At 40.1% G+C, this 115,343-nt stretch carries 91 protein-coding genes and 5 tRNA genes (1 of these 96 cut by a window edge); 62 read left to right on the top strand and 34 right to left on the bottom strand.

Going from position 1 to position 115,343, the window contains the following annotated elements; all coding sequences use genetic code 11:
- The 10 genes from ampE to EMK97_RS10200 all read left to right on the top strand — a co-directional run.
- On the top strand, positions 1-965 hold the 3' portion of the coding sequence (ampE, locus tag EMK97_RS10250) for a beta-lactamase regulator AmpE (protein ID WP_130601848.1). It extends 10 nt beyond the left edge of the window; only the last 965 of its 975 coding nucleotides appear in the window; the start codon falls outside the window, past its left edge; the stop codon is at positions 963-965.
- Positions 966-1,245: 280 nt separating this feature from the next.
- Positions 1,246-1,992, top strand: a complete 747-nt coding sequence (gene pdhR / locus EMK97_RS10245) for a pyruvate dehydrogenase complex transcriptional repressor PdhR (protein WP_425462194.1) — start codon at positions 1,246-1,248, stop codon at positions 1,990-1,992.
- Between the two features lie 200 nt (positions 1,993-2,192).
- Complete coding sequence (gene aceE, locus EMK97_RS10240) at positions 2,193-4,868, top strand: pyruvate dehydrogenase (acetyl-transferring), homodimeric type (protein ID WP_130601844.1); 2,676 nt, start codon at positions 2,193-2,195, stop codon at positions 4,866-4,868.
- A gap of 26 nt (positions 4,869-4,894) precedes the next feature.
- A complete protein-coding gene (gene aceF, locus EMK97_RS10235; protein ID WP_130601842.1) occupies positions 4,895-6,565 on the top strand; it encodes a dihydrolipoyllysine-residue acetyltransferase in 1,671 nt (556 codons plus the stop codon).
- Between the two features lie 204 nt (positions 6,566-6,769).
- A complete protein-coding gene (gene lpdA, locus EMK97_RS10230; protein WP_130601840.1) occupies positions 6,770-8,200 on the top strand; it encodes a dihydrolipoyl dehydrogenase in 1,431 nt (476 codons plus the stop codon).
- A gap of 426 nt (positions 8,201-8,626) precedes the next feature.
- Positions 8,627-9,241 carry a flavin reductase family protein gene (locus EMK97_RS10220; RefSeq protein WP_130601838.1) on the top strand — a complete coding sequence of 205 codons (615 nt, stop codon included), beginning with the start codon at positions 8,627-8,629 and terminating at the stop codon, positions 9,239-9,241.
- Between the two features lie 239 nt (positions 9,242-9,480).
- Positions 9,481-10,443, top strand: a complete 963-nt coding sequence (locus tag EMK97_RS10215) for a collagenase (protein WP_130601836.1) — start codon at positions 9,481-9,483, stop codon at positions 10,441-10,443.
- A 180-nt stretch (positions 10,444-10,623) separates the two neighbouring features.
- On the top strand, positions 10,624-10,950 hold the full coding sequence (locus EMK97_RS10210) for a hypothetical protein (RefSeq protein ID WP_130601834.1): 327 nt from the start codon (positions 10,624-10,626) through the stop codon (positions 10,948-10,950).
- On the top strand, positions 10,943-11,644 hold the full coding sequence (locus EMK97_RS10205; protein ID WP_130601832.1) for a helix-turn-helix transcriptional regulator: 702 nt from the start codon (positions 10,943-10,945) through the stop codon (positions 11,642-11,644). The genes EMK97_RS10210 and EMK97_RS10205 overlap by 8 nt, the downstream gene beginning before the upstream one ends.
- 66 nt (positions 11,645-11,710) lie before the next feature.
- A complete protein-coding gene (locus EMK97_RS10200) occupies positions 11,711-12,751 on the top strand; it encodes an energy transducer TonB (RefSeq protein ID WP_170176745.1) in 1,041 nt (346 codons plus the stop codon).
- 6 nt (positions 12,752-12,757) lie between these two features.
- Here the strand turns inward: EMK97_RS10200 and EMK97_RS10195 are convergent, their stop codons facing one another.
- Both EMK97_RS10195 and EMK97_RS10190 read right to left on the bottom strand, forming a co-directional pair.
- Positions 12,758-12,958: a DUF4250 domain-containing protein gene (locus EMK97_RS10195; protein WP_130601828.1), complete on the bottom strand. Its 201-nt coding sequence runs from the start codon at positions 12,956-12,958 to the stop codon at positions 12,758-12,760.
- Positions 12,959-13,107: 149 nt separating this feature from the next.
- Complete coding sequence (locus tag EMK97_RS10190) at positions 13,108-13,833, bottom strand: FadR/GntR family transcriptional regulator (RefSeq protein WP_130601826.1); 726 nt, start codon at positions 13,831-13,833, stop codon at positions 13,108-13,110.
- Between the two features lie 197 nt (positions 13,834-14,030).
- Between EMK97_RS10190 and lacZ the strand changes: the two genes are divergently transcribed.
- The 3 genes from lacZ (at position 14,031) to EMK97_RS10175 (ending at position 21,038) form a co-directional block, all read left to right on the top strand.
- Positions 14,031-17,246, top strand: a complete 3,216-nt coding sequence (lacZ, locus tag EMK97_RS10185; protein WP_130601824.1) for a beta-galactosidase, LacZ type — start codon at positions 14,031-14,033, stop codon at positions 17,244-17,246.
- A complete protein-coding gene (locus tag EMK97_RS10180; protein WP_130601822.1) occupies positions 17,246-19,564 on the top strand; it encodes an aminotransferase class III-fold pyridoxal phosphate-dependent enzyme in 2,319 nt (772 codons plus the stop codon). Before lacZ ends, EMK97_RS10180 begins: the two co-directional genes overlap by 1 nt.
- A 268-nt stretch (positions 19,565-19,832) precedes the next feature.
- The gene (locus EMK97_RS10175) at positions 19,833-21,038 is read left to right on the top strand and encodes a DUF3667 domain-containing protein (protein WP_130601820.1); all 1,206 of its coding nucleotides are present in this window, start codon (positions 19,833-19,835) and stop codon (positions 21,036-21,038) included.
- 56 nt (positions 21,039-21,094) lie between these two features.
- Here the strand turns inward: EMK97_RS10175 and EMK97_RS10170 are convergent, their stop codons facing one another.
- Both EMK97_RS10170 and EMK97_RS10165 read right to left on the bottom strand, forming a co-directional pair.
- Positions 21,095-22,255 (bottom strand): saccharopine dehydrogenase family protein, encoded by a 1,161-nt coding sequence (locus tag EMK97_RS10170; RefSeq protein ID WP_130601818.1) that lies wholly within the window; start codon positions 22,253-22,255, stop codon positions 21,095-21,097.
- Between the two features lie 16 nt (positions 22,256-22,271).
- Entirely contained in the window at positions 22,272-23,342 is a 1,071-nt protein-coding gene (locus EMK97_RS10165; RefSeq protein WP_130601816.1) for a saccharopine dehydrogenase, read from the bottom strand.
- 115 nt (positions 23,343-23,457) lie between these two features.
- Here EMK97_RS10165 and ygjK point away from each other — a divergent pair, with 115 nt between their 5' ends.
- From ygjK to EMK97_RS10150, 3 genes are all read left to right on the top strand, one after another.
- Positions 23,458-25,932 (top strand): alpha-glucosidase, encoded by a 2,475-nt coding sequence (gene ygjK / locus EMK97_RS10160; RefSeq protein ID WP_130601814.1) that lies wholly within the window; start codon positions 23,458-23,460, stop codon positions 25,930-25,932.
- Positions 25,933-26,011: 79 nt separating this feature from the next.
- Positions 26,012-26,791, top strand: coding sequence for a substrate-binding periplasmic protein (locus EMK97_RS10155; RefSeq protein ID WP_130601812.1), 780 nt, complete (start codon positions 26,012-26,014; stop codon positions 26,789-26,791).
- Positions 26,792-26,794: 3 nt separating this feature from the next.
- The gene (locus tag EMK97_RS10150) at positions 26,795-27,154 is read left to right on the top strand and encodes a hypothetical protein (RefSeq protein WP_130601810.1); all 360 of its coding nucleotides are present in this window, start codon (positions 26,795-26,797) and stop codon (positions 27,152-27,154) included.
- Between the two features lie 87 nt (positions 27,155-27,241).
- On the opposite strand, the gene EMK97_RS10145 is transcribed toward EMK97_RS10150, so the two are convergent.
- The gene (locus EMK97_RS10145) at positions 27,242-30,049 is read right to left on the bottom strand and encodes a bifunctional aconitate hydratase 2/2-methylisocitrate dehydratase (protein WP_130601808.1); all 2,808 of its coding nucleotides are present in this window, start codon (positions 30,047-30,049) and stop codon (positions 27,242-27,244) included.
- A 457-nt stretch (positions 30,050-30,506) separates the two neighbouring features.
- On the opposite strand from EMK97_RS10145, the gene acnB reads away from it, so the two are divergent.
- Positions 30,507-33,107, top strand: coding sequence for a bifunctional aconitate hydratase 2/2-methylisocitrate dehydratase (gene acnB, locus EMK97_RS10140; RefSeq protein WP_130601806.1), 2,601 nt, complete (start codon positions 30,507-30,509; stop codon positions 33,105-33,107).
- Positions 33,108-33,287: 180 nt separating this feature from the next.
- A complete protein-coding gene (locus EMK97_RS10135; protein ID WP_130601804.1) occupies positions 33,288-33,824 on the top strand; it encodes a cytochrome b in 537 nt (178 codons plus the stop codon).
- A 16-nt stretch (positions 33,825-33,840) separates the two neighbouring features.
- On the opposite strand, the gene EMK97_RS10130 is transcribed toward EMK97_RS10135, so the two are convergent.
- Both EMK97_RS10130 and EMK97_RS10125 read right to left on the bottom strand, forming a co-directional pair.
- Positions 33,841-34,635, bottom strand: a complete 795-nt coding sequence (locus EMK97_RS10130) for a thioredoxin family protein (RefSeq protein ID WP_130601802.1) — start codon at positions 34,633-34,635, stop codon at positions 33,841-33,843.
- A 149-nt stretch (positions 34,636-34,784) separates the two neighbouring features.
- A complete protein-coding gene (locus EMK97_RS10125; protein WP_130601800.1) occupies positions 34,785-35,675 on the bottom strand; it encodes a dienelactone hydrolase family protein in 891 nt (296 codons plus the stop codon).
- A 237-nt stretch (positions 35,676-35,912) separates the two neighbouring features.
- Here EMK97_RS10125 and trhO point away from each other — a divergent pair, with 237 nt between their 5' ends.
- The 4 genes from trhO to EMK97_RS10105 all read left to right on the top strand — a co-directional run bounded on the left by trhO (position 35,913) and on the right by EMK97_RS10105 (position 40,058).
- On the top strand, positions 35,913-36,899 hold the full coding sequence (gene trhO, locus EMK97_RS10120; protein WP_130601798.1) for an oxygen-dependent tRNA uridine(34) hydroxylase TrhO: 987 nt from the start codon (positions 35,913-35,915) through the stop codon (positions 36,897-36,899).
- 186 nt (positions 36,900-37,085) lie between these two features.
- Positions 37,086-39,152 (top strand): S9 family peptidase, encoded by a 2,067-nt coding sequence (locus EMK97_RS10115; RefSeq protein WP_130601796.1) that lies wholly within the window; start codon positions 37,086-37,088, stop codon positions 39,150-39,152.
- A gap of 87 nt (positions 39,153-39,239) precedes the next feature.
- Positions 39,240-39,635, top strand: coding sequence for a GNAT family N-acetyltransferase (locus EMK97_RS10110; protein ID WP_130601794.1), 396 nt, complete (start codon positions 39,240-39,242; stop codon positions 39,633-39,635).
- A gap of 57 nt (positions 39,636-39,692) precedes the next feature.
- Positions 39,693-40,058: a GFA family protein gene (locus EMK97_RS10105; RefSeq protein WP_130601792.1), complete on the top strand. Its 366-nt coding sequence runs from the start codon at positions 39,693-39,695 to the stop codon at positions 40,056-40,058.
- An 801-nt stretch (positions 40,059-40,859) separates the two neighbouring features.
- On the opposite strand, the gene EMK97_RS10095 is transcribed toward EMK97_RS10105, so the two are convergent.
- The 4 genes from EMK97_RS10095 to EMK97_RS10080 all read right to left on the bottom strand — a co-directional run bounded on the left by EMK97_RS10095 (position 40,860) and on the right by EMK97_RS10080 (position 44,274).
- Positions 40,860-41,606 (bottom strand): substrate-binding periplasmic protein, encoded by a 747-nt coding sequence (locus tag EMK97_RS10095; RefSeq protein ID WP_170176744.1) that lies wholly within the window; start codon positions 41,604-41,606, stop codon positions 40,860-40,862.
- Between the two features lie 100 nt (positions 41,607-41,706).
- A complete protein-coding gene (gene gltS / locus EMK97_RS10090; protein WP_342774584.1) occupies positions 41,707-42,900 on the bottom strand; it encodes a sodium/glutamate symporter in 1,194 nt (397 codons plus the stop codon).
- Between the two features lie 21 nt (positions 42,901-42,921).
- Positions 42,922-43,398, bottom strand: a complete 477-nt coding sequence (locus EMK97_RS10085; RefSeq protein ID WP_170176743.1) for a potassium channel family protein — start codon at positions 43,396-43,398, stop codon at positions 42,922-42,924.
- A 147-nt stretch (positions 43,399-43,545) separates the two neighbouring features.
- Positions 43,546-44,274, bottom strand: a complete 729-nt coding sequence (locus EMK97_RS10080; RefSeq protein WP_130601786.1) for a hypothetical protein — start codon at positions 44,272-44,274, stop codon at positions 43,546-43,548.
- A gap of 377 nt (positions 44,275-44,651) precedes the next feature.
- Between EMK97_RS10080 and EMK97_RS10075 the strand changes: the two genes are divergently transcribed.
- On the top strand, positions 44,652-45,092 hold the full coding sequence (locus EMK97_RS10075; protein WP_130601784.1) for a hypothetical protein: 441 nt from the start codon (positions 44,652-44,654) through the stop codon (positions 45,090-45,092).
- A 740-nt stretch (positions 45,093-45,832) separates the two neighbouring features.
- Here EMK97_RS10075 and EMK97_RS10070 read toward each other — a convergent pair.
- The 3 genes from EMK97_RS10070 to EMK97_RS10060 form a co-directional block, all read right to left on the bottom strand.
- Positions 45,833-47,755 carry a DNA topoisomerase III gene (locus EMK97_RS10070; protein WP_130601782.1) on the bottom strand — a complete coding sequence of 641 codons (1,923 nt, stop codon included), beginning with the start codon at positions 47,753-47,755 and terminating at the stop codon, positions 45,833-45,835.
- A gap of 114 nt (positions 47,756-47,869) precedes the next feature.
- Positions 47,870-48,226: a DUF5329 family protein gene (locus tag EMK97_RS10065; RefSeq protein ID WP_170176742.1), complete on the bottom strand. Its 357-nt coding sequence runs from the start codon at positions 48,224-48,226 to the stop codon at positions 47,870-47,872.
- Positions 48,227-48,304: 78 nt separating this feature from the next.
- Positions 48,305-50,200, bottom strand: coding sequence for a beta-ketoacyl synthase (locus EMK97_RS10060; RefSeq protein WP_130601780.1), 1,896 nt, complete (start codon positions 50,198-50,200; stop codon positions 48,305-48,307).
- Positions 50,201-50,329: 129 nt separating this feature from the next.
- On the opposite strand from EMK97_RS10060, the gene EMK97_RS10055 reads away from it, so the two are divergent.
- Positions 50,330-51,352 (top strand): GlxA family transcriptional regulator, encoded by a 1,023-nt coding sequence (locus tag EMK97_RS10055; RefSeq protein WP_246028755.1) that lies wholly within the window; start codon positions 50,330-50,332, stop codon positions 51,350-51,352.
- Between the two features lie 11 nt (positions 51,353-51,363).
- Here EMK97_RS10055 and EMK97_RS10050 read toward each other — a convergent pair whose 3' ends face one another.
- Positions 51,364-51,993 carry a hypothetical protein gene (locus tag EMK97_RS10050; RefSeq protein WP_130601776.1) on the bottom strand — a complete coding sequence of 210 codons (630 nt, stop codon included), beginning with the start codon at positions 51,991-51,993 and terminating at the stop codon, positions 51,364-51,366.
- A gap of 316 nt (positions 51,994-52,309) precedes the next feature.
- Here EMK97_RS10050 and EMK97_RS10045 point away from each other — a divergent pair, with 316 nt between their 5' ends.
- From EMK97_RS10045 to EMK97_RS10015, 7 genes are all read left to right on the top strand, one after another.
- On the top strand, positions 52,310-52,954 hold the full coding sequence (locus EMK97_RS10045) for a dUTP diphosphatase (protein ID WP_130601774.1): 645 nt from the start codon (positions 52,310-52,312) through the stop codon (positions 52,952-52,954).
- 98 nt (positions 52,955-53,052) lie between these two features.
- The gene (locus tag EMK97_RS10040; RefSeq protein ID WP_130601772.1) at positions 53,053-53,733 is read left to right on the top strand and encodes a DUF2726 domain-containing protein; all 681 of its coding nucleotides are present in this window, start codon (positions 53,053-53,055) and stop codon (positions 53,731-53,733) included.
- Positions 53,734-53,872: 139 nt separating this feature from the next.
- The gene (locus tag EMK97_RS10035) at positions 53,873-54,391 is read left to right on the top strand and encodes a prepilin-type N-terminal cleavage/methylation domain-containing protein (RefSeq protein WP_130601770.1); all 519 of its coding nucleotides are present in this window, start codon (positions 53,873-53,875) and stop codon (positions 54,389-54,391) included.
- Between the two features lie 74 nt (positions 54,392-54,465).
- Complete coding sequence (gene mtnN, locus EMK97_RS10030; protein ID WP_130601768.1) at positions 54,466-55,194, top strand: 5'-methylthioadenosine/S-adenosylhomocysteine nucleosidase; 729 nt, start codon at positions 54,466-54,468, stop codon at positions 55,192-55,194.
- Between the two features lie 7 nt (positions 55,195-55,201).
- Positions 55,202-56,161 carry a cobalamin biosynthesis protein CobD/CbiB gene (locus tag EMK97_RS10025; protein ID WP_130601766.1) on the top strand — a complete coding sequence of 320 codons (960 nt, stop codon included), beginning with the start codon at positions 55,202-55,204 and terminating at the stop codon, positions 56,159-56,161.
- Between the two features lie 141 nt (positions 56,162-56,302).
- Complete coding sequence (locus tag EMK97_RS10020) at positions 56,303-56,713, top strand: rhodanese-like domain-containing protein (RefSeq protein WP_246028754.1); 411 nt, start codon at positions 56,303-56,305, stop codon at positions 56,711-56,713.
- A gap of 25 nt (positions 56,714-56,738) precedes the next feature.
- Entirely contained in the window at positions 56,739-57,368 is a 630-nt protein-coding gene (locus EMK97_RS10015; RefSeq protein WP_130601762.1) for a trimeric intracellular cation channel family protein, read from the top strand.
- On the opposite strand, the gene EMK97_RS10010 is transcribed toward EMK97_RS10015, so the two are convergent.
- The 4 genes from EMK97_RS10010 to EMK97_RS09995 form a co-directional block, all read right to left on the bottom strand.
- Positions 57,365-58,009: an outer membrane beta-barrel protein gene (locus tag EMK97_RS10010; protein ID WP_130601760.1), complete on the bottom strand. Its 645-nt coding sequence runs from the start codon at positions 58,007-58,009 to the stop codon at positions 57,365-57,367. The genes EMK97_RS10015 and EMK97_RS10010 overlap by 4 nt on opposite strands.
- Before the next feature lie 270 nt (positions 58,010-58,279).
- A complete protein-coding gene (locus EMK97_RS10005; protein WP_130601758.1) occupies positions 58,280-58,942 on the bottom strand; it encodes a lysophospholipid acyltransferase family protein in 663 nt (220 codons plus the stop codon).
- A 27-nt stretch (positions 58,943-58,969) separates the two neighbouring features.
- A complete protein-coding gene (locus tag EMK97_RS10000; protein ID WP_130601756.1) occupies positions 58,970-59,293 on the bottom strand; it encodes a ribonuclease E inhibitor RraB in 324 nt (107 codons plus the stop codon).
- Between the two features lie 80 nt (positions 59,294-59,373).
- On the bottom strand, positions 59,374-59,943 hold the full coding sequence (locus tag EMK97_RS09995; protein WP_281274926.1) for a DUF4136 domain-containing protein: 570 nt from the start codon (positions 59,941-59,943) through the stop codon (positions 59,374-59,376).
- 231 nt (positions 59,944-60,174) lie between these two features.
- On the opposite strand from EMK97_RS09995, the gene EMK97_RS09990 reads away from it, so the two are divergent.
- Positions 60,175-61,050 (top strand): TraB/GumN family protein, encoded by an 876-nt coding sequence (locus EMK97_RS09990; protein ID WP_130601752.1) that lies wholly within the window; start codon positions 60,175-60,177, stop codon positions 61,048-61,050.
- Positions 61,051-61,126: 76 nt separating this feature from the next.
- On the opposite strand, the gene EMK97_RS09985 is transcribed toward EMK97_RS09990, so the two are convergent.
- Genes EMK97_RS09985 through EMK97_RS09970 form a run of 4 tightly spaced genes read right to left on the bottom strand, consistent with a single transcriptional unit; the run spans position 61,127 to position 64,724 of the window.
- On the bottom strand, positions 61,127-61,621 hold the full coding sequence (locus tag EMK97_RS09985; protein WP_211342237.1) for a nitrous oxide reductase accessory protein NosL: 495 nt from the start codon (positions 61,619-61,621) through the stop codon (positions 61,127-61,129).
- Complete coding sequence (locus EMK97_RS09980) at positions 61,621-62,439, bottom strand: ABC transporter permease (protein ID WP_130601748.1); 819 nt, start codon at positions 62,437-62,439, stop codon at positions 61,621-61,623. The genes EMK97_RS09985 and EMK97_RS09980 overlap by 1 nt, the downstream gene beginning before the upstream one ends.
- On the bottom strand, positions 62,439-63,383 hold the full coding sequence (locus tag EMK97_RS09975; protein WP_130601746.1) for an ABC transporter ATP-binding protein: 945 nt from the start codon (positions 63,381-63,383) through the stop codon (positions 62,439-62,441). The genes EMK97_RS09980 and EMK97_RS09975 overlap by 1 nt, the downstream gene beginning before the upstream one ends.
- Positions 63,384-63,389: 6 nt before the next feature.
- Positions 63,390-64,724 carry a nitrous oxide reductase family maturation protein NosD gene (locus EMK97_RS09970; protein WP_211342236.1) on the bottom strand — a complete coding sequence of 445 codons (1,335 nt, stop codon included), beginning with the start codon at positions 64,722-64,724 and terminating at the stop codon, positions 63,390-63,392.
- A 317-nt stretch (positions 64,725-65,041) separates the two neighbouring features.
- On the opposite strand from EMK97_RS09970, the gene EMK97_RS09965 reads away from it, so the two are divergent.
- Entirely contained in the window at positions 65,042-66,691 is a 1,650-nt protein-coding gene (locus EMK97_RS09965; protein ID WP_130601744.1) for an FMN-binding glutamate synthase family protein, read from the top strand.
- A gap of 542 nt (positions 66,692-67,233) precedes the next feature.
- Here the strand turns inward: EMK97_RS09965 and nosZ are convergent.
- From nosZ to tyrS, 3 genes are all read right to left on the bottom strand, one after another.
- Positions 67,234-69,132, bottom strand: coding sequence for a TAT-dependent nitrous-oxide reductase (gene nosZ, locus EMK97_RS09960; protein WP_130601742.1), 1,899 nt, complete (start codon positions 69,130-69,132; stop codon positions 67,234-67,236).
- Between the two features lie 83 nt (positions 69,133-69,215).
- Positions 69,216-71,369 (bottom strand): transcriptional regulator NosR, encoded by a 2,154-nt coding sequence (gene nosR / locus EMK97_RS09955; RefSeq protein ID WP_130601740.1) that lies wholly within the window; start codon positions 71,367-71,369, stop codon positions 69,216-69,218.
- Between the two features lie 310 nt (positions 71,370-71,679).
- Entirely contained in the window at positions 71,680-72,879 is a 1,200-nt protein-coding gene (gene tyrS / locus EMK97_RS09950; RefSeq protein ID WP_130601738.1) for a tyrosine--tRNA ligase, read from the bottom strand.
- 349 nt (positions 72,880-73,228) lie between these two features.
- Here tyrS and EMK97_RS09945 point away from each other — a divergent pair, with 349 nt between their 5' ends.
- The 3 genes from EMK97_RS09945 to EMK97_RS09935 all read left to right on the top strand — a co-directional run bounded on the left by EMK97_RS09945 (position 73,229) and on the right by EMK97_RS09935 (position 76,373).
- Positions 73,229-74,557 carry an OapA family protein gene (locus EMK97_RS09945; RefSeq protein ID WP_425462193.1) on the top strand — a complete coding sequence of 443 codons (1,329 nt, stop codon included), beginning with the start codon at positions 73,229-73,231 and terminating at the stop codon, positions 74,555-74,557.
- Positions 74,547-75,731, top strand: a complete 1,185-nt coding sequence (locus tag EMK97_RS09940; RefSeq protein ID WP_246028751.1) for an anhydro-N-acetylmuramic acid kinase — start codon at positions 74,547-74,549, stop codon at positions 75,729-75,731. Before EMK97_RS09945 ends, EMK97_RS09940 begins: the two co-directional genes overlap by 11 nt.
- A gap of 450 nt (positions 75,732-76,181) precedes the next feature.
- Positions 76,182-76,373: a hypothetical protein gene (locus EMK97_RS09935; protein ID WP_130601736.1), complete on the top strand. Its 192-nt coding sequence runs from the start codon at positions 76,182-76,184 to the stop codon at positions 76,371-76,373.
- A 57-nt stretch (positions 76,374-76,430) separates the two neighbouring features.
- Here the strand turns inward: EMK97_RS09935 and EMK97_RS09930 are convergent, their stop codons facing one another.
- A complete protein-coding gene (locus EMK97_RS09930; RefSeq protein ID WP_130601734.1) occupies positions 76,431-77,282 on the bottom strand; it encodes a hypothetical protein in 852 nt (283 codons plus the stop codon).
- A gap of 245 nt (positions 77,283-77,527) precedes the next feature.
- Here EMK97_RS09930 and prsT point away from each other — a divergent pair, with 245 nt between their 5' ends.
- The 3 genes from prsT to EMK97_RS09915 all read left to right on the top strand — a co-directional run bounded on the left by prsT (position 77,528) and on the right by EMK97_RS09915 (position 83,000).
- Positions 77,528-80,350 carry an XrtA/PEP-CTERM system TPR-repeat protein PrsT gene (gene prsT, locus EMK97_RS09925; protein WP_130601732.1) on the top strand — a complete coding sequence of 941 codons (2,823 nt, stop codon included), beginning with the start codon at positions 77,528-77,530 and terminating at the stop codon, positions 80,348-80,350.
- A gap of 81 nt (positions 80,351-80,431) precedes the next feature.
- Entirely contained in the window at positions 80,432-81,823 is a 1,392-nt protein-coding gene (locus tag EMK97_RS09920) for a Na+/H+ antiporter NhaC family protein (RefSeq protein ID WP_130601730.1), read from the top strand.
- Positions 81,824-81,923: 100 nt separating this feature from the next.
- A complete protein-coding gene (locus EMK97_RS09915) occupies positions 81,924-83,000 on the top strand; it encodes an isoaspartyl peptidase/L-asparaginase family protein (RefSeq protein ID WP_130601728.1) in 1,077 nt (358 codons plus the stop codon).
- Between the two features lie 32 nt (positions 83,001-83,032).
- On the opposite strand, the gene EMK97_RS09910 is transcribed toward EMK97_RS09915, so the two are convergent.
- On the bottom strand, positions 83,033-84,250 hold the full coding sequence (locus EMK97_RS09910; RefSeq protein WP_130601726.1) for an Nramp family divalent metal transporter: 1,218 nt from the start codon (positions 84,248-84,250) through the stop codon (positions 83,033-83,035).
- 132 nt (positions 84,251-84,382) lie between these two features.
- On the opposite strand from EMK97_RS09910, the gene murB reads away from it, so the two are divergent.
- The 22 genes from murB to epmA all read left to right on the top strand — a co-directional run bounded on the left by murB (position 84,383) and on the right by epmA (position 107,597).
- Entirely contained in the window at positions 84,383-85,450 is a 1,068-nt protein-coding gene (gene murB, locus EMK97_RS09905) for a UDP-N-acetylmuramate dehydrogenase (RefSeq protein ID WP_130601724.1), read from the top strand.
- Positions 85,443-86,417, top strand: a complete 975-nt coding sequence (gene birA / locus EMK97_RS09900) for a bifunctional biotin--[acetyl-CoA-carboxylase] ligase/biotin operon repressor BirA (protein ID WP_130601722.1) — start codon at positions 85,443-85,445, stop codon at positions 86,415-86,417. Before murB ends, birA begins: the two co-directional genes overlap by 8 nt.
- A complete protein-coding gene (locus tag EMK97_RS09895; protein WP_130601720.1) occupies positions 86,414-87,136 on the top strand; it encodes a type III pantothenate kinase in 723 nt (240 codons plus the stop codon). Before birA ends, EMK97_RS09895 begins: the two co-directional genes overlap by 4 nt.
- 158 nt (positions 87,137-87,294) lie before the next feature.
- A tRNA-Thr gene (locus EMK97_RS09890) sits at positions 87,295-87,370 on the top strand.
- Between the two features lie 15 nt (positions 87,371-87,385).
- Positions 87,386-87,470: transfer RNA gene (locus tag EMK97_RS09885), tRNA-Tyr, on the top strand.
- Between the two features lie 59 nt (positions 87,471-87,529).
- Positions 87,530-87,604 (top strand) — tRNA-Gly (locus EMK97_RS09880).
- A gap of 16 nt (positions 87,605-87,620) precedes the next feature.
- Positions 87,621-87,696 (top strand) — tRNA-Thr (locus tag EMK97_RS09875).
- Between the two features lie 84 nt (positions 87,697-87,780).
- On the top strand, positions 87,781-88,965 hold the full coding sequence (tuf, locus tag EMK97_RS09870) for an elongation factor Tu (RefSeq protein WP_130601718.1): 1,185 nt from the start codon (positions 87,781-87,783) through the stop codon (positions 88,963-88,965).
- 217 nt (positions 88,966-89,182) lie between these two features.
- Positions 89,183-89,259 (top strand) — tRNA-Trp (locus EMK97_RS09865).
- A 96-nt stretch (positions 89,260-89,355) separates the two neighbouring features.
- A complete protein-coding gene (gene secE / locus EMK97_RS09860; protein ID WP_130601716.1) occupies positions 89,356-89,736 on the top strand; it encodes a preprotein translocase subunit SecE in 381 nt (126 codons plus the stop codon).
- A 2-nt stretch (positions 89,737-89,738) separates the two neighbouring features.
- Positions 89,739-90,335: a transcription termination/antitermination protein NusG gene (nusG, locus tag EMK97_RS09855; protein ID WP_246028750.1), complete on the top strand. Its 597-nt coding sequence runs from the start codon at positions 89,739-89,741 to the stop codon at positions 90,333-90,335.
- A 254-nt stretch (positions 90,336-90,589) separates the two neighbouring features.
- Entirely contained in the window at positions 90,590-91,018 is a 429-nt protein-coding gene (gene rplK / locus EMK97_RS09850) for a 50S ribosomal protein L11 (protein WP_130601714.1), read from the top strand.
- 3 nt (positions 91,019-91,021) lie between these two features.
- Positions 91,022-91,717 carry a 50S ribosomal protein L1 gene (gene rplA, locus EMK97_RS09845; protein ID WP_130601712.1) on the top strand — a complete coding sequence of 232 codons (696 nt, stop codon included), beginning with the start codon at positions 91,022-91,024 and terminating at the stop codon, positions 91,715-91,717.
- Between the two features lie 316 nt (positions 91,718-92,033).
- A complete protein-coding gene (gene rplJ / locus EMK97_RS09840) occupies positions 92,034-92,528 on the top strand; it encodes a 50S ribosomal protein L10 (RefSeq protein WP_130601710.1) in 495 nt (164 codons plus the stop codon).
- Positions 92,529-92,640: 112 nt separating this feature from the next.
- Positions 92,641-93,009: a 50S ribosomal protein L7/L12 gene (rplL, locus tag EMK97_RS09835; protein WP_130601708.1), complete on the top strand. Its 369-nt coding sequence runs from the start codon at positions 92,641-92,643 to the stop codon at positions 93,007-93,009.
- Positions 93,010-93,249: 240 nt separating this feature from the next.
- The gene (gene rpoB / locus EMK97_RS09830; protein ID WP_130601706.1) at positions 93,250-97,278 is read left to right on the top strand and encodes a DNA-directed RNA polymerase subunit beta; all 4,029 of its coding nucleotides are present in this window, start codon (positions 93,250-93,252) and stop codon (positions 97,276-97,278) included.
- Between the two features lie 89 nt (positions 97,279-97,367).
- A complete protein-coding gene (rpoC, locus tag EMK97_RS09825; RefSeq protein WP_130601704.1) occupies positions 97,368-101,588 on the top strand; it encodes a DNA-directed RNA polymerase subunit beta' in 4,221 nt (1,406 codons plus the stop codon).
- Positions 101,589-101,893: 305 nt separating this feature from the next.
- Complete coding sequence (gene rpsL / locus EMK97_RS09820; RefSeq protein WP_130601702.1) at positions 101,894-102,268, top strand: 30S ribosomal protein S12; 375 nt, start codon at positions 101,894-101,896, stop codon at positions 102,266-102,268.
- A gap of 74 nt (positions 102,269-102,342) precedes the next feature.
- Complete coding sequence (gene rpsG, locus EMK97_RS09815; protein WP_130601700.1) at positions 102,343-102,816, top strand: 30S ribosomal protein S7; 474 nt, start codon at positions 102,343-102,345, stop codon at positions 102,814-102,816.
- Positions 102,817-103,062: 246 nt separating this feature from the next.
- Entirely contained in the window at positions 103,063-105,162 is a 2,100-nt protein-coding gene (gene fusA / locus EMK97_RS09810; protein WP_130601698.1) for an elongation factor G, read from the top strand.
- A 97-nt stretch (positions 105,163-105,259) separates the two neighbouring features.
- A complete protein-coding gene (tuf, locus tag EMK97_RS09805; protein WP_130601696.1) occupies positions 105,260-106,444 on the top strand; it encodes an elongation factor Tu in 1,185 nt (394 codons plus the stop codon).
- A 178-nt stretch (positions 106,445-106,622) separates the two neighbouring features.
- Positions 106,623-107,597, top strand: coding sequence for an elongation factor P--(R)-beta-lysine ligase (gene epmA / locus EMK97_RS09800; protein ID WP_130601694.1), 975 nt, complete (start codon positions 106,623-106,625; stop codon positions 107,595-107,597).
- A gap of 124 nt (positions 107,598-107,721) precedes the next feature.
- On the opposite strand, the gene EMK97_RS09795 is transcribed toward epmA, so the two are convergent.
- Together EMK97_RS09795 and EMK97_RS09790 are read right to left on the bottom strand one after the other, a co-directional pair.
- Entirely contained in the window at positions 107,722-108,753 is a 1,032-nt protein-coding gene (locus tag EMK97_RS09795) for a hypothetical protein (protein WP_130601692.1), read from the bottom strand.
- A 74-nt stretch (positions 108,754-108,827) separates the two neighbouring features.
- Positions 108,828-109,283 (bottom strand): hypothetical protein, encoded by a 456-nt coding sequence (locus tag EMK97_RS09790; RefSeq protein WP_130601690.1) that lies wholly within the window; start codon positions 109,281-109,283, stop codon positions 108,828-108,830.
- 394 nt (positions 109,284-109,677) lie between these two features.
- Here EMK97_RS09790 and EMK97_RS09785 point away from each other — a divergent pair, with 394 nt between their 5' ends.
- Positions 109,678-110,061: a MerC domain-containing protein gene (locus EMK97_RS09785; RefSeq protein WP_130601688.1), complete on the top strand. Its 384-nt coding sequence runs from the start codon at positions 109,678-109,680 to the stop codon at positions 110,059-110,061.
- Between the two features lie 78 nt (positions 110,062-110,139).
- Here the strand turns inward: EMK97_RS09785 and glnG are convergent, their stop codons facing one another.
- From glnG to glnA, 4 genes are all read right to left on the bottom strand, one after another.
- Positions 110,140-111,543 (bottom strand): nitrogen regulation protein NR(I), encoded by a 1,404-nt coding sequence (glnG, locus tag EMK97_RS09780; protein ID WP_170176821.1) that lies wholly within the window; start codon positions 111,541-111,543, stop codon positions 110,140-110,142.
- A gap of 20 nt (positions 111,544-111,563) precedes the next feature.
- The gene (glnL, locus tag EMK97_RS09775; RefSeq protein ID WP_130601684.1) at positions 111,564-112,649 is read right to left on the bottom strand and encodes a nitrogen regulation protein NR(II); all 1,086 of its coding nucleotides are present in this window, start codon (positions 112,647-112,649) and stop codon (positions 111,564-111,566) included.
- A gap of 165 nt (positions 112,650-112,814) precedes the next feature.
- The gene (locus tag EMK97_RS09770; protein ID WP_130601682.1) at positions 112,815-113,333 is read right to left on the bottom strand and encodes a DUF4124 domain-containing protein; all 519 of its coding nucleotides are present in this window, start codon (positions 113,331-113,333) and stop codon (positions 112,815-112,817) included.
- A 480-nt stretch (positions 113,334-113,813) separates the two neighbouring features.
- Positions 113,814-115,220, bottom strand: coding sequence for a glutamate--ammonia ligase (gene glnA / locus EMK97_RS09765; RefSeq protein WP_130601680.1), 1,407 nt, complete (start codon positions 115,218-115,220; stop codon positions 113,814-113,816).
- Between the last annotated feature and the right edge of the window lie 123 nt (positions 115,221-115,343).

The raw sequence follows: 115,343 nt of genomic DNA, 5'->3' as shown, positions 1-115,343 counted from the left end.
TGAGTTTATTAATTGCCTTGGCGGCAGAGCGCTCGTTATCTTCTTCTTGGTGGCGTTTTCAACATTATTTTCAAGGTTATAGCAACTTTGTTGATGACAACAGTAAGTTAGCAAACTTAAAACAATCAACCTTAGGTAAAGCTTTATTTATTGTTATTCCGGTTTTGCTTACTGTGATGATTTTAGATTCAATCGATAATGGCTTAATACACTTGTTATTGTCGACTGTGATTTTGATTGTTTGTTTTGGTTGTGTCGGTACCAGAGAAAGCTATAAACACTACTTGCAATCTGCTTTTCGTGGCGAGGAAACCACCACAGCACTTCATCACCAGCAGTTACTTGAAGATAAAAACCTGCCGCCAATGGGCTTTGGTCAAGCGCTTATTTGGCTGAACTATCGTTACTATATTGCCATTATGTTGTATTTCACCTTGTTTGGTGCCGCTGGCGTGGTGTTTTATCGCTTATTATGTGCGGTCATTGAGCAAGAAAATTCAGCCTGTCAGGCCAAATGTCAGCAAGATGAACAGGCAAGTGCTAGCGAGCAAGCAATGGCAAATGATGCTAATGAAGCGGAATTTGACGAAGCTGATTTTGATGAAATTAAGCAAGATCCTAGCGAGCATGAGCAAAATAACCCACCAAGCTTAACTGGCGGCTGTAATAACCATCACGATGTGCTTTTCTGGTTAGACTGGTTACCGGTAAGGATTACCTCGTTTGGTTATATGTTTGTCGGTCATTTTACTCGCGCTATGCCTGTGTGGTTAGAGAGTTTGTTTGATTTTCAAAAGCCAACTCATCGGGTTTTAATCGACGTCGCGGAAAAATCAGAAGATATCATGATAGGTGAAAATGATTGTACCGCAGAGCCTTGTCTATTAGTACGCTTAGCAAAAAGAACGGTACTGTTAATGTTAGCTATTATCTCTGTGCTGATACTTGCTGGCGTACTGAGCTAGTATAAATAATCACCTCGTTATGATAAAAAACCATTGGTCTGACCAATGGTTTTTTTATGCGTAATTATGAAAAAATCAAACATAAGTTTTAAGTTCGGGCTCTAATTAAATGTTTGCGCTAGCACAAGCTATCAACTAAATTCACTTGTCAAAACAGGTGTTTTTTGCTATTTTATTGCCCTGTTTTTAATTGGTAATACCAATTTACCAAAGGTTTTTGGTAAATATTTATTCTCTTGATTTGATTATGACACCACGTATGACAGCAAAAAAATCTGTTTTGCAACAACCGCTTAAACAGAAAAAACTTGCCGATATTATTATGTCTCAGTTAGAGGCCATGATAATTGAAGGTAGTTTGTTGCCTGGAGAAAAATTATTACCAGAGCGTGAACTCGCGGCGCAGTTTGAAGTGTCGCGTCCGTCATTGCGTGAAGCCATTCAAAAATTAGAAGCCAAAGGCTTAGTAGTGCGTAAACAAGGTGGTGGCACGTTTGTTAGCGACAATATCTTAAGCGGTTTTGCTGATCCTTTATTTGATTTAATGGCCAATAACAATGAATCACAATTTGATTTATTGGAGTTTCGCCATGGTATTGAAGGTATGGCGTCATACTATGCCGCTATGCGTGGTACCTCGGCCGATTTTGAACACATTCAAGCTAAACATGATGAAATTGGTAACTCTCAATTAGAAGATGATTTTCATTTAGAAGCAAAAGCGGTATTTGAATTTTATCTAGCTATCTGTGCTGCATCACACAATGCGGTAATTTTGCATCTTGCTCGCAGCATGTCAGAGCTGCTTATCGATAATATTGAAAAGAATTTAACTATCTTGGCTAAGCGCCCAGATATTTTTGCCAAAATTACGGATTACCGTAAGCGTTTATTGGCTGCCATTATTAGCGGGCAACCGCAGAAAGCTTGGGGGGCTAGTCATCGCCACTTAGCTTTTATTGAAGAAGTATTGTTAAAGATGACACAAGAAAATAGCCGTATGGAAAGATCCATGAGGCGCATGTAGAAAATAGTAGTAAGAGAAATACATATAAATACGCGTGGTTATTGATAATTTAATCGTTAATTAACTTTTCTTTTAACAGAAGCAAACTATCTTTAATCATCAACTTAATTGAAATTTTTAAAATTTAAACTTAATCAGCTTTGCTTTTAAATTGCTTGATAATTAGCACATTTAAAACAAAGTAGCGGAGACTAGATAATATGTCAGATTTGCCAAAAATAGATATAGATTCTTTGGAAACCCAAGAGTGGTTAGAATCGATGGAATCTGTATTGGAAAATGAAGGCCCAGAGCGTGCACATTTTCTATTAGAGCAACTAATCGATCGCGCTCGTCGTGGTGGTACACATTTACCGTTTGATGCAACAACGGCATACGTAAATACTATTCCTCCAGGACAAGAGCCGCACATGCCGGCTGATCAGACCATTGAATCACGTATTCGTGCCGTGATTCGCTGGAATGCTTTAGTATTAGTTTTACGTGCATCTAAGAAAGATTTAGAGCTAGGTGGTCATATTGGTAGCTTTGCTTCTTCTTCTACTTTATACGATGTAGGTTTTAACCACTTCTTTAAAGCGGCAACACCAGAAAATGGTGGTGACTTTATTTTCTCACAAGGTCATATTTCTCCGGGTATCTACGCTCGCGCCTTTATGGAAGGTCGCTTAACAGAAGAGCAAATGAATAACTTCCGTCAAGAATGTGATGGCAAAGGTTTATCTTCTTACCCTCATCCGCACTTAATGCAAGACTTCTGGCAGTTCCCAACCGTTTCTATGGGCTTAGGTCCACTACAAGCAATTTATACTGCACGTTTCCTTAAATACTTAACTGATCGTGGTATCAAAGATTGTTCAGGTCAACGTGTATACGCTTTCCTAGGTGACGGTGAGTGTGATGAGCCAGAATCATTAGGTGCTATTGGTTTAGCGGCGCGTGAAGGTTTAGATAACTTAACCTTTATCATTAACTGTAACTTACAGCGTCTTGATGGCCCAGTACGTGGTAACGGCAAAATTATTCAAGAACTTGAAGGTACCTTCCGTGGCGCAGGCTGGGAAGTAACTAAGGTTATTTGGGGCTCTTACTGGGATGCATTATTAGCACGTGATACTTCAGGTAAGTTATTACAGTTAATGAATGAAACGGTTGATGGTGAATACCAAAACTGTAAAGCCAAAGGCGGCAAGTACACCCGTGAAAACTTCTTTAACAAGTACCCAGAAACAGCCGCTATGGTTGCTAACATGTCTGATGAAGATATCTGGCGCTTAAACCGTGGTGGTCATGACCCAGTTAAAGTTTACGCTGCTTACGATAAAGCAATGAAGACTAAAGGTCGTCCTACAGTAATTCTTGCTAAAACCGTTAAAGGTTTTGGTTTAGGTGCTTCAGGTGAAGCATTAAACATTGCTCATAACGTTAAGAAAATGGACGTTGAGTCAATCAAGCACTACCGTGATCGTTTCAATATTCCAGTAAGTGATGAAGAGATTGCTGACTTACCTTTCTTCAAATTCCCTGAAGACAGTGAAGAATACAAGTACATGAAGACGCGTCGTGAAGCATTAGGTGGTTCATTACCAGCACGCCGTCAACAAGCCGATGAGCAATTAGAAATTCCACCGCTTAAGTCGTTCGATGCTATCTTAAAAGGCTCAGGTGATCGTCAAGTATCATCAACCATGACCTTTGTTCGTGTACTGAACAGCCTATTAAAAGATAAGAAAATTGGTAAGCGTATTGTGCCTATCATTCCTGATGAAGCGCGTACTTTTGGTATGGAAGGTCTATTCCGTCAAGTGGGTATTTACGCCAATGAAGGACAAAAATACGTTCCTCAAGATGCTGACCAAGTGGCTTACTACCGTGAAGATAAGAAAGGTCAGGTACTACAAGAAGGTATTAACGAGCTAGGTGCTATGGCATCTTGGGTGGCATCAGGTACGTCTTACTCAACCTGTGATGCAACCACTATCCCATTCTACATTTACTACTCTATGTTCGGTTTCCAACGTGTTGGTGATTTAGCCTGGGCAGCAGGTGATAGCCAAGCACGTGGTTTCCTATTAGGTGCAACCGCTGGTCGTACTACGCTTAACGGTGAAGGTTTACAGCACCAAGATGGTCACTCACATGTACAAGCAGGCTTAATTCCTAACTGTGTCACTTATGATCCAACTTACGGTTATGAGATTGCGGTGATTGTGCGTGAAGGTTTACGTCGTATGTATGAAGAAAATGAAAATATCTTCTTCTACTTAACGCTAATGAACGAAAACTATCAGCACCCAGCTTTACCTGAGAAAAAAGATATCACTGATGAAATCATCAAAGGTATTTACCAATTAGAGCAAGTAGCAGCTAAGAAAGCCGTTGCTAATGTGCAATTAATGGGTTCAGGTACAATTTTAGAGAAAGTACGCCAAGCGGCACAAATTCTAGCGAATGATTACAACATCTCTAGTGATGTTTACTCAGTAACATCATTTAATGAATTAGCACGCGATGGTCAAGATGTGACTCGTTGGAACATGCTACACCCAGAAAGTGAGCAGCGTGTACCATACATTGCTACTGTGATCACTAAAGATGCTGGTCCTGCCATTGCTGCAACTGACTATGTGAAAGCTTATTCTGATCAAGTTCGTGCATTTATTGACACTGAATACCGTTGTTTAGGTACTGACGGTTTTGGCCGCAGTGATAGCCGTGACAACTTACGTCAGCATTTTGAAGTTGACCAAAACTACATTGTTGTAGCGGCATTATTTGAATTAGCAAACCGTGGTGAAGTTGAGCGTAGTGTTGTCACTGAAGCGATTAAACGCTTTAACATTAACACAGAAAAGCTTAACCCGCTTTACGCTTAATACGTGACTAGATAAGGAAAAACGAAATGTCTGATATTGAAAAAATTCTAGTCCCTGATGTAGGTGGCGAAGAAGTTGAAGTGATTGAAATCTGTGTTGCCGTTGGTGATACCTTAGAAGCAGATGAAGGTATTGTTACGGTTGAAACAGATAAAGCTTCAATGGATATTCCAGCGCCATTTGCTGGCACCTTAGCAAGCTTAACGGTTGCTGTTGGTGATAAAATCAAAGAAGGTGATGTTATTGGTGAACTAAGTGTTGGTGCAAGTACAGCTGATGCAACGAGCGAAGCGGCTCCTGCTGAAGAAGCGCCAGCAGCACCAGCGGTAGAAGAAGCTGCAGCAGCTCCAGTTGAAGCGCCAGCTCCTGCAACAACGCCAGCAGCATCAGCTGTCATTGAGGTGGCAGTACCTGATATTGGTGAAGACGGTGAAGTTGACGTTATTGACGTATTAGTTAGCGTTGGTGACGTTATCGAAGCAGAAGATGGTTTAATTACCTTAGAAACTGATAAAGCGACTATGGATGTGCCATCAACTGATGCTGGTACAGTTAAAGAAGTCTTTATTAACGTGGGTGATAAAGTTAAACAAGGTAGCTTGGTCATTAAGCTTGAAACATCAAGTGGTGCGCCAGTAGATGCACCAGCAGCTGTGCCTGCACCAGTTGCTGAATCTGCTCCAGCACCAGCGCCGGCAAAACCAGCTCCTACACAACAAAAAGCAGCGCCAGTACCGCATCACCCACAAGCAGGTGAAACTAAGAAAGGTACTATTTATTCATCACCTTCAATTCGCCGTTTAGCGCGCGAGTTTGGTGTTGATTTAACCCTAGTTAAAGGCACTGGTAATAAAGGTCGTATTTTAAAAGAAGATGTGCAGTCTTATGTGAAATACGAGCTATCTCGTCCTAAAGCTAATGCTGGTAGCAATGTTGCTGGTGGCTCAGGTGGTTTACAAGTCGTTGCTAGCAAGCCGGTTGATTTCTCTAAATTTGGTGACATTGAAACGAAAGAATTATCACGCATTCAGAAGATTTCAGGCCCGTTCTTACACAAAAACTGGGTAACTATTCCACATGTTACTCAATTTGATGAAGCAGATATCACTAATGTTGAAGCTTTCCGTAAAGAGCAAAATGTTGTCTGTGAAAAGCAAAAGCTTGGCTTTAAGATCACGCCATTAGTGTTCATTATGAAAGCGGCTGCTAACGCGCTGCAAGCATTCCCAACCTTTAACTCAAGCTTGAGTGAAGACGGTGAAAGCTTAATCTTGAAAAAATACGTGCACATTGGTGTTGCGGTAGACACGCCAAATGGCTTAGTTGTGCCAGTAGTGCGTGATGTTGATAAGAAAGGTATTCATGAGTTATCTCGTGAGTTACTTGAAATCAGTGTTAAGGCGCGTGAAGGCAAATTAAAAGCAGCTGATATGCAAGGTGGTTGTTTTACCATTTCAAGTCTAGGTGGCATTGGTGGTACAGCATTTACGCCAATTGTTAATGCACCAGAAGTAGCTATTTTAGGTGTGTCTAAATCTGAAATGAAGCCTAAGTGGAATGGTAAAGACTTTGAGCCACGCTTAATGTTGCCATTATCTATGTCTTACGATCATAGAGTAATTGATGGTGCTTTAGCTGCGCGCTTTACTGTGCATTTAGCTAGTGTAATGTCTGATATTCGAAAACTAATTCTTTAGTACTGAAAAATAACATAAAGCAATAAGTGTCCGACTTTAGTCGGCACTGAGAAATTAAGGTTGGCGATTTGTGCTTGCAAAGAGTAAAATCGCCGACAATATTTATTCTTTTTATTTCTTTAGTTAGTAAAGCAAATAGACAACAAGTCCGTGGTAATGCTCGCTATGACTATTACCATAATAAAAATTTAATTTGAGGTTAGCATGAGTAACGAAATTAAAACTCAGGTAGTAGTTTTAGGGGCAGGCCCAGGTGGTTATTCAGCAGCATTTCGTGCGGCTGATTTAGGCTTAGACGTAGTATTAGTTGAAAGCCGTGAAACACTTGGCGGTGTATGTTTAAACGTAGGTTGTATTCCATCAAAAGCATTGTTACACGTTGCTAAAGTTATCGATGATGCAGCAGCAATGGCATCTCACGGTGTTACTTTCGGTAAGCCAGAAATCGATTTAGATAAAATTCGTGGCTGGAAAGAAAGCGTAATTGGTCAATTAACAGGTGGTTTAGGCGGAATGTCTAAAGCACGTAAAGTGAAAACAGTTACAGGTTACGGTAAGTTCACTTCTGATAAAACCATTGAAGTTGAAGGTGCGGACGGTAACACGACTATCACATTTGATAATGCGATTATCGCCTGTGGTTCTTCTGTAATTGACTTACCATTTATTCCAAATGATGACCCACGTGTTATCGATTCAACAGGTGCGTTAGAGCTTAAAGACGTACCAGAAGAAATGTTAGTGCTTGGTGGCGGTATCATAGGTTTAGAAATGGGTACTGTATACTCAGCGCTAGGCTCAAATGTATCTGTAGTTGAGTTTGCTGACCAATTAGTACCAGCTGCTGATAAAGATATAGTGCAAATTTACACTAAGTACAACAAGAACAAGTTCAACATCATGTTGTCTACTAAAGTTGTTGCCGTTGAAGCCAAAGATGATGGCTTATATGTAACCTTTGAAGGTAAGAAAGCTCCTGAAGGTCAAGTACGCTACGACAAGATCTTAGTTGCTGTTGGTCGTAAGCCAAACGGTCACTTAGTTGCTGCTGATAAAGCAGGTGTTAATGTTGATGAGCGTGGCTTCATTAACGTTTCTAAAGAGCTACGTACTAATGTTCCGCACATCTTCGCCATTGGTGATGTGGTTGGTCAACCTATGCTTGCTCACAAAGCGGTACATGAAGCACACGTTGCTGCTGAAGTTATCTCAGGTAAGAAGCACGAGTTTGACCCACGTTGTATTCCTTCAATTGCTTATACTGATCCAGAAATGGCTTGGGTTGGTGTTACTGAGCGTGAAGCAAAAGAGCAAGGTTTAAACATTGAAGTAGCTAACTTCCCATGGGCAGCTTCTGGTCGTGCAATCGCATCTGCACGTACTGAAGGTAAAACTAAGATGATCTTCGAAAAAGAAACAGGTCGTGTGCTTGGTGGTGCTATTGTTGGTATCAATGCGGGTGAAATGCTTGGCGAAATCTGTTTAGCGGTTGAAATGGGCGCTGATGCTGAAGATGTTGGTTTAACTATTCATGCTCACCCAACGTTAAATGAGTCAATCGGCTTAGCGGCTGAAATCTTTGAAGGTTCAATTACTGACTTACCTAACGCGAAAGCCGTTAAAAAGAAAAAGTAATTTAAATAGTTAACTATTTATTAAAGCCAGTAATTTTTAACTAAGTTACTGGCTTTTTTTATTTAATAACTAGGTACAATGTGCTTATACCAATTTGATTAAATATTTAGTCAGTTAGAGTTACAAGAATAGCATTAGAACAAGCAAGATTTATGAAGATATAGTCGTTCTACATCAAATAAATATTGTGCAGTTATCATGTTATTCTTGAACTCCCAAAGGGCGAGTTTAAAAGGCTTATACCCAGCGTTGCGAATTTTAACAAGGACGCTGCATGGATGCAGCTTATTAGAGAATGCAGGAGCATATTCTCCTGAATAACCATTCTTTGCAATGAGCGCCTTGCTTATAAGCCTTTTAATTCTCGCTAAATGATCAAATACTTAATTAACTTGGTATTACATCAATCACTCGGATAACACTGCTATGCAACTTGACTTCACTCAATTTTCAGCCAATCAAATTTATCACTTAATGACACAAACTGTTATTCCTAGACCCATTGCTTGGGCATTAACAGACTCCGGTGAACAAAATTATAATTTAGCGCCTTTTTCTTACTTTACTGCAGTATCAAGTGCTCCACCAATACTGATGTTGTCGATAGGTAAAAAGCCCAATGGCGAAGTAAAAGATACCGTTAAAAACATTATTCAATCGAACAAAATGGTCATTCATATTGCCAGTGAACAGCAGGCTGACTTGGTAACAAAAACAGCTGCTACCCTAGAACATGGAGAGTCAGAAGTAAGTATTAATGATATTGAACTGGTTGACTGGCCAGAATTTGCTTTACCTCGCCTGAAACAGTGTAGTATTGCTTATGGTTGTGAGCTTTATGATGTACAAGAAATTGGTGATACCCCACAAAGCTTAGTTTTTCTTAAGGTTAATTGCTTGTATCTAGATGATGCGATTGTTGAACTGGATAGTAAAAGCCGAGTAAAAGTGTTTGCTGAAAAAGCACAACCTTTGGCGCGTTTAGGAGGCGGCGAATATTCAGGTATCACAGAGCCATTCTCCTTAGTTAGGCCTAAGTAACTTCACATAAAGCATGCATTTCAAGTAGTTATTTATACTAACTTCTAGGTTATTTTGTAGTGAACTAGCCAGCGACTGCAGTGCAGTTGCTGGCTTCTTGTTTTTTAGCGGCTATATTTTAGCTGTTTATCGCAAATTTTCGTTGGTTAACCTTGTTTTGTATATTATATTCACTCTTTCGCTTGTTGTGTTTGCTAAAGCGTGGCAAGGTGAAGCTATATAAATCGTGGAGAACTAGAATGAAGAAAAAAATCCTTGGTGTGTTAATTGCCGTTAGCTTAATTTCAGGCTGCCAAACAACCTCTGAGCCAGCTAAGCCGGGCGACCATAGCAAAGCAAAATTAGCTTATGGTAATGTTGTTAAAGATGGTGAAGTTTTTATTCCGGCTTGGGTTAGAAATGAACAGCAAATTAATGAAGTATTAGCCAGCGTGCATTACTGTGCTGATAATTTAATTCTGCGTCACCAAGGCATGTCAGAGCAAAATATTGCTGATTCTTGTAAGTTACTGTTAGAAACAGAAGCGCGTTTCCATAAGCTGTTTAATCGTAAAGGTAAGCCAGTATTGCATGATAACAATGATGTTTTACGCGCTAATATTTATGCTAGCCGCGATGATTACGTTAAATACGTAACCGATCACTTCGATGTACCATCAAACAACGGCGGTATGTATTTGGAAGGTTTACCACATTTAGAAAATAACAGCGCTGAGTATGTAGCTTACTTGAAAAAAGGCACTGTTTGGAACTTAAACCATGAGTTCGTTCATTACTTAGATGGTCGCTTTAATACTTATGGTGATTACTGTTTACCGCCGCATGATAATCATGCCGGTCCTGAATATTGTCCAAAACCAGCGCCAGAATTACCTTACTTGATCTGGTGGGGTGAAGGTTTAGGTGAATATGTTGCCCATATGGACAATAACCCGGCAGCATTAAAATTAGCTGGTGAGAAAACTTATCAATTAAGTGAGTTATTTAATAATAGCGGTGCCACTTGGAGCACACCACGCGTATATCGTTGGGGTTATTTAGCGGTGCGCTACATGATGGAAGAGCAACGTGACAAGGTTGAAGAAATGTTATTTCATGTGCGCCGTGGTGATTACACCCGTTACCAAAAAATCGTTAAAGATTGGGGCACTTCGATGGATGCCGATTTCCACACTTGGTTAGATACTGTAGCGATTAAATAAGCCACATAATCTCATTTATGGTAAGAAAGCATACACTGTTTATCGGGTATGCTTTTTTTTATGCTTATAAAACCCTGCTGACACTCTTTGTCAGTAGCCTTAATCAATAATAACCAACGCAATATTAAGCATTATCGTAATGCTTAAATTGCTATTATTTTTGATTAAGGAAGAAAACACATGCAAGTATTAGAATTAGTAACTTTTAAAGCAAAAGCAGGTACCAGCCACGAGAAGATTATTGAACTTAATGAGCTGGTAATGGAAAAGGTAAAGGAATTTCAAGGCTTTATTTATCGTTCATTGTGCTACCAGTCAACAAATCAGTCGTGGATTGACGTGGTTTATTGGCAAGATGAAGCCTCGGCAAAGTTAGCGCAAGAGCAATTTATGCAATCAGAGGTCTGTCAGCAATTGATGTCAGTAATCGATGTTGAGTCGACTCAGTTACAACACGCTGATATTCTACTGTCATCTTGCACTCAAGAAAGTGAACAAAGTGGCTAAAGCCGATCGATTACTCAATATCATTAGTATTTTAAAAGGGCGACGCACTGTTATTACAGCGCGTCAGCTCGCACAAGTATTGGAGATATCTGAGCGTACTATTTATCGTGATATCCAAACCTTGCTTGATACTGGCTTTCCTATTGAAGGTGAGGCAGGGGTTGGTTATCGCTTGAAACCTGGTTATGAAATCGCGCCAATTATGTTTACACCAGAGGAGCTGCTGGCGGTACAACTTGGGCTAAAAATGGTACAAGGATGGAGTGATAAGGGCTTAGCTATATCAGCAGAGCAAGCCAAGGTTAAAATTGAGGCGGTTATTCCTGAGCAGCTTAAAGAACAAAGTACTCATGATAGCTTGCTGGTTTCTAAATATTATCTCAAATCAGAAGCTGCTGACTATTCACTAAAAGTTCGTCAAGCGATACAAAATAATCAACATATTGCTATTGAATATAAACGGGCTGACGGTGAAATTTCTCAGCGCGAACTAGCGCCTTTAGGCTTAGTTTATTGGGGGCAAAAGTGGACATTAATAGCCTGGTGCATGTTACGACAGGATTATCGCGAATTTCGTTTAGATAGAATCTTGCAGTTATCTATAGTAGCTGAGCAGGAGGCGATTAGTACTGAGATAAGCTTAGAGCACTATTTGACAAAGCTTAAAGAATTATACGGCAGCGATACCCCTTAACACTGATACTGGTTATCTGCGGTCATTACTTGTATGGTGAGCGCGTTATTTATAAAGGGACTTATCATGAGTAAACTGTCAACATTAGCCTTAATTACTTCTTCATTATTGCTGTCATCCATTCAAGCGGGCGAACTTTCACAGTATTTAACTACACGCATTGAACCTGAGCCAATTAAGCGCATTGAACCTAAATATCCAATTGATGCTGCCAGAGAAGGACGAGAAGGCTGGGCCGTGCTGAGCTTTGTTATTAATAAAGATGGTAGTGTCTCTAACGTTATCGTAAAAGAAACTTCCGGCAGTAAAGACATTGCTAAAGCCTCTGTTAATGCGGTAAAACAGTGGCAGTATAAGCCAGCACTGGAAAATGGTAAGCCGGTTCAGCAATGTGTTAATACAGTGGAAATGAACTTTAGAATGGCAGACGATGGCACTACCGCGGTAAGTAAGCGTTTTAAACGAAAATATCGTAAGGCACGAGAAGCGTTACTGGCAAAAGACTATAAAACACTAAACGAGCAGCTTGATGCCATGCAAAACACTAGAAATATGCATATGTCTGAAAGCAACTATATGCATTTATTGGCAGCAGCTTATGCTCAGCAAGTTGGCGATAGCTCGAGACAACTATACCACTTGGAACGGGTTAGAAATATTGGGGGTGAAAAAGATGATGAGCAGTACTTTACCAGCCAGTATCATAAGTTTTTGCTTGAGGTGTCGTTAAATCGTTTTCCAGAAGCGTATTCTACCTTTAAGCAATTAGAAAAGCTGCCAGCAGCCCAAGGTAAAATGGCAAAGTTGCACGAGCTTGTTGCGAAAATGGATGCAATAATTGCTAGTGAGCAAGACTTACCTAAGCGCGGTAATATTGAACAAGAGGAATTTTGGTCAACCATGCTGCTCAGAAACGAATTCTCATTGACAAAAATAGATGGTGAGCTTGATAAACTAGATGTTCGCTGTGCTAACAAACGCCACGTTTATACTGTAGAAGAAAACAACACTTGGCAATTACCTAAATCTTGGAAGAATTGTAGCATCTACGTATACGGTGCACCGCAAAGTAGTTTCACTTTAGTAGAGCACGCACAAAAAAGTTGATGGTATTTACTTTGTTGTTGGTCTAAATTGGTTTAATTCTTCTTGGTAGTGAAAACCAATTTCGGCCAATCTATTTTCAAGTTGTTGTTGCTCTACATCTAACATTGCTGCTAAGCCATGTAAGTTATGACATTCATGGCGCAATCTATCGTTGACTATACCCAGTAAAATATTAGGGTCTAAATTCATACATCTGCTTATTTCCATGATGCACCTCTTATAAATCACTATAACTAGTGATACTCATTAACTTATAGTTTAGTTCTGATAGGCAAACACTGCCAAGTTATAGCCTTTAGTTGCAATTAAAGGCTATAACGTTGCGAATTTTAGAAATGCAGGGTGTATGGGGGACGTTAGTTTTGTTGATTATTGGCTTCGAATTCAGCGATTTTCTCATCAACTAAACGTAAGGTTTCTCTTTGCGTTTTCATCGCGGCATCAAATGCCCCTTGTGCATCACCGGCTTTGATCAAGTTGAAGATATTCACATGTGCTTGATACTCTTCTTCGCTCACTGCTTCCGCGCGGTTGGTAAAGTGTAGATTGACTTTTAGGGCTGTTTCAATAAAGACGCTTAATTGAATAAAAAACGGATTAGTACTGGCAAGCAATATACTGGTATGAAAATCAATATCAGCTTGATGACTATCATCATAGCCTGACTCTTCAAATTTCATTTTGGTTAAGGCGCTTTCTATTTGCAGTAATTCATCATCAGAAGCAAAGCGCGCCGCTAGTGAGGCCGCTTCAGGTTCAATGGCTAAACGAAGCTGTAAAAAATGCCTAAGCATGTATAAATCTGGCTTACCTAGTAGGATCCAACGCAGTACATCAGTGTCAAATAAGTTCCAGTGCTTGATATCCTGTACACGAATACCTTGTCGCGGCCTAGAGCTAATCAAGCCTTTGGCTGTTAACATTTTAATGGCTTCGCGTGTTGCTGTACGGCTGATATCGTATTCTTTTGATATATCGGCTTCAGAGGGCAGTTTTTTATTTACGCTGTACTTTCCTTGTAGAATGGCCTTCCCTAATTCATGCGTTAATTGCTGGGTAAGGTTACGATGTGATATTTCCATAAAAGCTTGGTGTTCCGCAATTGTGTTAATGGCCTGATAAGTTCATTTTAGTGCAACAATGACAGTCTAGGCTTAGGTTTTACTTGCCCGCTCATTGTAGTAACACCATTTTACTATGAAATTATCGCAAAATACTTGAACAAGGTCAGTTCAATTTTGTATTATAAATAATATTGTATACTGTATGGTATTGATTAATGAAATCTAGTTTAGTATTTTTTTCTGTCGTAGTCACTTTATTTGCAACAAACATCGCTGCAAAGCAAGAGCGCGAGCCTTGGCAAGATCATCAAGTGTTTGCTATTAACAAGTTAGACCCTCATGCGAGCTTGTTCCCATACCAATCTCGTGATGCTGCCTTGGTTGATGATAAAAGTCAAAGTAGTAACTATTTACTATTAAATGGTTTATGGAAGTTTGATTGGCAGCGTAGCCCAGTGAACAAGCCAAAGGACTTTGAACAACAAGCGTTTGATGACTCTACTTGGTCGCAAATTCCGGTACCAGGTAATTGGGAAGTGGAAGGCTTTGGTTATCCTATTTATTTAGATGAACGTTTTCCATTTGATACTAAATGGCCTGATGCGCCAACAGATTACAATCCTATTGGCTCATATCGTAAAGCGTTTAATTTGCCAACAACATGGCAAAATAAACAAGTGTTTTTACATGTCGGTGCAGCAAAATCGTCTTTAGATGTTTGGCTTAATGGTGAGAAAGTAGGTTTTAGCCAGGGAGCCAAAACACCAGCAGAATTTGACTTAACACCTTATTTATCAAAGGGTGAAAACTTACTTGCCTTTCAAATTCGTCGTTGGACCGATGCCAGTTATTTAGAAAGTCAGGATATGTTACGTATTTCTGGCATTGAACGAGATGTGTATTTATATGCCCGCGAAAGGCAGCATATCTTTGATTTTCATGCTAAACCAAGATTAAACAAAGATTTTTCTCAAGCAAACTTATCGCTTGAAGTTGATGTTAAGAATGTGGCGAAAAAGGTCAGTGACCAGCTTGTGGTTTCATACCAATTGCTAGACCCAATTAACAATCAACAAGTTATTCTTAGTGGTAAAAAGTCTATCAGCGTTGCTGGTAAAGAAACTGAGCAAGTTAGCTTAGCAGGTTCATTTGCTAACCCTAGGCTATGGAGCGCTGAATTCCCTAACCTTTATACCTTAGTGATTACCCTTGCTGATGAAAACGGACAGGTGCTGGAAGTCATTAAAGATGATATCGGTTTTAGACAGATTGAAATTAAAAATAGCCAACTGCTTGTTAATGGTAAGGCCATTTATATTCGCGGTGTTGATCGCCATGAAACCTCACCTAAACACGGTCATGTCGTCAGCAAAGCTTCTATGGAGCAAGATATTAAGCTGATGAAACAGTTTAATATTAATGCCGTACGTTCAAGCCACTACCCCAATGATCCTTATTGGTATGATTTAACCGATAAGTACGGTATGTATGTGATTGATGAAGCAAATATTGAGTCGCATCCGTTAGCAATCAGCAAAGACACGCAAATTGGTGATGAAGAAAGCTGGATACCTGCGCATTTAGATAGAACTAAGCGCATGTTTGAACGTGATAAAAACCATCCCTCTATTATTATTTGGTCTTTAGGTAATGAAGCCGGCGAAGGTAAGGTCTTTGAAACCACCTATCAGTGGTTAAAAGATAACGATGATAGTCGTCCTGTGCAATATGAGCCTGCTGGTGAAGCACACTATACCGACATCTTTGCCCCCATGTATCCGTCAATTGAGCGCTTGGAAAAGTACGCACAATCTAATCCGCATCGCCCAGGCATTATGATTGAATATGCTCATGCTATGGGTAATTCAGTTGGTAATTTACAAGATTATTGGGACGTGATTGAAAAATATGATGTTTTACAAGGTGGCTTTATTTGGGACTGGGTTGATCAGTCATTAGAGTACACCAATAGTAACGGCGTTAAATTTTGGGCTTATGGTAAAGACTTCCATCCAGATTTACCTAGTGATGGTAACTTTTTAAATAATGGCTTAGTTAACCCAAATAGAGAGCCTCATCCGCACTTATTTGAGGTGAAAAAGGTTTATCAGCCAGTTAAGTTTTCAGCAAAAAATATCGCCAATGCGGTGTTTGCCATCGAGAATAAATTTGCCTTTGCTAACTTGAAAACCTACCAATTACAGTGGCAGCTAAGCGCTGATGGTAGTGAAGTAGCTAGCGGCTTTAAGACTATGCCTGATATTGCTGCGGGTGAAACTAAGTTGCTAGCTTTGTCAGAAGTTTTACCACATTTACCTAAGCAAAGCGCTAAGGAATACTTTATCACTTTAAAAATGGTGCTAGATAAGCCGCAAGCGTTACTGGAAAAAGGTCATGAAGTTGCCTTTGAACAATTTAAACTGCCAGTAAAAGTAAGCCCAGCTAAAAAATACATAGCAAAAGGTCAGCTAAATAGTAAACAACAAGGCGGGATAGTAACGATTTACAATGATGACTTTAGTGTCAGCTTTGATGAAAAAACAGGTTGGTTAGCTGATTATCAATATCAAGGCCAGTTATTAACCTCAGATAAAGTTACTCAGCCATTAAAAGCAAACTTTTGGCGGGCACCAACCGATAATGATTTAGGCAATGGCTTACAAAAGCGTGCGCAAATATGGCAACAAGCCAGTGATAGCTTACAGTTAAAGCAATTTTCCCGTGCTAAACAGGGCAATGCCATAACAGTCACGGCGCAGTATATTAGCGAGTTATTTGCAGGCGGTTATCAGGTAAATTATAAAATATCGGCTGATGGTCGTATTAAAGTTACCAGCGAGCTTACACTAGCAGAAAATCAAGACTTACCCGATATTCCACGTATAGGTATGCAGCTAGTTATGCCCGGGCAATATCAATTTATGCACTGGTTTGGCCGTGGTCCACATGAGAGTTACGCCGATAGAAAAACCTCAGCTGCGATTGCCTGGTATCAATTACCGGTGAAAGAGCAAATTCATCATTATGCAAGACCACAAGAAAATGCCAATAAAACCGATGTTCGTTGGTTAGCGCTGCAAAACAATAACAACTCAGGCTTACTGGCGGTGGGTGAGCAAGCTTTAAGTGCCAGTGCTTGGCCATATCTCCAACAAGATATTGATTTTATTGCCGGTAAAGATGGTAGTGCCTCGGCTTCTGGCTTAGTGCCAGTAACGACAAAACATGGCGCGGAATTGTTGATGCGTGATCTAGTAACCGTTAATCTAGATCATAAACAAATGGGTGTTGGCGGTGATACCTCATGGGGACGATTAGTGCACAAGCAATATCGCATCCCAGCGAAAAGCCATCAATACACTTTTACCTTGATTCCTTTTACTCAGCAAACTGACTTAGCTGAATTAGCACGTACGGTGGAGAGAAACTAATGACACCTAGCTTTACAGAGCAAGAAATCTTAACCATCTTAGCAGATAATTATCAGTTAACCGGCTCATTAAAAGCACTTGCTGGTTATTGTGATCAAAATTTGCTGTTAACGGCGCAAAGCGGTGCTCGTTATATTGTTAAGGTTGCTAATTCTGAAGAAAAGTTAACTGAATTAGCCATGCAAAATGCGGCTATGGCACATTTAACGGCTCAGTCTCTTGCTGTACCTTGCGCGATCGACAACAGCGCGCAAGAAAGCATTACGCAGGTAGCAGATGAGCAGGGTAATCAATTTTTCTTTCGCGTACTTAGTTATTTAGAAGGTAACTTTTATGCAGACAGTGCCGCAAGCTCACATAATGCCAATTTGTGGCAATCATTAGGTCAGTTTATTGCCCAAATTGATAAAGCTTTAAGCGACTTTACTCATCCTGGCGTTTATCGTTATTTTGATTGGGACTTAGCGCATGGCTTTGCCATTTGCCAAGAGAAAAAGCACTTGCTAAGCAGTGAGCAACAACATCAAGTGCATTACTTTTTAAGTATTTATCAAACTCAGACCATGCCGATATTAGCTCAGTGTCGTCAAGGGGTGATTCATAATGATGCCAATGACTATAACTTATTAATAAATAATAGCGACCAGCCCAGTGCAATAACTGGTTTAATTGATTTTGGTGATATGGTTTATAGTCATGTTATCAATGAGTTAGCCATTACTTGTGCTTATGCCTTAATGGGGCAGGATGCGCCAATTACCGCCTTAACTGAAATCGTTTCAGCATATCATCAGCACTACCCGTTAACGGATGTTGAACTGGAAGTGTTATTTTCACTGATTGCCTTACGTTTATGTGTCAGTGTTTGTAATTCAGCGAAAGCGATTAAAGAGCAGCCAGATAATGAATATTTATTAATATCGGTAAAACCAGCATGGCAACTATTAGCGCAGTTACAAAGAGAAAACCCGTTTGCGCTATTAACTCAGCTGCGCCTTGCTTGTGGTTTATCTGCTGATGCTGGCAAGAGTAAACAAGATATTATTGCCTATCGTAAAAAGCACTTAGGTAAAACCTTAAGTTTAAGCTATCAACAGCCATTGAAAATCGTTCGTGGTCAAGGTGCCTATCTTTATGACGAACAAGGTAATGGCTATCTCGATATGGTGAATAATGTTTGTCATGTTGGTCACTGTCACCCCAAAGTGGTTGCCGCAGGGCAGGCGCAAATGGCGCATTTAAATACTAATACCCGCTTTTTACACGATAACATCGTTAATTATGCTGAAAAACTGTTAGCGACCATGCCTGAAGAATTATCAGTATGTATGCTGGTGAACTCAGGCAGTGAGGCTAATGAGCTGGCGTTTCGATTAGCAAAAAATTACACGCAAGGCAGTGAACTTTTGGTCGTTGATGGTGCTTATCATGGCAATACGAATGCTTGCATTGAAGCTAGTCCGTATAAATTTGATGGCCCGGGTGGTTTAGGCGCACAAGATTATGTGCACACGGTTGAATTACCTGATCCTTACCGTGGTAAGTATCAAGGGAATACTGTTGAAAATGCCAAGCGCTATGCTGACAGTGTTGCTGAAACTTTGGCTAATATAGCCAAGCAAGGGAAAAAGCCAAGCGCCTTTATTTGTGAGTCTTTACAAGGGGTTGCTGGACAAATTATTATGCCAGATGGCTATCTTTCTCAAGTATATCGCCATGTTAGAGCTGCTGGTGGTGTTTGTATTGCTGATGAAGTACAAGTTGGTTTTGGCCGTGTTGGTTCGCATATGTGGGCGTTTGAAACACAAAATGTTGTCCCAGATATTGTTACCTTAGGTAAGCCTATCGGTAATGGCCATCCAATGGCAGCGGTTATTACCACGCAAGCAATTGCTGATGCCTTTGTGAATGGTATGGAGTATTTTAATACCTTTGGTGGTAACCCAGTGTCTTGTGCTATTGGCGCGTCTGTGCTTGATGTGATTAAAGAAGAAGACTTACAGCAGCATGCGTTAACTACTGGCAACTACTTTATCGAGCAGCTTCGCCAAGTGCAGAATGAGTTTGACTTAATTGGAGATGTTCGTGGTTTAGGTTTGTTTATTGGCGTGGAATTAGTAGAAGATCGTGCAACGAAACAGCCAGCCACAGAAAAAACCGGGCAACTGGTTGAGTTTTTCAAAGAGCAGCAAATTTTATTAAGCACGGAAGGGCGCTTCTACAATATTCTAAAAATTAAACCACCTTTAGCTTTTAACCAAGCTGATGCCGATAAATTTATTCAGGTATTAAGGCAAGGTTTAGCGGCACTTTCATAATCTTTAGCAGAGCAAGCGTTAATCTGCTTGCTCTAAAAAGCCTTGAATTCAGACAAAAAATATCTAGCTAGAAATCACAAACAACTATAACCTGTTGGCTTGGTTCAATTTAGTACTATTTTTAATGTCTGCATGAGGTCAGTTCTCTGGCAGCAGTTGAAAGCACTTGTAAATCAAGTGCTTTTTTTTTGTCATAAACTTGCTAGAGTAACGGTATATGAAATAAGGCTCATTAAGCCTGACAAGATGTAATAAGGGATAAATAGCATTGTCTGTAGAATCACTCGACGTGTCAGAGAAACATCACGAACTTCAGCCGCAAGTGGTGCAAGATAAAAGCTGTGAAAACTGTGGCGCTCCGCTAGACGGACAGTTTTGTGCAAAGTGTGGTCAAGAAATCACCTCAAATATTCGCTACTTTGGTACTGTTATCTTGCACTTGTTGGATGATATCTTTAGCTTTGATTCTCGCGCTAGCAGAACCTTATGGCCGCTTATTGCAAAACCAGGTTTTTTAACGCAAAAGTACTTCGAGGGTAAACGTGTACATTACGTGCCACCTTTGAGGCTATATCTTTTTATCAGTATTATCTTTTTTTTGTCACTGAAATTTTTTACCAATTTTGGCGCTGGCAGTGTACCTGTGATTAGTGCTGAAACTATGCAGCAAAATCTGGCGAATAAAATTGTTGAGTTACACTCTAGTGAGGCCGACGTTGATAAACAAGCCTCGATAGCAAGGCTGCAAATTTTATTAGAGCAAGTGTCACAAAATAAACGTATACCACTTCAAAATCAGGCGATTAAGTTAGCGCAACTGGAGTTAAAACAATTATCTAGTGGCGAAGGTTTGTCAAAAGAAGAGAAGAAAAAATATGACGAACTGCAAAATAATGTCGAGACTTTAAAGACCAAAGACTCGTTAATTACCGTCTCTAATCAAGAAGATGGCACATTAAGGTTTGATTTTCTGTCTGAAGAAATGAATACCAAGCTGACTGAACAAGTCACAATGTTAAAAAATAAAGCCGAGATAGCGTTTAGTTCTGATCCAAGTAAGTTAATTGAGCAAGCAATAGGTAAATTACCGCAACTTATGTTTGTGCTATTACCCGTTTTTGCACTATTGCTTAAAGTCATGTACCTCTTTTCCAACCGCTTATATATGGAGCATCTTACTGTCGCGCTGCACAGTCACAGCTTCATTTTTCTGGCAATATTATTATTAGAGTTACTTAGTGAAGGACAAGATTTTATTGTGGAAACATCAGCTTTTGCCGCTGATATGATGCAATATTTGGCCATAATCTTATTAACTTGGCTGCCGGTATATTTATTTATTATGCAAAGGCGCATTTATCAGCAAGGTTATTTTTTCACTTCAATTAAGTTTGTTGTGATCGCGTCAATTTATCTTATGCTCATGCTTTTTACTGCGTTTATTGCCTTTATTTGGGGATTAACTAGTATTTAATTTACCGACAAAAAAGCCTGCAATTGCAGGCTTGTTATCGTATCTATGGCTAGAAATTATTGCGTTAGGGTGATCACTTCACCTAATTCGGCTAAGTTATTTAACCATAACGCAATATGCTCACTTTGATGCGGCGCAGCGCTAACACCAGTGACAGCCTGCTTGTTAAGGATAGATTCAATAGCAAAACTAACAGGAATAGAGACTAAACGCGCCATGGCTTGGCCTTTGTCATTACCGGCAGAATCTAATAGATAGGCTTGTTTCCATACGGTATTGTCAGCTTGTTTTGCTTCAAGCTCTACGTGTAACACAACGCGATCCGGCTCACCTTCGTCATAGCTGTATTGTTTTTCTAGCTGCTCACTGATGGTTTTTAGCTCTTGCTCTGCAGCAGCAGTATCATTTGATGCCGTTAACTTAGCTACTTTATCAAATAAGCTTGCCCAAGCATCAGACCAACCTGCTAGCCTTAATGTACCGCGAACAAATTCTTTAACATTACCGGCATCAGCTAATTGATATTGCTCGATAAAAGGCAGAGAATCGCGGTTTGGGTAGCATTGAAAGGTTTCTTGGCCGTTAGCCAATTGTACTGTGTAGTCACCTAGTGCTTCCCATGGCGCATTGGAGGTTTTTACTTCGCCTTGTGCTAACCATTTTGCTGGCGATTTTAACGCTTTTAATACGCCAAGCGGCGACCAGCTGAACTTGTATTTAAAGTCATTGGCAATTTTAGGGAAGCCACCACAATATGAGCGGAAATACAGTTCATTGTTACTATTGTATTGCTCGCTAGAACGATAATTTTCTACTAAAGCATGCGCTAGAATATGATCTAAACCTGGATCTAACCCCACTTCATTAACAAAGCACAGTGATGCCTGTTTAGCTTGCTTATTAAGCGCTTTCATTTCAGGTGAAATATAGCTGCTGGAAACAAAATGGGCATTTTTATCTAAGCATAATTGTGCTACTTGTATGTGCATAGTTGCAGGTAGCATAGATACTAAAATATCACCTGCTTGCACAGCGGCGGTTAAGCTGTCCCAATCAAGCGCATTAATAGTCAGTTGCTCTTTTACATTGCTGAGCGCGTTTTGCGCTTTTGCTAAACTGCGGTTCCAAACAATAATATTTCTACCATCCTTGGTAAGTTTCTCAATGCCTGGTATAGAGGAAAGGCCGGCGCCAAGCCAATGAATCGTTGCTGACATGATAAGTCCTTAGTCGTTAAAGTGTTGCTGTTTTATCATTAAATAGCTGCAGAGCTTTTGGCCAAACGCCGCTATTTTGATTATTTAAAGTTAATAAGTGTTTGACCAACTGATCGCCATAATCTTCGCTACTTTCTTTTGGGAGCAATGATGGTAGATGATCTATGGCAATAAGATCGAGTGGCTTGTCATCTTTGATAATGCTTAAGCACGGTGATTTAAAGGTTGTACACTCATGGTAGATAGGTAGTGGATTATAGCTGCCATATGGGTCACAACTAACATCAACTATCATAGATAATTGTCTGTTTTTATCTTGAAGCAGTGCTTTGGTAACAAAAGGCGGTAAATCGCTATTGATAAAGACACAATTAACTAGCACATCTACTGCAAGGATTTCTGCAAATGGGCCACCTTTTTGAGTTTCCTCAATATCCCACTCGATGGTTTCTAAGCCAAGCGCTTTGGCTAAGTCAGCAGCACCAGAGCCACTGCGACCTTTAGCACCAATAACCATAACCTTAGGCTTGCTGGCAGTATTGGCTAGTTGCTTATTCAAATCGTCGAGTAGGCCTTGTTTACTTTGATAGGAGTGAATATCTTGTAACGGCGGTTGAACATTGTGCTCTTGGTTAAGCCATGCCATAACACCTAGCGCGGCACCAGCAAAGCCAGCCCAGTAACCAAATGCAGCAATACGGCGATTGTTTTCATCCACTAAATATTCTAGATCGAAGAGTTCACCACCGCCTGATTTAAAACGGCCTAATAATGCTTGCCAGCCCTGTTGTTCTTTATAAGCGTGAGCAAAGTAAATATGTTGGTGCTGTAGAGGAAAGTTATCTTCAGGTAACTCTTTTAATGCTAGGATGATGGCATCTTTAGGAGCATTTTCCCAGCTGCCTTCGCTAACAATGTCTGCGCCGGTATTTTCATACTCATTAATCGTGAAAATACTCTGACTAGATGCCTCTATTGTCACTTTAAAACCTGCATCAATAAGCTGCTTAGCATTCGCTGGCGTCAAAGCAGTTCGCTGCTCTTGCGGTTTAGTTTCTGCTCTTAACCATAGGTGAGTTTGTGTCATTATTAACGTCTCAATGTATAGGTAAAACTTATTTGTAGTATAAATGGTATAGTATACAGTATTCCGTTGTCGTGATATAGTTTTTAATTATTTACCCACACATTGCTGTTTAAATATGACAAAAACTATCAGTAGAGCTACTCAGATTTTTACTTCATTTTTACTTACTTCGCTGTTAACTAGCCAAGCGTTATCAGCATCTGGAGCAGAAAAGTCACCTGCTACTTTATCATTATTTGAACCAACATACCGTAATGTTATCGATCGTCAAGGAACACCACAAAGTTATAAATCATATGATAAATATCATAACCAACAATTTAATCCTTTCTTTGATTTAGGTGCTTGGCACGGCTTTTTATTACCGAAAGAAGAGCAGGATTATGCGAGCTTTACCGGCCCTATGGTTATTGCCCAAGAGTATGGGCTGTTTATTGCCAGAAAGCTTGAACAGTTAGCAATTACCGATGTGGTCAGTAAAAAAGTCTATCGTTTTGCTGATGCTAAGGTAAATAATTACACGAGGCCGGGGGCGTTAATTCAGCATTATGAATTTAGCGATATTAAGGTTGAGCTGAGTTTGCATTTTGTTAATCAGCGTAGTGCCTTAGTGAAGACTGAAATCGTGAATAAAACTAAGCAAAGTAAAAAATTGCAATTAGCTTGGCATGGACAATTACTAGAAAACTGGTCACCTGACAAGAAAATAAAAGCTCAGTTTGATAATTGGCAGGTAGCGTTAACGGCACAGTCAAACACGGTGGAATTTCGTTTTCCACAGCTGCGCTCCACTTGGCATATGATGACCAGCAATAGCTCAGCTTATCAAATACAAAGATCGATCAAGTCAGACACTAAGCTTAACCAAGAATTATCACAGTACCAAAGTGAGACGTCGGTAACACTAGCGCCAGCTGCTAAGTTGGCAATTTTCACTAGCCATAGCTATGTGCATAGTGAAAATGAAATGGCGCAAGTTACTGAGCAATTAGCAGAAATATTTACCGAGCCTAACCAGTATATTTTGGCAAGCCAGCAAAGGTGGCAGAATTATTTACATAAAGGCTTAAAGGCTGATAATACAGCGAAAGAGCAGCATATTGCTTTAAAGGCAATTGAAACCCTCAATGGTAACTGGCGCAGCCCAGCAGGAGCAATTCAACATAATATGGTTTCTCCTTCGGTTACAGCGCGTTGGTTTAATGGTGCATGGGCTTGGGATACCTGGAAACATGCTTATGCAATGGCAAGCTTTAACCCTGAAATCGCGAAAGACAATATTCGCGCTATGTTTGATTATCAAATATTGGCTGATGACAGTTTACGAGCACAAGATGCAGGCATGGTCATTGATGCCATCTTTTATAATAAAGATAGCGCTAGAGGCGGTGATGGCGGTAATTGGAATGAAAGAAATAGCAAGCCACCTTTGGCAAGTTGGGCAGTGTGGCAGGTTTATCAAGAAACCGGTGATTTAGCTTTTATTGAAGCAATGTATCCAAAGCTTGTGGCTTATCATTTGTGGTGGTATCGCAACCGTGATCATAACGGCAATGGCTTAGTAGAGTACGGTGCAACTAAACACAGGTTACATAATAATGCCCAAGAGCAGATAACCTTTTCAGTGAGTTATCATCAACAGCCGACACTTAACTTATCTGCATGTAAGCAAGGTAAGCCGTGGCATTATCAATGTGCAGGCATGTCGAGCTATCAACAGGTTCTTGATTTAGGCGGCTATATCGAATTAGATATTGCCGCACAACACGCCGCAGGTTGGGAATCTGGTATGGATAACGCTGCGCGTTTTGGTTTTATCAGCGATGAACAGCTACAAGCCTATGCTAATAAACATTATCAAGGGGATCTTGATAAATCTCGTGCTGATTGGCAAGTTAACTTTTTTGCCAATAAAGGTGATAAAGGTCAGCTACTCGGCTATTCAATCAATCAAGAATCTGTGGAATTAAATAGTTATTTAGCTCAAGAGAAACACTTGTTGGCAAAAATGGCGTTAGTGTTAGATAAAACAAAACAAGCACAAACATTTACTGAGCAGGCTAAGCTATTAGCACAGCAAATTAACCAGTGCTTTTTTGATGAAAAAACTGGCTTTTACTACGACAGAAAAATATTCGATAACCAAGAAAGTAGCTCTGCTCACTGTGCGGGGGAGCTATTAATAAATCGCGGTCGAGGCCCTGAAGGTTGGAGTCCGTTATTTGCCGGTATAGCCACAGCTGAGCAGGCCAAACGTGTAGTGCAGATAATGATGTCAGAGCAGGAGTTTAATACCTTAGTACCTTTAGGCACGGCGTCATTAACTAACCCAGCTTATGACGGTGATATTTATTGGCGTGGTCGGGTTTGGTTAGATCAAGTGTATTTTGGTTTAGTGGCACTAAAAAATTACGGCTATGATGCTCAAGCCAAACAACTTATGAATAAGTTATTAAATAACGCACAGGGTTTAGCAGAGCAAAGTAGCATTAGGGAAAACTATCACCCAGAAACAGGGGCAGAGCAAGGGGCAACTAATTTTAGTTGGAGTGCCGCGCACTTATATATGCTTTATCGTGAATTGCAGTAATTTATTTAGCCTATACCGACAACTCAGCTAAATAGGCCTATACTTAGGAGCACTATGATTTACTAGGAAAGATTGGCTTATGAAATTCATCACAGTTTTTCTATGGTTAGTCTTTCTTAGTCCAATGGCTAAAGCGCAAGAGCCAGTTGAGCTGATTGTTGCCGCTGACTATTGGTGTCCGTTTAATTGCCAGCCTCAATCTAACCAGCCCGGCTATATGATCGAAGTTGCCCAACGTGTTTTCGCGCAGCATAACATTAAGGTTAATTATCAAATTATTCCTTGGTCTCGGGCATTAACTATGTGTCGACAAGGTGAAATTGCCGCCGTTGTTGGTGGTTATCAATCAGATGCGCCTGATTTTATTTACCCGAGCGTAGAGCAGGGTATGATTGGCTTTAGCTTTTTTTCGCTACGTCACATTAATTGGCGCTATTTAGGCTTAGCATCGTTAGAAGATAAGCGTTTAGCCATTGCTTATGATTATGCTTATTCTACAGAATTAGGCAGCTACATTAAGAAGAATCAAGCCAACAAAGACAAGCTCTTTATCGCTTATGGCGAGCAACCGTTAAAGAAAAATATCCAGTTATTAGAACGCGATTTGGTGGATGTTATTATCGAAACTGAGCCTGTGTTCTGGTATGTCAGTAAACAAATCAACAAACAGCACTTATTTCGTCAAGCGGGTAAATTGCAATCAGCACAAGCTGCTTATATCGCTTTTTCTCCCGCTATTGTAGAATCTCAATATTATGCAGAAATATTAAGCCAAGGCATGCAGCGCCTGCGAGAATCAGGCGAGTTAGCGAGTATTTTGGCAAAGTATGGATTAACGGATTGGCGTATTAGGGAGTAATTAATGACTATGTGTATCACCAGAAAATCAGTAGTGATATCGCTACTGGCTTTGCTATCTGCTTGTAGCCAGAAACCATTTCTTATGGACGGTGAGCAGGCGTATTGGGACTTTGATCACCAAGTACAATTTAAGCAACGCAAGTTATCACAGTCTTCTTATCATATTGAAATCATTGCTAATAAAGCAGCAAGTTTTGAGCGCTCAGCGGTATTCTTACTGCGCCGTGCACAAATACTTTGTCCAAGTTATGGTTACTCATTGCAAATTTTAGATGGTGTCGAAAGTTATGATCATAAGCGTGCATCCCCTAATCTAATTATGGGTAACTTAAAGGCAAAAATTGATTGTGATGGCTCTTAGGTAATTTTAAGCATTAATAAAAGACATCAATAAAAAAGGGTTACTTGCATAACAAGTAACCCTTTAAATTTTTATCAGCAGTTAAGCTTACACTACTTGAATTGGTACCGCTTGACCTGTGAACTTAGTGGTCATTTCTTCTGTTGGTGGCGCAAAACGTGTTAAATCAATACCTTCAACAGCTGCTGTGTACTCATCCATAGTCGGGAAACGACCTAAGATAGTAGAAAGTACTACTAGTGGTGTTGAACCTAGTAAAGATTCACCTTTCTTCTCTGCGCTATCTGCTACCACACGGCCTTGGAATAAGCGTGTAGACGTCGCGATTACTGTATCACCTGGTTCTGCTTTTTCTTGGTTACCCATACATAAGTTACAGCCTGGGCGCTCTAGGTATAAGATGTTTTCGTACTTAGTACGTGCTTCACCTTTCGGGTTGTTATCATCGAATACGAAACCAGAGTACTTCTCAAGAATCTCCCAGTCACCTTCAGCTTTTAATTCATCAACGATGTTGTACGTTGGTGGCGCAACAACTAATGGTGCGTTAAATTCAATTGAACCGTTTTGTTTTTCAAGGTTACGGAACATTTGCGCGATGATTTGCATATCACCTTTGTGAACCATACAAGAACCAACGAAACCTAAATCTACTGGCTTGCCGTTGTAGTATGAAACAGGGCGAATAACATCATGGGTATAACGCTTAGAAACGTCTTCGTTGTTTACATCAGGGTCAGCAATCATAGGTTCAACGATAGTGTCTAAATCAACAACCACTTCAGCGTAGTATTTAGCGTTTTCATCTGGGGCTAATGCTGGTGTTTCACCAGACTTGATACCTGCGATACGCTCGTCAGCTAACTTGATAAGGCCTGCTAATGTTTGCGCTTCGTTATCCATACCTTTGTCGATCATGATTTGGATACGAGATTTTGCAAGTTCGATAGACTCAATTAAGGTTTCGTCATTTGAAATACAAACTGACGCTTTTGCCTTCATTTCAGCTGACCAGTCAGTGAAGGTGAATGCTTGGTCTGCTAATAAAGTACCAATGTGTACTTCGATTACGCGACCTTGGAATACGTTTTCACCTTCGAACTGCTTAAGCATTTGCGCTTGTGTTGCGTGTACGATATCGCGGAAGTCCATATGATCAGCCATTTTACCTTTGAAGGTAACTTTTACTGATTCTGGAATTGGCATTGCCGACTCACCTGTTGCAAGTGCAATTGCTACTGTACCTGAGTCAGCACCAAATGCTACACCCTTAGACATACGCGTATGCGAGTCACCACCAATGATAATGGCACGGTCATCAACAGTAATGTCGTTTAATACCTTGTGAATTACGTCAGTCATTGAATGGTAAACGCCTTTCGGATCACGCGCTGTGATAACACCGAATGCGTTCATAAATGCCATTAGCTTAGGCGTGTTGGCTTTTGCTTTGCTATCCCATACTGATGCTGTGTGACAACCTGATTGGAATGCACCGTCAACCAGTGGCGAAATGGTAGAAGCAGCCATGGCTTCTAATTCCTGACAGGTCATAGGGCCAGTGGTATCTTGAGAACCGACGATGTTGACTTTAACACGTACGTTAGAGCCAGCGTGAAGTGGCGTATCTGATGAAACGCCAACAGCGTTACGGTTAAAGATTTTCTCAACAGCCGTTAAACCTTGGCCTTCGTGTGAAATTTCTTTTGCCGCTGCGTAAACAACCGGCGCATCAACACCTAAGGTTTCTGCTGCGAATGTTTGTAACTTCTTACCGAAAGTCACCGCGTAAGAGCCGCCTGCTTTCATGAATTCAAGTTTTTGCGGTGTGAAAGCTGAAGATACGTCAACAAGCTCTTTATCGCCGTTGTAAAGTTTCTTCGCCTTGGTGTCGATAGTTAATACTGTACCTGTAGCAACTGAGTATGCTTCTTCTAATACTGGGTCGCCGTTTGCGTCAGTTACCGTGTTACCGTCAGCATCTACTTTCTTCACCCAATTTTTAAGGTCAAGACCAATACCACCTGTTACATCAACTGTAGTTAAGAAGATTGGCGCGATACCGTTAGTACCGGCAACAACTGGTGCAATATTGATAAATGGCACGTAAGGAGAAGCTTGTTCACCCGCCCAAAGTGCAACGTTATTCACACCTGACATACGTGATGAACCAACACCCATAGTGCCTTTTTCAGCCACTAGCATAACTTTCTTGCCAGGGTGCTGTTTTTGTAGTGCCACGATTTCTTGTTGTGCTTCTTCAGAGATCATGCACTTACCGTGTAATTCACGGTCAGCACGAGAGTGAGACTGATGACCTGGAGATAATAAATCGGTAGAGATATCACCGATACCAGCAACATAAGTAACCACTTCGATTTTTTCTGCAACGTCAGGTAATTTAGTGAAGAACTCAGCGTTGGCGTAGCTTTCTAAAATATCTTTAGCAACAGCATTGCCTGCTTTTAATGCCTCAGCTAAACGGCTAGTGTCAGCGTCGTATAAGAATACTTGAGTTTTTAATACCTCAGCGGCAGGTGCTGATACTGAAGCATCATCGCTTAGGGCAAGGTCAAGAAGTACTTCAATTGAAGGACCACCTTTCATATGAGAAAGCAATTCAAAAGCAAACTCAACTGAGATTTCTGCAACCGTTTCTTGGCCTAAAATAATTTCTTTTAAGAATTTTGCTTTAACACCCGCAGCACTTGTTGTACCTGGTAATGTGTTGTAGATGAAGAAGTTAAGAGAATCCTCGCGGTGCTCATGACCTTGATCTTTAATTTGTGCGATGATTTCTGATAATAGCTCTGCGCTATCGATAGGCTTAGGTGCTAAGCCCAGCTCTTCCTTACGATTTTGTATTTCTTTGATATATTCTAAATAAAGACTCATTTAATACTCTCTTTTAGCGATTTAGTGGCTAATAACATTAATGATAGAAGGGGAGTGTTAACCTCAATGGATTAACTAGCCCTTGTAATAGCAGGACAAACTTGTCCTTATTTTACCTGAAATTCTTCGTACTTCGAATCATTTGCTGAAATAAGCATTATTCATGATTTTTATACCAAGTAGAAGGGGCAGTTATAATGCCGGTTTAACTAGCTTTGTAATGCTTAGTTAACAGTCTAGATTAAAAATTAACCGGATTGATACCTAGGTCTAATAAATATCATCTATATTTGTTGATATAGTCATAAATAGAACGAATCTTAGTGCCTTGATTACCAGGCATTAAGGTAAGAATAATTATCAACTTTGGGTACTTATCGCTTTGTTATTAGCTTAATTTATATGTTGAGCGCAATCAGAGAAGTGATAAGTCCCCCGCTATCAAAAGGTGAATGTCGTGCTTCAAGAATATCGTAATCATGTTACCGAACGTGCTGCACAAGGTATTGTGCCTAAGCCACTCAATGCCGAGCAAGTTGCTCAACTTATCGAGCTAATTAAAAGCCCACCCGCAGGTGAAGAAGCGCTATTGTTAGAGCTGCTTTCAGAGCGTGTGCCTCCGGGTGTTGATGATGCTGCTTATGTCAAGGCAGCATTTTTGGCTGCCATAGCCAAAGGGGAGGCCAGCTCACCTATTCTTGATGCAGCTCGTGCGACAGAGTTATTAGGCACTATGCTTGGTGGTTATAATATCGAGCCTCTAATTGAGTTATTAGATTCTGAGCATGCTGAGATTGCCGTAGCGGGTTTATCTAAAACCCTACTTATGTTTGATGCCTTTTATGATGTTAAAGATAAGGCTGATGCTGGTAATGAATTTGCTAAAAAAGTCCTTAGCTCATGGGCTAATGCTGAGTGGTTTACCAATAAACCTGCGGTCAGTGAAAAAATAACAGTTAAAGTGTTTAAAGTTACCGGTGAAACAAATACTGATGACTTATCGCCAGCACCAGATGCATGGTCTCGCCCTGATATTCCGCTGCATGCTAAAGCCATGCTAAAAATTGCTCGTGATGATATTAATCCAGATGATGATGGCGTTGTCGGGCCAATTACGCAAATTGAAGCCTTGCAAGAAGACGGTATTCCGCTGGCCTATGTTGGTGATGTGGTCGGCACTGGCTCGTCACGTAAATCGGCAACCAACTCAGTGTTATGGTTTATGGGGGAAGATATTCCTTATGTACCGAATAAGCGCGGTGGCGGCGTGTGTTTGGGCGGTAAAATAGCACCAATTTTTTATAACACCATGGAAGATTCCGGTGCTTTACCCATTGAGCTGGATGTGCAAAAAATGCATATGGGCGATGTTATTGATATTTATCCGTATGAAGGTGTAGTAAAAAATGCTGCTGGCGAAGTTATTTCTGAATTTGAATTAAGCCCAGTGTTATTAGATGAAGTAAGAGCTGGCGGTCGTATTCCTTTAATTATAGGTCGAGGGTTAACAGGGCGAGCACGTGAAGCGCTAGGCTTAGGTGAAACAGAGATATTTGCTAAGCCTGTTGCAGCGGAGCAGTCGTCTAAAGGCTACACCTTAGCGCAAAAAATGGTTGGTAAAGCTTGTGGTGTCGCTGGTGTTCGTGCAGGGCAATACTGCGAACCTAAAATGACCACCGTAGGCTCACAAGATACCACAGGACCTATGACCCGTGATGAGTTAAAAGACTTAGCTTGTTTAGGCTTTTCTGCTGATTTAACCATGCAATCATTCTGTCATACCTCAGCCTATCCAAAACCTGTTGATGTGCAAACGCATCATACCTTACCTGATTTTATGATGAACCGTGGTGGCGTGTCACTGCGCCCTGGTGACGGTGTTATTCATTCTTGGTTAAACCGCATGTTATTGCCAGATACGGTTGGTACTGGTGGTGACTCTCATACCCGCTTCCCGCTAGGTATTTCTTTTCCTGCTGGCTCAGGTTTAGTTGCCTTTGCTGCTGCTACCAGTGTTATGCCACTTGATATGCCAGAGTCAGTATTAGTGCGCTTTACTGGTGAAATGCAGCCCGGCATTACTTTGCGCGATCTTGTTCATGCCATTCCGTATACAGCAATTAAGCAGGGTTTATTAACCGTTGAAAAAGCCGGTAAGGTGAATGAGTTTTCAGGTCGAATATTAGAGATTGAAGGTTTAACTGGCTTAACCGTAGAGCAAGCATTTGAATTATCAGATGCCTCAGCAGAGCGTAGCGCCGCAGGCTGTACTATTAAGCTTGAAGAAGAGGCTGTTGCTGAATACTTACAGTCCAATATTGTAATGCTTAAGTGGATGATCAGTGAAGGCTATGGTGATGTTCGTACTATTACCCGTCGAATCGAGGCCATGCAAGCTTGGCTAGCTAAGCCAGAGTTAATGGCAGCCGATAGCGATGCTGAATATGCTCATGTGATTGAAATTGACTTAAATGAAATCAAAGAGCCGATTGTTTGCTGTCCAAATGACCCGGATGATGCCAAGTTATTGTCAGAGGTGGCCGGTGATAGTGTTGATGAAGTCTTTATTGGCTCATGCATGACTAATATTGGCCACTTTAGAGCGGCAGGTAAGTTATTAGAAAATCACTTGGATAATAAAGGCGGCGCACTGTCTACCCGTATGTGGGTAACACCGCCAACGAAAATGGATAGTTCGCAATTAAGTGATGAAGGTTATTTCTCCATTTATGGTCGAGCAGGTGTTCGTGTTGAACCACCTGGCTGCTCACTTTGTATGGGTAACCAAGCGCGTGTTGCGGATAATAGCACGGTGTTATCTACCTCTACTCGTAACTTCCCAAATCGTTTAGGTACGGGCGCCAATGTTTATCTAACCTCTGCTGAACTTGCTGGCGTTGGTGCTATTTTAGGTAAGTTACCTACACCAGAAGAATATATGGCTTATGCTAAGCAGATAGATGCGACCGCAGCGGATACCTATCGATATTTAAACTTCCATCAGATGGAACATTACACTAGTAAAGCTGATGGTGTTATTTTGCAGGTAGAAGCTTAATTTATTGTTACTCAACTGGTTAGGGTCGAGTAAAGCAATCAGTTCTTTTTGAAACGCCACTATTTAGTGGCGTTTTTTATATTGGGAAAGGTTATGTAAATATCGCGTAAAGTTTGCACTGACTTTGAGTTAAGTCTGTATACTGAAAGTACGTATTTCTTTATTTATCAGAGAGCTATTATGGAATTATCGAAAAAAACTAGATATCTACATATTATTATTGCCATTAGCATGATTTGCTTGGCGGGGGTTGGGCTTTATATGTCAAAGACTGAAGCCTTTGCTTTGTACCCTATTCATAAGTCATTTGGTGTTATTGTTTTTATTTTTGCCTTGTATCGAGTCATAGTAAGAATTAAAGAAGGCTGGCCAGCACCTGTTGGTGTAGCGGCTAAGTTTCAATTGATGATTGCCAAAATAGTACATTGGGGACTCATTTTGATGACGGTTATCTATCCACTTTCAGGTATGATGATGTCTGGTGCGGGTGGTCATGGTATTTACGTTTTTGGCATTGAGTTACTGGCATCAAATTATGATAGCGTTACGGGCGATGCTATTGCTTTAAATCCTACCATTGCTTCATTAGGTCATGAATTACATGAAGGTTTAGTTAACGTACTGATTCTGTTTGTTGTTGTGCATATAGCAGGAGCGTTAAAACATCATCTTATTGATAAAGATGAAACCATTACTCGAATGTTTACTTTTAAATAAATAGTTTAGTTGTTTTCTATTCCCAAGCAAAAGCCTCATATTCTGGGAAATTTAACTGAACTGACTTACCGTTTGATGCAGCGTGGCTTGCCTGTTTTCTTAGCGCTATAATGTCATTTTGAATGTTATAGCGTAAACGTCTTGCTTGTGACCATAGCTGCTCTTCTTGCTCGGTAAATGCTACCTGCTGTTCAATAAAGCGTTGTAAAGCAGGGCCTAAAACCTCATACGCTTTCTTTAAACGTTTAGCATGATGTAATGAAAAAGCCGATATTTCTTGCTCGTAAGCTAACATTTGCTCAGAATTTTCAGTATTAGCTGGCATATTCACCTTTGCTTCGCGAGCAAAGTAATCTAGATAGCCTTGTAAATCGATACTGTCAGCATTTAGCCATTTTTGCATGCTAGTTAAGTTGGTTATTTTATTGCTCATTGGGTCGATAATCATAACCGTAGGCGTACCATAATAAATTGGCATACCAAAACGAGAGACAACATCATAGCCCTTTTGGTAATAGCCAATATCAACAAATAAGGTTTGGTAATTTTTTTCTAGCAGTGAGCTCATTTCGTTACTTGAAAAGCGTTGAATAAGCCCTTGGCTATCATGACACCAATTGGCGCCAAGTACGATTAATAGCTTTTGCTGTGCCAGTTTGGCTTGTGCTAATTTATTATCAATTGCCTGCATGCTTGTTTCAGACGGGCTAAATTGAAATTCACTGTGGGAAATTTTGTTGTGATGCGTTTGTGTAAAGGTACTGCATGAAAAAAGGCCATACGAGATAACCAAAGCTATAAGAATTCGCACTGTGCTACCTATTAGAAGGATAAAAACCTGCTTGATAATACCGTAATGATTAATGATATGGTAATTTTCTTTAGTACGAACGTACAATTAAAGATTTAGCTAACAATGCTTATTACGGCATTGCTAGCTAAAATCAGCATGCTTTATTGCTAATCGTCAGACTCTTCTAAGGCAAAAAGTTCTTGGAAAAATTCAACGACATTTTTTCGTGATTTACGGGCAACACGCCAATTAGGTGCTAATGTTACTTCACCGCCTAGGCCAAGGTGTGCATAAGGGTCGTTAACAACCCAAGTTGGCTCTAATCGATCCCAAGCGTGATAAGCACGATTAAATACATTAACTTCAACCAGTTCTTGCTCATCTTCCGTTAAATTTTCGACCATATTTGGGCAAGTGTCGGGCAAATCATAATCATCTAAGCCGCCAGCTTGTAAGAGTACGGGAGCACCTGTTAGGTTGTTAAATTCAAACCCCGGAACATTATTATAAAGCCAGCAAACAGGGTAATGGGCAACATGTCCTGCAAAGCGCAGTGGGCTGCCAGTTAAACTCATATATTGCTCAGTAGCCGTTAACATGGATAATACCCCGCCCCAAGAAAAGCCAATAATGCCAATACGTTGAGCATCTATCATAGGTTGCTGTGCAAGGTAAGCCATGGCGGCAAAGACATCGGGTAAGGTTTCTTGTGGTGATGCGGGTCTATCTGCACTGCCACCTTGTAGGTTCCTCGCGCCCCATAAATCTAATTCTAAGGTGGCAATACCCGCTTTATTTAATGCTTTAGCGTAGAACTTGCCTGTGCTATCGATACCGCTAGAGCTATGCATAATAATAACCGCAGGTAATGCTTGCGTTTGTGCTGTTCGTGGTATTCGGTATTGGCCTGAGACTGACCAGCTTGAGTCAGCAGTTTGCACCGGAATATTGACGTAAAAAATTTGTGGTAATGGCGCTAATCTAGACTTAGCATTTGCGCTAAATGTAATTTGTATAAAAAGTAGGCTAGCAAATAGCCCAATAGATAGTTTATTCATAATAGATCCCTCTGTTGTGGTTGGCTTGAGTACTCCTTTCAAGTATTGGGGTAAGAGGATAGAGCACCTAGGGGTAAAAGTCTATTGAGCGGTTAAATAATATTGTATAAAAAACGCTCGCTTTTGGTGTTTTAGCTTGGTGAATATTCTGATAGAATGCGCGCAGTTTTTTGATCTAGATCAATTTTTAAATCTACAGCGCTGGATTTACGTTCCAGTTGGCTCAATGGAGACACCATGACCTCTACACCTATTACTGTTTGCGCTTTATATAAGTTTGTTCGCTTAGAGCAATTTGAAGCCTTACGCCAACCTTTAACTGATCATATGTTAGCTAATCAAGTAAAAGGTACACTTTTACTGGCAGCTGAAGGTATAAACGGTACTATTGCCGGCTCTGCACAGGGTATTAAATCAGTACTTTTATTTTTAAGTGAACAGCCTAATTTAGATAATATTTCTTACAAAGAATCATATACAAATGAGAATCCATTTCATCGCACCAAAGTAAAACTTAAAAAAGAAATCGTTACTATGGGGGTTGAAGGAATAGACCCTAATAAAACCGTTGGTACCTATGTAAAACCTAAGGATTGGAATGCGCTTATTTCTGATCCACAAGTGTTATTGATTGATACGCGTAATGATTATGAAATTGAGATTGGTACCTTTAAAAATGCGATCAACCCAGACACGGAAACCTTTAGAGAGTTTCCTGCTTATGTTGCTAAAAACCTTGATAAAGACAAGCACAAGAAAGTTGCTATGTTCTGTACTGGTGGTATTCGCTGTGAAAAGTCTACCGCTTATCTAAAAGAGCAAGGCTTTGATGAGGTTTATCACCTTGAAGGTGGTATTTTAAAATACCTTGAGGAAGTGCCAAGTGATGACACTATGTGGCAAGGAGAGTGTTTTGTTTTTGATGGTCGCGTTGCGGTAAATCATGACTTAGAGCAAGGTCAATATGACCAATGTTACGCGTGTCGCTTTCCATTAACGCAAGAGCAAAAGCAGAGCGAGCACTATATTGAAGGCGTAAGCTGTCATCGTTGCCATGATAAAGTTACCGATGCACAGCGTAGCCGTTACCAAGAGCGCCAGCGTCAAATCGCTTTAGCGGCTGAGCGTGGTGAAGCCCATATTGGTGGTGAAATCTCAACTATCAGCAAACAAAGAAAGCAACAAAAAGAGCAACGTAAGGCTGAGCAAAGTAAAACGAGTTAGTTGCTGCTAGCGCCACATTAAGGCTATTGTGGCGCATTAACTTTACAAATTGTTGCTTTATCCATTCCCCGCTTTATTGCCTATCTGAGTTAGATTGTATATTCTGACGACACGAAAATTTCGAGCTTTTTCATTCTAGTAGAAAAAGCCTTCTACCTTAATTTACTAATCTTGATTGAGAGTTTTATGAAAGCTTCACATATAGTTGCCGGCGTTACCTTGGCGGCAAGTTTAGGCTCAGTAAACGCTGAGGTTTTAACAGTTGAGAAATTAAATCAACTAAATCAATTGCATGACGTTAGCATTTCACCCAAAGGTGATGCGTTAATTTATGGCCTTAAAAAAGGCACTGCTTCTAAAGATAACCACTTATATCGTCAAGATATTAAGTCAGGCAAGGTAACTCAGTTAACTAACCATGCAAACTCAGAGCATAATGTCGTTTGGGCGGATGATGGTCAATCTATCTACTTTTTATCAAGCCGTAGTGGTAGTTCACAAATTTGGCAATTACCGTTAACGGGCGGTGAAGCGGTTCAAGTATCTGATTTACCATTAGATGTTAATGGCTTTACCTTATCTAAAAATGGTCAAACCTTTGCATTATCTATGACAGTTAAGCCAGGTTGTGCTGATTTTGCTTGTACCATAGATGCAAGAAAAGCTGATGAAGAGAAAAAGTACAATGTCCGTGCTTATGACCAGTTAATGGTGCGTCATTGGGATGTATGGAACACTGAGTACAAAGAGCATTTGTTTGTTGCCAGTAAAAACTCGCAAGGCAAAATTGTTAGAGCTGATAACCTAATGCAAAACTGGGTTAGTGATATTGCTGGTATTGGTGATGTTGCCATTCATCCACAAGGTACGTCGTTAGTATTTGCTGCAAAAGATTCTTCAACGCCAGCCGCGGCTAATAACCATGCCTGGAGCACTAACTTTGATTTATTTGAAGTTGATTTAACGAAAGGGGTTACTCAAGGTAGTTATAACTTAGTTAATATCACCAAAGAGAATGAAGCTTGGGATACTAAGCCGGTTTACTCTTCTAACGGTCGTTATTTAGCATATAAAGCGATGAAAACACCTGGCTATGAGTCTGATAAGTTTACCTTACACTTACGTGATAACCGTTCGGGTAAAATCCGCAGTGTTGCGCCAACTTGGGATCGCTCAGTAAGTAGCATTAGCTTTTCACAAGATAACAAAACTATTTTTGTTACTGCGCAAGATGTAGGTCAAAAGAGCATTTTTGCTATTACACCTGAATTTAATGAAGTACAAAAAGTTTATGGTGTTGGTACTAACGGCGATGTTTCTAGCTTTGGTGATAAACTTTATTTCACCCGTCATACCTTAGGTTCACCAAAAGATATTTTTACCATAGGTAAAGATGGTTATGGCTTTAAGCAGTTAACAGATATCAACAAAGAGAAACTGGCTAAGGTTAAATTTGCTGACTATGAGCAGTTTAATTTTAAAGGCTGGAATAACGAAAAAGTACATGGTTACTGGTTAAAGCCAGCTAATTATCAAGAAGGACAAAAATACCCCATTGCCTTCTTAGTACACGGCGGTCCACAAGGCAGCTTTGGTAACATGTTCCATTATCGCTGGAATGCTCAATTATGGGCTGCGCAAGGCTATGGTGTAGTGATGGTCGATTTCCATGGCTCTACAGGTTACGGGCAAGCATTTACCCATTCAATTAGCCGAGATTGGGGCGGTAAGCCATTAGAAGATTTACAAAAAGGTTTAGACTTTATTGTTAAAGATCAGCCTTGGTTAGATCGCGATAATGCCTGTGCATTAGGTGCATCGTACGGTGGCTACATGATGAACTGGATTGCCGGTAATTGGTCAGACGGTTTTAATTGTTTAATTAACCACGCTGGTTTATTTGATATGCCAAGCTTTTATCAATCAACAGAAGAGCTTTGGTTCCCTGAGTATGATTTAGGTGGCCCGTTATGGGGTAATGATAACGGTCAAGTAAGTGACGATTACAACAAGTTTAACCCGTCAGCTTATGTTAATAACTGGAAAACACCTATGCTAGTGATTCAAGGTGAGCTAGATTACCGTGTACCTTATGCGCAAAGTTTAGGTGCGTTTACTACCTTACAACGTAAAGGTATTGATAGTCGTTTAGTGATGTTCCCTGATGAAGACCACCATATTCGCAAACCTGATAATTTAGTGGTTTGGTATGACGAAGTATTTAAGTGGTTAGAAAAATACACTAAAAAATAACCGTAAAGGTTAACTTATTTAACAAAGGCACATGTTATGTGCCTTTTTATTTTCTAGCATTAATATAAGCATAAAAAGGAGCAGTTTGTGTACCAAGTCATTGAAAAGGTAGCAAGCCCAGAAGACTTTGTTCGCTTAAGAAAAATAACTGGGCTAACACCTAGAACACTCATAGCTGCTGAAAAAGCATTGCCTAATAGCCTGTATGGCGTACATATTTTGATTGATGGCAAAACTATTGCTATGGCGCGTGTTGTTGGTGATGGCGCGCTTAACTTTGATATTGTTGACGTGGCGGTTGATCCTGATTTTCAAGGGCAGGGTTTAGGCAATACTGTGATGCAGCATGTTATGGCATATTTAGATAAAGCAGCCATGCCCAGTGCTTATATAACTTTAATGGCAGATGTGCCTGCGCTATATTTAAAGTTTGGTTTTAAGTTTAGTAGCCCAGCAAGCGAAGGCATGTATATGGTGAAATAGCTTAGCTATTAAAGCTATAAAATCAGTGAGATAGTGTTAATTAAAAAGGAGATTTTTATGGTAAAGGCAAGTTGTCATTGCGGTAATATTGAAATTGAAATTGAAATAGCAGAGCAGCCACAGGCTTTAGTGAGTTGCAATTGCTCAATTTGTAATAAAATTGGTGCCTTATGGGGGCATATGTCGCCTAAAGTGGTTTCAGTTACCGAAAAAGAGCAAGCAAGTAAAAGCTATAGCTGGGGTGATAAGGACTTAGCCTTTCATCATTGTACTTTGTGCGGTTGTACTACTCACTATATGCCAACAGATGCTAGTTCTGATCGCATGGCGGTTAATTACCGTATGGTAGATCGCAATGTTGTTGATGCTATGCATATTAAAAATTTTGATGGCGCTGATACTTGGAAGTTTATTAGTGAATAAGTGTTATCACTTGCTTAAAAATATCAACTTTCGCTAGAGCTTGACCTATTCTGCCACTGTACTGTACTTAGCTGATGGTCGTGGAGCTTGGATTTGTGAAAGTGCAAACTTATCTTGCTCTGTTATTATAGTTGACTAGAGTACTGTATAACGTTTGCTATTGCCGTTACTATCAATGAATAAATAAGTCTAATAGATAAATCATAAAGGCTTATTTAATTTATTGAGTATCTGCTTATATATCAAGGCTATGTCAGTAAAAATTTAATATTTATTAGTTACTTTATCGACAGTCCCTTAAGTAACTATCGTATGTAAGGATATATATGGACATTAATATCACCTCTGTTGGGCAATTTATTTTTATCAACATAATAGTTACGATGTTTTTAACATTAAAGTTTGCCAGAGGAAACACAAATAACCTTTTGCTTGCGGGTTTCTATTCTTTTTTATTGAACTTACTGTTCTTTCCTGCAAGCTGGCTGTATTGCTGGTATTGGTCAAGAAAACATAATGCGAAAGTGAATGACTCTCCCTGTGATTAATGGTCGATTCTCTAGCTAGTACTTTTACTGACATTGGCATTAAATTTATTTGCAATAGGCTAGCTATTGACGCGAAATTTTTTTGGAATTAAGTAAAATTATCAAGCTAGAGAGTACATGTGCAGATTAACTATCGATATTTCAGACTGTTAACTTATCTCTTAAACCGGGTTCAGGTTAGTTAGAAATTATCAATTGGCTATAAGTTGCAGATGTCACTGAATTTAGCTGTATTTATTAGCTAAATCTGAGCTTATCTAAGCTGGTAATGAGCTCGGATTTGCTGAAATTCTCCCGAACTAATCATTTTATGAAGCTGTTGGGCCAGTGGTTTAGCATAGCGTTGAATGGATGTTTTTTTTGATATAGCAATATAGCTACCGACAGGGTCATCATAAAGATAATTGGCTAAAGCGAGTTTTTGTTGGTAATCCTGTGTTGATAATAAGGGCTTTATGCTTTCTTCTCGTTCAATAAAAGTGTCAATGTGGCCTTTTAGCAACATTTTTACTAATTGCTCTCTTGACGTTATTGCTACCTTTTTCATTGAATGATTATTGTCAAATTCATGGTGATAAGAGGCTCCACGAATGGTACCGACAATTAAAGGCGTTAAATCATCGATATTATTTATCGTTATGTTGTTATTGGCTAAGGTAAAAAATCTCAGTGGTTTATGTTGTAATAGGTAAGGTGGTTCGATAAAAGTTAAATACTCTGCTCTTTCTTTAGACTTCATGACGCCCATAATTAAATCGGCTTGACCTTTTTTGACCATAGTTAAACAGCGAGCAAAGGGGCAGCGAATAAACTTAGGGGTGAGTTGCACTCTTTGGCTTAACAGCTTGATCATATCAATATTTTCCCCTTGCCACTGGTTATCAATATAATCAACAAAGGGCGGCTCAAGAAACACAGCGACTTTTATTTCCTCTTCAGCTGCTATGGCAGTGCTAGTTGAGCTGAAGTAAAACAAGATAAGAGCAAATAATCGTTTCATAGTATGTGAAATGCAATAACTTTGGATAAATGACATGCGCATCGATAAGTATAGCTTATCAGGTAAAAGCCACAACGAAGTGCTATATGCTAATGTTCACTTAACTAAGCCAGGCAAGACTCATTTGAATTATCACGGCATTGGCAATATCAATAAAGAAAGCGCCAATTAAGGGGACAACAATAAAGGCTTGCGGTGATGCACCATACTTTTTGCTAACGGCAGTCATATTCGCGATTGCTGTTGGGGTAGCGCCCAGTGCTAAACCTGCATAACCTGAAGATATAACGGCGGCATCATAGTTTTTCCCTAAGGCACGAAAAACAATAAACACGGTAAATAAGGTGATCACTATCACCTGCATAGTGAGTAATAATAAAATTGGTAAGGCTAAGTCTACAAGAGTCCATAATTGTAGGCTCATCAATGACATGGCTAAAAATAGCCCTAAGCTGAAATCGGATATTAATGCCAGCGTAGGTGTACCAGAAGGCCAGGGTAGATCTTTCCAAAGTAAAGGTATGGTATTGGTTAATATAATACCGGCAAACAAGCAAGGTACAAAAGTTGGCAGTTTAATACCTAGACTGGTTATAAACTGGTGCAAATGGATACCTATACCAATGGCAATACAGAGAATGAGTATCACTTTATAGATGGTATTTACGGTGATTTTCTCTTGTTCGTCTTTGTTACCTACAGCTAAGTGCTCATCAGAATTAGAACTTAATTGGTAGCGCTTGATTAGAAAACTGGCGATAGGGCCGCCGCATATGCCGCCTAATACTAAGCCAAATGTGGCGCAAGCTATACCAATTTCCATGGCATTTTCAATGGCGTAACCTTGAGCAAAATGAGGAGCCCAAGCGATCGCTGTGCCATGGCCACCACTAAGAGATACCGAACTGCCTAACACACCAACTTGTCTGGGTAAGTCGGTAAAATAGATCACACCAACGCCAGTTAAGTTTTGTATAAACAAGTAAGACACGGCGATAACTAACAGAATAACAAGTGCTTTGCCGCCTTGTAGTAGGGTGGAGAAGCGGGCTGATAAACCCACGCAGGTAAAGAAAACGATCAGTAAAACATCACGCTGTTTCAGGGAAAACTCGACGCTTTGCTCAAAAGTAAAATAGATGGCGCTAAAGATAACAGAAGCAATGATGCCACCTGTTACAGGCTCAGGAATGTTATATTTTTGCAGGAAGTTAATACGCTTGTTTAAGTAACGACCTAAAAATAAAACCAGTACCGCAAGAATTAAGGTTTGCCTACTATCTAGTTCCATCATTGATATTAACCTCAGCTTAGATTATTTTTTTAAGGCGTTTATTTGGCTAGCGAGTTGTTTAAGTTGCGCTTTAATTTCTTCGTTTTGCGCTAAAATTTCCTCATTTTGCTTTCTTAGCTCACGGTTTTTGATATTGGTATCAGCAAAACCAAAGACTTTATTGGCAAAAACAGCACCAACACCACCTAAAATACCAACACCTAAAATAAACATACTAAAGACAGTAATTCTACCGAGTAAGGTTACTGGGTATACATCACCAAAACCTATGGTGGTAGATGACATTAACATCAGCCAAAAAGCATCGGCATAGTTTTGTACTGGTGAGTTTTCAACACCCGCTTCAGCGATATAAGTGACATAGCCAAGGCCAATATTGATGACAGCAAAAAGTATAATAGAAAGTAGCGCTAATACGCCGTAGTTGTAGTTTTTTACACCAAACTCATCAACTTTATATAAGTTGGTTTTTTCCATCGCGTTTTGCAGGATAATCATGCACATAGTTCCATAAATAATACTAGTTATATGTACATAATATTATCTTCATTTACATATGGGAAGAGGGGAGCTCTACTGGAAAAATGATTTGAGGTTTAGGGCTCTGTATTTGATGAGCCCTGTCAGAGGGGGGTTAAAAATATATTATTGATTAGCTAATTTTAAATTGTATTTTCTTAGACAAAATGTAGATAGTAAAAGTAGGCTCCAAATTGGAGGTTCTGGTATTTGAGAAGCATTAAAATCAAATTGGGTTACAAGTCCAAAATAGCGATCATTCACACCACTCCCAGCATTAGGATGATTTGAAAATATTCTTGAAAAATTCGGGGAAGTAGCCGCATCTAAATAAAATTGTCCACCTTCTCGTGATCTAATTGTAATATCTAATAAAATGTTGCTTTGACCGTCGTAGTAAAATAGATCATTTACATCAAAGCTAATATTGAATGGATTGGGTGCTGATCTAATTTCTGTGTCTGTCAGAATATATTCACCATCATATACAACTGTAGATTCCAAACCAAAATGCGGCATAAACATAGCTGTTGTAGAAGCAGCATAAGTGTCTGTGTTAGATAGAGTTATAGTGAGGTCAAATTTTGCTTCATCAAAACTTTCTTCGAAGTCACCGTCTAGTCTGAAATTAACTCTATCAAGTGTTCCTTGCACCCCTTTAAATAACTCAGCATTATATATCTGTTGGTAGCGGCTAATTGTATTTCCGCCAAGAGGGTGTCCATTTCGATATTCACCTTCTACTGTGTCAGCATTACCGGGAGCATATATAAGGGTTCCATTAGCACTATTTGAGAAACAGAGTAGAGTAAGTAAAAGGCTGAGCAGATGTCTGATTACAAGTTTTCCATGCATTAGTATATTCCTTTATTTAATCGTATTTTAAAGAGCTTCCTTTTATGAAGATGTTTATGATAACGGTCTTTTAATCACAAGACAATATTGTATAAAGTATTCGTTTTTCCTAAAGGGGAAAACTTCATTATGAAGTCTTGGGTTTAATACTGTTATAGGGGTTAATACTGTTATAGGTGCTAATTCTTGAGGTGGTATCTTCGCGAAAGCCTGATTTTATAAAAATCAGGCTTAGTGAACTTGCTATCTATAAGCTGGCTTTGCCGATATTCTTGTCTAAAAAGTCGAGGACTTTCTTATAGACCATATAACGGTTATTTTCGTCATAATAACCATGCCCCTCATTGGGAAGTTCTAACCATTCATAGCTTTTATCTATGTCAACTGCTGAGTTTTCGGCTAAGGTATGGAATGCATATGATTATGATTTTGTACAAAAAGGAACTGGTGTTGGCTTCCAAGCGGGGACGAAAGAAAATAACCTGAAATTTGAAATTGGTGGTGAAGCAACGATATATAAAATCTTGACAGAAGCTAATAATACGAAATGGGAAATATCAGCTGTTGGATCTGTCACTAATAACTCAAACACTTTTAGCTATGATATTATTAAATTTGGAAATAGTACTAGCACCTCTTTTACGTCGACAAATATACCAATAAGAACATCTAAGCCAACTTTTCAAGCTTGGCGTCGGAATGGCTCTTATACTCACAAGAATATTGGGTTCGCTTCAGACGGTGTATTAAAGTTCGAAGCAAAAGCAGGTAAAATCGGTACTCACGTATTTCAGTTTGATTTTAGTCAGTTTAAGTAGGTATTCTAAGTGCAAATAATATGGAAAATAGGTTTTTGGGGAGCAGTATTAAATGTGATACTGTTTATGATTATTGACAATACACTTGAAAAACCTCTAAATGGACACTTTGTAACAGTTAGTGGTTTATTTACTTCATTTATATTTTTTACTTTGTGGTCATATGCTTTTTATAAAGTATATAAATCGAAAGGAATTGGAAAAAAGGTTTTACTGTTAATAGTTACTATTGCGTTTTCAGCCATAACTGGTTGGATTATGTACTACAAGGATAATTATTCAAAATAGACTTTTAAAGAATTAACTAAAAATAAATTGGGTCAGGTACACATTAAATATGTGAAATGACGAGAGCAGTCGCTTAAAGTTGACCCTTTATGTTGATAAATTAATTAGATTAAAGACGACAGCCGCTCAAAGTAGAAAATAACAAACCTCTCAATTCAGGTTAATAGATAACCTGAATGTGAGAGGTTTATTTATGACTACTGCTAGAAAGTAACTAATTAGTTTAGTGGATACTCCGTATGATCATTGTATATCTCGTTGTGTAAATTGAGGTGTGATTAACTAAGGGCCTAACTTAAATTGGCCGTATTTCAGACGCTAAAACGGAGTCATTTTTAAATCTGACTAAAACCCTAACTGTTTCAATTACCTTTAACTATGATTGTAAATTTAAGTCAAAACCTACAGTCAGAATTATAGATGTAATTACAGGTTTTGATGTGCATATCACATCAAAACGTTTTTCTCTTCCGTATTCTCTTCGATTTAGGCTTAAAGGCCACTTTGGGTAAAGCAGAAAAGTCTTGTTGGTTGGCAGCTGTTATCATTTCGCTCACCGTAGTGGTGAGTGGCTGCATAAAGCTGGCGTAGCTGGCAGATTTTTCACTAATCTCACCTAATTTCGCTTCCCATTGAGCGGTCATATCAGGCAAGGTGGCAGCAATAGGTAGGGCTTTTATCAGAGCTATACCGATATCCGTGGCAATAATTTTCTTCCCTTGGCGCTTAAGAAAATTACGCTTAAAAAGCAATTCAATAATATTGGCTCGGGTGGCCTCAGTGCCTAGGCCATCGGTATCTTTGAGTACTTTGCGTATGTCAGGATCACTAACATAGCGTGAAATGCCTGTCATGGCACTGAGTAAGCTAGCATCAGTAAATGATTGTGGTGGTGAAGTTTCTTTACTAACAAGTTCACCAGATTGGCAATGCAGCTCATCGCCTTTTTTTAGTTTAGGTAGATTAACTTGCTGCTGACTGTGTTGCTCTTTTTTACTGGCGGGAAAGAGTTTTTGCCAGCCAAGTGCTAATTCTACTTTATTATTTGCGCTAAATAATCCGCCGGCAATTCTGATGGCTACCTTGGTTTGTTGATATTGATAAGCAGGATAAAACTGAATTAAATATTGACGGACAATAAGCGAGTAAATGTTTTTTTCAAACGGATTTAAATTAATATTATTGGCCGACTTTTCTGTTGGAATAATGGCATGATGAGCACCAACTTTGCTGTTATTCCATGCTTTGCTAATTAGTGATGCGTCGGCTTGGCTTGCTTGCTGTGCTATGGTCAGTGGCTTTGCCGCTAGTGTGCTACTACTGAGCATGTTTAGAATACCAGCTGCTTGCTTGTGCTGTTCCTTAGGTAAGTAACGACAATCAGATCTTGGGTAGGTGATAAGTTTGTGCTTTTCATATAAAGCTTGGCAAACATCGAGCACTAGCTTGGCGTTCATAGAAAACTGTTTCGCGGCACTAATTTGTAAGCTAGATAAATTAAAGGGTAAGGGTGCTGTTTGATGTTTATCTTCAGTCACGACATTTTCAACGAATGCCGGTTGGTTTGTGATGCGTGAGATAACATTTTCAGCTAAGCCTTTAACTAATACGCGTCCCTCTTCATCACAATATTGTTGGCAATTTTCACTTGGCTGCCATTTGGCGGTAAATGCTTCATTGTTATTGGTAATTAAGTGGGCAAAGACTTGGTAAAAGGGCTTGCTAACAAAGTTGGCAATTTCTTGCTCTCTTCGTACCACTAAACCTAATACTGGGGTTTGTACGCGGCCAACCGATAAGACACTATTAAAGCCTGATTGTTGGCCGTGGATAGTATAAGCTCGGGTTAGGTTGATGCCATAGAGCCAATCTGCCCGCGAGCGTGCCAGTGCAGAAATAGATAAAGGCATAAAGTCTCGGTTGTCTTTTAAATTGGCTAAGGCGCGCTTTACTGCAGGTAAGTTTAAGTCGCTGATTAGTAAGCGTTTCATAGATTGTTTTTTTTGCTGGCTTACCTTTAAATAATCAATTACTTCATCAATAAGTAATTGTCCTTCTCGGTCAGGATCGCCGGCATGAATGATTTCACTTGCTTGTTTTACCAGCTTTCTAAGTGCAGTGAGTTGCGCACGTGTTTGATAAATCGGTTTAAGTTGCCACTGATCGGGAATAATAGGTAACGTATCTAGGCGCCATTTTTTTAGTTCAGCGTCGTAATCTTCAGGGTTTGCTTGCGTTAAGATGTGACCGATACACCAGCTAACCACATCGCCATTACCTAGTTCTATGTGAGTTTTATGTTTTTTTTGTGGTTTAGGTAAGGCCGCTGCTATCGCTCTTGCCAAGCTAGGTTTTTCTGCAATATATAATTTCAAAGCTGATGTGAAACATGATGTGTTAAGACAATAATCATTAGCATAGCTTAAACACTGGTTATTTGTACAGTTTGTTTTGACTTTGACTTTGCCTTCGCTTTAGTGCAATTGGTATTACTTCGCCTTTAAGCTGTGTCGGTAGCGAGTTAATTCATTGAGTAGCCAGGTTTGGCTTTTTATTGGTTTTTGCTCTGGGCAATGTATGGTGTAGTGCTTGCCAGAGAAGGTACTTTTGCTGGCTGAATAGTGAATAAAATCTTCAGCGCTTTTGATATCGTCAGCAAAGTATCGGTATTTCTTTTTGATATGAGCTACCGCCTCCCTACCATTGTGGAAGCTGCCATTTCGCTCATATGTACATGAAGTTTGCGCAACAAATGCCAGTAGGTGATTGATCTCACTTTGGCTATCAGCGTGCGCCGATAAAGCGAATAATGCCATGCAAAGTGTGCAAGTGCGAAGGTAATTCATTGATGCCTCAAAAAAATAAAAGCAGCTGGTGCTGCTTTTATCATAACGATTACCTAATGATTAAGTACAGGGAAAGTTTTACACCATATCATCAAAAGGGTTTTCACTTGGTAATTTAATGGTATGTTTAAACTCATTAAATGTTAGTTCATCAGCATTGATTTCAATGGCTTCTTCATCAAGTAAACCTTCACCAAACTTGTAGATAATATCAAATTGACCGGCATTGGCTTTATCGCGATAGGCTTGCTGTGCTAGTTCAACCGTTGCCAATTTGTCATAGTATTGCTTCATCGCTTGTTCGCCATGTCTTTTTGCCATCATGGCAAGGCTTACTTTGGCAGAAAATACCGTTGCTGTGGCATTGTTACCACCAAAGCCTTTTGAGTTGATAAAAGCAACATCCATATCAGGACAGTTCCAGTGCTCAGTTGCGATATTAAGGCGTTCGTTGTGAACATCATCTGCCACTTTATCTATGGTGGTTACGCCCGGCATAATGTTATCGCTAAAGATACCTAGTGCCATCGCCATTTGATCGCCACTTGCAGGACCTATGGTGTGACCAACGTACGCTTTAGGTGCTGCAACTGGCCAGTTATGGATATCAAAGCTGGTAGCTAACTTATGATAAATAAGTGATTCAGTGACACGGTTTTGCGGCGTACTTGAGCCATGAGCCAGAATAAAGCTTCGTTCTTGTAGCGCTTCTTTACCGAGTACTTTTTCAGCTAAAGCAACAGACTTTGCCATAGTAATGTAGTTACCAGGGCCCGGCGCTGTGATAGATTTTTTATAGCCATCAGCATTGACAAAGACATCAGCAACAGAAGCCAATACTTTAGCACCCATTTCAACTGCTAGCGCATCATCCATTAAAACAACAAATTGCGCACCTTCACCTATGGTAAAGCCACAGTTATTGCCAAATGGGCGGCTAGTACGGCGATGATCCGCTATGCCGTTGCCATCTAATTTCTTTAAGCCTTCCTCGTTAGCAAGGGCGCTCATATTACCAAAACCTTCAACAATTTCTGGGGTAATAGGTGCTTCAGCGCTGCCGACTACAGCCACGCGGATACGGCCAGCCTGCATATCTTGTACTGCGGCGCGCAAGTTATAAAGGAAGGTTGCACAAGCACCAGATGATGAGAAGGTTGTGCCAACATTACCGGTAACATAAGCATTGATAAAGTCGGTTGACATGGTGTTTAAGCCTAAGGCTAATTGCTTAGTGCTAACACGAGAGCCAGCAAGGCGACTTTTTAACATGCCACCTAAACCTTCGTCTTGCATTTGACCAGCTACAGAAGCAGAGTAAGTACCAACTTGATCTGGGCTGATTTTATCTAAAATAGTATCCCATTCAATACCCGTTGAGCGAATTGCATCAGTCGCGGCAAAAATTGTTGCCTGTAAGCCACGTGGTTGGTAGCGACTGTTGTATAAGCTTTCTGGTTTAAAGCCTGTTGGCATTTGCCCTGCGGCTTTAATTGGGTTATCGCGATAGGCATCATGTGAAACCGTTAGTTCCTCAGGAATTTCGACACTCACGCGACCGTTGTCTAATTCAGTTACCACCCAAGCAGAAGGGAGTGGATGAGGTAGCTCTTTTTTGCGTAATTCGAAACTGATGTTTTTATCACGCGGGCTAATTTTCATTTTTTGATGCCAATGTGTTGCATCAGGATCAAAATGATTTTTCTCAATTTTTCTAATCAGTGTGCCGTCTAAAATTTGCTGACCAAACTTAGCTTCAACTTCAGCTGCTTCGATAACATTACCTTGCTGATCAACCAACTTACCATTTTCACTTGAAATTAAGTTCATTAAACTTGCTAAGCCGACAAAGGTTTCTTGTCGTGCTTGTGCGTTTAGTTTATCAATAACAATGCGACGAAAGCCTTGATGAAAAGAAGTTCGTCCTGCAGCATTAATGCCGCCCATGCCAATGACTAAAGGTAAAGCTGTCATAATAAAACCTTAAAAAATAGTGAAGCTAAATCATATAGTGTCATTTTAAGCAGCTAGAGAAATTAAATATAAGTTAAAATGGCCTTAAATTGTGTCATAATGGCCAGAAGTGTCCTTTTGGAGTGTTTTGTGTCATATAGAATTCATAATGAAAGCCAATTGCGGGTGAGTTTAGCTATATATCAACATGTGCTCTCGACAAGCTTAACCCTCCCTGTAGAGATGTTATTGGCGGGTGAAGCCTATGCCCGGCGTTATGATAAAGCAACCAGCGGCTTAGTTACCCAGTTTGTCAGTAATGATGAAGCCATTATCAAAGCACGCTCAGGCATCAATTTACTTGCTGATGTTATCTTGTCAGATCTTAAAGAAGACTATTTCCCTGATATTATTATTGTGCCTAGCTTATGGCGTAATCCAAGACCTGTGCTACGCAAGCAGCAAGCACTTATTGCTTGGCTGAAAAGGTGTTGGCAACAAGGCTCTACCTTGATTGGCGTTGGTACTGGTGTTTGTTTTCTTGCCGAGTCGGGCTTATTAGATAATCACCCTGCGACAACTCATTGGCATTATGTTGAGCAATTTCAACGTGATTACCCGCAAGTAGAACTCAAGCCTGATTTTTTTATTACTCAGTCAGATCGCATTTACTGTGCGGCCAGCTTAAATGCGCTTGCTGATATTATTGTTCACATTATTGAGCAAACCTATGGTCGCGCTGCGGCACAAAATGTACAACGTAACTTTTCGCATGAAATTCGTAAACCTTATGAGGAGCAAAGGTACCTTGAAGGTGCTGTGGATAGGCATGCAGATGAGTTGATTTCGCAAATTCAATTTTGGTTAAGAACAAACCTAGATACCGAGCTTAGTTTGGAGCAAGTTGCTCAGCAATTTGGTTTAAGTCAGCGCTCGTTTACACGGCGTTTTAAAGCGGCAACAGGCGTTAGAGCAACTCAATATTGGCAAACATTACGTATTGATATGGCGAAAGATTTACTCGCCTCCAGTAATTTATCTATCCAAGAAATTGCCGATCAGGTTGGTTATCAAGATCAAGGGCACTTAACACGGCTATTTAAAAAGCAATTAAATTTAACGCCAAAAGCTTATCGTGCCATGGTGCGAAAAAAGCTCTTTAGTCAGGAATAGTGGCCGTGATGCTACAAGGCAATAGCGATGGAATGCACACAGTTGATATTCACTTGTTCAACGCCTTTTTTAAGATAGCTTCCTTGTAGTTGGGCATTGTACTGCGGTGTCAGTTTTATCATTTGGCGTTTTCCATCTAGGGTATCTTCAACAGAAAAAGTGCGTTTAAAGGGCAGGCTAACTCGCCAATTTTTTGAACTTAGTAACAGATTATCAAACTGATCGCTTTGCCAAGTGCCTTTAATATAGTGACTTTGGTAATCTTGCTGCTGTTCTTGCCAAATATTTACTTCAAAAACAAAATGCTTATCTTCTTTTAAATCTAAGAAACTAGCGCATTGAGCACTGCCATATTCATTGGCAAGCTGAATGGTTTGTGCTTGAACTTCTAACTTGGGCAGATCGGGTACATAGTTATCAGGTAATAAATACAAACCTATATTATTGGCAGTGAAGCTATGGTTATCAGAAGCTAATAAATTAACAGATTGAATGTCATAACCGAGACTTTTAACCTGGGCTATAAGCGCGGTAATATGGTCATTAGCTTGGTTACTTGGCGTATATACTAAGGTATTGACTTGAATTGAGTTGGGAAAATCTACCTTGCTTTCTTGCACGTTAAAATCTGCTGCTGACAAAGTCTGCGTCAGTTCTTGTTGCTTTGCTTGAGAGAGGTGTTTACTAAATACATTTACTGTTGGCTTATTAGCGCAACTACACAGAGTCAAAATAGTAATAAGTATAAAAAGATAGCGTTTCATATTTAAGATTACAGGTGTAATTTATGTGGGAACATTATGTAATCAAGTAGGTGATAATGTCAAAACCTTTATTGACACCCTAAGTCACAGTGGTTAGCTCTGTTAATGCTATTGAATTTCTACTTGTCGCCAGATGCCTGCTGCGGCAAAATAGCACTGTCTTTAACCTATTATTAAAAAGTGATTTTCCACTATGAGTGAACAACTATCTGAAGCCTTATTAATTGCTGAAAAGCAAATAATGCAAATGTTGACCCTACAAGATGCTATGAATAGTCGTGTTAGTGAAACCTGGCGTGACAATGGTTATGAGTGGTATCGTGCCATTTGGGTAGAGTGTGCTGAAATGTTAGATCATCATGGCTGGAAGTGGTGGAAACATCAAGAAATTGACGTGGCTCAGGTGCAACTAGAGTTAGTCGATATTTTTCATTTTGGCTTGAGTTTACGACTGTTGCATGATGATAGTGTTGAGCTTATTTCAGAAGAGCTGGCTAAAGAGTTACACCAAGGTACAGGCGAAAGCGACTTTAAAATTGCCTTGGAAAACTTAGCCTCTGCTGCGGTAACACATAAAGCGTTTGATGCCAAAGCCTTAGCTGATTGCATGAGCTTAATGAACATGGATTTAAATGAGCTGTTTCGTCAATATGTTGGCAAGAATACGCTGAACTTTTTCCGTCAAGATCATGGCTATAAAGACGGCAGTTACATTAAAGTATGGCACGGTGAAGAAGATAATGAAGTGCTAGCTAAAATTGTTGCTGAATTAGATGCTGGTGCAGATGACTTTCAACAACAAGTGTATCAAGCGCTAGCGGCTAAATATCCAAAATAAATTATCGATTAAAATATCTCTGGCACAAATTCTGCTTATTACTGGTGTTAGTGTGCTTTAGTAAAAAAGCGCCAAGAATTTGAATGCTGGAGATGTTTATGGAATTTATTTTATTTGCTCTAATTAGTTTGGTTGTTATTGTTGCGGTACTGGCAAGTCGTTTAAATGACAATAGTTTCCCGTTTCCTTTTGATAGCAAAGCAACCATTTTTACTCCTGCCGAAAAGAACTTTCAAAACTTGGTTGAACAGGCCATAGGTTCAAATTATCGCGTGTTAAATCGCGTAAAACTATCAGATATTGTCACTATTCGTAATGGTGTTTCTAGCCGAGCTAGCCAAAGCGCAGCAACTAATGCCGAAAACAAATATTTAGATTTTGTTATTTGTGAGCGCAGTTCAATGAAGCTTTTAGGAGCAATTGATTTGGTTGATACCCAAGGGAAAGGCTACAAGGTTAAGAAAGACTGGTTTGTTAGTGGCGCTTTAGAAGCGGCATCTATTCCACATTTACGTATTAAAGTGAAAGCAAATTACACCTTAGATGAAATTAGAGCCTGTATTAGCAGTAGATTGTTAGCTGGTCATGCTTTAAATAGAGCGCCGCAGCCTAAAGTTAAAGGCCGTGTTATTCCTGCGCCGTTAGTAAGAGCGAGAAATAAGAATACGAGCACAAACAATACCGGCACAAACGTAGGTGCTTTATCAGCAACTGCGGCAAAAGCGCAACTTGGTCATTTAGACTCAGGCCTAAGCAATCCAGCAGCCTTGCCGCACTAAACTTCCTATCTATTAAGCAGTGCATGTGATTTACATGTACTGCTTTTTTAATGTCAGCCATCAATATAAGCCTATTGTGTTTTTTCTTTAAAAACTCAGGTAGAGTAAGGCTTTAAGTTATTTATTAATTGAAATACCTATGAAAAATATGGGGTTTACCCTAATAGAGCTTATTGTTGTGGTGGTGCTTTTAGCTGTATTAGCTGTGATTGCTGCGCCTAAATTTATTAGCCTATCGAGCGAAAGTCGCGAGGCTGTATTAAGCCAGGTTCGAGGGGCATTTAAGTCTGTTACGACAATGACCAATAGCAAAGCCATTATTAATGATATTGATGATGGTAATTTAGAGATAGATGGCAATAATATTCACATTCGCGCGGGTTACCCGTCAGGACACTGGAATAATACTTGGCGTTACGCCCTTAATATAGGCAAAGAAATTAGTTTTACACGTACTAATCAAGAATGTACTCAACATGATTTATGTGGCGTTGGTAATCAACGTAATGCGCCGGGATTACCTATTGCTACCAGTAATAGAGGCTTAGTGCTGATATGGTTAAAAGGTATGCGCCTTTCTGATAGATGCTATAGCTATTACTATAATGATGAAACGGGTGCGCCACCACAAATTGGCACGGTAACAGAAGGTTGTTAATTATTTTATAGTGCTCACTTGCCTTAAATAGCGATATAATTGCACTTATTATCTAAATCAGAATGGGAAATTGAATGAAAGCAGGCATTATTGGCGCGATGGAGCCAGAAGTTGCAATTTTAAAAGCAAAACTGAGTAATGGTAAAACAACTGAGCATGCAGGTTATACCTTTTACCACGGTACTTTAGATGGCTCAGAGGTAGTGATTGTGCAATCTGGTATTGGCAAGGTTGCTGCAGCATTGGCGACTGCTTTATTAATTGATCATTTTCAGGTTGATTATGTGGTTAATACTGGCTCAGCCGGTGGTTTTGATGCTAGTTTGAAGGTAGGTGACATTGTTGTTAGCTCTGAAGTTCGTTATCACGATGTTGATGTTACGGCTTTTGGTTATGAAGTGGGTCAATTACCTGCCAACCCTGCGGCTTATATCCCACATCCGCAGTTAGTTGCAGCGGCTAACTCTGGTATTGCTAAGTTAAACCCTGAGCAGGCAATTCGTGCCATTTCAGGACAAATAACAACAGGCGATACCTTTATGACCAAAGAAGATGATATTGCCAAAGCGCGAGCTAACTTTCCACAAATGGCGGCAGTAGAAATGGAAGGTGCTGCAATTGCACAAGCTTGTCTACAATTTAAAGTACCTTTTGTGATCATTCGCTCGTTATCTGATATTGCAGGTAAAGAGTCACCGCAGAGTTTTGAAGAGTATTTAGAAACGGCTTCGGTAAATTCATCACAACTTGTACTTAATATGCTAGCTGAGCTTAAAGGCGTTCAGTTACAAGCTCAAGGCTAATTTTTTTATGGTGATGACAGAGTTAAATAGCTTTGCTGTTAGTGTCATCACGTTAGTTATCGTGGTATTGCTAAAAGCGATAATGACTCATGTGGTTGCGCATGAGCCATTACGCTTTTTTCGTTTTTATTGTCAGCTGCTAAGCAATAAAGTTAACTTAACAAAAAATAGTGATAAGCAACGTACTATTGCCGGCTTGGTTGCTGTTGTGGTCACTTTGCTGCCATTAGCTATTATATTATGGTTGTTTGAAGCCTTTGTAGAAGTAGCGGTACTATGGCAGGGGTTATTGCTTTATCTTGCCATGGCAAGTTTTGGCATTAAAGCCAGTAACAAGTCAGTGGCGCAAGCGCTCGTTGCCAAGCAAAACTACCTTGCCAAACAAAGCTTACAGCCTTGGTTGCTTCGAGAAACCGAGCAGCTTTCTAGCTTAGGCTTAAGTAAAGCCGCAATAGAAATGCAGCTGTTACGTACTTTACAGCAAGGTTATGTGGTTGCTTTTATTTTCTTATTTGTGGGCCCGCTTTCCGCGTTGATATATCGCTTATTACTGGAAATGCACTACTGTTGGAATAGTAAAGTTGAACGATACCGCTACTTTGGCTTATATGCTGGTAATTTAGCTGCTTTGTGTCAATGGTTGCCGGTACGTTTATTTAGTTTAACTTTATTGATTGCCAATATTGGCCGAAATTTTCTACTGTTTTGGCGTTTATCACGCGGAAAATTCTTCCAGTTAAACAATGATATAGCAATAATGTTATTGGCATTATCACTTGAAGTTAGACTAGGTGGTGTAGCCATGTATGATAAGCAAAAGCTGCGTAAAGTAAGCTTTAATGACTTGGCTAAACAACCAGAGCCAAAAGATATTATTCACGCTGATACTGCAATTAAGCGCATTATTGCTGTTAGTTTCTTGCTAGTCATTACTGCTGCCGTGACATCAGTAGTTATCGGGCAATAGCAAAAAGTTATTGTTCGCATTTCTAGGTAAATATTTATAAAATATACCTATCTAATGCATCATGTTTTGATGCTATTTATTAATTTGCTATTCGTTGAGTTAATTGGTTGGTTCAACGGGTATTACTATTAGGACATTATTATGAAAATGATTAGGTCATTTGTTCGTTATATTGGCGTTTGCCTTGCTATGGTTTTGGCTATCAATGTCTATGCTGAGCAAGCAACAGAGCAAATTTCACAGCAAGATTATTTACAAGCGGCAAAGTCGGCCTCAAGCGAGATGGTTTTACTTGATGTTCGCTCAGCACAAGAGTACGCCCAAGGTCATATTGCCGGCGCAATTAATATTAGCCATAACGAGATTGAAGCTAAGCTTAATGAGTTAGCGCCGTTTAAGGATAAAACCATTGTTGTTTATTGTCGCTCAGGCAGAAGGGCTGCATTTGCAGAAGCTATTCTAGCTAAAAATGGTTTTAATAAACTTCGTCACTTAACCGGTGATATGAATGGCTGGCTAGCTGCGGACTTGCCAGTTAATACAGTTAAGTAATGCCAAGACGAGTTAATAATAGTCAATGAGCGAACTGCTTTTTTATTTAGATATTTTTGGCACTATAGTTTTTGCCTTATCAGGGGCGCTAATGGCAGGGCGTTATAAGCTCGATCCTTTTGGTGTGGTCGTGTTGGCTTCTGTGACGGCTGTTGGTGGCGGTACAATTAGAGATCTTATTCTGCAAACTCCGGTGTTCTGGGTAGAAAAGCCATATTACCTCTATGTTATTTTAATTACCTCGCTGTTAACCATTATCTTTGTGCGTCAGCCAAAGCGTATTCCTAAACGCTTTTTACTGATAGCGGATGCCTTAGGGTTAGCATTATTTGCGGTAGTTGGTGCGCAAAAGTCACTAGCCTTAGGAGCGCCAATGCCAGTTGCTATTGTGCTAGGTACGGTTACTGGTGTTGCTGGCGGTATGATCCGCGATGTTTTGTGTAATGTAATTCCTATGATTTTAAGGCAGGAAATTTACGCACTCGCGGCAATGATAGGCGGAGGCTTATTTGCTGTATTGAGCTATTTTGGCTGGTCAGAAAATAACGCAATAATAGTATCTGTGACTGCAGCACTATTATTGCGTTTGGCGGCTATCTATTGGCGAGTATCGCTACCGGCTTTCCAGATAGTGGAAAAAGAGAATAACCCCTAGAATGCGTAACTAATACCAACATTGGGCGATGTAAAAGTTAAGTCGCCCATATCTTGATAACGTAAACCTACGTTCATGCCAATGCCGCAATTCCAGCGGTATTGCCAACCTGCTTCTAAGAATAAGCCGGTACCAGAATCACCTTTTGGCGCAGCTATAATGTTATTGTCGTCATAACCAAAATCGTAATCATAATATTGGGCACCAACTTTGGCGTATAAACTATTGCGCTGTGAAATAGGTAAGTGACCTTTTACTGCAAAAACAAAACCATCCATTTCAAGTTCATTTGCAGGTAAGTTAAAAAGAGGATCTGAGTCGTCTTCATAGGTACAGACCCACTTTTCGTCATCTTCAACTTCATCACAATCCCAGTCCCAGTCGTCAATTTCTTTGGCTCTAGTATAAGCAAGCTCAATAGAGAAGTTATTGAAAAGTTGGTAGTTATAGAAAAGGTATGCTTGCGCAAAACCATCGCCATCACTGCGAGAGTTTTTATATTCACCACTGGCAACACCCGTAACTAGACCAAAACTGTGTTTGCGATCGTCTATTTGTAGCGGTTCATTGGCGAGTGAAGTTTGGCTAAACATAGCTAAGCTAAGCACAGAAAGTGCAGTAATCGATTTTAATTGCATCATGTTAGTCCTTTATTTGGTATTAATTGCTACTGCGATAGAGCAGATATTATTAAAAATTAGGTATAGGAAAATTATCAGTGAATCATCCTAGATTAACTGTTGAGCATTTGTGGTAAGAGTGTAAGTTTGTGTAAGTTGAACTGCAAGTGATAGCAGGAACTGGTAAGTTTTGTATATGGCGCATTTTGTATATGGCGTAATATTGAAGAGAGTTCGCCATATACAAGTAAGGTAAGTGCCTGATAAGGTGTTATCAGCAAAGCAGGTGTTTTAATTGTTTTTATTAAAGATGTCACTCATATCCTGATGAGCTTTTTCATACCAACCTTCTTCAATAGTGACAGGCGGTAAGGCTTCAATTTCAATAACTCCTGTACGTGCAGTTTTAGCTGACTCATTGTAAACAGATAAAATATTTTTTATTACAACGGGTTGTGCCTTAAGGCCAAGCTTTTCCACTAGCACTTTAGTGCCAGCTTCAAAAGCTTCAATTTTGCCAGTTTGTGAGCGAGTGCCCTCTGGAAAAATGATGACTTTTTTACCTTTACAGGCTTTTACGTCTTTTAAAAGCTTTATGATGGCACGGCGATCTTTTTGATCTACGGTAATGTGTCCGACCTTATCAACAATTTTTGATACCGGCCACTTATCCATAATGCCAGTGCGGCCAATAAAACGTACGTCATTGCCTATGACTTCTTCTAGAGCAAAGATGTCTGCCATAGATTGGTGGTTAGCAATGAGAATATCTGTGTCGTGTTCAATTTGCCCAGCAAGGTTGACTGTTGCTCCTACGCTGCGAACAATACGGATACTGAAAAATAATCTAAAGCGGTTAAACCACTTGCCGTGTTGTGGCACTAATGCCAAAGCAACAGACTCAGCAAAAATAGTTAAGTAAGTAGTATATTTTTTGATGTAAAAAGATAGCATGTGTTGTTATTTTTAAAAAAGCTAAGATTAGGCTTCTATGCCCCAACCATCATTGTAACCTGAAAATTTTGCAGCAATTTGTTCAAATTCGGCTTCTTTATCAATAATAGCTTGATAGGTTGGCATCATATTTACCGTGCAATCTAAATCCCAAACATTCGGTGTTTCGTCAGGGTGAACGGTTAAGGCTACATTGGGCATAATTTGCTTTAAATGCTCTGCCATGGCATGAGCTTGTGATTCTTGCTCGAACAGATGAAAAAAGACAACGTCATGCGACTTGCTTAAATCAATACCTGCTTGGTGCATCTCAGCAAGTACTTGGCCGGTTTCATCGTTGGGAAAGTCCATAAAGCTTCATCTAGTTATACAAGTAAAGTGCGCTATTATAAAACGCGAATACTTACTTGAGAAGTGTTTTACTGCAATAGTTATTGCTTAGTACTTGTTAAGTTCGTTTTCGGGTATTGCGACAGCATAATTTCTACAGCCTGTTGAATCTTTTGGTTCACTTCTCGGCTGTTATCCTTGTCTTTAATGCTTAATGGCTGAGCGCTGCGCCATACTGAGCGATTTTTTTTAGGATCGATTAAATCAAGTATAAGCGAGCCTTTACTGAGCTTGATTGAGCTATCTGATTGATGCCAAGTATTGGCTTTAAGGCAGTGTTGGCAAAAAAGTACGGCTTTATTGTAACGAGAGTAATCTTTAGACTTTCCTGTTAGTAGATGATAGGTCACGACTATGTCAGCAGCATCTAGCTTCGCATAAGAAAACGCTTGTTTGTCCATCGCTTTTTCAATAGCGATTTCAATGCTATTACGTAAGCTATAGCTAAGACTTTGTACTTCGGTAAAATCTGAACCGAGCGGGTAGAAACCATAGGTTTTCACCTGAGAAAAATCAAATTGATTATGATAAATGACGCCATTGCTTTTCGTGCTTGTACAGGAAATTAAGCTAAACGCTAATAATATAAGAAAGAATATTCTGAGCAGCACAAGGATAGTAAGGTGATTAATGAATAATCGTTAGGTTATCAAGCAAGCCCTTCTTTGAACAGCAAAAATTATACTTGCTATTTGCTAGGTATGCTAAGCCACAAAATAACAAGAAAAGTAGCTCGAGCTCAAGAGAAAGCTATGGTACAAATAACAGAGCAAGAAGCTTTAATGCACATTATCACCGAAAACCTTGCTGATAATAATACTTCGTAACACTAAGGATAGAAGATGAAAGCCCACTTTTTAAAAACAATAGCCCTAACTACCACACTATTAGCCAGTGCCATAAGCGCTGTGGCTTTCGCCGAAAGCTCTGTATGGAAAGTGAGTAAAGGCAGTGACCATATTTATATTGGCGGCACAGTACACATTTTACCTGTATCAGAATTTCCGTTGCCGACAGAATTTACTGACGCTTATGAAGCAAGTGATGCCATCGTACTGGAAGCTAAATTACCCGAGCCAACAGATATTACTTTTCAAACCAAAATGATGCAAAAGATGTCATACACTAATGGGCAAACCTTAGCGACAGTATTGTCTAAGTCGACTTATAAGCAGTTGTCTGACTATATTGCGACTTTTGGTGCTGACATCAATACGCTCAATGGTTTTAAGCCAGGTTTTATCGTGACTATGATGGCCATGATGGAAGCGCAAAGAGCGCAAATTGCCGGTGATGGTGTTGATGCCTATTTTAACCAATTAGCAGTAAAGCAAGGTAAAGACATTGCTTACCTTGAAAGTGCCGATTTTCAGCTAGATATGTTAGCTAGCATGGGGCAAGGGGATGAAGACTCTTTTGTGAAAATGAACTTGGCACAAATGAAAGACTTTAAAACTATGTTTGACGACATGCTGGCTGCTTGGCGAAAAGGCGATACGGCAAAGCTGGAAGAAGTGGTGATTAAACCAATGCAGGAAGATCCTAAGACTTTTAAAACTATGATTGTCGATCGTAATAAGAATTGGATCCCTTTAATTGAAGCTATGTTCTCAGATAACGACAGAGAGTTTGTGCTCGTTGGTGTTGGTCATTTAATTGGTGAGGACAATGTAATTTCACTACTTAAAAAGCAAGGTTACTCAGTAAGCAAGCTTTAATGCGATAATTATTCAATGAAGAAAGAGTACCCTGTAATAATATGCGTTGGCTACAGGGTACAACTAAAGGAAGAGCCTAAAGCAATGTTTCTATGGTGATTTCTTTAAAGCTTAATACGGTACCGCCAAATTCTTCGGCAAATGCTTTTGCATCTTTTTCTTTACTAAAACTTGCTAATGTTGAGCCCATAGCGCCAGTTTGTGAAGAGCCAGCAACATACCAAGCGGTTTTGCCATCAATAAAGTGCTCATCATTGATATTGCCCCACGGCATTTTACTCATATCATGAACAAGTAATTGCGAGACGTTACGCTTGTTTTCAGGATCAAGATAGTAACTAAACATATCGCGCGTAGAGCAGAATTTGAACACCTTACTGCCTTGCTCTTTTCTGAAGGCTTCGCCTTTAGGGCCATCAAAATGTTTAATGAGCATGCCACATAAATGACATTCATCGCCTGATTCAATGGCGACTGCTTGATGAATAATGGCTTGTTCGCTGTTATCTGAACAGCCTGCAAGGCCGACTAATGCTAAGGTAAGCGCAATTGCTTTTATAAATTTGTGCATTATAGTTTTTTCCTTCTAAAAATAATAATGGCAAACACAAGTGGTAGTGCCACCCATGCTGATAAGGCAACAAGTAGTTGTCCTTGAGATAAGCTGGCATTGATTGCTACTGCTAATGCGCCGTTAACATCGCTACTGTCTAACCCCGCCAGGTTAACTAATCGGAAGATATCAGCAGGGTTTAACATCATTAACTGCGTTAAACCGCTTTGGCTTATGCCATCTTCAACGCCAACAAGTAATGCCAGTAAGGCAAGATCAAAGGCTAAAGCAAATAAGAACCAAGTGATTAAGGCAAAACCAGCGGCTTTTGACTTCTCTGATACCGATAAGCTAATTAAATAGGAAATGGCAGTAAAACTTAAACCTAACAATATAGCGCTAACAATAAAGAGGGAAAAGGCACTCAGAATAGCGCTATCTTCTAGTTGAAAGTATAACAACACCGCAGATGCACCAAAGCCTAGTAAGGTAGCAAGCGCAATAATACTGCCTTGACCTAAGAACTTGCCAAGTAACAGCTGACTCTTACTTAACGGATAAGTCAATAATAGCAATAAGGTACCGCTTTCTTGCTCGCCAACAAAGCTGTCATAGCTAAGTAGCAAGGCAATGAGCGGGATTAAAAATACCGCTAAGCTAGCTAAACTCGCCACTGTGGTTGAAAGTGAAGCAATACCCACTTCACCTGATGCCGCAGCACCAAAATAAGTTAAGCCAACCGAGAGTAAGGCAAAAATCAGGGTGATTGATACTAACCAGCGATTTCTAAGGCCATCGTGGAATTCTTTATTGGCGACGGTAAATATCTGTTTCATTAACTTTGCCCTTGTGCTGGAGAGGTTTGTTGCGCTCTTATATTGGTTTCATGCTTACTTAGGAAGTGCTGATAAACTTGCTCTAAGTTGGCTGATTCAACATGAATATCATCAATGCCTTCTAAGCTCAGTAGTTCTCGTAATACCGCTAATTTTTCTTGCTCAGGAACCATTAGCGTATTGTCGCAATCGCTTGAGATAAAGCTATTTAACATCTGATGTTGAGCGACACTGCCATTCAAGCCACTTGGTTTAATGGCTACCGGCAGGGCAGCTTGCTGGCGAAGTTCAGCCAGTGTGCCCATAGCTAATAGTTGCCCTGTAGATAAGATCATGGCTCTGTCTATATGCTGCTCAACACCTGGCAGTACGTGTGAGCATAAAATAACGCTAGAGCCTTTTGATTTCAGCTGATCTACGGTTTGGTAGAAATCATGGGTGGCGATAGGATCTAAACCAACCGTTGGCTCATCAAGCAATAATAATTTAGGCTCACCAATAAAAGCTTGCGCTAAACCTAGGCGTTGGCGCATACCTTTTGAATAGGTTTTTACCTGCCTTTTCATAGCGTGGGTAATGCCCACTTGCTCAAGTAAGTCAATGGCGTGTTTTTTATCAAAACCTTTTAATTTGGCAAAATAAGTTAATACTTCAAGGCCAGTAAGCTGTTCATAAAAGCTCACATTTTCAGGCAAGTAACCTACTTTTGAACGGCAATGCCATGCTTCTTTTGAATCAGGTGCCATGCCCATTACTTGTACTTGACCACGACTCGGTGAAATAACGCCAAGTATTAATTTCATCATAGTGGTTTTACCGGCACCATTATGGCCGAATAAACCTAATACTTCGCCTTCATTTAACGTTAATGAAACAGATTGCAGAGCATCAAGCGCTTTATAGCTTTTTCCTGCATTGGTGAGTGAAACTAAAGGGCTATTCATAACAAATTATTCCTTGGTAGCAGCTTGGCTGCTGGCCAGCAACTCTGTGGTTAGTTGTTCATGTGGTGATGTCATTAAGGGGAAACTATCTTTCACACCGGGTGGTTTTAATACCGGAAATTGTCTTTGTACCCAACGTAAAATTAAAATAGCAGGACTGTCCATTATCATTTTCATTTCAGGGTACTGCCAGATGAGCTTGTCTATGCCATCATTTGGTTCAAAAACCGTATCACCTATATTGTCGTTGTTCATATCCCAACCAAGGTAATTACTCCAGTAGTTACCACGGCCTTCTTGACTCCATTCTTGTTTCTTTGAAGAGACATACTTCACTTGTGTTGGGTTATTAATAAAACTATTACCGAATATTTTTACGCCATCAGAGCCAGCGGTTAAATGGATTCCAATTTCAGCGGTATCAATAATATTATCGGTAAAGGTATTAAAACCTGAGTTATAAACAAATAAGCCCTTGCCATCACGCCCTAAGACTTTATTTTCTGGCTTAGTCCAAACATTTTTAATATGGTTTTTTTGTATGGTGGAGTAGGTGATGTAGTTAAATAAAAAGCCGTAATCTTCACTATCGCGGGTTTTGTTGCCCTCAATAAGTAAGCGCCGTGAACTCATCATGGCATAGCCAGCACGGGTATTGTAGGCAGAATTATTAAGTACATTGTTATCGTAAGAGTACATGTAGTGAATACCATAGCGTAAATCATGCATGGTATTATTTTCTATGGTGTTATTTTTACTGGCGATAACATAGATACCATCGCGTACATGGAAGGTCTCATTGTCATAAACACGGCTCTTAGAAACATTGGCGACTTGAATGCCATTGCCTCGGTCAGCTGAGCGCAGTGCTAGGTTGCCCTCAACTGTGTTGGCATAAATTTGCGCATTATCAATCTTGTTAAACCAAATACCAAAACCATCACCTTTGAGGGTGTTGTTATGAACATTTAAGTTAGACGCTTTTTCATTGGCATAAATTCCCGAGTTTTCCTCGGTTAAATCATCGCCCCAATTGCTAATAGCAAGGTGGCTTATGGTGATGTTGGAGTTCTTTACGATAATGGCATGCCCCTTACCATGGGCATTAATTATCGCGGGGTTACTGGTATCGCTACTGGTTAAGGTAACTTGCTTATGTATTACAAAGTTACCAAAATAGCTGCCAGGTGCCAGTAATATTACATCGCCGTCTTGGCTGTTATCTAAGGTAAGCTGTAGGTTATCGTTAGGCGTAATTCGATATTCTTGCGCAACCAGTTGCGGCCCGTAAAAAGTGATGGCTGTAAGTATAATGATAAAGAGTTTGGTAACTAAATTCACAGCAATGCTTCTTAAAAATGGTTTCTAAATGCAGGATAGCATTATTAGGGAAATAGCAATTGATCTCAATTAAATTACTATCAGTTAATGAGAATAAATAGCAAAAAAGCTGAATTGTCCCTTGCAATATCGTGCCTTGAGGTGTTTGTTATATTTTAAACGCGACATATCGTGCTTTTTGCTTGTTTATTTGTCATAACTGCTGCTTGCATGGTGAGTGTTAGGCTGAGGGCGCTTAGAAAATATGCGGTAAAGTAATAGACAAAAGCGTTTAATCACAGTAGCTTGAGCATGTGCTTAGATAACAAGGAATGGCAATGACGATAATGCAGCAGGTCTATTGGTTTATTACCACATTGGGTAATATTTTCGCTTTTTATTGTGTGGCTCAAGGTGGTGGTATGCTTGCTTATGCGCTACTTTGCTTCACACTAGTCTACAGCGCGGTTGGCTTTTATGACTTGCATTATAGTCGTCACAATTTAAATCGCTTATATCCCGTAGTGGCCTATCTGCGTTATTTTCTCGAGTCTTATCGTGTCGAAATTCAGCAATACTTTATTGCGAATGATACCGAAGAGAAGCCTTTTAATCGTGAGCAACGCAGCTTAGTTTACCAAAGAGCAAAAAATGTCCGTGATACTATCGCCTTTGGTACTCAGCGCGATTTGTTTGAAGATAATTATTTAAGCCTTTGGCATTCGCTGGCGCCTAGTCATATAAAAGATTCTGCGAAACTTGTCCGCATAGGTGGTAAAGATTGCTTGCAGCCTTATCAAGCACCTTATTTGAATATTTCAGCGATGAGTTTTGGCGCGCTCAGTTGGTCAGCTATTGAAGCATTGAATTTAGGCGCGAAAAAAGCAGGATGTTTACATAATACCGGCGAGGGTGGTGTTAGCCCTTACCATATAAAACATGGTGGCGATCTGGTTTGGCAGATAGGCACAGGTCTTTTTGGTTGCCGTGATGAACATGGCCGTTTTAGTGAGCAAGGTTTTAAAGAGACGGCACAATCAGCACAAATAAAAATGATTGAGGTAAAGTTAAGCCAAGGAGCTAAACCAGGTCATGGCGGCGTGCTGCCTAAAGCGAAAATTACTGATGAAATTGCTGCTATTCGCCATATTTCTCAGGATAAAGACTGTATCTCGCCAGCTGTAAATCCAGAATGCACCACGCCAAAGGAGCTACTTAGTTTTATCGAAAAATTACGAGGTTTAAGTGGCGGCAAGCCAGTTGGCTTTAAGTTATGTATTGGTAATCCCGCAGAGTTTTTGGGCTTGTGTAAGGCGATGCTGGCAACAAATATTACCCCGGATTTTATTACTGTAGATGGCGCGGAAGGCGGTACGGGGGCAGCACCTGTCGAGTTTAGTAATCGTTTAGGGATGACTTGTTTAGAGGGCGTTTATTTTGTTGATAATGCCTTAAAAGGCGTTGGACTTCGCAAAGACATTAAAATTATCGCCTCAGGTAAAACCGCTTCTAGCTTTGATTTGTTATCAAAAATAGCCGTTGGCGCTGATACTGTGAATGCGGCACGTACTATGATGATGGCGATTGGCTGTATTCAATCAAGGCATTGTAATACAAATAATTGTCCTACCGGCATTGCCACGCAAGATCCTGCCCGCGCTCAAGCAATTAATATTGAAGCAAAAAGCGAACGTGTTAAGAATTTTCATCATAATACCCTCAAGAGCTTTTTCGAATTAGTGGCAAGTATGGGTTTAGATGAGCCTAAAAAGCTGACTGCGAATATGATCAAACGTCGCTCGCCTTATGGTATGCAAATGTCGATTGGTAGTTTGATCGAACCGCTGAGTGAAAACGCTTTAATTGATGGCTCAGTTGAAGAAGAAATGTGGCAGCATTGGTGGCAGCACGGCAGTGCAGAATCTTTCTACGCAGCAGATACAGATATTTTGTATGCTGCGGAGTTAAGAAACAATAAAGCCTGCTAATTAAGCTTCACTTTCCTAATATAAGCATACGCCCACGCATCGCCATGCTTGATTGGCTTGGCTAGTACCGCTACGTGACAGAACTGGTTCAGTCGTTTTTTTTAGGAAATAAAAAACCTGATACCAGAGGCATCAGGTTTTTATGTTTTCATCTGCTGTTAAATTAAAGCATATTATTAAGCTTCACTTTCCTAACATAAGCATACGACCACGCATTGCCTGCTTGATTGGCTTTGATTAGTACAGCTGCGTGACAGAACTGGTTCAGTCGTTTTCTTTTAAGAAATAAAAAACCTGATACCAAAGGCATCAGGTTTTAATTAACTAACTGTCGTTAATATAAAGCTATTAATTAAGCTTCACTTTCCTAACATAAGCATACGACCACGCATTTCCATGCTTAGGTCATGATTAGTTTGCTTTGATTAGTACAGCTGCGTGACAGAACTGGTTCAGTCGTTTTCTTTTAAGAAATAAAAAACCTGATACCAAAGGCATCAGGTTTTTAATTGGTTAACTGTCTGTTGTAGTTAAATTAAAGCTTAAGCTTCAACTAACATACGACCACGCATTTCCATATGTAGTGCGTGACAGAACCAGTTACAGTAATACCACTGAACACCCGGCTTGTCAGCCGTAAAGGTAATAGATGAGGTTTGCTGTGGACTGATTTCCATTTGTACGCCGTGGTTGGTCATACAGAAACCGTGAGCCACATCTTCTACCATATCTAGGTTAGTTATGATAACCGTTACTTCATCACCTAATTTAACTTTAAACTCAGTCATGCCGTAGTTTGGTGCAACAGATGTCATGTAAACACGTACTTTCTTCGGATCGTTCTTATCGCGGATAACCTTGTTATCAGTCATAGTATTCACGCCATCTTTCTTCGCTTGCTCTAAGGTAGGAGCGAAGATTGGATCGTCACGAGTCCATACTTTCTTTGGCTTAACTTTAGAGCGGTGAATAATAGTACCGTCATGTGGTTCAGCAAAAGTTGGTCCGTCATGAACAAGTTTCATTTCGTCGCCAGAAATATCAATTAACTGATCATTTTCTGCTTTTAATGGACCAACAGGTAAGAATCTATCTTTAGAAAACTTACATAAACAAACTAACCACTTGCCATCTGCGTCACGAGTTTCACCTGAAGAGGTAGAGTTGTGGCCTGGTTGATAGTGAACGTCTAGTTTTTGGCGAATGTAGTTAACTTTCTTACCATTGTACGCTTGAATCGCTTCTTCAATATTCCACTTAGCTACTTGGCTATCTAGGAATAAGGTTGTGAAAGCATGACCTTTGTTATCGAAAGCAGTGTGAAGTGGACCTAAGCCTAATTCTGGCTCACCAACGATAGTGTCACGTGGCTTAATCTTGTTAGCAAATAATGCATCTAATTTCTTAATAGAAATAATTGATACAGTAGGAGATAACTTACCGTTAGCCATGAAGTACTTACCATCAGGTGAAGTATTGATACCATGAGGTGATTTAGGTACTGGGATATAGCGAGTTAATTCAGAGCCTTTACGACCGTCTAATACTGGTACATTGTTACCATTGTAAGTTTTGAACTTACCCGCTTTTAATGCTGCTTCACAACGTGCTAGGTTAAATACTACAACGTGATCACGTTCTGCTGCGATCATTTCACCTAAGTTCATACCCATTTCTGAGTTGTATGAAGTTGAAGCGAAGTATTTACCATCGTAGTCAGCATCAGTGTTATCTAAGTTACCATCAACCATGACTTGGAAGGCTACTTCCATTTTCTCAGCGTCGATAACGTTGAATAATGAACGGTACGTGCTGACATCTTCTAAAGATGCTTTGCCGTCATTGTTCATTGGGATTTCAAATTCACCGTTACAGATAACGTATTTTGTGTGAGGTACTTTTTGTACACGTAAACCGTGAACGGCTTGCACGTTAGGGATAGTGATCATCTTGTCACACTTCATCACATCACAGCGAATACGAGCAACGCGAGAGTTTGCTTTATCGTTAATGAAAACGTATTTACCATTGTAACGACCGTCAGTCATAGACATATGCGGGTGATGCGAGTCACCAGCCATAATATGTGCGCTGTCGCCTTTAATACGCTTAGATTCGTCAGTTAAACCCCAACCTGTAGCTGAGTCAGTGTTGAATACTGGAATACGCATTAGTTCACGCATTGAAGGAATACCTAAAATACGTACTTCACCTGAGTGACCGCCTGACCAGAAACCGTAGTACTCATCTAACTCACCTGGATGAACAAATGGACTATTACCAGATTCAGCAGCTTTTGCTTTGGCAGTTGATGCGAACATAGCTGCTGTCATAGGGGCAGCTACGGCACCAGCACCAAGTAATGCTGTTTTACCGAAAAATTTACGGCGTCCTTCATTTTCCAATGCTACCTCATTGGTAGTATTTTCTTCTTTACTCATTACCTTTCTCCACTTTTAATAAACTTGTCATAGTTTTATCAATGTTGTTATTCGTTAAATTTCATTGTGTGCAGCGTTATTGTCTAGGCAACATTGACTGCATCAATTTCTGTTTCTTTATACTTTGCTTTCTTACGGGCTAATTTTTTCAATGGTGGACATTTTTCCTCATTGAAATAAGTCACCTGACAATCCAGACAGTAGTGACATTCACGCATGTTAATTTCACCGTCTGGATTAATAGCTTGAATTTCACATTCTTTCGCACAGGTTTTACATGGTTGACCACACTCAGGGCGACGACGTAACCAGCTAAATAAGCGCACGCTATTACTGGTTGAAAGGGCGGCTCCTAATGGACATAAATAGCGGCAGAAGAATTTGCGATTGAAAACGTTAATTAACAATAAGGCACTGGCATACAGTACAAACGGCCACTCGCGATCAAACTTTAATAAGAAGGTGGTCTTAAATGGCTCTACTTCGGCAAACTGTTCAGCCGTTGCTAATGACTCCATAGATAAGCCGAACAAACCAAGAAGGATGAGATATTTCACCGCCCAAAGACGCTCATGTACTGCCCAAGGAAGCTCAAATTGTGGAATTTTTATGTAGCGAGCAAAAACATTGATTAACTCTTGCAAAGCACCAAATGGGCAGAGCCAGCCGCAATATACCGCTCGCCCCCACAGCAACATGGTAACTGCGGCTGCGCCCCAAAGAATGAAAATTACAGGATCAAGCAAGAATAAATCCCAAGAGAAATCAGACATAAAGGCTTGTAAGAAGGTAAAGACATTTACTACCGATAACTGTCCGCCCCATGACCAACCAATAAAAACTACAGTAATAATTAAGAACAGATGGCGGAAGTTGTGCATAAAGGTTGGGTGGCGCACTAAAATATCTTGTAAGAACAGTACCGCCAGTAATATTGCTAATAACACAAAGAGGACAATTACTTCGGCATCTTTTTCTTTCCATACTTGCTGAGCCAGCGTCAATTCAGGCTCTGGCATGATGACTGGTGGGCGATCGACGTATTTATCTAACGTGTGATAGTCAGCCTTAAAGCTAGTAAAGATACTGTCTAAAGGCCCTGTTTGACGGCGAACTAATAATTCTAACTGCCAATCTGATGCTGGATTAAATTCGTGATGGTCACGAATAATAAAGATTGAGCGTTCATTAAAGTTAGGCGCACCATCAATATAAATGTCGGGTACGCGGGCGTGATCTAAATCTCTAAAGGCAATGGCTTCACCATTTTGTAGCACTTGAATACGGTCAAATATTGCCCCGCGCACATAACCTGAGCCTTTAAATGAGTAGCCTGTACCCATTAAAATTACCGCATGCTCGCCCGGCTTTAACGTTGACATCAGGTATTCGTATTCACTATCACCAAGTAAATTACGGCCAACGGTTGGGATATTTAATTGCGCAAAGTAGATTTCAGCAAACATATCTTGCTTTTGCTCGGCGCTAGCTTCATCAACGTGTTCAGCTTCTGTGCCAACAAAGGCTTCATCTACCGTTTTACGGTTTAAGTAAAGTTTACGAATTGAACCATCACCTGTTAAGGTAAGCCAATCGGACTTTTCAAATAGGTCAGGGTAAATGGTGCCCATAGGTTGAATAATTTCTTGGCTTTTACTGATGATGCCAAGTGAGCGGGCAACTTGAGTGGCTGATTTTACAATGGCCACATTCATCACCATAACCGTTACTGTAGCACCTGAAAGACCATCGATATGAACGATACCTTCAGTTTGATTACCACCCACTTTTAATCTGTCTTTCACACTTAGGCCGTCATATTGATCGGCAAACTCGTGTAATTTTGTTTCTGGAATACCGGCTAAAATAATCGGCTCATGATGCTCTAGTACTTTAGCGCCAAGGTAAACCCCTTGAGGATCCATGGCCACTAGCATGTTTACTGGTTCACCAGAATAGGCGGGAATTTTAGCTAAGTCGTTAGTTTCAAAGGCGTAGCCTAGGACTTCTTCTCCTTTGTAAATCGTCCAAACTAATGGAGCACCTTCCTTGGCTGAAACTTTATCACTAATTTTGCTGTGCTCAGGGAAAATCTCTTTGATTAGCGGCATGGGATCTTTAGGCGGGCTAACAAAAAGGGCATGAGCAGGTAACACAAATGCAAAGGCTAATAGCAATATTTGTATTAGCTTTACTAGGGTTTTCTTAGAAAAATACTGTAAAAAACTATGTAACATAAAGCGACCTTCACTTTATTTATTTGAAAAACGCACGGCAAAAAAGGACGGAGTGCGACAATATGTCACAGTGTAACGATCTTGTATGGATTCGTTATGATTTAGATCAATAAAAACTATGCTTTGAAAGAGAGAAGAAAACTTCTATAAAAACAATAACCTTTAACCATGTGCTCTATAAGGTTATTCGGCTAAATAGGCTGTGGGTGACTAGATGTATGGGGCTTTTGTGTATAAAAAAGCGACAAAACCTGCTGGTTTTATCGCTACTTTTATCGCTTATTTTTTGTTTTATAGCTAAAACTAGGGGCTATTTGATTGTTACACGAGCAAATTTGCGTTTACCTACTTGGTAAACAGCCGTAGTGCCAGATGATATTGTTAAGCTTTTATCTGCAACTTTTTCGCCATCAATCTTAGCTGCACCTTGTTTTATCATACGCATAGCATCTGACGTGCTGCTTACTAAGCCCGCTTCTTTAAGTAGGTTGGCAATGGCAATTTCGCCGCCTTCTGGAGCCAACTCTAATTCTGGCATATCTTCTGGCATCGCACCTTTTTGGAAACGGTTAATAAACTCGTTATGAGCAGCTTGTGCGGCTTCTTCATCATGAAAACGCGCAATTAACTCTTTTGCTAAATCAATCTTCACATCGCGTGGGTTCGCGCCATCGGCTACTTTGGCTTTGTAACCTTCAATAACAGTCAATTCTTTAAAGCTTAGTAACTCATAGTAGCGCCACATTAGCTCATCTGAAATAGACATAATTTTACCAAACATGTCGCTTGGGCTGTCAGTAATACCTATGTAGTTACCTAATGATTTAGACATTTTCTGTACGCCATCTAAACCTTCAAGTAATGGCATCATCAATACGGTTTGTGGACGTTGACCTTCAGACTTTTGTAACTCTCGACCCATAAGTAAGTTGAATTTTTGATCTGTACCGCCTAATTCAACATCAGACTCTAGGGCGACTGAATCCCAACCTTGTACTAGTGGGTACATAAACTCGTGGATAGCAATAGGTTGACCACCAGCGTAGCGCTTTTTAAAGTCATCACGCTCTAACATGCGGGCAACTGTTTGACGTGATGCTAATTTTAACATGCCAGCTGCGCCTAGCTCATCCATCCAAGTCGAGTTAAAAGCCACTGTGGTTTTGGCAGGATCTAATATTTTAAAAACTTGCTCTTTATAAGTTTCCGCATTAGCAAGCACATCTTCTTTGGTTAATGGCTTACGGGTAACGTTTTTACCTGTTGGATCGCCAATCATGCCGGTAAAGTCACCAATTAAAAAGATAACTTCATGGCCCAATTGCTGGAATTGGCGTAGTTTATTGATAAGTACTGTATGGCCTAAATGCAAATCAGGTGCAGTTGGATCAAAACCAGCCTTGATTTTTAATGGCTTGCCGGTTTTTAATTTTTCTAATAATTCTTCTTCAAGCAGTATTTCTTCGCTGCCACGTTTAAGTTCGGCAAATGCTTGATTGACATCTGTCATTGCTAGGCTCCACAGGTAAAAAGATTGGGTTAATTTGCCACGTTTACATTGACTGATTGTCGCTTATGGTTAAGCGATTTTGGCTGCAGTTGCTAAAAGGTAGACAAATTAAGGTCATAGTTAGCTGAATTCTACTGCACTTTAGTGTTGGGATAAAACCCTAAAGCAAGTTCTAGCGGTATTTTTTTTAAAAGTTTTGTTATAGTAGGTGAAAATGATCCTGTTTCCCCAAGCTTATTGGCTTAAGATTAGATAAAGATAAAGTAGTAATTCCTTGAAAAACCTCATAGAAACTTTTTTACAGTTACCCAAGTTACATCGCATCGTTATTAGTTCGTTACTGTCTATTATGCTAATCATGCTGATATGGCCTAGCGAAGAGGAAGTTGAGGTTAATCAATTGGCCGTAGGGCAGCGTTATCAAGTTGCTTTACCGCAGCAGTCACAACCCATCACTGACAGTAAACCAATCGCACTACCTAAAGTTGAGGTCGCTAAGCAAGATATCGTCGTTGTTGACCCAGAAGCAAAACCCGTATCTTCAGAGCAAAAAATCCATTTATCGTGGCAAACTGCTAAGGTACGCAAAGGGGATTCACTAGCAAGGATTTTTAAGCGTTTAGGTTTTAGTGCGCAAACAACTTATGCGGTAAGTACTGCAAAAGGTGAAGAAAGTAAGTTACTGAAAAAGATCAATGTCGGCGATAAAATTCGTATTGGTAGTGATGAAAATAAGCAATTGGTGGCTTTAGAATACCCTTTGTCTAAAACAGAAACCTTGTTTATTAACTTGGTTGGTGATCGTTATCAAGCGCATAAAGAAAGTAAAACTGTTGAAGTAAGAGAAAACTTTAGTAGTGGCCAAATTACCTCGAGCTTTTGGAATGCTGGCGTTAAAGCGGGGTTAACTGACAGTCAAATAATTAACTTTGCCAATATTTTTGGTTGGGATATCGATTTTGCACAAGATATACGTGAAGACGATAGTTTCCATGTTATTTATGAACAGCAGTATGTTGATGGCGAATATATTGGCACAGGCAATATTTTAGCGGCAGAGTTTGTAAACCAAGGTGAAGTATTTCAAGCGGTAAGATTTACCGATGGCGAATATTACACGCCCGATGGTAAAAGTATGCGTAAGGCGTTTTTACGTGCGCCGGTGAATTTTAAGTATATAAGCTCTAGCTTTAAACCTAAGCGTTTTCATCCTGTGCAAAAACGCTGGAAAGCACATAATGGTATTGATTACGCAGCCAAAACTGGCACACCTGTTGTAGCTGCGGGTAATGGTAAAGTAACTCATGCAACGTATAATAAATACAATGGTAATTATGTATTTATTCAGCATGGCAATGGCATAGTGACTAAGTATTTACACTTTTCCAAACGACCTTCAGTTAAAAAAGGCCAGCGAGTGAAGCAAGGTCAGGTCATTGGTTATGTTGGTGCTACTGGTTTAGCGGCAGGGCCGCACTTACATTATGAATTCTTATTAAATGGCGTGCATAGAAATCCAAGAACCGTTAAATTGCCTGATGCCAAACCTATCGCGAAAAAATACAAAGCAGAATTTACTGCGTTGGCAAATAAGCGCATAGAAGAGCTAAATGGTGTGAAAAGTGCGGTCTTGTCGATGCAAGCTGGTTCAGCTAATGGTTTAGCAAGTGAAGACTAATATAGAAGCTGATATATCATTATTGGCAGGTAAATATTATATCGGCTTGATGTCGGGTACCAGCGCTGATGGGGTTGATTTAGCCTTAGTGAGTTTTACACAAGGTAAAGCAAAACTCGTTGCTAGTTATTATCAAGCTTATTCACCTGCATTAAATAAGAAAATAACGGCTTTATATTGCCCAAATCATAACGAAATAGAACTGGCGTTTAGTTTAGATATTGAATTAGCATATTTTTTTTCACAGTGTGTTTTAGCTTTTATTGGCCAACAAAAGCTATCAGTTGACGATATTATTGCCATAGGTAATCACGGGCAAACCATTCGCCATCGACCTAGCCAAGCTTATCCTTTTACCGTGCAAATTGGTTGTAGCCAAACGCTTGCTTGTTTAACAAATATTCGTGTTATTGGGCAATTCCGGCAAAAAGATATCGCTTTAGGTGGTCAAGGTGCGCCATTAGTACCAGCATTTCATCAACAAGTGTTTAAAAAGAATCGCCGTGATGTGGTTGTAGTTAACCTTGGCGGTATAGCTAATATTAGTTATTTACCTATTGCAGAATCCGCTCACGTTATTGGTTTTGATACTGGGCCTGCTAATGCTTTACTTGATGATTGGTATCAGAAAAACCATCCCAATAGCAGTAAAAAGTATGATAGCAAGGGTAAGTGGGCAAGTAGCGGTACCTGTAATCAAGCACTATTAACTCAGTTTTTACAAGATGAATTTTTTAATAAACCCGCGCCGAAAAGTACTGGCCGAGAATACTTTAATATTCACTGGTTACTCGCGCATTTAACCGCCTTTGAACAATCATACCAGCAAACACTGGCAGCGAAAGATATACAGGCAAGCTTAGCTGCCTTAACGGCTAAATCGCTAGCACAGGCAATTAGCAGTGTAAGCCAAAATGCTGAGGTTTATCTATGCGGTGGTGGTGCCCACAATGACAATTTAGCCGCGCTCATAGCTGATGATTTACAACAAACTCGTGCATCGGCAAGCTTTGATGTTCGCTTATCTAGCGATGTTGGTGTTGATATTGATGCCATTGAAGCGATGACGTTTGCTTGGCTTGCCTATGCTTATGATCATCAATTAGTGAGTAACCTACCTTCAGTAACGGGAGCCCAGCGTGGCTGCACCTTAGGCTGTTTATATACGCCGTAGTAAAAGCAAAAACTGCCCACTTTTATTATTTATCACTATACTTATACCAGATGAAAAAATGATTTGCTCTCTCAGCGAGAATTAAAAGATTTAGAGGCAAGGCGCTGAATGAAAAGAATGGTTATTCAGGAGAATGTGCTCCTGCATTCTCTAATATACTGCATCCATGCAGCGTCCTTGTTAAGTTCAGCAACGCAGCATATCAGTCTTTTAAACTCGCCCTTCGGGAGCTTGTCAGAGGCAAGATAACTGCGGCAGATTTGTTCAATATAGAATAACTATATTGTCACAATATCTTTCTTGTTCTCTCTTCTCAGACATAGCTCTGAGATGACTAAAGCATTATTTCAGTTGGTATTAAGTTAATACTTGTATAATTTTTGAACTTATGCCAAGTTGAGATATCTAACCCTGTACGGGTGTATTTCTGGCAATTAAATAGGGGGGCTTATGGAGTTTAGCGATATACATATAGGTATGAAATGTGGCAGTAAGAAAGGCAGTGGTACAGTAACCTGGATTGATGATTCAACCCGTACCATTTATATGGCAGATACAAAAAACAATAACAGTTTTGAAGTCGACTTCAATGAAATCATCGAAGATCCTCAAGCGCATAACGAAAAAGACAGTTACTATTAATTAGCGAATTTATTCAGCTATGACAAAAAGCCCAGCAATGATGCTGGGCTTTATGTTTTAAGCTAATAGTTTATTGGTTTGGCTACTTTGTTTTCTTAACACTAGTAAAGCCAATACTAGCAGTAGGCTCGTTGCTGGTAGTGGAACTGGTACAGGGTTGCTTGTTTTGCTAATTAGTGCTGTAACGACATCGTTGTAACAAGACATAGTCCAACTTAATGCAAGCTGATCAGCATTTTGAAATGCTTCAATATTAGCTACGTTAAAGCTGAAACTGAAAATATCAAAATCTACAGAAGAGTTGTTAACAGACCAAATGCCATTACCGGCCTTGTTATTTCTATCAGTAACGTCGCCAAATACTTGTCCTACTTCAACACCACCGCCAACGTGATAATCAGGTGTTGAAGACAGAGTATTATTAATAGCGTATAAACCACCCGTTGAGTAACTATTGTTGGTGTCTTCAGCATGACGGTAGTAGCGCTCATAACCTGCTGTTTTTGTGCCGCCGTAATAGTTATCCCAGCCACCACTAAGCTCATCTGGGTAGCTTGCAACTTCAGGGGTTAATTCACCTAAAGAGAATGCATAATTGAAATCTGTAGCGCTACCAGTAGTTCCTAGTAATAAGTCACCATAAATGATACTGCGACCTCCACGAACGTTATCACCGGTATGGTCGTTATTGTTGGCGCCAAAGTTGGTATAGATGTCTACGGTAATCTGGTCATTTACATCCCAATTGACCACCATTCTGTCTACTTCATAATTTGCGCCACCGTATACCTGGTCGCCGCGGTCGTAAACGATATGATTATCAATAGGAATATCGCTAGCAAATACTGATGAAGTCGCGATTAAGGCGAGGGCCCCCATGGGAGTTAAAAATTTTTGCATTAAAGACATTGTCATTCCAAAAGTTATTAAGAGTCCGTTTTATTATTTAGCCCTGAACAAATAGGTGTTCAAAATTACTACTAACACCGTTCGCATTTACTGATGTATACTTTTTTCAGGGCTTGTATATACATTATACAAAAACTGTGCCTTGATTGATTTTTATCTATTAATCAGTTGCTTGGTGTTGTTTTTTGCTTTGTAGGCAAGGTCATATTTTCAAATTGTAAAATATTTCGACATGGGAAAAGTAAATGAAATGGTTATCAAACATTAAGGGAAGTAGTTTAGGTACATTGGCATGTGTAAGCGTATTATGCTGGACAATGCAATTTGCCTATGCGAATGAAACGATTAATCAGTATTATGAGCAAGCCTTGATTGCTTTTGAGCAGCAAGATAATGGTACCGCTTTAGTACATCTGAAAAATATATTGCAACAAGACGATAAGCATGTGCCTGCCCGAGTACTATTAACGCAAGTCTATTTACAGCAAGGTAATGGCGTAGCCGCAGAAGTTGAGCTTAACCGAGTTGATAGTGACCTTGTTGATGATGACCATATTATCAGTTTATTCGCCCATGCTTATTTATTACAAAAGCAATATCGCAAAGTCATAGAGATAACAGAATCAAGCGTTTTTCAACGTAGTATTGAGCGAGATTTAAAAATATTTCGAGGTCAGGCATTAATTGGAGTTCATCAATATCGCGCTGCTGATATTGCTTTTAAACAAGCATTAGCCATTGATAGCCAAAGCCAGTTAGCACTTTTAGGTAGAGCGCAAATTGCCTTGCAAAATAAACGAGTTGATTTAGCCCTTAATTTTGTCGAACAAGCGCTAAGTTCAGATGCGCCGTTGGCTAACAGCTGGATATTAAAAGCAAAAATATTACAACATCAACAGCAGCCAAATCAGGCCTTAATGGCGATTAATCAAGCAGTAGCTATTAGCCCAGAGCATCTTTCTGCTCGCTTGACTCGGGCTATGCTGCTAATCAACCTAAAGCAACATAATAAAGCGGAACAAGATATTGAATATATCTTGGCTAAGATCCCTAATGAGCCAAGAGCAGGTTACTTAAAAGCAATTCTCTTAGCGACGCAAATGCAGGAACAACAATTAAGTCAAACCGCCATAACACAAGTTATGGTGACCTTAGCCGGCGTGCCTGACGATGTAATGAAAAATACACCTGATTACTACTATTTAGCGGGTCAAGTAAGTTATCAGTTTGGCCGCTTAGACGATGCCAGACACTACCTGACTAAGTTTTTGAGTTATGCTGAACTAGAAGTCAATGCGGTGCTTATGCTGGCGAGTGTAGAGTTGATGCAGCAGCAAGCTGAAACGGCACGTAGTTTACTAATCAAGGCTAATATTAATCAGCCAAATGATATTCGCATTTTATCTTTATTAGGTTTGGCATATTTGCAGCAGAAAAATACTGATAAAGCGGAATATTACTTTAAGCAAGTGTTGACTATGAACCCTGAGTCTTCACAAGGATTAACTAACTTAGCTAAATCGAATATTCAATCTGGTGATTATCATGGCGCAATTAAAGCCTTGTTATCTATTAAAGATGATACGGTCAGTGCCACTCAAGTTAAGCTGCTATTAGTTGACTCTTATCAGCAGAGTAAACAGTACTTGGATGCAATTAAGGTAATGGAGTCTTTGTTAAGAGAGTTTCCAGAAAATAGCTACTACTATCAACGCATTGGTGTGCTTTATGGTCATAACAAGCAGTTAGAGTTAGCCCGTTCAGCATTTGATACCGCGATTTCACTGGATGATAGCAATGTGTTGGCAATGATTCATTTAGCTCGTATGGATAATATTAGCGGTAACCCAGCCAAGGCATTAGCCTTCTTGCAGGATAAGTTAAAGCAGTTTCCTAAAAATAGCCTGATTATGGCAGAAGTGTCAGATGCTTATTTATTAAATAACGATCATAAAAACAGCATGCTATGGCTTAAAAAAGCATATGCATTAGATAAGAATAGCTTTTTTATTGTTGAAAAATACGCGAAAGCTTTAGCGCGTGAAGGAGAGCTTGCTCAAGCGCTATTAGTTACTGAAGCCTTTGTTTCTAGCCATAGCAAGCATGTGGCATCACGCTTACTTGTGGCAAAATTCTATCAAACTAATAAGCAGTATCAGCAAGCAGCAGATAGCTTAAAAGATGTATTAGACCACGTTGCTAATAAAGCGGGAATATATGTTCAAATAGCTAGAGTGCAATTACAGGCTAAGAATAATACTGCGGCAATAAGCTCGTTTAAAAAAGCTATGGTTGCAAATGAGCAATATTTGCCAGCCTATTTAGGCTTGCTCGATATTATTATGCTACAGCAGGACGAAAAATACGCCTTACAATTAATTGCTACGATAAAAGATATTAGTAAAGATGAGGGGCTAGCTGAGGTATTGCAGGGCAAACTATATTACCAACTACACAACTATGATTTAGCTGAGCAGCACTACCTTAAAGCACTTACTATTGAGCCCTCAAAGGTTGCTATTTTAGGTGTGTATAAAAGTTTCAAAAAACAAAAACAAGCAAATAAGGCGATTACCTATTTAGTTAGCTGGCTAAAAGCGCATGGTGATGATTTACAAGTGAGTATTGCACTGGCTGATTGTTATCGCCAAAGTCAGCAACTGCAAAAATCAGGGCAAGCTTATCAGCAATTACTTGCTGATTATGGTGAACTGCCCATCTTACTTAATAACTATGCCAATGTACTTTATGAACTGGATGAGGCGGACTTAGCACTGCATCACGCTAGAAAAGCCTATAGCTACTTAAAAAATAATGTCGCAATTATCGACACCTTAGGCTGGATAGAATCACGCATGGGTAATAAAGAGGTCGCATTAGCATTGTTTCGTCAAGCATTAACTAAAGATTTTGATAATGCCGAAGTACAATACCATTTAGGTGCTACCTTGTATGATTTAGAACGTCATAATGAAGCACAAAAATACCTTAAGAAGTCAGTTAATAGCCGCCAAGATTTCAGCGAAAAGCATAAGGCAAAAGCACTATTAGCGCGTATCCAGTCATGAATTAGTAACAAAAGCTTGTTAAATGAATAGGCATTTGCCACACTGCATCAATTTTCCAATAACAATAATAAAGGTATTGAGATGGAATGGTTGTCAGTGTTGCCGCCTATCGTGGCAATTGTAGTTGTACTGTGGAAAAAAGAAGTGATTTTGGCTTTATTAGCAGCCGTATTTACTTCAGAGCTGTTATTAGCCACGGCTGGCGATTCAAATATTCTTTTTCATGCTTTTCTTGGCACTATTGAGCGCACTATTGCGGTGGTTAGCTCACCTGGTAATGCTCGCTTGCTTATCTTCAGCTTGCTTATTGGAGCCTTGCTTGCCTATGTAAGAAACTCAGGCGGTGTAACTGCCTTAGTAGAGCGTATAGTGAGCAAAGGCATTGCTAAAAGTAAGCGCCAAGTTGGCTCTGTTACCTTTCTCACAGGTTTAGTTATTTTTATAGAATCGAACTTAAGTGTACTGACTGCGGGTATTCTCTCACGCGACTTGTTTGATAAGTTCAAAATGAGTCGTGCCCGTTTGGCTTATATCATTGATAGTACCAGTGCCCCTGTGTGTATTTTGATTCTGCTTAATGGCTGGGGAGCTTATGTATTAGGTTTATTAAATACTTATGAGCTAGAGCAGTCGGCTATGGCGATTATGTGGGGCACTTTACCCTTTAATTTTTACGCCATTATTGCCCTATTAATGGTGGTCTATACCATAACAACAGATAAAGTACATGGCTCTATGAAGCAGGCAGAGTTAGATATGCACAAAGAGGGCGAGAATACTGAGCAATCAAGTGCTCAGCAGTTAGTGCCAGCAACAAAAGCGCGTTTTATGCTAGTGCCGTTACTGAGTATGGTTGCTGCAATGTTCTTTTTTATGTTTTGGACAGGGAATGGTGATATCACCCAAGGTAGTGGTGGTAAGTCAGTTTTGTATGCTACCTGCTTTGCTTTAGTGGTTGCTTATTTCTTGCTGCTTTTTTCTAAGCGTTATTCACACCAAGAATTAGTTGATGTTGGCTTTAAAGGTATAGCAGAGCTGATGCCGCTGGTCACCATTGTATTATTCTCACTCACCTTAGGTGCGAGTTTAAAAGAGCTAGGTACAGGCGTTTTTATTGCCGGTGTGGTCGGTGATTACTTGCCTGTTTATTTTATTGTTCCTATGCTGTTTTTAGCAGGGGCATTAATATCGTTCAGTACTGGTACTTCTTGGGGGACATTTGCCATTTTGATCCCAATTGGCGTGCCACTCATTCAAACATTAGGTTTACCGCCTTCATTAGTTATTGCCGCTATTTTAGGTGGCGGTATCTTTGGTGATCACTGTTCACCAATATCAGATACTACCTGCGTATCAGCGATAGCTTCAGGTTGTGATTTACTTGAACATGTTAAAACGCAATTACCTTATGCGCTTTTTGGCGGGGCATTAACGCTTATTGCCTATTTTGTTGCTAGCTTAATTATGGTCTAAATTGTCATACTCGAGGAAAAATTCAACCCGTTAAGGCACTTGTGTTTTAGTCATTTATTGGGCAAATTGGTAAAATCTTTTAGCAATCTGGCAACCAAGTATGACTAAAACACAATCAGGCATTCGTGCTTTTGCACCTCTTCTCGCCCTTTCTTTGTTAGTAACAGCAAATAGCAGTAAAGCAACAACACCGGTTGAGCACAAAACTAGTGCAGAGCACCCTATAACTATTGCTATTCATGGTGGTGCTGGCACCATAGAAAAGTCTCGCTTTACCCCTGAAAAAGAGCAGGCGTATCGGGCGAAATTACAACAAGCACTTGATGTTGGTTATGCTGTCTTGGCTAAAGGTGGCGCTAGTTTAGATGCGATTACCGCTGCGATTAATGTGCTAGAAAATTCCCCTTTCTTTAATGCCGGTAAAGGTGCGGTTTATACATACGATGAAACCCATGAAATGGATGCTTCAATAATGGATGGTCGCACTCGTCAAGCTGGTGCTGTCGCAGGTGTAAAGCGTATTGAAAACCCTATCAACTTAGCGCGCTTAGTTATGGATGAGTCTGTACACGTTATGTTAAGTGGTCAAGGAGCCGAGCAATTTGCGCAAACACAAGGTGTTGAATTGGTTGATAACACCCTATTTGATAGTGAAAGTCGCTATAAATCATTGTTAAAAGCTAAAGAAAAAATGAAAAAAGCGCAGCAAGAGTTAAAAGATTATCAAGCAGCACATCAATCGCTCGCTACTGAATATAAAGTGGGAACAGTTGGTGCAGTTGCTTTAGATAAGTACGGTAACTTAGCAGCGGGCACGTCAACTGGCGGTATGACCAATAAACGCTTTGGCCGTATTGGCGATTCCCCCGTTATTGGCGCAGGCACTTTCGCAGAAAACCAGTCTTGCGCAGTATCTGCTACTGGGCACGGTGAATACTTTATTCGCTATAATGTCGCTGCTGATATTTGCGCACGTGTTAAATACCAAGGCAAAACTATTCAGCAAGCTGGTAATGAAGTGATTCATAAGGTGTTAATGCCTGTCGGTGGTACAGGTGGCGTTATTATTATTGATAGATTAGGTAATGTTGCTTTGCCTTTTAATACCAAAGGCATGTATCGAGGCAGTAAGTCGTCTAGCGGTGAAAACTTTGTGGCAATTTTTGCTGATGAGTAAGCCGTTAGGTCAGCTTTGCTCATTAAAGCTGGCTACAGCATACCAAACGCTGACATAAGGCTACGTGCACTTAATACTAAGGTAAGTACAACGACTATACTCGCAAAGATATTTTGTCTAGTTGAATTCTTGTACTGACCTAATTGTTTACTATTCATTATCCACACAAGAAAAATAGCTATTAATGGTAATAAAATGCCATTGGTTACTTGGGCAAACCAAATGATTTTTATTGGCTGGTAACCCGTTATTGCAATAAACACGCCCAATAACAATATGATAAACCAGATACTTTTAAACTTTAGCGAAGCTATATTATTGTCAAGCTTAAGCACGCCATTTAACGCGTAAGATGCAGCTAAAGGCGCTGTTACCGCTGATGAAATGCCTGCTGAGAATAAGCCAATAGCGATAAATATACCGGCTAAGTCACCAAAGAGTGGCTGCAAGGCTGGTGCAATATCAGCTGCATTAGTAATAGCAATATTTTTACCAAAAAAAGCACTGGCTGCGGTGGAAACAATGGCAAGCGTGATCAGGCCGCCTAGCGGGATAGGTATAAATAAATCTTTTTTTGCTTCTTTAATATGTTCAGGTTTACGCCATTTCTCACTAGCACTCGCGCTATGTAAAAATAAGTTATAAGGCACAACTGTGGTGCCAATTAAGGCAATTACCGTTAATGTTGCCCCTGATGGCAGGCTAGGAATAAATAAGCCAGAAAAGAGCTCAGTTAGATTTGGTTTAGTGATAATAAAGGTAGCCAAAAATGCCAAACTCATGATTGCCACTAATAAAATTAAGGCTTTTTCAATAATTCGATAACTGCCAGTGAATAAAATAGTAAAAGCAAGTAAGCCAATTAATAGCGGCCAAAGTGATATTTGTTCGCTTAGTTGAGTTGCGCCAAAAATACCTGTTAACCCTAAACTCGCACCGGCAATGTTGCCGCCTTGATAAGCTGCGTTGCCAATCACAATCGCGCTAACCACAAGTGTGCAAGCCAGTAGCTTGATTAGTGGTGTGTGGCAATGACTACGAATATTCTCGCCAAGCCCTCGTTGGGTAACTATACCTAAACGGGCAGCCATCTCTTGTAAAATGATGGTGGCAAGTACTGAAAATAGCAGAGCCCATAACAGTGAAAAGCCAAAGTTTGCCCCAGCTAAGGTTGCGGTAATGACTGTGCCAGGGCCAATAAATGCGGCAGTAACTAATATTGCAGGGCCTATTTTAGGTAACTTGAACATCTTATTTTCTTATCGTTTTGGTTGTTAGGGTAAATTGCACAAGTATATGGGTCAAGATGAATTGCTAGCCATTGGTGTTAGCGGTAATTTTCAGTACAATGGCGCTATGAACATTTGCTCGCCTATATTTTTATGATTTCAGAACAAGACTATGCTTTACAGGCTTTAAATAGCTTTAATGTCAAAAGTAATAGCTCAACCATCTATTTCCCTAGCTCTATTGATGACTTACAACAATTGGCTCAACTTGACGCTGTGACTTGCGGGCAGTTTTATATTTTGGGGGAAGGCAGCAATAGTTTATTTGTACAAGATAAAGCTCCTGTCATCATTAAACCTAAGTTTATGGGCATTAGCATACAAGAAGGTGTTGATGAATACAGGGTAACCGTTGGCGCCAGTGAGAATTGGCATCAGCTTGTTGCTTTTTGTATTAATGAAGGCATTTATGGCTTAGAAAACCTGGCGTTAATTCCCGGCAGTGTGGGCGCTGCACCAGTACAAAATATAGGTGCTTATGGTGTTGAATTTGCTGACTTTTGCCTGAAAGTAGACTTTTTTGATTTTAACACCAGCAGCTTAGTTGAGCTTTCAGCTCAAGCATGTGATTTTTCATATCGAGAAAGTATTTTTAAACATGAGTTACATAATCGCGGTGTGATCACGCAAGTTGTTTTGACATTTCCTAAGAACTGGCAAGCAAAGTTAACTTATCAGGGCTTAGATGAGTTGCCTGCAAATGCAAGCGCCAAAGAGGTTATGCAGCAAGTTATAAAAATTAGGCAAAGTAAGTTGCCTGATCCAAATGAACTACCTAATGCCGGCAGCTTTTTTAAAAACCCTGTTGTCAGTCAAAGCTTATTTTCTCAGTTACATAAGCAATACCCAAATATGCCGCATTATCCGCAAGCAAGTGGTGAGGTGAAATTAGCTGCTGGCTGGTTAATTGATCAACTTGGCTTAAAAGGCGGGCGTTTTTTGCATGTGGGTGTTCATCAAAAACAGGCCTTAGTGTTAGTTAACTATGGGCAAGGGGCAGGAAAAGATGTAGTTGGCCTGGCTAAATATATTCAACAGCGGGTGTTTGAGCACTTTGCTGTGACAATTGAGCCTGAGGTAAGGATGATTGGCGAGCTAGGTGAACAAGCCTTTAACGATTTAACTGATTTTTCTGTAGTAAGTGAGTTAACTCATGACTAAAGCGATAAAAGAGCATTTAATTCAGGCGTTAGCACAAGGGCGTTTTATTTCAGGGCAAACATTAGCAGAAGAGCTTGAGGTCAGTCGTAGCGCCATAGCAAAACATATTAAAGCGCTTATTGATATGGGGCTTGATATTTATAGCGTCACGGGTAAAGGTTATAAGCTATCAGAGCCAATTACACTATTAAACAAAGATAAAATTTGCGCTCAACTTGACAGTAAAGCATTACCTGTAGTTGAGGTGCATAGCTTGATTGATTCAACTAACGACTACTTAATGCGCCGTTTACCGAACCAGCTTATACAAGGGCAAGTATGTTTAGCTGAGTTTCAAAGTGCAGGGCGGGGACGACGAGGCAGGCAATGGATCTCTCCATTTGGCTCTCAGCTTTATCTTTCTATGTATTGGTATCTTGAGCAGGGCTTATCAGCCGCGATGGGCTTAAGTTTAGTTACTGCGCTTGCTGTTAGTGATGCCATCAAATCGTATTGCGATGTGCAAGTTCAGCTAAAATGGCCTAATGATGTCTACCTTGATGGCGTTAAATTAGCAGGCATACTTATTGATTTAGAAGGGCAGCCGCTTGAGCCGAGCCACAGTGTTATTGGTTTAGGTTTAAATATTAATATGCCAGATTTAGCGGCACAACATATTGACCAGCGCTGGACTGATTTGCAAAAACACAGCGAGAAAAAGATTGATCGCAATGATATTTGTGCCGCTATTATTAATGCCTTATGGCAAAGATTAGAACAACACAAGCTTCATGGCTTGTCGCCAATGCTAGATGATTGGCATAAACAAGACTTGTACTTAAATAAGCAAGTAAAACTGCTTACAGGTGAACGGACTACTTTAGGGATTTGTCGAGGTATTAATAATCAAGGGGCTTTATTGCTTGAAGTGAATGGTCAAGTTCAGCCAATTTATGGTGGCGAGGTCAGTTTAAGGAGCGCACAGTGAACGCCTTAATCGATATAGGTAATAGCAGAGCTAAATATACGCTATATCACTTACGTCAGTATGGCGACATTCAAGTTGTCGCGAATGAGCAATTTGATCAGCAATACTTTAATCAGCACTTTTTAGCGGTAGAAGGCGTGATTGTTGCCAGTGTTGCTAATGAATTACTGGTTGATGCATTACACCTTTGGTGTAAGCAAAATAATAAATCATTTAAACAAGTGGTGAGTGAACAGCAAAAGGCGAATCTGTGCTCTGCTTATGATAAGCCTGAAAGTTTAGGGGTTGATCGTTGGCTAGCCTTAGTAGCTGTGTCAAATATTTACCCGCAGCAAAATTGCTTAATTGTTGATGCTGGCACGGCAACCACCATAGATTTACTGACAGCTGACGGTCAGCATCAAGGGGGTTATATCTTAGCGGGTATTGATACCTTGTATAGCGCCGTCTTATCAGATACCACTTTAGTTCATGCAGAAAAATCAACTCAAGCAACGCTAGCTTTTGGCAAAAACACTTCTGCGAATGTCAATAATGCCTGTTGGGCAGCAACAATAGGCGCTATTAATGTCGCTATTGAGCAAGCTGAGCAACTAGCAAAATTAGATAAGGTGATTATTACCGGCGGTAATGCACATAAACTTCAACAGCATTTGCAGCTGCCAAGTGAACATGTGGCTAATCTAATCTTTCAAGGTCTCGCTACATATATAGAGTAAGCTATATAGAATTTGCTCTATAAATGACCATTTTAGCTTTTGTGGTGAGTAAAAAAACGACAAAGTGCTTAGAAAGAGCAAAAAACATCAATTTTTTTTCAATTTCCCTATTGCAAGGGGCAAAACATTACTCTAGAATTCGCACCACTTAATGTAGTGCCGACTTAGCTCAGTTGGTAGAGCAACTGACTTGTAATCAGTAGGTCGCCAGTTCGATTCCGGCAGTCGGCACCATTAATACTAAAATTTGGAGGGGTTCCCGAGTGGCCAAAGGGATCAGACTGTAAATCTGACGGCTCCGCCTTCGGTGGTTCGAATCCACCTCCCTCCACCATATTTTTGATTCATGCAGCTAGCGTGAGTCTAAAAAACAGAGATAATCTGATAGAGTAAGCGGGTGTCGTATACTGGCTATTACCCTAGCCTTCCAAGCTAGAGAAGCGGGTTCGATTCCCGCCACCCGCTCCAATCTTTGTGACAAAATGCTGATATGGCTCAGTTGGTAGAGCGCACCCTTGGTAAGGGTGAGGTCGGCAGTTCAAATCTGCCTATCAGCACCATTCCTTAGATGCTTATATCATTATCTCGTTATTAAAATGTAAACTTAAATTGTAGATTATTACTATACCCAGAGGTATTTTAAAATGGCTAAAGAAAAATTTGAACGTTCGAAACCGCATGTAAACGTTGGTACAATCGGACACGTTGACCACGGTAAAACTACGTTAACAGCTGCTATCTCTGCGGTATTAACGAAGACTCACGGTGGTGAAGTAAAAGATTTCGCACAAATCGATAATGCTCCAGAAGAGCGTGAGCGTGGTATTACAATCAATACTTCTCACATCGAATACGATACAGCGGATCGTCACTACGCACACGTAGACTGTCCAGGTCACGCCGATTACATCAAAAACATGATTACTGGTGCTGCACAAATGGACGGCGCTATCTTAGTAGTAGCAGCTACAGATGGTCCAATGCCACAAACACGTGAGCACATCTTATTATCTCGTCAGGTTGGTGTACCTTTCATCATCGTATTCATGAACAAATGTGACATGGTTGACGACGAAGAGTTATTAGAATTAGTAGAAATGGAAGTTCGTGAACTTCTTTCTGAATACGAATTCCCAGGTGATGACTTGCCAGTAATTCAAGGTTCTGCTTTGGGTGCACTTAACGGTGAAGAGAAGTGGGAAGCGAAAGTATTAGAACTTGCTGAAGCATTAGATACTTACATTCCAGAGCCAGAGCGTGCAATCGACGGTGCATTCATCATGCCTATCGAAGACGTTTTCTCAATCTCAGGTCGTGGTACTGTTGTAACAGGTCGTGTAGAGCGTGGTATCATCACAGTAGGTGATGAAGTAGAAATCGTTGGTATCCGTGAGACGCAAAAGTCTACTTGTACTGGTGTAGAAATGTTCCGTAAGCTTCTTGACGAAGGTCGTGCTGGTGAGAACTGTGGTATTCTTTTACGTGGTCTTAAGCGTGAAGACGTTGAACGTGGTCAAGTATTAGCGGCTCCTGGTTCAATCACGCCACACACTAAGTTCGAATCAGAAGTATACGTACTTTCAAAAGATGAAGGTGGTCGTCATACACCATTCTTCAAAGGTTACCGTCCACAGTTCTACTTCCGTACAACTGACATCACAGGTTCTGTAGAATTACCTGAAGGTGTAGAAATGGTAATGCCAGGCGACAACCTTAAGTTTGTTGTTGAGCTAATCAACCCAGTAGCGATGGACGAAGGTTTACGCTTCGCGATTCGTGAAGGTGGTCGTACTGTAGGTGCTGGTGTTGTATCTTCAATCTTAGACTAATCTCTAGATTTTAGAACACACTGAAAAAGGTCGCGTAAGCGGCCTTTTTTGTTTTTATGGTAAAGAAAATATCATCAGAACTAGGGCAAAATCACAAATAGTCCTTGAGTAAAACCCTAGGCTGAGTATAATAGCGCCTCACTTCTCGAGTATCTCTTAATTCCCAAACAACTAAGATTCACCCGACAAGTGTAACTATTGCTTTTGAGCAGATTGTAGGGGTGTAGTTCCAATTGGTAGAACAGCGGTCTCCAAAACCGATGGTTGGGAGTTCGAGTCTCTCCACCCCTGCCACTTTTTGTTTAACTCAACTACTGAGTTAAACCTTAACTAAGCTTAATTATTAAGTTTAGCGACAGTAAATTAGATAGTGATAAACGGAATAGAAATATGAATGCAAGTACAGAAGAGCAACCGAGCAGTTCTCTAGATACATTCAAATGGGTAGCAGTATTTTTCTTTTTAGCTGCTGCTGTTGCTGGCAATTACGTTTTTGGTGAAGCGTCAGTATTGTATCGTGCTATTGGGGTTGTAGTTGCCGTTGCCATCGCTGGCTTTATTGCAGTACAAACTGAAAAAGGTCGCAATGCGGTAATGTTTGCTAAAGAATCAAGAACAGAAGTTCGCAAGGTTGTCTGGCCAACACGTCAAGAAGCGGTACAAACTACAGGTATCGTTTTAGTGGTTACTGTGATCATGGCATTATTACTTTGGGGATTAGATTCAGTTCTATTCTGGTTAGTTGGTTTAGTTACAGGTATGCAGGTTTAGTTATGTCTGAAGATATTTTCTCTGAAGAGAACACAGCACCGGAAGGTGAAGAGAAAGCAGTAAACAAAAAGTTGCGTTGGTATGTTGTCCAAGCATTTTCTGGTTACGAAGCTCGCGTACAAAAAACTTTAATTGAGCACATTGAAATTCACGGTTTACAAGATAAATTTGGTGAGATTTTAGTGCCAACGGAAGAAGTGGTTGAAATGCGCGCTGGTCAAAAGCGTAAGAGTTCACGTAAATTCTTCCCAGGTTACGTTCTTGTACAGATGGAAATGGATGAAGAAGCATGGCACTTAGTGAAAAGTGTGCCACGTGTATTAGGTTTTATTGGCGGTACTAGTGATCGTCCAGCACCAATCACGCAGCGTGAAGCAGATCGCATCTTACAGCGCTTAGAAGAAACAGATAAGCCGAAGCCGAAAACATTGTTTGAGCCAGGTGAAGTGGTTCGTGTTATCGATGGTCCATTTGCTGACTTTAATGGTGTTGTTGAAGAGCTTGATTACGAGAAAAACCGTATCAAAGTATCTGTACTTATCTTCGGTCGTTCAACACCGGTTGATCTTGAATTTGGTCAGGTTGAAAAGACTAACTAAGTATTCATTAGTTAATTTAAGTTTTCCAAAAAGCGCTTAATTTTATTAAGCGCTTTTTTATTGCAATTTTTTAGTAAAAAACTTGCAAGTTTTTTACTGGTTAATATATAATCCGCTGCCGCTTATTTTTAGCGCGCACTAAAAATGTAGTATTTCATTTTGAGAGACTGCGTATTAGTAAACTGGGGAGCGAAAACTCATAGAAGAATTTCTGGAGTAAATAGCGTTAATCACCCAAACATAAGGTATTTAAAATGGCTAAGAAAGTCCAAGCTTTAATCAAGCTACAAGTAGCTGCTGGTGCAGCTAACCCGTCACCACCAGTTGGTCCTGCATTAGGTCAACACGGTGTTAACATCATGGAATTCTGTAAAGCGTTCAACGCAAAAACAGATTCAATCGAGAAAGGTGCTCCGGTTCCAGTAGTAATTACTGTATACAATGACCGTTCATTTACTTTCGAAACTAAGACTCCACCTGCTTCATTCTTATTGAAAAAAGCAGCTGGTATCAAGAGTGGCTCTGGTCGTCCTAACACTGAAAAAGTTGGTACAGTAACAACTGCACAACTTGAAGAAATCGTTAAGACAAAAGAACCTGATCTTACTGCTGGTTCAATGGAAGCTGCAGTGCGTACTATTGCGGGTTCTGCTCGTTCAATGGGTTTAGTGGTAGAGGACTAATCAATGGCTAAATTATCAAAACGCGCTCGTCTTATCCGTGAAAAAGTAGACGTATTAAAAGAATATGATATCAATGAAGCAGTAGCTTTATTGCAAGAACTTGCTACAGCAAAATTCCGTGAAAGCGTAGATGTTGCTGTAAACCTTGGCATTGATGCTCGTAAATCAGACCAAAACGTTCGTGGTGCAACAGTATTACCAAATGGTACTGGCCGTGATGTTCGTGTTGCTGTATTTACACAAGGCGCAAACGCTGAGAAAGCTAAAGAAGCTGGTGCTGACGTTGTTGGCATGGATGACTTAGCTGAGCAAGTTAAAGCTGGTGAAATGAACTTCGACGTTGTTATTGCTTCTCCTGATGCAATGCGTGTTGTTGGTCAACTAGGTCAAATCTTAGGCCCACGTGGTTTAATGCCTAACCCTAAAGTTGGCACAGTAACTCCTGACGTAGCTGGCGCTGTTAAAAACGCTAAGTCTGGTCAGATCCGTTACCGCAACGACAAAAACGGTATCATCCATACTACTATTGGTAAGGCTGATTTCGAAGCTGCACAGCTACAAGAAAACTTAGAAGCATTATTGGAAGCGCTTAAGAAAGCAAAACCTGCTAATGCTAAAGGTCAATACATCAAGAAAGTTTCACTTTCTACTACTATGGGTGCTGGCGTTGCCATCAACCAATCAAGCTTAACTCTTTAATTTATTATTGACTAAAGTTTGCGTATTGAATCTTTACAAGGGCGATATTGTAGACTATAATTTCGCCCCTTAAATTTTGGTAGGAGTTGCTTTATTTTTGCTTTTTGCATTAGTTAAAGCGACCCCCGTCAAAGACCGTAGGTGTGATTACTTCTTCTGATTTAATGACTTAATATTTTCCTACGTAGATGGTGATTACCCAGATATTTCCTTAAATTCTGGTCCTCGCCGTGATGGCCTAGCAAGTGTTTTATTTGCTAGGGATTGTAAATACCGGTGCGTATATAAATGCCCGGTGAACCAGGAGTTAAAGCCAATGGCTATCAATCTTGATGACAAAAAAGCAATTGTTGCTGAAGTTCAAGAAGCTGCCAAAGGCGCTCAATCAGCTGTAGTTGCGGATGCCCGTGGTGTTACAGTTGAAGCAATTACTGTATTGCGTAAGCAAGCACGTGAAAATGGCGTATGGATGAAAGTTGTCCGTAACACATTAGCACGTCGTGCAGTAGAAGGTACTGATTTTGAGTGTGTTTCTGATACATTTAAAGGTCCTTCATTAATTGCATTTTCAAGCGAGCACCCAGGTGCTGCTGCACGTTTATTCTCAGACTTCGCTAAAACTAACGAAGCATTTGAATTAAAAGCAGCTGCATTTGAAGGTAATGTTGTAGACGTAAACATGTTAGCTAAGCTACCTACTTACGACGAAGCAATTGCACGTTTAATGAGCGCTATGAAAGAAGCATCTGCAGGCAAACTTGCCCGCACACTTGCTGCAGTTCGCGATCAGAAAGAACAAGAAGCTGCTTAATAAGTATCGACTTATTAAAAACACTTTTTGTATTAATAGTTATTTCAAACAGTCATATTTTGATCAACACGAGTTATCAAAGGCTGTTTCTTAAAAAACAGGAAATTTTATAATGTCTATTTCTAAAGACGATATCCTAAATGCTATTGCTGAAATGTCAGTAATGGACGTAGTTGAATTAGTTGAAGCAATGGAAGAGAAGTTCGGCGTATCTGCTGCTGCTGCTGTTGCTGTTGCTGGCGGTGACGCTGGTGGTGCTGCTGAAGAGCAAACTGAATTTGACGTAATCTTAACTGGTTTCGGCGATAAGAAAGTTGCTGTAATCAAAGCAGTTCGTGGCGCTACAGGTTTAGGCCTTAAAGAAGCTAAAGAGCTAGTTGAAGGCGCGCCTAAAGCACTTAAAGAAGGTGTTGACAAAGCTGAAGCTGAAGAACTTAAGAAGTCTCTTGAAGAAGCTGGTGCTTCTGTTGAGATCAAATAATCTGACTTCAAACAGATTATTTGCCTGAAAAGGCAATGGCTGGTGATTTAATCGTCACCGGCCTTTTTGCGCTAAAGAAAATGGTGTTTTTTTAAACCAAAACAGTGCATTATTTAGCGTTAGGTATGCAAATGTTGTTTACCAAGTAACGCTTAGACGTAAGCGTTACTGTAATACCCTGTTTAGATGTTCTATGCATTACTAAGCAGATTGGCCATAACCAGCAAGCTGAGGAACCCCATGGCTTACTCATACTTTGAGAAGAAGCGAATTAGAAAGGACTTTGGTAAAAGCGCACAAGTAATGGATTATCCATTCTTGTTGTCCATCCAACTCGAATCTTTTAGCAAGTTTATTGATATTGATCCAACAGGTGAAACCGGTCTAGAGGCTGCTTTCCGTTCTATTTTTCCAATTAAAGCTTATTCAGGTAGCTCAGAGTTACAATATGTAAGCTATCGCTTAGGCGAACCGTTATTTGACGTAAAAGAATGTCAAATACGAGGTGTAACTTATTCTGCACCGCTACGCGTTAAATTACGCTTAGTGGTTTACGATAAAGAAGCTCCGGCAGGTACTGTAAAAGATATCAAAGAGCAAGAAGTTTACATGGGTGAAATCCCGTTGATGACAGAGAACGGTACCTTTGTAATTAATGGTACTGAACGTGTTATCGTTTCACAATTGCATCGCTCTCCTGGTGTTTTCTTTGATCACGACAAAGGTAAAACACACTCTTCAGGTAAAGTGTTATATAACGCGCGTGTAATTCCTTACCGTGGTTCATGGTTAGATTTCGAATTTGATCCAAAAGATAACTTGTTCGTACGTATTGACCGTCGTCGTAAATTACCTGCGTCGATTATCTTACGTGCCTTAGAATATTCTACAGAACAAATTTTAGATATTTTCTACGATACAACGAACTTTGAAATCAAAGGTGATAAGTTGATCATGGATTTAATTCCTGATCGCTTACGTGGTGAAACAGCAACGTTTGATATTAAGATTGATAAAGATGATATCTTAGTTGAACAAGGTCGTCGTATTACGGCTCGTCATATTCGTGCTTTAAACAAAGCGAAAGTAGATAAGCTAGAAGTACCGGCTGAGTATATTGTTGGTCGCGTATTATCAAAAGCTTACGTTGATGAATCAACAGGTGAAGTGATTGCTGAAGCAAATGCTGAAATCACCTTAGAGCTTTTAGCTGAGTTAAGCCAAGCAGGCCATAAAGTTATTTCTACACTTTACATGAATGAATTCGATGTCGGTTCATACATGTCTGATACTTTACGTGTAGATAGTTCAACTAACCGCCTTGAAGCATTAGTTGAAATTTACCGTATGATGCGTCCTGGTGAGCCACCAACAAAAGATGCTGCTGAAGCCTTATTTGATAACTTATTCTTCTCATCAGAGCGTTATGACTTATCAACAGTAGGTCGTATGAAGTTCAACCGTCGTGTTGGTAACGCTGATGATGTCGGTGAAGGTATCTTATCTAACGACGATATTATTTCTGTAATGAAAACCCTTATCGATATTCGTGACGGTAAAGGTGAAGTGGATGATATCGATCACTTAGGTAACCGTCGTATTCGCTCTGTGGGTGAAATGGCAGAAAACCAATTCCGTGTGGGTCTAGTTCGTGTTGAGCGTGCTGTACGTGAGCGTTTAAGTCTGGGTGATTTAGACGGCACTATGCCACAAGATTTAATCAATGCTAAGCCTATCTCTGCGGCAGTTAAAGAGTTCTTTGGCTCTTCTCAATTGTCACAGTTTATGGACCAAAACAACCCGTTATCAGAAGTAACGCACAAGCGTCGTATCTCTGCATTAGGCCCAGGTGGTTTAACGCGTGAACGTGCTGGTTTCGAGGTTCGAGATGTTCATCCAACGCACTACGGTCGTGTATGTCCTATCGAAACACCTGAAGGTCCAAACATCGGTTTGATCAACTCACTTTCTTGTTATGCAAGAACTAACGACTATGGTTTCTTAGAAACACCATACCGTAAAGTGGTTGATGGTGTAGTGACCGATGAAATTGATTACTTATCAGCGATTGAAGAGGGTAACTTTGTTATCGCTCAGGCAAACGCTGAACGTGATGAAAATCAAAAGTTAACGCAAGACTTAGTTAACTGTCGTCACAAAAATGAATTTACACTGAAATCTTCTGATGAAGTTCAGTATATGGATGTATCTCCACAGCAAATTATTTCTGTGGCAGCATCACTTATTCCATTCCTAGAACACGATGATGCTAACCGTGCCTTAATGGGCTCGAACATGCAACGTCAAGCTGTACCTACATTGAAAGTGGACAAGCCACTTGTTGGTACTGGTATGGAAAAAGTAGTAGCGGTAGACTCAGGTGTTACAGCTGTTGCTAAACGTGGTGGTGTCGTTGATTACGTTGATGCATCACGTATCGTAGTTAAAGTAAATGAAAATGAAATGATCCCAGGTGAAGCGGGTATCGACATTTACAACTTAACTAAATACACACGTTCTAACCAAAACACTTGTATCAACCAGCGTCCAGTGTGTCGTATGGGTGAACCAGTAGTTCGTGGCGATGTATTAGCCGATGGTCCTTCAACCGATATGGGTGAATTAGCATTAGGTCAAAACATGCGTATCGCTTTCATGCCGTGGAATGGTTACAACTTTGAGGATTCAATGTTGTTATCTGAGCGTGTAGCACAAGAAGATCGCTTTACTACAATTCATATCCAAGAATTAACCTGTATTGCTCGTGATACTAAGCTAGGTAGTGAAGAAATCACTGCTGATATTCCTAATGTTGGTGAATCTGCATTAGCTAAGCTTGATGAAGCGGGTGTTGTATACATAGGTGCTGAAGTTAGCGGTGGTGATATCTTAGTAGGTAAAGTAACACCTAAAGGTGAAACGCAACTTACACCAGAAGAAAAACTACTACGTGCAATTTTCGGTGAGAAAGCAGCTGACGTTAAAGATAGCTCGTTACGTGTACCTAACTCAGTTAAAGGTACTATCATCGATGTACAAATCTTCACACGTGATGGCGTAGAAAAAGATGCTCGAGCAATCGAAATCGAAGAAATGCAACTTAAAGAAGTTAAGAAAGATCTTGGCGATGAATTAAGCATTTTAGAAGATGGCATCTATGCACGTACTAAGAAGTTATTACTATCAGCTGGTTTAAATGAATCAGATTTAACGTCTATGTCTCGTGATAAGTGGTTAACGCAGAACTTATCTGACGAAGCACAGCAAGCTGAATTAGAGCAAATTGCTGAGCAGTGGGATAACATCAAAGAAGACTTTGATAAGAAATACGAAGTCAAGCGTCGTAAGATCACTCAAGGTGATGACTTACAACCGGGCGTATTGAAGATTGTTAAAGTTTACTTAGCGGTTAAACGTCGTATTCAGCCGGGTGATAAGATGGCTGGTCGTCACGGTAACAAGGGTGTTATCTCTAACGTAGTACCAGTAGAAGATATGCCGTACGATGAAAACGGCGTACCTGTTGATATCGTGTTGAACCCGCTAGGTGTACCATCACGTATGAACATAGGTCAGATCTTAGAAACTCACTTAGGTATGGCGGCACGTGGTGTTGGTGAGAAAATTAACCGTATGTTAGAAGCTCAACAAGAGATTCATAAGCTACGTAACTTCTTACAAGACGTATACAACGTGGGTGAGTCTCGCCAAGAAGTTGATATCGCAAGCTTCTCTGATGAAGAAGTACTGCGTTTAGCAGACAATTTACGTGCTGGTTTACCTATTGCAACACCTGCATTTGATGGTGCGGCAGAGAAAGAAATTAAAGAGCTATTTAAGCTTGCTGATATGCCAGAAAGTGGTCAGTTCGTATTAACTGACGGTCGTACTGGTCGCAAGTTTGAACGTCCAGTAACGGTAGGTTACATGTACATGCTGAAACTAAACCACTTAGTTGATGACAAGATGCATGCCCGTTCAACTGGTTCTTATAGCTTGGTTACTCAGCAACCACTTGGTGGTAAAGCTCAGTTTGGTGGCCAGCGTTTCGGTGAGATGGAAGTATGGGCACTTGAAGCATACGGTGCTGCATATACCTTACAAGAAATGTTAACGGTTAAGTCTGATGATGTTAACGGTCGTACTAAGATGTATAAGAACTTAGTTGACGGTGACCACAGAATGGAGCCAGGTATCCCTGAGTCATTCAACGTATTGTTGAAAGAAATTCGTTCGTTAGGTATTAACATCGAACTAGATCAGGAATAGCGTTAGCTAACCAAACCAGTAAGCGAAGAAGGCGCCGATTTTAACATAAGTGCCTTCTTCTCAAAGTTTAACTCCGACAGGAGAAGAGTGTGAAAGATTTACTTAAGTTTCTTAAGCAACAAAATCAAACAGAAGAATTCGATGGTATTCGCATCGGATTAGCTTCGCCAGATTTGGTACGTTCTTGGTCATTTGGTGAAGTTAAAAAGCCAGAGACAATCAACTACCGTACCTTTAAGCCAGAGCGTGATGGTTTATTCTGTGCTCGTATTTTCGGCCCAGTAAAAGATTACGAATGTCTTTGTGGTAAGTACAAGCGTTTAAAGCACCGTGGTGTTATCTGTGAAAAATGTGGCGTTGAAGTTACATTAACTAAAGTTCGTCGTGACCGTATGGGTCATATCGAATTAGCGAGTCCAGTAGCGCACATTTGGTTCTTAAAATCATTGCCATCTCGTATCGGTTTATTACTAGATATGACCTTGCGTGATATTGAGCGTGTACTTTACTTTGAATCTTATGTTGTTACCGAGCCAGGTATGACAACATTAGAGAAAAGCCAGATTCTAACGGAAGAAGAGTATCTTGATGCGTTAGAAGAGCACGGTGATGAATTTGAAGCCCTAATGGGTGCAGAAGCAGTATTAGCTTTATTACAGCAGATTGATCTCGATGCAGAAGTTGCACAAATGCGTGAAGAACTACCTGAAATTGGTAGTGAAACTAAGCGTAAGAAGATCACTAAACGTTTAAAATTAATGGAAGCTTTTGCTCAATCGGGTAATAAGCCTGAGTGGATGATTATGTCGGTTCTGCCGATCCTACCACCAGATTTACGTCCATTAGTACCTCTAGATGGCGGTCGTTTTGCCACATCTGACTTAAACGATTTATACCGTCGTGTTATTAACCGTAATAACCGTTTAAAACGTTTATTAGATCTAGTTGCACCAGACATTATCGTACGCAACGAAAAGCGTATGTTACAAGAGTCTGTTGATGCCTTATTAGATAACGGTCGTCGTGGTCGTGCTATCACTGGTTCTAACAAGCGTCCATTAAAATCACTTGCTGATATGATCAAAGGTAAGCAAGGTCGTTTCCGTCAAAACTTACTTGGTAAGCGTGTTGACTACTCAGGCCGTTCTGTAATTACCGTTGGTCCAACGTTACGTTTACACCAGTGTGGTCTTCCTAAGAAGATGGCACTGGAGTTATTCAAGCCATTTATCTACGGCAAGCTAGAAGCACGTGGTTTAGCGACAACAATTAAAGCGGCTAAGAAATTAGTAGAACGTGAAGGCGCAGAAGTATGGGATGTATTAGACGAAGTCATTCGTGAACATCCAGTAATGCTTAACCGTGCACCGACACTTCACAGATTAGGTATCCAAGCATTTGAACCTGTACTAATTGAAGGTAAAGCGATTCACCTTCACCCATTAGTTTGTGCGGCCTATAACGCTGACTTCGATGGTGACCAAATGGCGGTACACGTACCGTTGACACTAGAAGCGCAATTAGAAGCACGTACGTTAATGATGTCTACCAATAACGTACTAGCACCAGCAAACGGTGAACCAATTATCGTACCATCACAAGACGTTGTATTAGGTTTATATTACCTAACACGTGATTGTGTGAATGGTTTAGGTGAAGGCATGGTGTTTGTTGACACTAAAGAAGCTGAAAAAGCCTACCGTACCGGTGTTGCTGAGTTGCATGCTCGCGTTAAAATTCGTATCACAGAGCACATTCGTAATGAAGAAGGTGAGTTAGTTGCTAATACTTCATTGCGCGATACGACTGTGGGTCGTGCAATTTTATGGCAAGTTTGTCCTGACGGTTTACCGTATGACTTAATTGATCAGCCATTAGGTAAAAAACCAATTTCTAAATTGATTAACCACGCTTACCGTAACTTAGGTTTAAAAGAAACAGTAATCTTCGCTGACCACATTATGTACACAGGTTTCCATTACGCTATGATTGCTGGTGCATCGGTTGGTATCGACGATATGGTTATCCCAGATGCTAAGTACACTATCATTGAAGACTCAGAAGCTGAAGTTGCAGAAATTCAAGCGCAGTTTGAGCAAGGTCTTGTAACTGCTGGTGAGAAGTACAACAAAGTAATCGATATTTGGTCATCGGCTAACGAAAAAGTTTCAAAAGCTATGATGGACAACTTATCGAAAGAGTACATCAAGAACCGCGATGGTGAGATGGAAGAGCAAGATTCATTCAACTCTATCTTTATGATGGCTGACTCGGGTGCTCGTGGTAGTGCCGCTCAGATCCGTCAGCTAGCGGGTATGCGTGGTCTAATGGCCAAGCCAGATGGCTCAATCATTGAAACGCCAATTACCGCTAACTTCCGTGAAGGTTTGAACGTATTACAGTACTTCATCTCAACTCACGGCGCGCGTAAAGGTCTTGCCGATACGGCACTTAAGACAGCTAACTCGGGTTACTTAACACGTCGTCTTGTAGACGTTGCCCAAGATTTAGTGGTTACAGAGCATGACTGTGGTACACAAGATGGTCTATTAATGACGCCATTAATTGAAGGTGGTGATGTTGTTGAACCACTTCGTGAGCGTGTATTAGGTCGTGTAGTTTGTGAAGACGTTTTAATTCCAGGTACAGAAGAAGTATTACTTCCGCGTAACACATTAATTGATGAAAAATTATGTGACACCTTAGAAGAGCACTCTGTAGACCAAGTTAAAGTACGTTCAATCATTACCTGTGAAACTGACTTTGGTATTTGTGCACACTGTTACGGTCGTGACTTGGCACGTGGTCATATGATCAACCAAGGTGAAGCTATTGGTGTTGTTGCTGCTCAGTCAATCGGTGAGCCAGGTACACAGCTAACCATGCGTACTTTCCACATTGGTGGTGCGGCATCTCGTGCGTCAGCAGAGAACAGTGTACAAGTGAAAAACACTGGTACCTTGAAGTTACAAAACGCTAAGTTTGTAACTAACTCTGAAGGTCACATTGTTATTACTTCTCGTTCATCAGAATTAACCATTATTGATGAAATGGGTCGTGAGAAAGAGCGTTATAAAGTGCCTTATGGCTCTGTATTATCGAAGAATGACGGTGAAGCTGTAACAGCGGGTGATACAATCGCTAACTGGGACCCGCATACTCACCCAATCATCACTGAGGTAGCAGGTAAGGTTCAGTTTGTAGATCTAGTTGATAGTGTCACTATGGTTCGCCAAACGGATGACTTAACTGGTTTATCAAGCATTGTTGTTACTGATGCAGCACAGCGTAGTGCCGCAGGTAAAGAAATGCGTCCTATGGTTAAACTAGTTGACGCTAAAGGTAATGACATCATGATCGCCGGTACTGATATTCCAGCACAGTACTTCTTACCAGGTAACGCGATTGTTAACCTAGAAGATGGCGCTGATGTTAACATTGGTGATGCATTAGCACGTATTCCACAAGAGTCTTCTAAGACTCGCGATATTACCGGTGGTCTACCACGTGTTGCTGACTTATTTGAAGCGCGTAAGCCTAAACTACCAGCTATCTTAGCTGAGAAAACAGGTGTTATTGGTTTTGGTAAAGAAACCAAAGGTAAAGTTCGCTTACTTATTACGCAACCAAACGGTGAAGTGTACGAAGAGATGATCCCTAAAACACGTCAATTAAACGTGTTCGAAGGTGAGCAAGTGATTAAAGGTGAGGTTATTGCCGATGGTCCAGAATCTCCACATGATATCTTACGTTTACGTGGTGTTGCACCAGTAGCTAACTACATTGTTAACGAAGTGCAAGAAGTTTACCGCTTACAAGGTGTAAAGATTAACGATAAGCACATTGAAGTTATCGTTCGTCAAATGATCCGTAAGTGTGAAATTCTAGATGCAGGTGATTCAGAGTTCCTTAAAGGTGAACAAGTTGAAGTTGCACGTGTAAATATCGCTAACCGTGAATTAGAAGCACAAGGTAAGCAACCTGCTGAATACGAAATGCAAATGATGGGTATTACTAAAGCCTCATTAGCAACTGAATCGTTTATTTCAGCGGCGTCTTTCCAAGAGACAACACGTGTACTTACTGAAGCTGCTGTTGCTGGTAAGAAAGATGGTTTACGTGGTCTGAAAGAAAACGTAATCGTTGGTCGCTTAATCCCAGCAGGTACGGGTTATGCGTATCATCAAGAGCGTGCAAAAGCAAAAGCTGCTTTTGATGCCCATGAAGATACTACCGTATCAGCTGACGAAGCAGAAAAAGCGTTAACCGATGCTTTAAATGCAGACTTACTTTCTGATGAAGCTGAATAAGCTGAATTAGCTAAGCTTAAAGACTTGTTAAAAAGCCGTATCATTTTGATACGGCTTTTTTGTTTTTTTAGCCTAGAAAAGAGAAGGATCGATTGATCGCAAGCGGAGAAAACAAAAGGGCTAAGAAACGATCAAATACTTGACAGCTCAATGATTGACCTATAGAATTTCGCGACCTTATATTTTGTGCATGCTATACATGATTTAAGGTTGTGGTGTTAAAGCCACATTGATTACACATTACGAGCGCATAAATCTTTCCCATTGATTGAGATTTATGCAAATTTAACTAATCAGGAGCTATAATGGCAACTATTAACCAACTAGTACGTAAACCACGTGTTAGACAGGTACAAAAAAGTAACGTTCCAGCGTTACAAGCCTGTCCTCAACGTCGCGGCGTATGTACTCGTGTGTATACTACTACACCAAAAAAACCAAACTCAGCACTACGTAAAGTAGCTCGTGTTCGTTTAACTAACGGCTTCGAAGTTACTTCATACATTGGTGGTGAAGGTCACAACTTACAAGAGCATAGCGTGATTTTAATCCGTGGTGGTCGTGTTAAAGATTTACCAGGTGTGCGTTACCACACCGTTCGTGGCGCACTAGATTGTTCTGGTGTTAGCGACAGAAGACAAGGCCGTTCTAAGTACGGTGCTAAGCGCCCTAAATCTTAACGGTTTCCGTGAAGTAAGGCCAAATTAACAAATTAACAATTTTGGGTAATCCCTGAATTAAACGGAGAATTAAGATGCCAAGAAGACGCGTCGTAGGGCAACGTAAAATATTGCCAGATCCTAAGTTCCATAACGAACTTTTAGCAAAATTCATCAACATCCTTATGGTTGATGGTAAGAAATCTACTGCCGAAAAAATTGTATACGGTGCACTAGATATTTTAGCTGAGAAGCAAAACGATAAAGAACATTTAGAGTTATTTGAAATTGCTCTAGAGAACATTCGCCCACAAGTAGAGGTTAAATCTCGTCGTGTAGGTGGTTCAACTTATCAGGTTCCAGTTGAAGTACGTCCAGTTCGTCGTAATGCACTAGCCATGCGTTGGTTAGTTGAAGCAGCTCGTAAACGTGGTGAAAAATCAATGGCTCAGCGCTTAGCTAACGAAATGTTAGATGCGTCTGACAGCAAAGGCGCAGCGGTTAAGAAACGTGAAGACGTTCACCGTATGGCTGAAGCTAACAAAGCGTTCGCTCACTACCGTTGGTAATCCATCAGTATTGAATGAATGTTCTGCCTGCCGAATGGGCATAGCTCAGCAAGTAGGCACATGGCTAGTAAGAGTTTCTCTTGCTAGCCATACTCATTTTACGGACAGGTACTTTTTAAGTGCCAAGCATAGAATGAGTAACTAGTTAATTTAATTAAATTTTCATAATGTCAGTGTAAGATGTTAGCTAATTTACTCAAGTTAACTAAGTATTAGTTACATAGAATTTAGTAAGAGGATAACATTTTGGCTCGAGTCACCCCTATTGAGCGCTACCGTAACATAGGCATTTGTGCCCACGTAGATGCAGGTAAAACAACTACCACAGAGCGTGTTTTATTTTATACAGGTTTATCCCACAAAATAGGTGAAGTGCACGATGGTGCAGCGACCATGGACTGGATGGAGCAAGAGCAAGAGCGCGGTATTACTATTACCTCTGCTGCCACGACTTGTTTCTGGAAAGGCATGCAAGGTCAGTTTGAAGATCACCGTATCAATATTATCGACACCCCAGGTCACGTTGACTTTACCATTGAAGTTGAGCGTTCATTACGTGTACTTGATGGTGCAGTGCTTGTTCTTTGTGGTTCTTCTGGTGTACAACCACAAACCGAAACTGTATGGCGTCAGATGGAAAAGTACTCTGTACCGCGTATGGTTTTTGTAAACAAAATGGATAGAACCGGTGCTAATTTCTTAGCTGTTGTTGAGCAAATGAAAGACAGATTAGGTGCTAATGCTGTACCTATGCACTTAGCCATTGGCGCAGAAGATGAATTTAAAGGCGTCGTTGATTTAGTTAAGATGAAAGCCATCAACTGGAATGAAGAAGATCAAGGTATGACCTTTACCTATGAAGAGATTCCAGCTGATATGCAAGATCTTGCTGAAGAATGGCGTGATAACCTAATTTCTGAGGCAGCTGAAGCAAATGATGAGTTAATGGAAAAATACCTTGAAGAAGGTGACTTATCTGAAGAAGAAATTAAAGCGGGTTTACGTGCTCGTACTTTAGCCAATGAAATCATTTTATGTAGCTGTGGTAGTGCTTTCAAAAATAAGGGTGTACAAGCAGTTTTAGATGCTGTTATTGAATACATGCCTTCACCTACCGAAGTAGCGGCCATTACAGGTATTAATGACGATAAAGACGAAACCGTAGGTATACGTCCAGCTGACGACAACGAACCATTTGCCGCCCTGGCATTTAAAATTGCCACAGACCCGTTTGTTGGTACCTTAACCTTCTTCCGTGTATATTCAGGTGTTGTACAAACGGGCGACAGTGTTTATAACCCTGTAAAAGGTAAGAAAGAGCGCTTTGGTCGTATCGTGCAAATGCACGCCAATGACAGACAAGAAATTAAAGAAGTTCGCGCAGGTGACATCGCTGCGGCAATTGGCTTAAAAGAAGTCACCACAGGTGATACCCTTTGTGATGCTAACCATGTAATTACCTTAGAGCGTATGGAATTCCCTGAGCCGGTAATTTCAGTTGCTGTTGAACCGATTACACTTGCTGCGCAAGAAAAAATGGGTATCGCCTTAGGTAAACTAGCGGCAGAAGATCCATCGTTTAGAGTAACAACCGATGAAGAGTCTGGGCAAACGATTATCTCTGGTATGGGTGAGCTACACTTAGATATCCTTGTTGAGCGTATGAAGCGCGAATTTAGCGTTGAATGTAATGTTGGTAAGCCACAAGTTGCTTATCGTGAAACAATTCGCTCAAGCGTTGAAGCAGAAGGTAAGTTTGTTCGTCAATCAGGTGGACGCGGCCAGTTTGGTCATGTTTGGCTTAAAATTGAACCATTGCCTGAAGGCGAAGGCTTTGAATTCGTCAATGAAATTGTTGGCGGTGTTGTTCCAAAAGAATATATTCCTGCCGTTGAAAAGGGCTGTGTTGAGCAAATGGATGCCGGTGTAATCGCTGGTTACCCATTACTTGATATTAAAGTCACCCTTTATGATGGCTCATTCCATGATGTCGATTCGAATGAAATGGCATTTAAAGTTGCTGCATCAATGGGCTTTAAAAAAGGTGTGCAAGAAGCATCGCCGGTATTATTAGAGCCAATGATGAAAGTTGAAGTAACAACCCCTGAAGAAAATATGGGTGATGTTGTTGGTGACTTAAACCGTCGTCGCGGTATGATTGACGGGATGGAAGAAGGTCCAGCAGGACTTAAGATTGTAAATGCATTGGTACCTCTAGCAGAAATGTTTGGTTATGCTACCGACTTGCGTAGTGCTACACAAGGCCGTGCATCTTACTCTATGGAGTTTCAGCAGTATAATGAAGCACCAAAAATGGTAGCAGAAAAGATTATGGAAACTCGCTAGAGTTGCTATAAACTAGAATATTTTATTTATAGTTGGCAAGGTCATTTTGACTGCGCCTTTTAATTTATATAGTTCATTAAACTTTAAGGTAACTAAAATGGCTAAAGAAAAATTTGAACGTTCGAAACCGCATGTAAACGTTGGTACAATCGGACACGTTGACCACGGTAAAACTACGTTAACAGCTGCTATCTCTGCGGTATTAACGAAGACTCACGGTGGTGAAGTAAAAGATTTCGCACAAATCGATAATGCTCCAGAAGAGCGTGAGCGTGGTATTACAATCAATACTTCTCACATCGAATACGATACAGCAACTCGTCACTACGCACACGTAGACTGTCCAGGTCACGCCGATTACATCAAAAACATGATTACTGGTGCTGCACAAATGGACGGCGCTATCTTAGTAGTAGCAGCTACAGATGGTCCAATGCCACAAACACGTGAGCACATCTTATTATCTCGTCAGGTTGGTGTACCTTTCATCATCGTTTTCATGAACAAATGTGACATGGTTGACGACGAAGAATTATTAGAATTAGTAGAAATGGAAGTTCGTGAACTTCTTTCTGAATACGAATTCCCAGGTGATGACTTACCAGTAATTCAAGGTTCTGCTTTAGGTGCACTTAACGGTGAAGCTAAGTGGGAAGAGAAAGTATTAGAACTTGCTGATGCATTAGATACTTATATTCCAGAGCCAGAGCGTGCAATCGACGGTGCATTCATCATGCCTATCGAAGACGTTTTCTCAATCTCAGGTCGTGGTACTGTTGTAACAGGTCGTGTAGAGCGTGGTATCATCACAGTAGGTGATGAAGTAGAAATCGTTGGTATCCGTGAGACGCAAAAGTCTACTTGTACTGGTGTAGAAATGTTCCGTAAGCTTCTTGACGAAGGTCGTGCTGGTGAGAACTGTGGTATTCTTTTACGTGGTCTTAAGCGTGAAGACGTTGAACGTGGTCAAGTATTAGCGGCTCCTGGTTCAATCACGCCACACACTAAGTTCGAATCAGAAGTATACGTACTTTCAAAAGATGAAGGTGGTCGTCATACACCATTCTTCAAAGGTTACCGTCCACAGTTCTACTTCCGTACAACTGACATCACAGGTTCTGTAGAGTTACCTGAAGGTGTAGAAATGGTAATGCCAGGCGACAACCTTAAGTTTGTTGTTGAGCTAATCAACCCAGTAGCGATGGACGAAGGTTTACGCTTCGCGATTCGTGAAGGTGGTCGTACTGTAGGTGCTGGTGTTGTATCTTCAATCTTAGACTAATTTGAAGTTAACTTCGCTTTAGCCTTTGTTGTAGGTACTCATTGACTTGCGTTAACTCCGTGCCTACGCCTAACTAAAGCATCAGTTATCAATCAAATTAAAACTAAGAAAGTATTTAAAAGGTCGCGTAAGCGGCCTTTTTTGTTTTGATAGAAGCGTTAAATCTAATGGTGATGATATGAGTTGGCAAGCAAGCATGTCTTGGCAAAATGCCCAGAAAAGAGCACAGATATTGCAACAGATCCGTCAGTTTTTTGCCGATAGACATGTTATTGAGGTTGAAACACCGGTTTTGTCTGTTGGGACAGTAACAGATGTGCATTTAGATGCCTTTGAGTGTCGCTATAGCTTTTTACATCAGAGCGCTGAGCAGGATGCAGATATATTGTATTTACAAACCTCACCAGAGTTTCATATGAAGCGTCTACTAGCCTCTGGTTATGGCTGTATCTATCAAATAGCAAAAGCATTTCGACATGAAGCAAGTGGCAGCTTTCATAACCCTGAATTTACTATGTTGGAATGGTACAGGCTGGGCTTTGATCACTTTGCCTTAATGGATGAGGTAGCTGCGCTACTCATGAGCATTCTTGGTTGTGAAAAGCCTAAACAATATACTTATCAGCAATTATTCCTAACAGAGTTAGCTATAGATCCCTTAACGGCCACTAAAGAAGAATTAATAGCCGTCATCAAGCGCCACGATAAGATGAGTGATTGGCTAGCTCAAGAGGATATTGATACCTTATTACAGTTTACATTTAGCGAGCTTATTGAAGATAAAATAGGGCAACAGCAACCGTGCTTTGTCTATAACTTCCCTGCTAGTCAAGCATCATTAGCTAAAATATGCCCTGACGATGCCCGCGTGGCGCAGCGTTTTGAATGTTATTTTAAAGGGATAGAGTTGGCTAATGGCTTTCATGAACTAACTGATGCAACACAGCAAATAAGTCGATTTAATCAAGATAATAAGCTGCGCGATATCATTGGGAAGCCGCAAAAAAATATCGATCAACATTTTATTAATGCTTTGTCTGCAGGATTGCCTGAATGTTCGGGGGTGGCATTAGGCATTGATAGATTGGTGATGTTGTCACTCTGTAGTAAAGCAATTTCTGAGGTGCAATGCTTTTCTATAGAGCGAGCTTAATGTGAAATACGATATAGAAAATGTTTAACTCTATGTAGAATGGAACATTTTCTATACCACCTTAAGCGTTGTAGCCCATTTATAGTTAAGCAAATGCTTTTAATATGCGCGTATTAGTATGGGGCTAGTTTCCATACAGTTTAGCATATTTAGCTACACAATCAGTTCTTTTGATGTTTGGGCCATGCTCTGAATTAATAGCTTGTAAGCTATCCAAATTATCACCATGCTCTAAATAGAGAATCGCTAAATTTTCTTGAAAGTCATGATTAGCAATTTTGGGAATGTCTAACTGATTAATAGGCATTAAATTATTTTGGCTACGTTGTTCATCTATATACGCAGATAATGATTGCACATTTTTTTTGATATCATCAAAATCCTGAGGGGTGAGAATATTTTTGGGGTGTAGTGCTGTTTTCAATGTTTCATCATCTCTCAGGTCATATAAATAGCTGGATAAAGTATCAGTATCGTACCTACTGATGCCGTAAAATATATAGGTCAATGCGTCTTTCACAAGTCTTTTGACATCTGAAGTAACTAATTTGTTTTGTCGGTACTCATAACTAGCCTCAAATGTTTTGATACTGTAAAGATATAGAAGAGCTGTTGAAGTATCGCCTAGAATCATCAACTTATTTGCTAGCGACTTTTTAGTTTTAGAGTCAATATCCTTTCTTTGTATCGCAGAAATCAAAGCGTACCTATCATCTTTTAAAGCGTTTTCTACTAGTTCATTTTTATCCATTTCTTTATAGGGTTCAAGAAAGTTGCTGTTGTAATGTTGGTTATGTTCTCCGTCGAAATTTGTACTACTGAAAAGCATTCTACCTCTGCTATTCTCCCATTCAATTAACTCCTGCTGGGCAAATTGATAATCCTGCTCTGTTAATTCTATTCTTTTGATACACCAATCACCTTCATAGGGTATTTTGGGGAAGCGTAGTATTTTGGAATTATCAGTTGTTGAAGCTGTTAGATTATCAGGCAAAACAGCTTTTTGTTCTGTGATATTATTGCTAGGAACTCTTTGTTTTTGAGCCACCGTATTTGTTACTATTTCAATATCATCACTATTGGTATTAAATTCAGCGGTGTAAAAAATGGCGGCTAAAAATAATGTTGTCATTAGCACAAGATATCTCTTACTCATTGGTTTGCCTTCACATTACATTTGGAAATGGATCAAAAGTTATTCTATTGATTGCTTTTAAATCGCAGAGTTGATTACTGGTGACATTCTTCTGATAAAGTAATTGCTTTATCAACAGCACAGTACGCTAAATCTCTGTCGCGCTTAGCTACAGCTAAATTAACGCACTGGGTATACTCATCTATGGTTAGCGATGCTTTAATAACTATACCATCAGCACCTATAGTTGAGGAGGCCTGAAAGTTACATTTTGATTCCAGTGTATCATGGTAGTTCCTTCGATGAGTAGCATTGCAAATCTTTAATTGTGCATCGGCTTTTAGTTCACAGTCTTTTTTATCCTTATCTGTCGATTTTGAGCCTCCGCCGCTTGATGGCTCGTCATTGTTATGATTTGTTGGAATTGTTCCAGTGCCAGTGTAATACCCTTTATAGCTTTGGTGGTTCGGGTTTGGGTGTTGATAGCGCTTACCTCTAATTTCGATTTTTTCTAATGGATCGGGTTCTCCAGCTTGAAGGCTATGTGGCATGACTATAGTGAAGATGAGAATAGTTTTGCTGAGGGGTCTGTGGAAATCGAACATTGAATAATCCCTTAAAGTTGATGTATAAAATAAATTCCATTTTTCTGAATACGAAAGACATGAATTCATGTTTGCCAGTATTCTATAGGCCAAACCAATGATGTTAATATATTTTATACAATCCTAATAAAGCTTATATTTTAGCACTTTGTCGGTATTAACATACGATTTAGAGTTCTCTTTCGATAGTTAGGTCTTCTTAGGGCTTTGACCATAATGATCTTGATAACACAACTCCCTTGAAAAAAAACTATTTTGAACTAATGTTATATTATATCAAGTGTGATACTATATCATTTTTTGAATTCAGTGGTTTTTTCCCTGCCAAGTTGGATAGCTAATGTTAGATAGATTAGGAATAGCAGCGACGTCTTTATGTGCTCTTCATTGCATATTGTTGCCTATTTTGTTGCCTGTATTACCACTACTAGGGTTGAGCTTTTTAGCTGATCATACTTGGGAGCATATCTTCTTGTTGCTAACAGCAGTGTTAGGAACCTTTGCTTTATTTTCAGGCTTTAAGCGTTATCACAAGCGCCTATATCCGTTTTATTTATTATACTTAGGTGTGGCGGTATACTGGATCAAGCATGATTTCTCTGCAGAGCTTGAGCCTTTCTTTATTTTTGCTGGTGCAGGTTTAATTGTGTCAGCGCACTTTATCAATTTAAAGTTATGCAACTCTTGTAAAGCTTGTACTGAAGAAGCTTGTCAGCCGAGCTAATAGGCACTAGCCTATTAGCTTTTTAATTCTCGCTAAATGAGCAAATACTTAATTAACTTGGTATAATTTGCTATTCGCTTAAATACCAAACTCTTTTAATTTTCTAGTTAAGGTATTTCGTCCCCAGCCAAGTCGCTTTGCTGCCTCTTGTTTATGCCCTTGAGTATGTAATAGCGCTCTTTCAAGCATGATTTTTTCAAACTCTGGTTGAGCATGGTCTAAAATACCATTACTGCCTTTCGCTAGTTGTTGATCCATCCAAGTAACCAGTGCTGCCTGCCAAGAATGATTACTCGTGCTACTGGCAGCTTGCTTGTCGGTTAGTTCGCTAGGTAAGTCTTCTAGCAATATTTCTTGACCACTGGCCATGACGGTTAAAAATCGACAGATATTTTCTAACTGCCTAACATTGCCAGGCCATGTATAGTTATTTAAGAAATTCTCGGCGGCTTTACTTATGCTCTTCACTTCAACACTAAGTTCATCGGCGGCCTGCTTCAAAAAGTGCAGGCTGAGCTGAGGAATATCTTCTTTTCTTTCGCGAAGACTAGGTAAATGGATACGTATTACATTGAGGCGGTGAAACAAGTCTTCTCGAAACTCTCCTTGGTTTACCGCTTCTTCTAGGTTTTGATGTGTAGCGGCAATAATTCTTACATCTACCTGCACAGGTGAGTGACCACCTACTCGATAAAATTGGCCATCGGCCAGTACACGCAATAATCTGGTTTGAATATCCAGTGGCATATCGCCGATTTCATCTAAAAATAAGGTACCACCGTGCGCTTGTTCGAATCGCCCTTGACGTATTGAATTGGCACCAGTAAAAGCACCTTTTTCATGACCAAATAATTCAGATTCTATTAAATCTTTTGGAATCGCGGCCATATTGAGTGGGATAAAAGGCGCATCTTTTCTTGGGCTATGTGAATGCAGGGCATTGGCCACTAATTCTTTACCTGTACCAGATTCACCATTGATTAGTACGCTAATGCTAGAGCGTGATAAGCGGCCAATAGCGCGAAATACCTCTTGCATTGCCGGAGCTTCGCCAATTAGTCCTGCCGTAACAGGAGCGTGTTGTTGCTGCTGCTTTTTAGCATTTTGCTCCCTAGCATGGGTTAATGCCCGTTTAGTTAAAGTAACGGCATCGTCAATATCGAATGGCTTAGGTAAGTATTCAAAGGCTCCACCTTGGTAAGCGTTAACGGCACTATCTAGGTCTGAATGCGCGGTCATTATAATAACGGGAATGTTACTATTATGTTTGTTGATTTTCTCAAGTAAGGTCATGCCATCCATATTTGGCATGCGAATATCAGAAATGATGACTTCTGGCTGACCGTGATCTAATGCGATTAATAAATTATCAGCACTTTCAAATGAAGCTGTGCTTATTTTGGCATTGGCAAAAGCTTTTTCTAGCACCCAACGTATTGAGCTATCATCATCGACTATCCAAACTTGTTCAGTAATCATTATTTTAATCTCTTGTTAAGGTGTTAATGCTCGGTTTTCTGCTGTAATGGCAGCAATATAATAAATTCAGTATGGCCGGGTCTGCTATGGCAGGATAGCTTTCCTTGATGTTGATTTATCAAGGTTTGTGAAATGGACAGGCCTAAGCCAGTGCCATTTGAGTTCCCCGATACCATAGGGTAAAACAGGGTATCCTGAATATGAGGCGGAATACCCGGACCATTATCTATTATGCTAATTTGCGCGGTTAGCTTTACTCGCTTGCCATTAATAGTTTTATTGTTCGCTATACGGGTTTTAAGCGTAATAGTATGCTCATCATTAATTGCCTGAATTGCATTATTAACTATGTTTAATACCGCTTGTTGTAGTTTTTCTTGATCACACTCTATCAGTGGAATAGATGGGTCGTAGTCGCGGATTATTTTAGATTCATGTAACTGTGAAAAACTCACCACTTGGCAGACTTTTTCTAGCACAGAATGAACATTGTGCTGCTGTATTTGTGGTAACTGATTTGGGCCTAGCAATCGATCAACCAAGTTGGTGAGGCGATCTGCCTGCTCTATGATCATCGCAGTATATTCTTGTTGAGTTTCATTTAGCTCTTTATTAAGTAGCTGTGCTGCGCCACGCAAACCACCAAGCGGGTTTTTAATTTCATGTGCGAGACCTTTGATCAAATCTCTAGCCGCGAGCCATTGTTGCTGCTGAAATACTTCTAGGCTAATTTGCTTTTGTTGATCGATTTGTTTTAGCTCGAGTAGTACATGCGCTACTTGATTAAACTCGACAGACGAGGCTGTTATTTCTGCAGTAAAGCGGTGTGACTCGGTAAATTCAATAACCACTTCACTGTCAGTTAATTCTTGCCCTGAATCGAGTAATTGCGTTAAGCGGCTATCGGTAATGGTTGTGTTGGCGAAAATAGTACTCGCTGGGCGACCGTATAACTTAGCTAGGCTTTTTATTAATAGCGCTTCAGCTGCTGGGTTTACATAGACGATGTCGAGGTTGCTATTTAAGATAATAACGGCAGTCACTAGCTGATTAGCTAATGCTTCTTGGTAGCTTTTTTTTAATGCTAGAATATCTTGCCGAGTAGCCATCTTAAACCTTATTGCAATATAAACGTTAATCATTGCACCTATTTGGTGCGCTTGATTTTATTCTACTAGAGAAACGTTTTATTTGCTGGCTTAATTTTGCTACTTACTTAATAGGTAACATAATTAACCTTTGTTTTTATTCGGTTTTTTATATGAGGAGTAAGTCTAATTGACAGAAGCTCTATGCATATAAAACGTAACTGACTCTGATAATGCAATAACCTTGCCCTTTTCATCGAGTAGTTCCATTTTTATTTTATGCTCGCCTCTATCGATATTGCGTAGGGAGAACATAGAGTGCTTTTGTGGTTTATCATAGGCTTCACCATCTAAGTAAAGCTGCACTTGGAATCCTGGTCTAAATTGAGGCTTTATACCACCGCTTATATAGATTGAACCAGTATTATCGCGAATGGTGGCATTGTTCTTGGGGCTGTTAATAACAACCTCATACTTCTGCTCAATAACTTGTGGTTTTATATCAAGTACTTCTGTATCTACTGAGGTCGCAGATTTAATGACATTACCGGGTTTTGTCTTGACTTCTTCTGCTCCGGGTCTTGGGGTATCAGAAAATACTAATACACCGTTTTCATTGCGCCATACATAAATTTTAGCCGAGCTCTGGTATGCAGAAGCTGCCAATGAAGTAAGTAAAAGTGCTATTAGTACTAACTTAGCCATATTAAGTTAACTATGTCCTATCCCTTTGTTTTAACCAAAGTAAATTTAAACCGTATTCCTTAGTTAAGTATATATCTATAATTTATACAAAAAAAATATTTTTACTACTAATACCAATTTGATTAAGTATTTAGTCACTTAGAGTTACAAGAATAGCATTAGAACAAACAAGATTTATGAAGATATAGTCGTTCTACATCAAATAAATATTGTGCAGTTGTCATGTTATTCTTGAACTCCCAAAGGGCGAGTTTAAAAGGCTTATATTCAGCGTTGCTAATTTTAACAAGGGATAACCATTCTTTGCAATTAGCGCCTTGCCTATAAGCCTTTTAATTCTCGCTAAATGATCAAATACTTAGTCAACTTGGTATGAATGTTACCAAAGAGCTTAAATTGACTGTAGTTTTTTAATATTTGCTTTAAAAGACAAAAAAAAGCTCACCGAAGTGAGCTTTTAGCTATTGTTTTCGTTAGCGTTTATACGCTGTAGTACATATCAAATTCTACAGGGTGCGTAGTTGAATTTAATGTTTCAACTTCTTCACGCTTAAGAGCGATGTAGGCATCGATCATATCGCTGTCCATAACACCACCTTCCATTAAGAACTCTTTATCTGCTTCTAATGCATCTAACGCTTCTTCAAGTGATGATGCAACTTGTGGGATAGCAGCCGCTTCTTCAGCTGGTAAGTCGTATAAATCCTTGTCCATAGCATCGCCAGGGTGGATTTTGTTTTTGATACCGTCAAGACCTGCCATAAGCATTGCTGAGAATGCTAAGTATGGGTTAGCTGATGGATCTGGGAAGCGAACTTCAATACGGGCAGCTTTTGGTGAAGGTACAATTGGGATACGAATTGACGCACTACGGTTACGTGCCGAGTAAGCAAGCATTACTGGTGCTTCAAAGCCCGGAACTAAACGCTTGTACGAGTTAGTTGAAGCGTTAGTGAAAGCGTTAAGTGCTTTAGCGTGCTTAATGATACCGCCGATGTAGTATAAAGCCATTTCAGATAATCCGCCGTACTTATCACCAGAGAATAAGTTAACGCCATCTTTAGCTAAAGATTGGTGAACGTGCATACCTGTGCCGTTATCACCTACTAATGGCTTAGGCATAAAGGTAGCAGTTTTACCGTAAGCATGAGCAACGTTATGGACAACATACTTATAGATTTGCACTTCATCAGCTTTTAATACCATAGTGTTGAAGCGACAAGCGATTTCGTTTTGACCCGCTGTAGCAACTTCATGGTGATGAGCTTCAACAACTAAACCCATATCTTCCATAACTAAACACATAGCTGAACGTAAGTCTTGTGAAGAGTCAACTGGTGCTACTGGGAAGTAACCACCTTTAACGCCTGGGCGGTGACCTGTGTTGCCATCTTCATAATGCGTTGCACCATTCCAAGCCGCTTCTTTATCATCGATTTTGTACATAGAGCCAGACATGTCAGTGTGGAACTTAACATCATCAAATACGAAAAATTCTGGCTCTGGACCAACTAATACAGTATCAGCAATGCCTGTGCTACGCATATACTCTTCAGCGCGATGTGCTACAGAGCGTGGGTCACGGCTATAGCCTTGCATTGTTGCAGGTTCAACAATGTCACAACGAATGTTTAAGGTAACCGCTTCTGTGAAAGGGTCTAGGATAGCTGTTGATGGATCAGGCATTAATACCATGTCTGATTCATTGATACCTTTCCAGCCAGCAATTGAAGAGCCATCGAACATTTTACCGTCTTCGAAAAAGTCTTCATCAATTTGGTGATGAGGTAATGAAACATGTTGCTCTTTACCTTTTGAGTCAGTGAAACGAAGATCAACGAATTTTACATCGTGCTCTTTAATTAAATCGAATACTGCTTGTGACATTGTGTCTCTCCAGTGGTGTTAGTCTAAAATTTATTTATTCACTATTAGCTAGAATCATGCCAGAACAAATGCATTTGATTAATAAGGGTTTTTCTGAAAACCTTAATTGGTAATGCACCAAGA

It is taken from the genome of Litorilituus sediminis, assembly GCF_004295665.1.
Classification (GTDB): Bacteria; Pseudomonadota; Gammaproteobacteria; order Enterobacterales; family Alteromonadaceae; genus Colwellia; species Colwellia sediminis.
The sequence above is the reverse complement of the archived record's forward strand: the minus strand, read 5'-3'. Positions and strand labels throughout refer to the sequence as shown.

Excerpts from the sequence above, each read along its gene's own strand:
- aceE (WP_130601844.1), top strand. The coding sequence starts at position 2,193 with ATGTCAGATTTGCCAAAAATAGATATAGATTCTTTGGAAACCCAAGAG.
- aceF (WP_130601842.1), top strand. The coding sequence starts at position 4,895 with ATGTCTGATATTGAAAAAATTCTAGTCCCTGATGTAGGTGGCGAAGAA.
- lpdA (WP_130601840.1), top strand. The coding sequence starts at position 6,770 with ATGAGTAACGAAATTAAAACTCAGGTAGTAGTTTTAGGGGCAGGCCCA.
- EMK97_RS10220 (WP_130601838.1), top strand. The coding sequence starts at position 8,627 with ATGCAACTTGACTTCACTCAATTTTCAGCCAATCAAATTTATCACTTA.
- EMK97_RS10215 (WP_130601836.1), top strand. The coding sequence starts at position 9,481 with ATGAAGAAAAAAATCCTTGGTGTGTTAATTGCCGTTAGCTTAATTTCA.
- EMK97_RS10210 (WP_130601834.1), top strand. The coding sequence starts at position 10,624 with ATGCAAGTATTAGAATTAGTAACTTTTAAAGCAAAAGCAGGTACCAGC.
- EMK97_RS10200 (WP_170176745.1), top strand. The coding sequence starts at position 11,711 with ATGAGTAAACTGTCAACATTAGCCTTAATTACTTCTTCATTATTGCTG.
- EMK97_RS10195 (WP_130601828.1), bottom strand. The coding sequence starts at position 12,958 with ATGGAAATAAGCAGATGTATGAATTTAGACCCTAATATTTTACTGGGT.
- EMK97_RS10190 (WP_130601826.1), bottom strand. The coding sequence starts at position 13,833 with ATGGAAATATCACATCGTAACCTTACCCAGCAATTAACGCATGAATTA.
- lacZ (WP_130601824.1), top strand. The coding sequence starts at position 14,031 with ATGAAATCTAGTTTAGTATTTTTTTCTGTCGTAGTCACTTTATTTGCA.
- EMK97_RS10180 (WP_130601822.1), top strand. The coding sequence starts at position 17,246 with ATGACACCTAGCTTTACAGAGCAAGAAATCTTAACCATCTTAGCAGAT.
- EMK97_RS10170 (WP_130601818.1), bottom strand. The coding sequence starts at position 22,255 with ATGTCAGCAACGATTCATTGGCTTGGCGCCGGCCTTTCCTCTATACCA.
- EMK97_RS10165 (WP_130601816.1), bottom strand. The coding sequence starts at position 23,342 with ATGACACAAACTCACCTATGGTTAAGAGCAGAAACTAAACCGCAAGAG.
- ygjK (WP_130601814.1), top strand. The coding sequence starts at position 23,458 with ATGACAAAAACTATCAGTAGAGCTACTCAGATTTTTACTTCATTTTTA.
- EMK97_RS10155 (WP_130601812.1), top strand. The coding sequence starts at position 26,012 with ATGAAATTCATCACAGTTTTTCTATGGTTAGTCTTTCTTAGTCCAATG.
- EMK97_RS10150 (WP_130601810.1), top strand. The coding sequence starts at position 26,795 with ATGACTATGTGTATCACCAGAAAATCAGTAGTGATATCGCTACTGGCT.
- EMK97_RS10145 (WP_130601808.1), bottom strand. The coding sequence starts at position 30,049 with ATGAGTCTTTATTTAGAATATATCAAAGAAATACAAAATCGTAAGGAA.
- EMK97_RS10135 (WP_130601804.1), top strand. The coding sequence starts at position 33,288 with ATGGAATTATCGAAAAAAACTAGATATCTACATATTATTATTGCCATT.
- EMK97_RS10125 (WP_130601800.1), bottom strand. The coding sequence starts at position 35,675 with ATGAATAAACTATCTATTGGGCTATTTGCTAGCCTACTTTTTATACAA.
- trhO (WP_130601798.1), top strand. The coding sequence starts at position 35,913 with ATGACCTCTACACCTATTACTGTTTGCGCTTTATATAAGTTTGTTCGC.
- EMK97_RS10115 (WP_130601796.1), top strand. The coding sequence starts at position 37,086 with ATGAAAGCTTCACATATAGTTGCCGGCGTTACCTTGGCGGCAAGTTTA.
- EMK97_RS10105 (WP_130601792.1), top strand. The coding sequence starts at position 39,693 with ATGGTAAAGGCAAGTTGTCATTGCGGTAATATTGAAATTGAAATTGAA.
- EMK97_RS10095 (WP_170176744.1), bottom strand. The coding sequence starts at position 41,606 with ATGAAACGATTATTTGCTCTTATCTTGTTTTACTTCAGCTCAACTAGC.
- gltS (WP_342774584.1), bottom strand. The coding sequence starts at position 42,900 with ATGATGGAACTAGATAGTAGGCAAACCTTAATTCTTGCGGTACTGGTT.
- EMK97_RS10085 (WP_170176743.1), bottom strand. The coding sequence starts at position 43,398 with ATGATTATCCTGCAAAACGCGATGGAAAAAACCAACTTATATAAAGTT.
- EMK97_RS10080 (WP_130601786.1), bottom strand. The coding sequence starts at position 44,274 with ATGCATGGAAAACTTGTAATCAGACATCTGCTCAGCCTTTTACTTACT.
- EMK97_RS10075 (WP_130601784.1), top strand. The coding sequence starts at position 44,652 with ATGTCAACTGCTGAGTTTTCGGCTAAGGTATGGAATGCATATGATTAT.
- EMK97_RS10065 (WP_170176742.1), bottom strand. The coding sequence starts at position 48,226 with ATGAATTACCTTCGCACTTGCACACTTTGCATGGCATTATTCGCTTTA.
- EMK97_RS10060 (WP_130601780.1), bottom strand. The coding sequence starts at position 50,200 with ATGACAGCTTTACCTTTAGTCATTGGCATGGGCGGCATTAATGCTGCA.
- EMK97_RS10045 (WP_130601774.1), top strand. The coding sequence starts at position 52,310 with ATGAGTGAACAACTATCTGAAGCCTTATTAATTGCTGAAAAGCAAATA.
- EMK97_RS10040 (WP_130601772.1), top strand. The coding sequence starts at position 53,053 with ATGGAATTTATTTTATTTGCTCTAATTAGTTTGGTTGTTATTGTTGCG.
- EMK97_RS10035 (WP_130601770.1), top strand. The coding sequence starts at position 53,873 with ATGAAAAATATGGGGTTTACCCTAATAGAGCTTATTGTTGTGGTGGTG.
- mtnN (WP_130601768.1), top strand. The coding sequence starts at position 54,466 with ATGAAAGCAGGCATTATTGGCGCGATGGAGCCAGAAGTTGCAATTTTA.
- EMK97_RS10025 (WP_130601766.1), top strand. The coding sequence starts at position 55,202 with ATGGTGATGACAGAGTTAAATAGCTTTGCTGTTAGTGTCATCACGTTA.
- EMK97_RS10020 (WP_246028754.1), top strand. The coding sequence starts at position 56,303 with ATGAAAATGATTAGGTCATTTGTTCGTTATATTGGCGTTTGCCTTGCT.
- EMK97_RS10015 (WP_130601762.1), top strand. The coding sequence starts at position 56,739 with ATGAGCGAACTGCTTTTTTATTTAGATATTTTTGGCACTATAGTTTTT.
- EMK97_RS10010 (WP_130601760.1), bottom strand. The coding sequence starts at position 58,009 with ATGATGCAATTAAAATCGATTACTGCACTTTCTGTGCTTAGCTTAGCT.
- EMK97_RS10005 (WP_130601758.1), bottom strand. The coding sequence starts at position 58,942 with ATGCTATCTTTTTACATCAAAAAATATACTACTTACTTAACTATTTTT.
- EMK97_RS10000 (WP_130601756.1), bottom strand. The coding sequence starts at position 59,293 with ATGGACTTTCCCAACGATGAAACCGGCCAAGTACTTGCTGAGATGCAC.
- EMK97_RS09990 (WP_130601752.1), top strand. The coding sequence starts at position 60,175 with ATGAAAGCCCACTTTTTAAAAACAATAGCCCTAACTACCACACTATTA.
- EMK97_RS09985 (WP_211342237.1), bottom strand. The coding sequence starts at position 61,621 with ATGCACAAATTTATAAAAGCAATTGCGCTTACCTTAGCATTAGTCGGC.
- EMK97_RS09980 (WP_130601748.1), bottom strand. The coding sequence starts at position 62,439 with ATGAAACAGATATTTACCGTCGCCAATAAAGAATTCCACGATGGCCTT.
- EMK97_RS09975 (WP_130601746.1), bottom strand. The coding sequence starts at position 63,383 with ATGAATAGCCCTTTAGTTTCACTCACCAATGCAGGAAAAAGCTATAAA.
- EMK97_RS09965 (WP_130601744.1), top strand. The coding sequence starts at position 65,042 with ATGACGATAATGCAGCAGGTCTATTGGTTTATTACCACATTGGGTAAT.
- nosZ (WP_130601742.1), bottom strand. The coding sequence starts at position 69,132 with ATGAGTAAAGAAGAAAATACTACCAATGAGGTAGCATTGGAAAATGAA.
- nosR (WP_130601740.1), bottom strand. The coding sequence starts at position 71,369 with ATGTTACATAGTTTTTTACAGTATTTTTCTAAGAAAACCCTAGTAAAG.
- tyrS (WP_130601738.1), bottom strand. The coding sequence starts at position 72,879 with ATGACAGATGTCAATCAAGCATTTGCCGAACTTAAACGTGGCAGCGAA.
- EMK97_RS09945 (WP_425462193.1), top strand. The coding sequence starts at position 73,229 with ATGCTAATCATGCTGATATGGCCTAGCGAAGAGGAAGTTGAGGTTAAT.
- EMK97_RS09935 (WP_130601736.1), top strand. The coding sequence starts at position 76,182 with ATGGAGTTTAGCGATATACATATAGGTATGAAATGTGGCAGTAAGAAA.
- EMK97_RS09930 (WP_130601734.1), bottom strand. The coding sequence starts at position 77,282 with ATGTCTTTAATGCAAAAATTTTTAACTCCCATGGGGGCCCTCGCCTTA.
- prsT (WP_130601732.1), top strand. The coding sequence starts at position 77,528 with ATGAAATGGTTATCAAACATTAAGGGAAGTAGTTTAGGTACATTGGCA.
- EMK97_RS09920 (WP_130601730.1), top strand. The coding sequence starts at position 80,432 with ATGGAATGGTTGTCAGTGTTGCCGCCTATCGTGGCAATTGTAGTTGTA.
- EMK97_RS09915 (WP_130601728.1), top strand. The coding sequence starts at position 81,924 with ATGACTAAAACACAATCAGGCATTCGTGCTTTTGCACCTCTTCTCGCC.
- EMK97_RS09910 (WP_130601726.1), bottom strand. The coding sequence starts at position 84,250 with ATGTTCAAGTTACCTAAAATAGGCCCTGCAATATTAGTTACTGCCGCA.
- murB (WP_130601724.1), top strand. The coding sequence starts at position 84,383 with ATGATTTCAGAACAAGACTATGCTTTACAGGCTTTAAATAGCTTTAAT.
- birA (WP_130601722.1), top strand. The coding sequence starts at position 85,443 with ATGACTAAAGCGATAAAAGAGCATTTAATTCAGGCGTTAGCACAAGGG.
- tuf (WP_130601718.1), top strand. The coding sequence starts at position 87,781 with ATGGCTAAAGAAAAATTTGAACGTTCGAAACCGCATGTAAACGTTGGT.
- secE (WP_130601716.1), top strand. The coding sequence starts at position 89,356 with ATGAATGCAAGTACAGAAGAGCAACCGAGCAGTTCTCTAGATACATTC.
- nusG (WP_246028750.1), top strand. The coding sequence starts at position 89,739 with ATGTCTGAAGATATTTTCTCTGAAGAGAACACAGCACCGGAAGGTGAA.
- rplK (WP_130601714.1), top strand. The coding sequence starts at position 90,590 with ATGGCTAAGAAAGTCCAAGCTTTAATCAAGCTACAAGTAGCTGCTGGT.
- rplA (WP_130601712.1), top strand. The coding sequence starts at position 91,022 with ATGGCTAAATTATCAAAACGCGCTCGTCTTATCCGTGAAAAAGTAGAC.
- rplJ (WP_130601710.1), top strand. The coding sequence starts at position 92,034 with ATGGCTATCAATCTTGATGACAAAAAAGCAATTGTTGCTGAAGTTCAA.
- rplL (WP_130601708.1), top strand. The coding sequence starts at position 92,641 with ATGTCTATTTCTAAAGACGATATCCTAAATGCTATTGCTGAAATGTCA.
- rpoB (WP_130601706.1), top strand. The coding sequence starts at position 93,250 with ATGGCTTACTCATACTTTGAGAAGAAGCGAATTAGAAAGGACTTTGGT.
- rpsL (WP_130601702.1), top strand. The coding sequence starts at position 101,894 with ATGGCAACTATTAACCAACTAGTACGTAAACCACGTGTTAGACAGGTA.
- rpsG (WP_130601700.1), top strand. The coding sequence starts at position 102,343 with ATGCCAAGAAGACGCGTCGTAGGGCAACGTAAAATATTGCCAGATCCT.
- tuf (WP_130601696.1), top strand. The coding sequence starts at position 105,260 with ATGGCTAAAGAAAAATTTGAACGTTCGAAACCGCATGTAAACGTTGGT.
- epmA (WP_130601694.1), top strand. The coding sequence starts at position 106,623 with ATGAGTTGGCAAGCAAGCATGTCTTGGCAAAATGCCCAGAAAAGAGCA.
- EMK97_RS09795 (WP_130601692.1), bottom strand. The coding sequence starts at position 108,753 with ATGAGTAAGAGATATCTTGTGCTAATGACAACATTATTTTTAGCCGCC.
- EMK97_RS09790 (WP_130601690.1), bottom strand. The coding sequence starts at position 109,283 with ATGCCACATAGCCTTCAAGCTGGAGAACCCGATCCATTAGAAAAAATC.
- EMK97_RS09785 (WP_130601688.1), top strand. The coding sequence starts at position 109,678 with ATGTTAGATAGATTAGGAATAGCAGCGACGTCTTTATGTGCTCTTCAT.
- glnL (WP_130601684.1), bottom strand. The coding sequence starts at position 112,649 with ATGGCTACTCGGCAAGATATTCTAGCATTAAAAAAAAGCTACCAAGAA.
- EMK97_RS09770 (WP_130601682.1), bottom strand. The coding sequence starts at position 113,333 with ATGGCTAAGTTAGTACTAATAGCACTTTTACTTACTTCATTGGCAGCT.
- glnA (WP_130601680.1), bottom strand. The coding sequence starts at position 115,220 with ATGTCACAAGCAGTATTCGATTTAATTAAAGAGCACGATGTAAAATTC.